At 59.6% G+C, this 109,566-nt stretch carries 99 protein-coding genes and 1 pseudogene (1 of these 100 cut by a window edge); 50 read left to right on the top strand and 50 right to left on the bottom strand.

Annotated elements, in window-relative coordinates; all coding sequences use genetic code 11:
• From AC1RL4_RS22770 to AC1RL4_RS22795, 6 genes are all read right to left on the bottom strand, one after another.
• Positions 1–22, bottom strand: partial view of a HopJ type III effector protein gene (locus AC1RL4_RS22770; RefSeq protein WP_230175493.1) — the start only. The gene continues 317 nt to the left of window position 1, outside the view; the window shows 22 of its 339 coding nt (coding positions 1–22); its start codon is at positions 20–22; its stop codon lies off the left edge, out of view.
• A complete protein-coding gene (locus AC1RL4_RS22775) occupies positions 15–311 on the bottom strand; it encodes a DUF1244 domain-containing protein (protein WP_018927179.1) in 297 nt (98 codons plus the stop codon). The genes AC1RL4_RS22770 and AC1RL4_RS22775 overlap by 8 nt, the downstream gene beginning before the upstream one ends.
• Before the next feature lie 68 nt (positions 312–379).
• On the bottom strand, positions 380–751 hold the full coding sequence (gene folX, locus AC1RL4_RS22780; protein WP_007942179.1) for a dihydroneopterin triphosphate 2'-epimerase: 372 nt from the start codon (positions 749–751) through the stop codon (positions 380–382).
• 2 nt (positions 752–753) lie between these two features.
• Entirely contained in the window at positions 754–1,329 is a 576-nt protein-coding gene (gene folE, locus AC1RL4_RS22785) for a GTP cyclohydrolase I FolE (RefSeq protein WP_019581153.1), read from the bottom strand.
• Between the two features lie 23 nt (positions 1,330–1,352).
• On the bottom strand, positions 1,353–2,063 hold the full coding sequence (folM, locus tag AC1RL4_RS22790; RefSeq protein WP_230175492.1) for a dihydromonapterin reductase: 711 nt from the start codon (positions 2,061–2,063) through the stop codon (positions 1,353–1,355).
• Between the two features lie 72 nt (positions 2,064–2,135).
• Complete coding sequence (locus tag AC1RL4_RS22795) at positions 2,136–2,705, bottom strand: antibiotic biosynthesis monooxygenase (protein WP_230175491.1); 570 nt, start codon at positions 2,703–2,705, stop codon at positions 2,136–2,138.
• A 210-nt stretch (positions 2,706–2,915) separates the two neighbouring features.
• Here AC1RL4_RS22795 and AC1RL4_RS22800 point away from each other — a divergent pair, with 210 nt between their 5' ends.
• Positions 2,916–3,875: a MerR family transcriptional regulator gene (locus tag AC1RL4_RS22800; RefSeq protein WP_028940305.1), complete on the top strand. Its 960-nt coding sequence runs from the start codon at positions 2,916–2,918 to the stop codon at positions 3,873–3,875.
• 3 nt (positions 3,876–3,878) lie between these two features.
• Here AC1RL4_RS22800 and AC1RL4_RS22805 read toward each other — a convergent pair whose 3' ends face one another.
• Together AC1RL4_RS22805 and AC1RL4_RS22810 are read right to left on the bottom strand one after the other, a co-directional pair.
• Positions 3,879–4,484 carry a hypothetical protein gene (locus AC1RL4_RS22805; RefSeq protein ID WP_018927173.1) on the bottom strand — a complete coding sequence of 202 codons (606 nt, stop codon included), beginning with the start codon at positions 4,482–4,484 and terminating at the stop codon, positions 3,879–3,881.
• A 54-nt stretch (positions 4,485–4,538) separates the two neighbouring features.
• A complete protein-coding gene (locus tag AC1RL4_RS22810; protein WP_096479557.1) occupies positions 4,539–5,015 on the bottom strand; it encodes a PAS domain-containing protein in 477 nt (158 codons plus the stop codon).
• 103 nt (positions 5,016–5,118) lie between these two features.
• Between AC1RL4_RS22810 and AC1RL4_RS22815 the strand changes: the two genes are divergently transcribed.
• The 7 genes from AC1RL4_RS22815 (at position 5,119) to AC1RL4_RS22845 (ending at position 14,918) form a co-directional block, all read left to right on the top strand.
• Positions 5,119–5,574 carry a flavodoxin gene (locus AC1RL4_RS22815; RefSeq protein ID WP_019581148.1) on the top strand — a complete coding sequence of 152 codons (456 nt, stop codon included), beginning with the start codon at positions 5,119–5,121 and terminating at the stop codon, positions 5,572–5,574.
• A gap of 172 nt (positions 5,575–5,746) precedes the next feature.
• Positions 5,747–6,529 (top strand): class II aldolase/adducin family protein, encoded by a 783-nt coding sequence (locus tag AC1RL4_RS22820; RefSeq protein WP_018927170.1) that lies wholly within the window; start codon positions 5,747–5,749, stop codon positions 6,527–6,529.
• The gene (locus AC1RL4_RS22825) at positions 6,530–7,432 is read left to right on the top strand and encodes an alpha/beta fold hydrolase (RefSeq protein WP_230175490.1); all 903 of its coding nucleotides are present in this window, start codon (positions 6,530–6,532) and stop codon (positions 7,430–7,432) included.
• Positions 7,433–7,542: 110 nt separating this feature from the next.
• The gene (locus AC1RL4_RS22830; protein WP_028940307.1) at positions 7,543–8,454 is read left to right on the top strand and encodes an SDR family oxidoreductase; all 912 of its coding nucleotides are present in this window, start codon (positions 7,543–7,545) and stop codon (positions 8,452–8,454) included.
• A gap of 586 nt (positions 8,455–9,040) precedes the next feature.
• Entirely contained in the window at positions 9,041–10,834 is a 1,794-nt protein-coding gene (locus AC1RL4_RS22835) for a DUF1302 domain-containing protein (protein ID WP_028940308.1), read from the top strand.
• 23 nt (positions 10,835–10,857) lie between these two features.
• On the top strand, positions 10,858–12,225 hold the full coding sequence (locus AC1RL4_RS22840) for a DUF1329 domain-containing protein (protein ID WP_018927165.1): 1,368 nt from the start codon (positions 10,858–10,860) through the stop codon (positions 12,223–12,225).
• Positions 12,226–12,365: 140 nt separating this feature from the next.
• Complete coding sequence (locus AC1RL4_RS22845; protein ID WP_430954755.1) at positions 12,366–14,918, top strand: LuxR C-terminal-related transcriptional regulator; 2,553 nt, start codon at positions 12,366–12,368, stop codon at positions 14,916–14,918.
• 40 nt (positions 14,919–14,958) lie between these two features.
• Here the strand turns inward: AC1RL4_RS22845 and AC1RL4_RS22850 are convergent, their stop codons facing one another.
• Complete coding sequence (locus tag AC1RL4_RS22850) at positions 14,959–15,747, bottom strand: IclR family transcriptional regulator (RefSeq protein WP_096479560.1); 789 nt, start codon at positions 15,745–15,747, stop codon at positions 14,959–14,961.
• A gap of 163 nt (positions 15,748–15,910) precedes the next feature.
• Between AC1RL4_RS22850 and hmgA the strand changes: the two genes are divergently transcribed.
• The 3 genes from hmgA to maiA are packed head-to-tail and all read left to right on the top strand — an operon-like array spanning position 15,911 to position 19,174.
• Entirely contained in the window at positions 15,911–17,215 is a 1,305-nt protein-coding gene (hmgA, locus tag AC1RL4_RS22855; protein ID WP_028940310.1) for a homogentisate 1,2-dioxygenase, read from the top strand.
• Positions 17,216–17,218: 3 nt separating this feature from the next.
• Positions 17,219–18,526, top strand: coding sequence for a fumarylacetoacetase (gene fahA / locus AC1RL4_RS22860; RefSeq protein WP_019581139.1), 1,308 nt, complete (start codon positions 17,219–17,221; stop codon positions 18,524–18,526).
• 12 nt (positions 18,527–18,538) lie between these two features.
• On the top strand, positions 18,539–19,174 hold the full coding sequence (maiA, locus tag AC1RL4_RS22865; protein WP_019581138.1) for a maleylacetoacetate isomerase: 636 nt from the start codon (positions 18,539–18,541) through the stop codon (positions 19,172–19,174).
• A gap of 25 nt (positions 19,175–19,199) precedes the next feature.
• On the opposite strand, the gene AC1RL4_RS22870 is transcribed toward maiA, so the two are convergent.
• Positions 19,200–20,003, bottom strand: a complete 804-nt coding sequence (locus AC1RL4_RS22870; protein ID WP_230175488.1) for a SirB1 family protein — start codon at positions 20,001–20,003, stop codon at positions 19,200–19,202.
• Positions 20,004–20,186: 183 nt separating this feature from the next.
• Here AC1RL4_RS22870 and AC1RL4_RS22875 point away from each other — a divergent pair, with 183 nt between their 5' ends.
• The 4 genes from AC1RL4_RS22875 (at position 20,187) to AC1RL4_RS22890 (ending at position 24,562) form a co-directional block, all read left to right on the top strand.
• The gene (locus AC1RL4_RS22875) at positions 20,187–21,206 is read left to right on the top strand and encodes a Glu/Leu/Phe/Val dehydrogenase family protein (RefSeq protein ID WP_018927157.1); all 1,020 of its coding nucleotides are present in this window, start codon (positions 20,187–20,189) and stop codon (positions 21,204–21,206) included.
• 132 nt (positions 21,207–21,338) lie between these two features.
• On the top strand, positions 21,339–22,433 hold the full coding sequence (pdhA, locus tag AC1RL4_RS22880; protein ID WP_230175487.1) for a pyruvate dehydrogenase (acetyl-transferring) E1 component subunit alpha: 1,095 nt from the start codon (positions 21,339–21,341) through the stop codon (positions 22,431–22,433).
• Positions 22,426–23,412, top strand: coding sequence for an alpha-ketoacid dehydrogenase subunit beta (locus AC1RL4_RS22885; protein ID WP_230175486.1), 987 nt, complete (start codon positions 22,426–22,428; stop codon positions 23,410–23,412). The genes pdhA and AC1RL4_RS22885 overlap by 8 nt, the downstream gene beginning before the upstream one ends.
• 40 nt (positions 23,413–23,452) lie before the next feature.
• Entirely contained in the window at positions 23,453–24,562 is a 1,110-nt protein-coding gene (locus AC1RL4_RS22890) for a dihydrolipoamide acetyltransferase family protein (protein WP_018927154.1), read from the top strand.
• A 173-nt stretch (positions 24,563–24,735) separates the two neighbouring features.
• On the opposite strand, the pseudogene AC1RL4_RS22895 reads toward AC1RL4_RS22890, so the two are convergent.
• Positions 24,736–24,975 (bottom strand): annotated as a pseudogene (locus AC1RL4_RS22895) (YebG family protein); the annotation flags it as partial.
• Between the two features lie 316 nt (positions 24,976–25,291).
• Here AC1RL4_RS22895 and AC1RL4_RS22900 point away from each other — a divergent pair.
• Positions 25,292–25,792 carry a phosphate-starvation-inducible protein PsiE gene (locus tag AC1RL4_RS22900; RefSeq protein ID WP_018927152.1) on the top strand — a complete coding sequence of 167 codons (501 nt, stop codon included), beginning with the start codon at positions 25,292–25,294 and terminating at the stop codon, positions 25,790–25,792.
• On the opposite strand, the gene AC1RL4_RS22905 is transcribed toward AC1RL4_RS22900, so the two are convergent.
• The 3 genes from AC1RL4_RS22905 to AC1RL4_RS22915 form a co-directional block, all read right to left on the bottom strand.
• Entirely contained in the window at positions 25,789–26,106 is a 318-nt protein-coding gene (locus tag AC1RL4_RS22905) for a DUF3509 domain-containing protein (protein WP_019581133.1), read from the bottom strand. The two genes, AC1RL4_RS22900 and AC1RL4_RS22905, sit on opposite strands and share 4 nt — an antisense overlap.
• 210 nt (positions 26,107–26,316) lie before the next feature.
• Positions 26,317–27,618, bottom strand: coding sequence for a serine/threonine transporter (locus tag AC1RL4_RS22910; protein WP_230175485.1), 1,302 nt, complete (start codon positions 27,616–27,618; stop codon positions 26,317–26,319).
• 203 nt (positions 27,619–27,821) lie between these two features.
• Positions 27,822–29,198 carry an L-serine ammonia-lyase gene (locus tag AC1RL4_RS22915; RefSeq protein WP_230175484.1) on the bottom strand — a complete coding sequence of 459 codons (1,377 nt, stop codon included), beginning with the start codon at positions 29,196–29,198 and terminating at the stop codon, positions 27,822–27,824.
• A 135-nt stretch (positions 29,199–29,333) separates the two neighbouring features.
• On the opposite strand from AC1RL4_RS22915, the gene AC1RL4_RS22920 reads away from it, so the two are divergent.
• Positions 29,334–30,296 (top strand): LysR substrate-binding domain-containing protein, encoded by a 963-nt coding sequence (locus AC1RL4_RS22920; RefSeq protein WP_019581130.1) that lies wholly within the window; start codon positions 29,334–29,336, stop codon positions 30,294–30,296.
• Positions 30,297–30,495: 199 nt separating this feature from the next.
• On the top strand, positions 30,496–30,906 hold the full coding sequence (locus AC1RL4_RS22925; RefSeq protein WP_007936360.1) for an HPF/RaiA family ribosome-associated protein: 411 nt from the start codon (positions 30,496–30,498) through the stop codon (positions 30,904–30,906).
• Between the two features lie 191 nt (positions 30,907–31,097).
• Here the strand turns inward: AC1RL4_RS22925 and AC1RL4_RS22930 are convergent, their stop codons facing one another.
• Positions 31,098–31,577 (bottom strand): hypothetical protein, encoded by a 480-nt coding sequence (locus tag AC1RL4_RS22930; protein ID WP_028940316.1) that lies wholly within the window; start codon positions 31,575–31,577, stop codon positions 31,098–31,100.
• Between the two features lie 133 nt (positions 31,578–31,710).
• Positions 31,711–32,583 carry a helix-turn-helix domain-containing protein gene (locus AC1RL4_RS22935; RefSeq protein ID WP_028940317.1) on the bottom strand — a complete coding sequence of 291 codons (873 nt, stop codon included), beginning with the start codon at positions 32,581–32,583 and terminating at the stop codon, positions 31,711–31,713.
• Between the two features lie 138 nt (positions 32,584–32,721).
• On the opposite strand from AC1RL4_RS22935, the gene AC1RL4_RS22940 reads away from it, so the two are divergent.
• Positions 32,722–33,624 (top strand): DMT family transporter, encoded by a 903-nt coding sequence (locus AC1RL4_RS22940; protein ID WP_019581128.1) that lies wholly within the window; start codon positions 32,722–32,724, stop codon positions 33,622–33,624.
• A gap of 28 nt (positions 33,625–33,652) precedes the next feature.
• On the opposite strand, the gene AC1RL4_RS22945 is transcribed toward AC1RL4_RS22940, so the two are convergent.
• From AC1RL4_RS22945 to AC1RL4_RS22960, 4 genes are all read right to left on the bottom strand, one after another.
• Positions 33,653–34,162, bottom strand: coding sequence for a DUF2165 family protein (locus tag AC1RL4_RS22945; RefSeq protein WP_028940318.1), 510 nt, complete (start codon positions 34,160–34,162; stop codon positions 33,653–33,655).
• A gap of 139 nt (positions 34,163–34,301) precedes the next feature.
• Entirely contained in the window at positions 34,302–35,276 is a 975-nt protein-coding gene (locus tag AC1RL4_RS22950; RefSeq protein ID WP_018927144.1) for a 2-hydroxyacid dehydrogenase, read from the bottom strand.
• A gap of 230 nt (positions 35,277–35,506) precedes the next feature.
• The gene (locus AC1RL4_RS22955; protein WP_230175482.1) at positions 35,507–35,881 is read right to left on the bottom strand and encodes a DUF6124 family protein; all 375 of its coding nucleotides are present in this window, start codon (positions 35,879–35,881) and stop codon (positions 35,507–35,509) included.
• Between the two features lie 335 nt (positions 35,882–36,216).
• Positions 36,217–37,185, bottom strand: a complete 969-nt coding sequence (locus AC1RL4_RS22960; protein WP_019581124.1) for a LysR family transcriptional regulator — start codon at positions 37,183–37,185, stop codon at positions 36,217–36,219.
• A gap of 269 nt (positions 37,186–37,454) precedes the next feature.
• Between AC1RL4_RS22960 and AC1RL4_RS22965 the strand changes: the two genes are divergently transcribed.
• The 4 genes from AC1RL4_RS22965 to AC1RL4_RS22980 are packed head-to-tail and all read left to right on the top strand — an operon-like array spanning position 37,455 to position 42,285.
• On the top strand, positions 37,455–38,954 hold the full coding sequence (locus AC1RL4_RS22965; protein ID WP_230175648.1) for an efflux transporter outer membrane subunit: 1,500 nt from the start codon (positions 37,455–37,457) through the stop codon (positions 38,952–38,954).
• Positions 38,955–39,013: 59 nt separating this feature from the next.
• On the top strand, positions 39,014–41,206 hold the full coding sequence (locus AC1RL4_RS22970) for an FUSC family protein (protein WP_230175647.1): 2,193 nt from the start codon (positions 39,014–39,016) through the stop codon (positions 41,204–41,206).
• The gene (locus AC1RL4_RS22975; RefSeq protein ID WP_007896379.1) at positions 41,196–41,396 is read left to right on the top strand and encodes a DUF1656 domain-containing protein; all 201 of its coding nucleotides are present in this window, start codon (positions 41,196–41,198) and stop codon (positions 41,394–41,396) included. Before AC1RL4_RS22970 ends, AC1RL4_RS22975 begins: the two co-directional genes overlap by 11 nt.
• 25 nt (positions 41,397–41,421) lie before the next feature.
• The gene (locus AC1RL4_RS22980; protein ID WP_019581121.1) at positions 41,422–42,285 is read left to right on the top strand and encodes an efflux RND transporter periplasmic adaptor subunit; all 864 of its coding nucleotides are present in this window, start codon (positions 41,422–41,424) and stop codon (positions 42,283–42,285) included.
• 149 nt (positions 42,286–42,434) lie between these two features.
• Here the strand turns inward: AC1RL4_RS22980 and AC1RL4_RS22985 are convergent, their stop codons facing one another.
• From AC1RL4_RS22985 to AC1RL4_RS22995, 3 genes are read right to left on the bottom strand one after another with little or no spacing between them, the layout of a single operon-like run.
• On the bottom strand, positions 42,435–42,833 hold the full coding sequence (locus AC1RL4_RS22985; RefSeq protein WP_028940322.1) for a DUF4440 domain-containing protein: 399 nt from the start codon (positions 42,831–42,833) through the stop codon (positions 42,435–42,437).
• Between the two features lie 55 nt (positions 42,834–42,888).
• On the bottom strand, positions 42,889–43,713 hold the full coding sequence (locus AC1RL4_RS22990) for an SDR family oxidoreductase (protein WP_019581119.1): 825 nt from the start codon (positions 43,711–43,713) through the stop codon (positions 42,889–42,891).
• 32 nt (positions 43,714–43,745) lie between these two features.
• Entirely contained in the window at positions 43,746–44,210 is a 465-nt protein-coding gene (locus tag AC1RL4_RS22995) for a hypothetical protein (RefSeq protein WP_019581118.1), read from the bottom strand.
• A 169-nt stretch (positions 44,211–44,379) separates the two neighbouring features.
• Here AC1RL4_RS22995 and AC1RL4_RS23000 point away from each other — a divergent pair, with 169 nt between their 5' ends.
• Positions 44,380–47,121 (top strand): RHS repeat domain-containing protein, encoded by a 2,742-nt coding sequence (locus AC1RL4_RS23000; RefSeq protein WP_493120229.1) that lies wholly within the window; start codon positions 44,380–44,382, stop codon positions 47,119–47,121.
• Between the two features lie 85 nt (positions 47,122–47,206).
• Here AC1RL4_RS23000 and AC1RL4_RS23005 read toward each other — a convergent pair whose 3' ends face one another.
• The 13 genes from AC1RL4_RS23005 to yaaA form a co-directional block, all read right to left on the bottom strand.
• Entirely contained in the window at positions 47,207–48,658 is a 1,452-nt protein-coding gene (locus AC1RL4_RS23005; protein ID WP_230174244.1) for a mannose-1-phosphate guanylyltransferase/mannose-6-phosphate isomerase, read from the bottom strand.
• A gap of 146 nt (positions 48,659–48,804) precedes the next feature.
• Positions 48,805–49,461, bottom strand: a complete 657-nt coding sequence (locus AC1RL4_RS23010) for an alginate O-acetyltransferase AlgF (RefSeq protein WP_019581115.1) — start codon at positions 49,459–49,461, stop codon at positions 48,805–48,807.
• Between the two features lie 15 nt (positions 49,462–49,476).
• The gene (locus AC1RL4_RS23015) at positions 49,477–50,652 is read right to left on the bottom strand and encodes an alginate O-acetyltransferase (protein ID WP_096479571.1); all 1,176 of its coding nucleotides are present in this window, start codon (positions 50,650–50,652) and stop codon (positions 49,477–49,479) included.
• An 11-nt stretch (positions 50,653–50,663) separates the two neighbouring features.
• On the bottom strand, positions 50,664–52,229 hold the full coding sequence (locus tag AC1RL4_RS23020) for an MBOAT family O-acyltransferase (RefSeq protein WP_096479572.1): 1,566 nt from the start codon (positions 52,227–52,229) through the stop codon (positions 50,664–50,666).
• Between the two features lie 254 nt (positions 52,230–52,483).
• Positions 52,484–53,617, bottom strand: coding sequence for a mannuronate-specific alginate lyase (locus AC1RL4_RS23025; RefSeq protein WP_429571098.1), 1,134 nt, complete (start codon positions 53,615–53,617; stop codon positions 52,484–52,486).
• 11 nt (positions 53,618–53,628) lie between these two features.
• Positions 53,629–55,083 carry an alginate O-acetyltransferase gene (locus AC1RL4_RS23030; RefSeq protein WP_019581111.1) on the bottom strand — a complete coding sequence of 485 codons (1,455 nt, stop codon included), beginning with the start codon at positions 55,081–55,083 and terminating at the stop codon, positions 53,629–53,631.
• 10 nt (positions 55,084–55,093) lie between these two features.
• Positions 55,094–56,683, bottom strand: coding sequence for a mannuronan 5-epimerase AlgG (gene algG, locus AC1RL4_RS23035; protein WP_230174269.1), 1,590 nt, complete (start codon positions 56,681–56,683; stop codon positions 55,094–55,096).
• Between the two features lie 26 nt (positions 56,684–56,709).
• The gene (locus AC1RL4_RS23040; RefSeq protein ID WP_096479574.1) at positions 56,710–58,197 is read right to left on the bottom strand and encodes an alginate export family protein; all 1,488 of its coding nucleotides are present in this window, start codon (positions 58,195–58,197) and stop codon (positions 56,710–56,712) included.
• A complete protein-coding gene (gene algK / locus AC1RL4_RS23045; protein ID WP_230174276.1) occupies positions 58,194–59,618 on the bottom strand; it encodes an alginate biosynthesis TPR repeat lipoprotein AlgK in 1,425 nt (474 codons plus the stop codon). The genes AC1RL4_RS23040 and algK overlap by 4 nt, the downstream gene beginning before the upstream one ends.
• Before the next feature lie 9 nt (positions 59,619–59,627).
• A complete protein-coding gene (locus tag AC1RL4_RS23050; RefSeq protein ID WP_230174278.1) occupies positions 59,628–60,797 on the bottom strand; it encodes an alginate biosynthesis protein Alg44 in 1,170 nt (389 codons plus the stop codon).
• A gap of 35 nt (positions 60,798–60,832) precedes the next feature.
• A complete protein-coding gene (alg8, locus tag AC1RL4_RS23055) occupies positions 60,833–62,314 on the bottom strand; it encodes a mannuronan synthase (RefSeq protein WP_429571097.1) in 1,482 nt (493 codons plus the stop codon).
• Between the two features lie 199 nt (positions 62,315–62,513).
• Positions 62,514–63,830, bottom strand: a complete 1,317-nt coding sequence (locus AC1RL4_RS23060) for a nucleotide sugar dehydrogenase (protein ID WP_018927123.1) — start codon at positions 63,828–63,830, stop codon at positions 62,514–62,516.
• Between the two features lie 835 nt (positions 63,831–64,665).
• The gene (gene yaaA, locus AC1RL4_RS23065) at positions 64,666–65,445 is read right to left on the bottom strand and encodes a peroxide stress protein YaaA (RefSeq protein WP_019581104.1); all 780 of its coding nucleotides are present in this window, start codon (positions 65,443–65,445) and stop codon (positions 64,666–64,668) included.
• Positions 65,446–65,617: 172 nt separating this feature from the next.
• Here yaaA and AC1RL4_RS23070 point away from each other — a divergent pair, with 172 nt between their 5' ends.
• From AC1RL4_RS23070 to AC1RL4_RS23095, 6 genes are all read left to right on the top strand, one after another.
• Positions 65,618–66,742, top strand: coding sequence for a polysaccharide deacetylase family protein (locus AC1RL4_RS23070; protein ID WP_230174280.1), 1,125 nt, complete (start codon positions 65,618–65,620; stop codon positions 66,740–66,742).
• Positions 66,743–67,077: 335 nt separating this feature from the next.
• Complete coding sequence (locus AC1RL4_RS23075) at positions 67,078–68,469, top strand: PhoH family protein (protein WP_018927120.1); 1,392 nt, start codon at positions 67,078–67,080, stop codon at positions 68,467–68,469.
• A gap of 103 nt (positions 68,470–68,572) precedes the next feature.
• On the top strand, positions 68,573–69,046 hold the full coding sequence (moaC, locus tag AC1RL4_RS23080) for a cyclic pyranopterin monophosphate synthase MoaC (protein WP_028940343.1): 474 nt from the start codon (positions 68,573–68,575) through the stop codon (positions 69,044–69,046).
• Positions 69,043–69,285, top strand: a complete 243-nt coding sequence (gene moaD / locus AC1RL4_RS23085) for a molybdopterin converting factor subunit 1 (RefSeq protein WP_018927118.1) — start codon at positions 69,043–69,045, stop codon at positions 69,283–69,285. Before moaC ends, moaD begins: the two co-directional genes overlap by 4 nt.
• A 3-nt stretch (positions 69,286–69,288) precedes the next feature.
• Positions 69,289–69,741, top strand: a complete 453-nt coding sequence (moaE, locus tag AC1RL4_RS23090; protein ID WP_204125439.1) for a molybdopterin synthase catalytic subunit MoaE — start codon at positions 69,289–69,291, stop codon at positions 69,739–69,741.
• 238 nt (positions 69,742–69,979) lie between these two features.
• Positions 69,980–70,756, top strand: a complete 777-nt coding sequence (locus AC1RL4_RS23095; RefSeq protein WP_019581099.1) for an ABC transporter substrate-binding protein — start codon at positions 69,980–69,982, stop codon at positions 70,754–70,756.
• Between the two features lie 86 nt (positions 70,757–70,842).
• On the opposite strand, the gene AC1RL4_RS23100 is transcribed toward AC1RL4_RS23095, so the two are convergent.
• The 5 genes from AC1RL4_RS23100 to AC1RL4_RS23120 all read right to left on the bottom strand — a co-directional run bounded on the left by AC1RL4_RS23100 (position 70,843) and on the right by AC1RL4_RS23120 (position 76,082).
• Positions 70,843–71,484 carry a helix-turn-helix transcriptional regulator gene (locus AC1RL4_RS23100; RefSeq protein ID WP_018927115.1) on the bottom strand — a complete coding sequence of 214 codons (642 nt, stop codon included), beginning with the start codon at positions 71,482–71,484 and terminating at the stop codon, positions 70,843–70,845.
• A 93-nt stretch (positions 71,485–71,577) separates the two neighbouring features.
• Complete coding sequence (locus tag AC1RL4_RS23105) at positions 71,578–72,705, bottom strand: NAD(P)/FAD-dependent oxidoreductase (protein WP_230174281.1); 1,128 nt, start codon at positions 72,703–72,705, stop codon at positions 71,578–71,580.
• Positions 72,706–72,765: 60 nt separating this feature from the next.
• A complete protein-coding gene (locus AC1RL4_RS23110; protein WP_026331848.1) occupies positions 72,766–73,713 on the bottom strand; it encodes an ornithine cyclodeaminase family protein in 948 nt (315 codons plus the stop codon).
• Between the two features lie 139 nt (positions 73,714–73,852).
• A complete protein-coding gene (gene rhlB / locus AC1RL4_RS23115; RefSeq protein ID WP_019581096.1) occupies positions 73,853–75,340 on the bottom strand; it encodes an ATP-dependent RNA helicase RhlB in 1,488 nt (495 codons plus the stop codon).
• An 85-nt stretch (positions 75,341–75,425) separates the two neighbouring features.
• Positions 75,426–76,082 (bottom strand): alpha/beta hydrolase, encoded by a 657-nt coding sequence (locus tag AC1RL4_RS23120; RefSeq protein ID WP_019581095.1) that lies wholly within the window; start codon positions 76,080–76,082, stop codon positions 75,426–75,428.
• Positions 76,083–76,551: 469 nt separating this feature from the next.
• Between AC1RL4_RS23120 and AC1RL4_RS23125 the strand changes: the two genes are divergently transcribed.
• The 4 genes from AC1RL4_RS23125 (at position 76,552) to AC1RL4_RS23140 (ending at position 80,714) form a co-directional block, all read left to right on the top strand.
• Complete coding sequence (locus AC1RL4_RS23125) at positions 76,552–77,583, top strand: amino acid ABC transporter substrate-binding protein (RefSeq protein WP_019581094.1); 1,032 nt, start codon at positions 76,552–76,554, stop codon at positions 77,581–77,583.
• 65 nt (positions 77,584–77,648) lie between these two features.
• A complete protein-coding gene (locus AC1RL4_RS23130; protein ID WP_019581093.1) occupies positions 77,649–78,830 on the top strand; it encodes an amino acid ABC transporter permease in 1,182 nt (393 codons plus the stop codon).
• Between the two features lie 10 nt (positions 78,831–78,840).
• Positions 78,841–79,938 carry an amino acid ABC transporter permease gene (locus AC1RL4_RS23135; protein WP_019581092.1) on the top strand — a complete coding sequence of 366 codons (1,098 nt, stop codon included), beginning with the start codon at positions 78,841–78,843 and terminating at the stop codon, positions 79,936–79,938.
• 11 nt (positions 79,939–79,949) lie between these two features.
• The gene (locus AC1RL4_RS23140; RefSeq protein WP_007936266.1) at positions 79,950–80,714 is read left to right on the top strand and encodes an amino acid ABC transporter ATP-binding protein; all 765 of its coding nucleotides are present in this window, start codon (positions 79,950–79,952) and stop codon (positions 80,712–80,714) included.
• Between the two features lie 142 nt (positions 80,715–80,856).
• Here the strand turns inward: AC1RL4_RS23140 and AC1RL4_RS23145 are convergent, their stop codons facing one another.
• Positions 80,857–81,315: an REP-associated tyrosine transposase gene (locus AC1RL4_RS23145; protein ID WP_018927107.1), complete on the bottom strand. Its 459-nt coding sequence runs from the start codon at positions 81,313–81,315 to the stop codon at positions 80,857–80,859.
• Between the two features lie 210 nt (positions 81,316–81,525).
• Here AC1RL4_RS23145 and AC1RL4_RS23150 point away from each other — a divergent pair, with 210 nt between their 5' ends.
• The 5 genes from AC1RL4_RS23150 (at position 81,526) to AC1RL4_RS23170 (ending at position 85,447) form a co-directional block, all read left to right on the top strand.
• Positions 81,526–82,185: a FadR/GntR family transcriptional regulator gene (locus AC1RL4_RS23150; protein WP_028940339.1), complete on the top strand. Its 660-nt coding sequence runs from the start codon at positions 81,526–81,528 to the stop codon at positions 82,183–82,185.
• Positions 82,175–83,491 (top strand): CynX/NimT family MFS transporter, encoded by a 1,317-nt coding sequence (locus tag AC1RL4_RS23155; RefSeq protein ID WP_230174283.1) that lies wholly within the window; start codon positions 82,175–82,177, stop codon positions 83,489–83,491. Before AC1RL4_RS23150 ends, AC1RL4_RS23155 begins: the two co-directional genes overlap by 11 nt.
• Before the next feature lie 100 nt (positions 83,492–83,591).
• The gene (locus AC1RL4_RS23160) at positions 83,592–84,062 is read left to right on the top strand and encodes a nuclear transport factor 2 family protein (protein WP_204125437.1); all 471 of its coding nucleotides are present in this window, start codon (positions 83,592–83,594) and stop codon (positions 84,060–84,062) included.
• Positions 84,063–84,102: 40 nt separating this feature from the next.
• Complete coding sequence (locus AC1RL4_RS23165; RefSeq protein ID WP_096479579.1) at positions 84,103–84,423, top strand: GIY-YIG nuclease family protein; 321 nt, start codon at positions 84,103–84,105, stop codon at positions 84,421–84,423.
• 88 nt (positions 84,424–84,511) lie between these two features.
• Positions 84,512–85,447 carry a glutathione S-transferase family protein gene (locus AC1RL4_RS23170; protein WP_028940336.1) on the top strand — a complete coding sequence of 312 codons (936 nt, stop codon included), beginning with the start codon at positions 84,512–84,514 and terminating at the stop codon, positions 85,445–85,447.
• 152 nt (positions 85,448–85,599) lie between these two features.
• On the opposite strand, the gene AC1RL4_RS23175 is transcribed toward AC1RL4_RS23170, so the two are convergent.
• Positions 85,600–85,950, bottom strand: coding sequence for a glutaredoxin family protein (locus AC1RL4_RS23175; protein WP_028940335.1), 351 nt, complete (start codon positions 85,948–85,950; stop codon positions 85,600–85,602).
• Positions 85,950–86,954 (bottom strand): nucleoid-associated protein YejK, encoded by a 1,005-nt coding sequence (gene yejK, locus AC1RL4_RS23180; RefSeq protein ID WP_019581084.1) that lies wholly within the window; start codon positions 86,952–86,954, stop codon positions 85,950–85,952. Before yejK ends, AC1RL4_RS23175 begins: the two co-directional genes overlap by 1 nt.
• 397 nt (positions 86,955–87,351) lie before the next feature.
• On the opposite strand from yejK, the gene AC1RL4_RS23185 reads away from it, so the two are divergent.
• The gene (locus tag AC1RL4_RS23185) at positions 87,352–87,633 is read left to right on the top strand and encodes an HU family DNA-binding protein (RefSeq protein WP_007905514.1); all 282 of its coding nucleotides are present in this window, start codon (positions 87,352–87,354) and stop codon (positions 87,631–87,633) included.
• A 101-nt stretch (positions 87,634–87,734) separates the two neighbouring features.
• Here AC1RL4_RS23185 and rlmF read toward each other — a convergent pair whose 3' ends face one another.
• The 5 genes from rlmF to AC1RL4_RS23210 all read right to left on the bottom strand — a co-directional run bounded on the left by rlmF (position 87,735) and on the right by AC1RL4_RS23210 (position 94,387).
• On the bottom strand, positions 87,735–88,757 hold the full coding sequence (rlmF, locus tag AC1RL4_RS23190; protein ID WP_028940334.1) for a 23S rRNA (adenine(1618)-N(6))-methyltransferase RlmF: 1,023 nt from the start codon (positions 88,755–88,757) through the stop codon (positions 87,735–87,737).
• 175 nt (positions 88,758–88,932) lie between these two features.
• Positions 88,933–91,779 (bottom strand): valine--tRNA ligase, encoded by a 2,847-nt coding sequence (locus tag AC1RL4_RS23195; protein ID WP_111454308.1) that lies wholly within the window; start codon positions 91,777–91,779, stop codon positions 88,933–88,935.
• Between the two features lie 236 nt (positions 91,780–92,015).
• Positions 92,016–92,399, bottom strand: coding sequence for a hypothetical protein (locus tag AC1RL4_RS23200; protein ID WP_018927097.1), 384 nt, complete (start codon positions 92,397–92,399; stop codon positions 92,016–92,018).
• Between the two features lie 8 nt (positions 92,400–92,407).
• A complete protein-coding gene (locus AC1RL4_RS23205; RefSeq protein WP_018927096.1) occupies positions 92,408–92,836 on the bottom strand; it encodes a DNA polymerase III subunit chi in 429 nt (142 codons plus the stop codon).
• Between the two features lie 60 nt (positions 92,837–92,896).
• Positions 92,897–94,387 (bottom strand): leucyl aminopeptidase, encoded by a 1,491-nt coding sequence (locus tag AC1RL4_RS23210; RefSeq protein WP_096479580.1) that lies wholly within the window; start codon positions 94,385–94,387, stop codon positions 92,897–92,899.
• Between the two features lie 294 nt (positions 94,388–94,681).
• Between AC1RL4_RS23210 and lptF the strand changes: the two genes are divergently transcribed.
• The 8 genes from lptF to pdxJ all read left to right on the top strand — a co-directional run bounded on the left by lptF (position 94,682) and on the right by pdxJ (position 103,237).
• On the top strand, positions 94,682–95,800 hold the full coding sequence (gene lptF / locus AC1RL4_RS23215; protein ID WP_019581080.1) for an LPS export ABC transporter permease LptF: 1,119 nt from the start codon (positions 94,682–94,684) through the stop codon (positions 95,798–95,800).
• Positions 95,793–96,854, top strand: a complete 1,062-nt coding sequence (gene lptG / locus AC1RL4_RS23220; protein ID WP_018927093.1) for an LPS export ABC transporter permease LptG — start codon at positions 95,793–95,795, stop codon at positions 96,852–96,854. Before lptF ends, lptG begins: the two co-directional genes overlap by 8 nt.
• Before the next feature lie 237 nt (positions 96,855–97,091).
• Positions 97,092–98,891: a translation elongation factor 4 gene (gene lepA / locus AC1RL4_RS23225; RefSeq protein WP_018927092.1), complete on the top strand. Its 1,800-nt coding sequence runs from the start codon at positions 97,092–97,094 to the stop codon at positions 98,889–98,891.
• Between the two features lie 5 nt (positions 98,892–98,896).
• The gene (lepB, locus tag AC1RL4_RS23230; RefSeq protein WP_018927091.1) at positions 98,897–99,751 is read left to right on the top strand and encodes a signal peptidase I; all 855 of its coding nucleotides are present in this window, start codon (positions 98,897–98,899) and stop codon (positions 99,749–99,751) included.
• A 184-nt stretch (positions 99,752–99,935) separates the two neighbouring features.
• Positions 99,936–100,625, top strand: a complete 690-nt coding sequence (rnc, locus tag AC1RL4_RS23235) for a ribonuclease III (RefSeq protein WP_018927089.1) — start codon at positions 99,936–99,938, stop codon at positions 100,623–100,625.
• Positions 100,618–101,520, top strand: coding sequence for a GTPase Era (era, locus tag AC1RL4_RS23240; RefSeq protein ID WP_007936226.1), 903 nt, complete (start codon positions 100,618–100,620; stop codon positions 101,518–101,520). Before rnc ends, era begins: the two co-directional genes overlap by 8 nt.
• 230 nt (positions 101,521–101,750) lie before the next feature.
• Positions 101,751–102,440 carry a DNA repair protein RecO gene (gene recO, locus AC1RL4_RS23245; protein ID WP_018927087.1) on the top strand — a complete coding sequence of 230 codons (690 nt, stop codon included), beginning with the start codon at positions 101,751–101,753 and terminating at the stop codon, positions 102,438–102,440.
• A 50-nt stretch (positions 102,441–102,490) separates the two neighbouring features.
• Positions 102,491–103,237 carry a pyridoxine 5'-phosphate synthase gene (gene pdxJ, locus AC1RL4_RS23250; protein WP_019581078.1) on the top strand — a complete coding sequence of 249 codons (747 nt, stop codon included), beginning with the start codon at positions 102,491–102,493 and terminating at the stop codon, positions 103,235–103,237.
• A 129-nt stretch (positions 103,238–103,366) separates the two neighbouring features.
• Here pdxJ and mltF read toward each other — a convergent pair whose 3' ends face one another.
• Positions 103,367–104,827: a membrane-bound lytic murein transglycosylase MltF gene (mltF, locus tag AC1RL4_RS23255; RefSeq protein ID WP_019581077.1), complete on the bottom strand. Its 1,461-nt coding sequence runs from the start codon at positions 104,825–104,827 to the stop codon at positions 103,367–103,369.
• Positions 104,828–105,101: 274 nt separating this feature from the next.
• Here mltF and purL point away from each other — a divergent pair, with 274 nt between their 5' ends.
• Both purL and AC1RL4_RS23265 read left to right on the top strand, forming a co-directional pair.
• Positions 105,102–108,998 carry a phosphoribosylformylglycinamidine synthase gene (purL, locus tag AC1RL4_RS23260; RefSeq protein ID WP_018927085.1) on the top strand — a complete coding sequence of 1,299 codons (3,897 nt, stop codon included), beginning with the start codon at positions 105,102–105,104 and terminating at the stop codon, positions 108,996–108,998.
• Positions 108,999–109,017: 19 nt separating this feature from the next.
• Entirely contained in the window at positions 109,018–109,329 is a 312-nt protein-coding gene (locus AC1RL4_RS23265) for a YqfO family protein (RefSeq protein WP_019581076.1), read from the top strand.
• Positions 109,330–109,566 lie beyond the last annotated feature (237 nt).

Genomic DNA, 109,566 nt, shown 5'->3' on the forward strand with positions numbered 1-109,566 from the left:
GCAGGGTGTTCAAATCACTCATTGGGTTTTCCTTTGGCGAACGCCGCTTGTTGGTCGGCGCTGGCTTCTTTCTGGTATTGGGCTTTCCACTCGGCGTACGGCATGCCGTAAACCACTTCGCGGGCTTCATCGAGGCTGACGTCGATCTGGCGTTCGTCGGCGGCGGCCTTGTACCACTTGGACAGGCAGTTGCGGCAGAAACCCGAGAGGTTCATCAGGTCGATGTTCTGCACGTCCTTGCGGCTGTCCAGGTGGGCAACCAGCCGGCGAAAGGCGGCGGCTTCAAGTTCCAGGCGTTGTTGATCGTTCATGATGGGCTCTGTGCAATCAATTCGTGGCGCGGATGATAAAAGCCTGGCGAGCAATGCGCCAGGCGCGGTCAGCGGCTTGCGGCCAGGGTAATCGACACCGACTCGGCGAAGCGCAAGGCGTGGGGCTTGTCGACTTCGACTTCGGCATACAGCACCGACTCGTTGGCCATGATCAGGTCCAGCAGCTCCTGGGTCAGGCGCTCGAGCAGGGCAAAGCGATTGCCTTCCACGTGGGCAATGATCGCCTTGGTGATGGTGCGGTAGTTCAGCGCGTGATCGATGTCGTTGTCACGCACGGCGTCCTGGGCGGCATACAGGATGGTCAGGTTGATCAGCACATCCTGCTTGTTGAGGATCTCGTCCTCGTTGATCCCGATGAAAGTTCGCAAACACAGGTCCTTGACCCGGATGCGTGCCATTCCTGGTTGAAGTTGTGGCATTGCTACTTGCTCCGTCCAATCAATTGCAGGAACTCCTGGCGGGTGTTGCTCGACTCGCGGAAGGCGCCGAGCATCACCGAGGTGTTCATGGTCGAATTCTGTTTCTCGACGCCGCGCATCATCATGCACATGTGCTGGGCTTCGATGACCACCGCGACACCGGCGGCATCGGTCACTTGCTGCACGGCCTCGGCGATTTGCCGGGTGAGGTTCTCCTGGATTTGCAGGCGGCGGGCGAACATATCCACAAGCCGTGCAATCTTCGACAGGCCGAGCACCTTGCCCGTTGGAATATAAGCCACATGCGCCTTGCCGATGAAGGGCAACATGTGATGTTCACACAGCGAGTACAACTCGATGTTGTCGACAATGATCATTTCATCGTTGTCGGAGGCGAACAGTGCGCCGTTGACGATCTCTTCGACACTCTGTTCGTAACCATGACACAGGTATTGCATCGCCTTGGCGGCGCGCAACGGGGTGTCTTGCAGCCCTTCGCGGTCGGGGTTTTCACCGAGGCCGATGAGGATCTCGCGATAGCTCTGGGACAGGGTGTTGTGGGGCAGGGATAACGTCATGGGGACATCCTCGCGGGGGCGGCTTATTTGACGTGCCGTCCGCCATTGACGGTCAGGGTCGTGCCGGTGACATAAGGGTTGTCGAGCAAATAGCGCAGGCTCTGGTAGATCACTTCGCTGCCGGGCTCGATGCCCAGTGCGGATTTGGCCAGGACCCTGGCGCGGTACGCCGCGTCGTCGTCGGGATTGAACAGTAGCAGGGCTGGCGCGATACCGTTGACCTTGATGTCTGGCGCGTACTTGGCGGCAAAGGACAGGGTCAGGCTGTCGAGCCCGGCTTTACTGGCGCAGTAGCCGATGTGTTTGCTGCTGCCCTTGCGGGTCACGTCATCGCTGATGTGCACGATGTCGGCGGGGCTTGAGCGTCTGAGTAAATCGGCACAGTGCAGGTTGATCAGGTAGGGCGCCAGCATGTGCACGCTGAACATGCGGGTGAAGGCTTGGACTTCGGCGCCCGGGGTTTCGGCCAGCCATTCGGAGGCGTTGTGGACTATCGCCCGCAGGCTGTCGGTGTGGTTTTTCAGTTCGCCGATGAACGCGAGAATTCCGGCCTCGTTGGAAAAATCCGCGAACACCGCGGTCGCTCCCAGGTCGCGCAGGGTCTTTACGCCGGGGCGTTCGCTGCGGTAACTGAAAATGACCGGATGGCCGTCTTCGAGCAAACGCTGCGCGCAGTGCAGACCGACACGCTGGCCGGCACCGGTGATGAGGATGGGGGCTGCGGAAGAGGTCATGAACGGCTCGCGTCGCGGTTAGAGCAAAACTATACCAGCGACGGGAGTCGTGCACCTACGCTCCTGCAAGCGTTACTGATTTTGGGTAGTAGGCGTTGCGGGCAACGGTTGTTGCGGTGCGGTGTTCAGCCAGCCGGCCAACAGATGGGTCGACAATGGAATGAAGAAATAGACCATCAGCGGCGTCAGGCTCAAGGTGCTGACGAACACCCGGGCCAGTAATCCTGTTTCGGCCAATAACGGTCCCAGCACAAAGTTGAACAGCAGGGACACCGGAAAGAACGCCAGCCAGATCGCCACGGCCTGCTTCCAACGTGGCGGGCGTTGCCCTACCGCACCGAACCAGCCATCGATGCCACTGACCCGATGTTCCGAAGGATGGGCAAACAGATTGCTGCCGCGTCCCAGCCAGGCAGTACGCGAGGCGGAATGCTCCCAGGCATGCAGGGTCTGCTCGTCGGCGAAGCGGAAAATAATCTGGAATTCGTCATCCTCGGGCGGCGGGGCGAGCACGCCAGAACCGAGATAGCCGGGGAAGTCGGTGGCCAGTTGTTCGCCTTCGCGCAACCAGGCCATCAGATCCTGATAACGCCCATCGGCGACGCGACGCGCAACCATCAGCGTGACGGGGGAAGTAGACATTGTGTATCTCCGTAGGGCAAACGCGTCGCTCCGGATAAGAGCTTCGCCAGACACAGCGCCGGGGTAGTGGGCTGCGTCTTGGGACAAGCAAGGATTATTCCTGATTGTGTCTTGGACGTCAGTGCTAATTAAATCAACGGCGTGTTGAATACTGCCGGGGCAGGAGAGTTAGAATGGGATCCAATATTTTGCATGGACGTAAATCCAAAGATGCCTGTGCTGACCGACGTTACGCCTGGCTTGTCCTCTGGTATCTCCCTGATTCGAGAAGAGCTGTTCCCGATTCGTGAGGTCGCGCGCATGACAGGGGTCAACCCGGTTACGCTTCGAGCCTGGGAGCGACGCTACGGGCTGATACAGCCCACCCGCACCGAAAGCGGGCACCGTTTGTATTCAATGATCGATATCGAGCGCGTTCGCAGCATCCTTGGCTGGATCGAGCGTGGTGTCGCGGTCAGCAAGGTTGGCAAGATACTGGCCAAGACCGAACCGCTCCAGGTGCTGGAGCGGATCATTCCCGACGAGCTCGTTCAAGCCGACTACGGCCAATGGCAGCAGCAGGTCAAGGCGGCGGTGAGTGTTTTTGACGAAGTTCAGCTGGAACACATCTACGGTCAGATTTTTTCCAGTTATCCGCTGACGGTTGTGTTCCAGGACATCCTGATTCCGATCTGGAAGCAATTGCTGCAGCGCCATGATGCGTTCGGTCAGACCAGCGAGTGGCTTTTTCTGGATGGCTTTCTGCGTTCTCGAGTATTGCAACGCTTGCTGCTGGTGCGTGTCATGCAGCCGCGACGAGTGATTGTCTGCGCCTTGGCCGACCACTGTCGTGAACTCGAAGTGTTGGTCACGGCGCTCTATCTGAGCAGCATCGATTCGGCTATTCAGTTGTTGGCGATCGGGCAGCCCTTCGACGAGTTGATCCTGGTCTGTGAGAAGATCAAGCCCAGGGCGCTGGTGTTGATTTCCAATCACGCGCCGACTGCCGAACTGCCTCGACGTTTGAACCGTCTGGCCATGGGGCTGGAATGTCAGCTGTTTCTGGCCGGGGATGCGTCCGACCTGGCGCAAGAGAGTCTGGCCGGGTCGTCGGTCGGTTGCCTTGGAAACGAGGGGGGGGTGATGCGCCAGCGTCTGAAACAGTTCCTGGCGGGAAACCTGGATACCTGAGATTCAAATATGCAAAGCAGGATGGGTCAGGCGATGTTGCTGAAGGATGTACTGACGCAGACGCTCGGTTTCGTCCTTGTCACTCTGGCTCAACTCGTAGGCGTAGAAACCTTGCTCGGTCTCACGCTCCAGGGTGCCGCGCAACGCAATCCGTTCATAGCCTGACGGGCTGAACCACAGCGCGAAGTGCTTTGGCGCCTTGGTCTTGTTGCGAACTTCCAGCAAAACCCCTTTGAACGATATTTCGTGCACCCACATCGTGCCGGGTTGCCCCTTGGCATTTTCCAGCGCCACTGGCTCTTCGAGCGCCAGGCGCCATGGCCGAATCATTGGCCCGTCTTCATAAATGCTGGGGACACCGAGGCGTAGATGCATTGCGTGAAACTCATCTTCCACCAGGTGCAGCGGGAAGGTCATTTGCTGATTTTCGAAAGTGGCCTGGATGGTGACTTGCTCATGGGCGGCCAGGCGTGTGAGCAAATCACGGATCTGCGAGCCGCCGTTGACCAGCAAACTCGACGTCGCATCCCGCACATTGAGTTGCGGGTTGTGTTGCATGGTCTGGATAAAGTCCAGCTCATCCTGGGTCAGGAGTGCGTCGCGCTGCATGATTTGCTCGAAAGAAATAATTACAAAGTCATCGGTGATTGTAGTAAATGACCACTAATTCGCAGATTGGTTTGATCCGTTCGTCGACTTGAGATCAGCAAGTTCTGCCTGTACCTCGGCCAATTGCGCTTCCAGCTGTGCGACTCGCTGCTGTGCCTTGACCTGAACCGTGACGTCTTTCTGCACCCCGACAAAATAGGTTTGTCCGTCGTGCGGGTTTTTTACCGTGGAAAGCGACAGTTCGTTCCAGAACGGGGTGCCGTCCTTGCGGTAATTCCTGAGAATTTCCCGGCAGGAACCGCCATTGCCCAACGCCTGGCGAATCAATGCGAGGGCGGGCTGATCCCGGTCTCCTGCCTGCAAAAAACGGCAATCCTGATAGAGGATTTCTTCGCTCGTATAGCCCGTCAGGCGTTCGAACGCCGGGTTTACGTAAATCAGGATGTTGTCCTGTTCGCCTTCCTTTTCGGCAATCACTATGCCGTCGTTGGACGCCTCGATCACCATTTGCAGCAGTGAGGCATTGATCATCGCAGAGTCCTTTGCGTATTGATGGGTACGCTGCATTCTAAAAGATCAATGAGGGCTGTGCTGTTAATATCTTGGCCTTTTACTCAGCTTCAGGATCAGATTGATGAAAGTCGCCATCCTTTCCGGCTCGGTGTACGGCACGGCTGAAGAAGTCGCCCGCCACGCCGCAAGTCTATTGAACGCCGCCGGTTTTGAAACCTGGCACAACCCGCGCGCGACACTTGCCGATGTCCAGGCCTTTGGCCCGGAAGCATTTCTGGCGGTGACTTCGACCACCGGCATGGGTGAGTTGCCGGACAACCTGCAACCGTTGTATTCGACGATTCGCGATCAACTGCCCGCCGCCTGGCGTGGCTTGCCGGGTGCCGTTATCGGGTTGGGCGACTCGAGTTACGGCGATACGTTCTGCGGTGGCGGTGAGCAAATGCGTGAATTGTTCGGCGAACTGGGCGTGCGTGAAGTGCTGCCGATGTTGCGTCTGGACGCCAGTGAAACCGTAACGCCGGAAACCGACGCCGAGCCTTGGCTGGCGGATCTGGTCAGCGCTCTGCGGGGCTGACCGGCTTTTATTGGCGGCAGTGTTCTGACATGGATCCAGGCTCCCCCACGCACTGACTCGCTCGGCCACCAAGCTGGCTGCCAATGCAACTAGCCGATCTCCGGGGGCTGACTAGACTGCTGTAACGTCAGTGAACATTAAGAACCCAGAACAATAAAAAGAGATCCTTGCCGTGAGCGTAACCCCCATCCAGTCGCCACACAGTCTCCAGGATAAAGTCAGTGCCGCCGAATGGCAGACCCGCGTTGACCTGGCGGCCTGTTATCGCCTGGTCGCCCTCCACGGCTGGGACGATCTGATCTTCACGCACATTTCAGCCAAGGTGCCAGGCACTGAAGACTTCCTGATCAACCCGTTCGGGATGATGTTCCATGAAATCACCGCGTCGAGCCTGGTCAAGGTCGATCAGGCCGGCAACAAATTGATGGACAGCCCCTACGAGATCAACCCGGCGGGTTACACCATCCACAGCGCGGTGCATGAAGTCCGGCATGACGTCGTGTGTGTACTGCATACCCACACGGCGGCGGGCGTGGCGGTATCGGCGCAGAAACAGGGCATTTTGCCGATCAGTCAGCAGTCATTGTTCGTCCTGTCCAGCCTGGCTTATCACGCCTATGAAGGCGTGGCACTGAACCATGAAGAGAAGGCGCGGCTGCAAGCCGACCTGGGTGAAAACAATTTTCTGATGCTGCACAACCACGGTCTGCTGACCTGTGGCGGCACCATCGCCGACACGTTCCTGATGATGTTTACCTTTCAGCGCGCCTGCGAGATTCAGGTGCTGGCGCAGAACGGTGGCGCGGAGCTGATCGCCATCGAACCGCAGATTCTGGCGGGCGCTAAGGCGATGATCGCCGGCGTCACCAAAAGTGCTCAAGGGATGGGTGGCGCGCTGGCCTGGCCGGCGCTGCTGCGCAAACTCGATAAACAAGACCCGGGTTATAAACTCTAAATGGCACTCGCCGAAATTCCTCTGTGTGTCTGGCGTAAACGCGGCCAGACGTTCGTCTTCCGCGGTCAGACCATCCGCTATTGGGCAGCGGGGCAGGGCGAACCGCTGTTGTTGATCCATGGTTTCCCGACCGCCAGTTGGGACTGGCATTACCTGTGGCAGCCGCTGGCGCAGCGCTATCGGGTGATTGCCTGCGACATGCTTGGCTTCGGCGATTCGGCCAAACCGGTGAACCACAACTACAGCCTGCTGGAGCAGGCCGATCTGCAACAAGCGTTATTGGCGCACTTGAACGTCGAGCAACCCGTTCACGTGTTGGCACACGATTATGGCGACAGCGTGGCCCAGGAACTCTTGGCCCGGCATTACGAAGCACACGCTCATATCGCCAGTTGCGTGTTCCTCAATGGCGGGTTGTTTCCCGAAACCCATCGCCCGGTGTTAATGCAAAAACTCCTGCTAAGCCCCTTGGGCTGGATGATCGGGCTAGCTTTTACCCGTGACGCTCTGGTGAAGAATTTCAAGCAGATTTTCGGTCCGCAGACCCGCCCCACCGAAAGTGAGCTGGATGATTTCTGGAGCCTGGTCGATAGCAATCACGGGCAGCGGATCATGCATAAATTGATCGGTTATATCCCGCAGCGGCGGGTCCAGCGTGAGCGTTGGGTCAGCGCCATGCAGCGTGGCGAGGTGCCGCTGCGCGTTATCGATGGTGAGGTCGACCCGGTTTCCGGTGCGCACATGGTGGCGCGCTATCGGCAACTGATTCCCGCCCCGGACACTGTCCTGCTGTCCGAGATCGGCCATTACCCACAGATCGAAGCGCCGGCACAGGTGCTCAAGCACTATCTGGAATTTCGCGATCAGTTGATTTCACCGCCGCTCAAGTTGGCGTGTTCCTGACTATCCCGCTGCCTTATCGCGCACCATTCAGCCGCCCCCGTGTTCATTGTGACCGGCAGCCCCGTGCCTGACACTCGCTCCCATTGTCCCCTGGCCTGCTGGAGTTCCCCATGAATGAGTCTGTGCGCTTCGAAGATAAAGTCGTGATTGTCACCGGTGCGGGCGGCGGCTTGGGGCGAGCGCACGCATTGCTGTTCGCCAAACAGGGCGCCAAAGTGCTGGTCAATGATCTCGGCGGCTCGGCTCAGGGTGAAGGCGCCAATGCATCGGCGGCCGATCGGGTGGTAGCGGAAATTCGTGAAGCGGGCGGCATTGCCGAGGCAAACCATGACTCCGTCACCGACGGTGACAAAATAGTCCAGCACGCCCTCGATACGTTCGGTCGTATCGATGTCGTGGTGAACAACGCCGGCATCCTGCGGGACAAGACCTTTCACAAAATGGACGACAGCGATTGGGACCTGGTTTACCGCGTTCACGTCGAAGGCGCCTACAAGGTCACTCGCGCCGCCTGGCCACACATGCGTGAGCAAAACTATGGCCGCGTGATCTTCACCGCGTCGACCTCGGGCATCTATGGCAACTTCGGCCAGTCCAACTACGGCATGGCCAAGCTCGGCCTATACGGCCTGACCCGCACACTGGCCATCGAGGGCCGCAAGAACAACATCCTGGTCAACGCCATCGCCCCCACGGGTGGCACCCGCATGACCGAAGGCCTGATCCCGCCGCAAGTATTCGAGCAACTCAAACCGGAACTGGTCAGCCCGTTGGTGGTGTACCTGGCCAGCGAGCATTGCCAGGAAACGTCGGGTCTGTTCGAGGTCGGTGGTGGCTGGATGGGCAAGGTGCGCTGGGAGCGCAGCCTGGGTGCCGGGTTCGATCCGCGGGTCGGTTTCTCGCCGGAGGATGTGGCGGCGCATTGGCAGCAGATCTGCGATTTCGAAGGCGCGGCGCATCCGAAGGACAACATTGAGGCGCTGAAGGAAATGATGGAGAACTTGCAGAAGCATTCCCTCTGACGCTGATTTGCGCGACATCTGGCGGGGCTTGCCTGAGCCCCGTCATCTCCTCCCGACTACATCCCTGCCTGAAAACCTTTCGCCCATAAAAAAGGCCGCTGCAAACGCAGCGGCCAAAGTAAGACGTGGATCCAGGAGCTACAAATCAACGTCAGTGAACACAGGGCGATGAGTCGAAAAATACGCTTCAAATCATCTGGATTCTGTCGCCAATGGGGGGGCTATCATCCCCATTGCTTTGTGCTTTCGGGCCGTTTCCGTGAAAGCCAGGCAAGAATAAGGTATTGATCGCAAAGGAAAAATAGCGATTTCAGACATGCACTGTTACAGTCTTGGCAACAGTCTTCGGCTGACCTTTTGTAACAGCTGCCGTTAGCTGCGCCAGCTGTTACACATCCAACTTCAATCATGTCCCATGCACTTCACTGATAACCCTCCATCCAGCCCATCCATACCCCGCGCAAAACCCCGCCTCATGCGGGCCTTCATCCTTTGGAGGTACATCGCGAATACCTCCTTGGTGCGCTTATCGCTCCCGGCGAGCGGCAGTAGGGTGGGGTCTTCTGTCACTCACCGGGGAAGACGCATGACAAAAACAACAATGCGCGCCATCTTCAAGCCGCAAGCGCTGGCCGCTGCGGTGGCCTTGGGCTGCTGTGCCCAGGCGCAGGCTGTTTCATTCAACATCGGCGAAATCGAGGGGCAGTTCGATTCCTCGTTGTCCGTCGGCGCGAGCTGGGGCATGCGCGATGCCGACAAGTCGCTGGTGGGTACCGTCAATGGCGGGACCGGCCAATCCTCGACCGGTGATGACGGACGCCTGAACTTCAAGAAAGGCGAAACCTTCTCCAAGATCTTCAAGGGCATCCACGACCTCGAGTTGAAGTACGGCGACACGGGCGTGTTCGTCCGTGGCAAGTACTGGTACGACTTCGAGCTCAAAGACGAAGACCGCGAGTTCAAGCAGATCAGCGACAGCGGTCGCAAGGAAGGCGCCAAGTCTTCGGGCGCGCAGATTCTCGATGCCTTCGTCTATCACAACTATTCCATCGCCGATCTGCCGGGCACCGTGCGTGCCGGTAAACAGGTGGTCAGCTGGGGTGAAAGCACTTTCATCGGCAACTCGATCAACAGCATCAACCCGGTCGACGTTTCGGCGTTCCGGCGTCCCGGCGCGGAGATCAAGGAAGGCCTGATTCCGGTCAACATGCTGTTCGCTTCCCAGGGCTTGACCGATCAACTCACGGTGGAAGGTTTCTACCAACTGGAGTGGGATCAGACGGTTCTCGACAACTGTGGCACCTTCTTCGGTAACGACGTGGTGGCGGACGGTTGCAACAATAACTACACCGTCGGCAGCCCGGCGATTGCTCCGCTGGCACCGCTGGCGGCAGCCTTTGGCCAACCTATCCAGGTCACCCGTGAGGGCGTGATCGTGCCCCGTGGTGGTGACCGCGATGCACGGGATTCGGGGCAGTGGGGCGCGGCTTTGCGCTGGCTCGGTGACGACACCGAATATGGCCTCTACTTCATGAACTACCACAGTCGCACACCGACCGTCGGCACCACCACCGCCGGGCTGTCCACATTGGCCAGCCTGCCGGGCATGGTCAGCACTGCCAACCGTCTGGCCCCGGGCAGCGGTTCGGGCCTGGCGCAAAGCGTGATGCTCGGGCGCGGCCAGTACTACCTCGAATACCCGGAGGACATTCGCCTGTACGGTGCGAGTTTCTCCACCACGTTGCCCACCGGCACTGCCTGGACCGGCGAAATCAGCTACCGGCCTAACGCTCCGGTGCAGGTCAACACCAACGACCTGACCCTGGCGTTGCTCAACCCGATCGCCGGCGGCGCGGCATCGCCTGTTGCGACCCGGCCTGGCGCCGACAATACCGGTTACCGCCGCAAGGAAGTGACCCAGGTGCAAAGCACCCTGACGCACTTCTTCGATCAAGTGCTGGGCGCCCAACGGCTGACCCTGGTCGGTGAGGCGGCGATGGTCCATGTCGGTGGTCTGGAGCCGCGAAGCAAGCTGCGTTACGGCCGTGATTCGGTCTACGGCCAGTACGGTTTCGGTGGCGATACCGACGGCTTCGTCACCGCGACCTCCTGGGGCTATCGCGCCCGGGCGATCCTCGATTACGCCAACGTGATTGGCGGGATCAACCTCAAACCCAACCTGTCCTGGTCCCATGACGTCGCCGGCTACGGCCCCAACGGGCTGTTCAACGAAGGCGCCAAAGCGGTCAGCGTCGGTGTCGATGCCGACTACCGCAACACCTATACCGCAAGCTTGAGTTACACCGACTTTTTCGGCGGGAATTACAACACCCTGACCGACCGCGACTTCCTGGCGCTGAGCTTCGGCGTGAACTTCTGATCTGGCTGAGAAGGATGATGTTAATGCGCAAGATGATTCTGCAATGCGGCGCCCTGGCACTGAGTCTGTTGGCCGCCAACGTGATGGCTGCGGTCTCGCCGGAAGAGGCTAATAAGCTCGGCACCACCCTCACGCCGCTGGGCGCCGAGAAGGCCGGCAACGCCGATGGTTCGATCCCGGCCTGGACCGGTGGCATCCCGAAAAACGCTGGCGCGGTCGACAGCAAAGGCTTCCTGGCTGACCCGTTCGCCAGTGAAAAACCGCTGTTCACCATCACCGCCGCAACGGTCGACAAGTACAAGGACAAGCTTTCGGACGGTCAGGTGGCGATGTTCAAGCGCTACCCGGAAACCTACAAGATTCCGGTCTACCCAACCCATCGTACTGTGGCCGTGCCGCCGGAAATCTACGAGTCGGCCAAGCGCAGCGCGCTGAACGTGACCAGCATCAACGACGGTAACGGTCTGGCCAATTTCACCGGCAATCGCTATTACGCGTTCCCGATTCCGAAGAATGGCGTCGAGGTGCTGTGGAACCACATCACCCGTTACCACGGTGGTAATCTGCGACGGATCATCACCCAGGTGACCCCGCAGACCAACGGCAGCTACACGCCGATTCGCTTCGAGGAAGAGATCGCCGTACCGCAACTGATGAAGGACCTGGACCCGGACAAAGCCGCCAACGTGCTGACCTTCTTCAAACAGTCGGTGACCGCGCCGGCGCGGCTGGCGGGTAACGTATTGCTGGTGCACGAAACCCTCGATCAGGTGAAAGAGCCGCGACTGGCGTGGATCTACAACGCCGGTCAACGTCGTGTGCGTCGTGCACCGCAAGTGGCCTACGACGGACCGGGCACCGCCGCTGACGGCCTGCGGACTTCGGACAACTTCGACATGTTCTCCGGTGCGCCAGATCGCTACGACTGGAAACTGATCGGCAAAAAGGAAATGTACATTCCCTACAACAGCTACAAACTAGATTCGCCGAGCCTCAAGTACGATGACGTGGTGAAAGCCGGGCACATCAACCAGGACCTGACCCGCTACGAGTTGCACCGGGTCTGGGAAGTGGTCGGCACGGTCAAGCCGAGTGAGCGGCACATCTACGCCAAACGCCACATGTACCTCGACGAAGACAGCTGGCAAGTGGCGCTGGTGGACCACTACGACGGTCGCGGCCAACTGTGGCGAGTGGCCGAAGGTCACGCCCAGTACTACTACGATCACCAGACTCCGGCCTACACCCTCGAGGCGCTCTACGACATCATCGCTGGCCGATACATTGCCCTGGGAATGAAGAACGAAGAGAAGCACAGTTTCATATTTGGCTTTGACGCCAAGGCTGCCGATTACACACCGTCGGCTCTGCGCGCCGAGGGCGTTCGGTAAGGGTTTTGATACATTGGCATCACAAAAGGCGACCGGTGGGTCGCCTTTTTTATGGGCGCCAATCAGCGCGCTGAATACCTCTCAACAAGCGGGTTGGAGAGGGTTAGGGTTGTCGGACAATTATAAAAAGGCACGCTGCAATGACCGCCATGACCCCGTGTCTGGACCGTTCTGGATTCCTGCCCCGCCTGTCCTCTCATCACCTGTCGCGGGCTCGCTTGACCGAGCCGCTACTGACCTCAACGGCCCGGGTGAAATTACTCTGCGCCCCCGCCGGCAGCGGCAAGAGTGCGCTGCTCGCCGAGTGCCTGTTGCGGGCGCCATCCCAGTGCGGGGTGCATTGGCTGCCCTTGTCTGGCGTGGTGTCGAGCGCGGCCGATTTTCGTCATCGTCTGGCACAGGTGCTGGGGTTAACCTCGTCGGGTGAAACCGAATTGCTGAGCAATCTGGCGCGATTGCAGACGCCGACTTGGCTGTTCCTCGATGACTACTGCCGTCTGCCGAACCCGGAGCTGGACTCGTTGCTGGATCGCATGTTGGCGATCGGCAGCCCGATGCTGACCTGGTGGCTCGGCACTCGTCGCCGGCCGCAATGCAACTGGCCACGGCTGTTGCTTGATGATGAATTGTACGAATGCGAGAGCGCTTCGCTGGCTTTTACTTCAGGTGAAGTGGAGCAGCTGTTGCGTCCCTGGGTGCCGGATCAGGCCAACAAGGTGGCCAGTCGGGTCATCCAGCGCACCGGCGGCTGGTGTGCCGGTGTGCGGATCGCGCTGTTGCAGAAGTGCGACTGGTCGCGTCAGGACAACCTCCAGGGACGGGCGGACACCTTGCTCGATTATCTGGAGCACGAGTTGTTCAGCTCGCTGACGCCTGAGTTGAGCGAGGCCTGGCGCGTGCTGGCCCACTTGCCACGCTTCAATGCCCGACTGTGTGATCACCTGTTTGGGGCCGGGGAGGGCGCGCAGTACCTGAGGACCTTGCAAGCACTGGGTTGTTTTATCGAACCCTGGCGCGACTCCACCGACTGGCTGCAGGTGTTCACCCCGTTCACCCAATTGCTGCGCGATGAGCAATGGCCGGCCGGACGCTCCTGGCATCGGCGGGCTTGCCAGTGGTTCTGCGCCGAGCAGGACTGGAAATCAGCCTTCGAACAAGCATTGCTCGCCGAGGAATACGAAGTGGCGGTCAGCCTGTTGCAGCACTTCAGTTTCGAGCAGTTGTTCGAGGAGCAGACGGTGGTGCTGTTGTTGCGTTTGCACGAGCAGCAAGGCGAGGAACTGACACTGGGCAGTCCGCAGTTGGTCGGATTGATTACCGCCGCCTTGTTGTTCGCCGGACGTTTCGAACAGGCGACCACCTGCATCGCTCGTTTGGCGCATTTCACGCCGCAACCCTCGGCCGTGCTTCAGCGTCGATTGATTGCCCGCTGGCAGTCCCTGCAGGGTTGGCTACTGCATTTGCAGGGGCGCATGGAGCCTTCTCGCGCGCACTTTCTTGACGCGTTGAGCGCACTCGATCCCGACTGTTGGACGGCGCGGTTGATGTGTTTGTCGGGGCTGACGCAACAGGCGTTGTTAAGGGGCGAACTCGACGTCGCACAAGCCCATAACCGTGAGGCCTTGTGCCTGGCGCGGGCGCAAGGTTCGCTGGTGTTCGAGGGCTTGATGGAACTCGATCATGCGCAGTTGCTGGAGCAACGGGGCGCGGCGTTACGGGCCGAAAGCCTGCTGTGTGACATCAATGAACTGCTCAGTCAGCGTTCGGACCGACCTGCTCCCTTGCTGGGACGAATTGCGTTGCGTCGTGGGCGGCTGGCCATGAGTCTGGGGGCAGACGAACACGCCGCCGAACTCTTTCAGACGGGGCTGGACGATTGCTTGCACAACCATGACAAGCGCGTGCTGTATGGGTTTCTCGGTCTGGCGCAACTGGCGGCCAATCATCGAAATTATGCGGCGGCGTTTGTTCATCTGCGCGACGCTGAACGATTGATGCAGCAGCGGCAGATTCCCGAAACGGTTTATCGGGGTGTACTGCTGCAAATCAGCAGCCATATCTGGTTGCAGCAGGGGCGCCCCGAGTTGGCCTGCGAAGCCTTGAGTCGGGTGCTCCGTCATTATCATGGCTCCCCCGTGCGGCAGGCACCGCCAGCGACACTAGAGCTGATACCGGTTCTGGAATACCTGTTGATACTGGCCGAGGTTCATCTAGGACTGGCCCAAGCGCCGTTAGCCCGGCTCGAGGCCCAGTTGCAATGGGCGCGACAGCGAGGCATGTCGCGACTACAAGCACAGTTGCATTTGGTCATGGCCGAAGTGGCCTGGTTGATCGACGACCCTTCTGCTCAGCAGTCGTTGCAGGACGGATTGGCCCTGGTTGAGCGCTGCAACCTCCAACAAGTCTTGTGCGATTTGCAACTACGCCAGCCTGAATTACTTGGCGCAATCCGTCTTGCCACAACGGGAACCCCTTTGAATGGGGAGACCTTCCCACAAAGTCAATTGAGTCTGCGTGAAATAGAAGTATTGAAGTTAGTGGCGCAGGGTAATTCCAATCAACAGATTGCCGATCTTCTATTTATTTCATTGCACACCGTTAAAACCCATGCGCGGAGAATTAATGTGAAGTTGGGGGTGGAGCGAAGAACTCAGGCGGTTGCTCAGGCAAAGTTGTTGGGGATGCTCGGTTAGTGTTGGGTTTTCTTTGTATGGGTTCGGCTTCTGATAACGATCAATCGGCCAGGGCGGGTGGCTGATACCCCATCCGCCAACTCACGGCCCGGGTCGCCGCCAGCAAGCGCTGTGCCGCCGGGCCGTTTTCGTCAGCGTGGAACAACGAGGTTGGGCCGACGATAGTCATCACTGCCGCCACCTGGCCGACAGCGTTGAACACCGGAGCCGACAACGCGTCCACGCCGGGCATCAGCAAACCGTGCACATGATGCAAACCGCGTTCGCGGATCTGTTCGCATAGGGTGGCATAGGCTTTTTCGTCGGCCAGGGGATGGGCATCGACAGTGATTTCCTGTTCGCGCAATTCATCGGTTTCCCGATGTGGCAGGTAGGCACTGAACACCAGCCCTGTCGACGAACTGAGCAACGGCAACACCGAGCCCAATTGCGTGACCACCGTCACCGCTCGCACCGCCGGCTCGATGTGCACCACCGTCGCGCCCTGATTACCCCACACCGCCAAAAAACAGGTTTCGTTCAGATCGTCGCGCAGTTCGGCCAAGGGCAGGGCGGCGACTTTCAGCACGTCCATACTGTTCAGGGCAGCCAGGCCGACCCTAAGCGCTTCACGACCGAGGCCGTAATGGTTGGTGGCCGCGTTCTGCTCGGCAAAACCGCTGGCGATCAACGCCTGTAGATAACGGTGAACCTTGCTCGCCGGCATCTGCACGTGTTCGGCCAAGCGCGACAACGAGGTCGAGGGCGACAGCTCGGCGAGGGCCTTGAGGATGTCGGTGCCGACTTCGGCCGAGCGGACTTTCTGTTTACCGTTGCTTTCGCTGGTCATGGAGGCGGTGTGATCCCGGGACGAATGGGCGTCTTTATAGCTTGACGGTCAATACCAATCAAATTACGTTATGCGTAATTGAATTACGATAAAAATAACCCGGGCGTGCCAAGACCTCATCGCAGAGCAACTGGCCATTGCCTACTCCCGTTCAGGAGGCTCCATGAACCTCGATTCAACGGCGCCAGCGCTGGCTTATCAGTCAGGCTTTGGCAACGAATTCAGCAGCGAAGCGTTGCCCGGCGCACTGCCCGTCGGCCAGAACTCCCCGCAAAAAGCCCCTTACGGCCTGTACACCGAGCTGTTCTCCGGCACTGCGTTCACCATGGCCCGCAGCGAAGCACGCCGGACCTGGATGTACCGCATTCAGCCGTCGGCCAATCACCCGGCATTCGTCAAACTGGATCGGCAACTGGCCGGTGGTCCGTTGGGTGAAGTGACCCCCAATCGCCTGCGCTGGAACCCCTTGGACATTCCGACCGAGCCCACCGATTTCATCGACGGGCTGGTGAGCATGGTCGCCAATTCGGGCGCGGATAAACCGGCCGGGATCAGCATCTATAACTACCGCGCCAACCGTTCCATGGAGCGGGTGTTCTTCAACGCCGACGGCGAACTGCTGCTGGTACCGGAACTGGGCCGCCTGCGCATCGCCACCGAACTGGGCGTGCTGGAACTGGAGCCGCTGGAAATCGCCGTGCTGCCTCGCGGGCTGAAATTCCGCATCGAACTGCTCGACCCGCAAGCGCGGGGCTACGTGGCCGAAAACCACGGTGCGCCACTGCGCCTGCCGGACCTGGGGCCGATCGGCAGCAACGGTCTGGCCAACCCCCGCGACTTCCTGACCCCGGTGGCGCATTACGAAAACCTCAAGCAACCGACCACCCTGGTGCAGAAATTCCTCGGCCAGTTGTGGGGCTGCGAGCTCGATCATTCGCCGCTGAACGTGGTCGCCTGGCACGGCAATAACGTGCCGTACAAATATGACCTGCGTCGCTTCAACACCATTGGCACGGTGAGTTTCGATCATCCGGATCCGTCGATTTTCACCGTCCTGACCTCGCCGACCAGCGTGCACGGTCTGGCCAACCTCGACTTTGTGATCTTCCCGCCACGCTGGATGGTGGCCGAGAAAACCTTCCGTCCGCCGTGGTTCCACCGCAACCTGATGAACGAATACATGGGTCTGATCAAGGGCGAGTACGATGCCAAGGCCGAAGGTTTCGTGCCGGGCGGCGCCTCGTTGCATAGCTGCATGAGTGCTCACGGCCCCGATGGCGAGACCTGCACCAAGGCGATCAACGCTGAACTGGCGCCGGCTAAAATCGACAACACCATGGCTTTCATGTTTGAGACCAGCCAGGTGCTGCGCCCGAGCCGGTTCGCCCTGGATTGCCCACAGCTGCAAAACGATTACGACGCCTGCTGGGCCTCGTTGCCCGCCACTTTCGACCCGACCCGGAGATAACCCATGACTCAGACTTCCATTACTCGTAGCTGGGTTGCCTCCGCCAACGGCCACGCGGATTTCCCGCTGCAAAACCTGCCGCTGGGCGTGTTCAGCGTGAAGGGCGGCGCGCCGCGCAGTGGCGTGGCGATCGGCGACCATATCTTTGATCTGGGAGCGGCACTCGATGCCGGGCTGTTCGACGACGGTGCCGCGCGGACCGCCGTCGAAGCCACCCGTGGCGGCCAGCTGAATGCGTTTTTCGAGCTGGGTCGGGAGGCTCGCGTCGCCCTGCGTGAACGCTTGATCGAGTTGTTCAAGGAAGGCAGCACCCTGCACGGCAAGATCGAAGCCCAAGGCGCAAAACTGCTGCCGCTGGCGGCGGATTGCCAGATGCACCTGCCGGCGAAGATCAACGACTACACCGACTTCTACGTCGGCATCGAGCACGCGCAGAATGTCGGCAAACTGTTCCGCCCGGACAACCCGTTGCTGCCGAACTACAAGTACGTGCCGATTGGTTACCACGGCCGCGCCTCGACCATTCGTCCGTCCGGCACCGACGTGCGTCGTCCGAAAGGCCAGACCCTGCCGGCCGGCCAGACCGAGCCGACGTTTGGCCCGTGCGCACGCCTGGATTACGAACTGGAATTGGGTATCTGGATTGGCCCGGGCAATGCCATGGGCGACTCGATTGCCATCGGTGACGCCGCCGATCACATCGCCGGTTTCTGCCTGCTCAACGACTGGTCGGCGCGCGATATCCAGGCCTGGGAATACCAGCCGCTGGGGCCGTTCCTGTCCAAGAGTTTCATTACCAGCATTTCGCCGTGGGTGGTGACGGCCGAAGCGCTGGAGCCGTTCCGTCGTGCGCAGCCGGCGCGCCCTGAAGGCGACCCGCAGCCGCTGCCTTACCTGTTCGACAAACGTGATCAGGCCGCCGGTGCCTTCGACATCGAACTCGAAGTGCTGCTGCTGACCGAGTCGATGCGCGAACAGAATCTGCCGGCCCATCGCCTGACCCTCAGCAATACCCAACACATGTACTGGACCGTTGCGCAAATGGTGGCGCATCACAGCGTCAATGGCTGCCAGTTGCAGGCCGGCGACCTATTCGGTTCGGGCACGTTGTCCGGCCCTGAAAGCGGTCAGTTCGGCAGCCTGCTGGAAATCACCGAGGGCGGTAAAAAACCGATCGAACTGGCCTCGGGCGAGGTGCGTAAATTCCTCGAGGATGGCGACGAAATCATCCTGCGGGCACGTTGCAGCCGTGAGGGTTTTGCTTCCATCGGTTTCGGTGAATGCCGCGGCAAAGTACTGCCGGCGCGCTAAGAGGATCGGCCCATGGAACTCTATACCTATTACCGTTCGACCTCGTCCTTCCGGGTGCGCATTGCACTGGCGTTGAAGGGACTGGATTACCAGGCACTGCCGATCAACCTGATCGCGCCGCAGGGGGGCGAACATCGCCAGCCGGCGTATCTGGGCATCAACCCGCAAGGCCGGGTGCCGGCCTTGCGCACTGACGAAGGTGAATTGCTGATTCAGTCACCGGCGATCATCGAGTACCTGGAGGAACGTTATCCACAGGTGCCGCTGCTGTCCAAAGACCTCGCCGCCCGCGCCCATGAGCGTGGCGTGGCGGCGGTGATCGGCTGCGACGTTCACCCGCTGCATAACGTCAGCGTGCTCAATAAGTTGCGGCAGTTGGGGCACGATGAGCCGCAAGTGGTCGAGTGGATCGGTCACTGGATCAGCCAAGGGTTGGCGACGGTGGAGCAATTGATCGGTGACGCCGGTTATTGCTTCGGCGATCAACCGGGGCTGGCGGACGTTTATTTGATCCCGCAGCTGTATGCGGCCGAGCGGTTCAATATTTCACTGGACGCTTATCCGCGAATTCGTCGAGTGGCGGCGTTGGCGGCGCAGCATCCGGCGTTCATCAAGGCGCATCCGGCCAACCAGCCCGATACCCCTTGATGGCTTCACATTGACCCCTGTGGGATCAGTGGACGATGGCGTTGGGCGGCAAGTGCCCCAACCGTTCGGTCAGGCGAATCCGCTGGATCGGGTCGTCGCAGAGCAGCAGCGCGTGTTCCAGGTCAAAACGCTCGGCATTCGGGCAGTCCAGCCGTTGATAGAGGCTGGCCCGGGCCAGGTAGTCGGAGGCGTTGGCGTTGCCCAGCTCCAGCACGCGCTCGGCGTCGATCAAGGCGTCGATGTAGTCATCGTTCGTGAGGTACAACTGACGCAGGTTGCGTGACAGCCGTTGCAGCATCTGCGCAGGTTCCGCAGTCTGCAAATGCTCGGCGCTGAGCGGTATGTTCGGGCCGTACTGGCGTTGCAGCAGTTCACGACAATCGTTGGGGTACAACCGGCGCCCGCCGCACGGGTCGAGCAGGTGATCGGCGCCTTGCACCCGCAGTAGGAAATGCCCGGGGAAGTTGACCCCGACCATGGGAATCTCCAGTCTTCTGGCCAGCTCCAGTGCAATCAGGGCCAGCGCCAGCGGCTGGCCGCGCCGGCGTTCCAGCACTTTATGGAGCAATGCCACTTGCGGGCGCAAGGGCGTGAAGTCGTCCTGGGCGAACCCCAGGTCATTCATGCGCCGCAACAACGGTTGCGCCAACTCATTTACCGGCAGCATCGGCAACCCGTAGCTGACCTGCTGTTGCAGATCCTTGAAGTCCGCCAGCACGGTCTCAATATTCAGCTCTTTATCGTGTTCGGCGGCGATCCACAGCGCCGCTTCGAACAGCGCGGGCGGTGATCGTTGCAGACAGTCGAAAAAGCGTTGGCGCGGGGTCATCGAAATCTCCGGGGAATGCCTCGTTTTAGCCCCGTCGCAGGCTTTCGTCCAGTGCTGAACACAGGCCGTAACAGGTTATGTCCGAAAACCTTTAAAGCGGCGCTGCTTATTCCTGTGCGCTTCTGCAATTTTTGTGCGCAAGCCTATACTGGCGACTACAAGAAGTGATTCGGGAGCCCTACGATGTTCGCTCTCATGCAAAGCACTCGCCTTGAATCGCTGCACCTGAGCGTCGATCCGGTCACCGGGTTGAAGGCGGTGATTGCCATCCATAACAGCCGCCTGGGACCTGCCCTGGGCGGATGTCGTTACCTTGCCTACCCCAGCGATGAATCCGCGATCGAGGATGCCGTGCGCCTCGCCCAAGGCATGAGTTACAAGGCGGCCCTGGCTGGCCTGGCTCAGGGCGGTGGCGTTGCGGTGATTATTCGCCCGGCCCATGTGGAAAACCGCGCCGCTGTATTCGAAGCGTTCGGGCGCTGGATCAATCAGCTCGACGGTCGCTACATCACCGCCATCGACGCCGGCACCTCGGTGGCGGACATGGACTGCATCGCCCAACATACGCAATTCGTCACCAGCACCACCGCTGCGGGGGACCCAGCACCGCATGCCGCCATGGGCGTATTCGCCGGCATTCGCAGCACCGCCATGGCCCGCTTGGGCAGCGATAATCTGGAAGGGCTGCGCATTGCCGTTCAAGGCCTGGGCAATGTTGGTTATGCCCTGGCCGAACAGCTGCACGCGGCTGGCGCCGAGCTGCTGGTCAGCGACATCGATCACGGCAAAGTACAACTGGCCATGGAGCAGTTGGGCGCTCATCCGATCGCCAACGAAGCGCTGCTCAGCACCCCTTGCGACATTCTCGCGCCTTGTGGCTTGGGCGGTGTGCTTAACAGGACCAGCGTGACGCAGTTGCGCTGCTCGGCGGTCGCAGGTTCGGCAAACAATCAACTGACCCATCTGGAAGTCGCCGATCAGCTGGAACGCCGGGGCATTCTGTATGCGCCGGATTACGTGATCAACGCCGGCGGGCTGATCTACGTGTCGCTCAAACACCGTGGGGAAGAGCTGACGACCATCACCGCGCACCTGTCGAAAATCAGTTCACGGCTGACCGAAGTCTTCGCCCATGCCCAGGCGGAAAAACGTTCTCCGGCCAGGGTCGCGGATGAGTTGGCGGAGAAAGTGTTGTACCGGTGATGCTGTACCGGTGAAAAGTTTTGAACCGATGAAGGAGTGAGTGCTTATCCGGCCAACTTGCTCCCCAAGCCCTGCGCCACAAACGTCGGGCCTGATAATCGCACGCCGACCCCGCGTGCCAGGAGCCCTGTGATGCTTCACAAGGTTGAGCTGCCCTACACCCGTTTTTTATCCCCTGACGGCCAGGTGCTCTGCGATCTCCCTCCCTGGGCCGACGACTTCAATCTGTTGACGCGCTTGTATCGGCAGATGGTCATGACCCGCCTTTTTGACCAGAAAGCGGTCGCCCTGCAACGCACCGGGCGCATCGGCACCTATGCGCCGACTTTGGGCCAGGAAGCCATTGGCGTTGCGGTCGGCAGCCTGATGCACGCCGAAGACGTGCTGATCCCGTATTACCGCGACACCGCCGTGCAACTGATGCGTGGCGTGCGCATGGAAGAAATCCTGTTGTATTGGGGCGGCGATGAGCGTGGCAGCGACTTTGTCGACCCGGCGGTGGCGCAGGATTTCCCGATCTGTGTGCCGATCGCCACCCAGGCCCTGCATGCCTGCGGTGTTGCCAGCGCATTCAAGATCCGTGGCGAGCATCGGGTCGCCGTCACCACTTGCGGCGATGGCGGCACCAGCAAAGGTGATTTTCTCGAGGCCCTCAATGTCGCTGGCGCTTGGCAGTTGCCGGTGGTGTTCATGGTCAACAACAACCAATGGGCGATCTCGGTACCGCGACGCATTCAGTGCGGCGCTCCCACGTTGGCGCAGAAAGCCATTGGCGCCGGGTTCCACGGCGAGCAGGTCGACGGCAATGACATACTCGCCGTGTATGACCGCGTGCAAGCGGCCCTCGAACGGGCGCGCCACGGCAAAGGCCCGGTGTTGCTCGAATGCCTGAGCTATCGCCTCGGCGATCACACCACGGCCGACGATGCCACACGCTACCGCTCGGCGGACGAGGTCAAGCAGGCCTGGCTCGAAGAACCGATCAAACGTCTGCAGCGTTTCATGGTCGGGCAGGGCGTGTGGGATGAAAGTCGCGAGCAGGCGCTGATCAGCGAATGCCAGGGGTTGGTGCAGGTTGCTGTGGATAACTTCGAAGCGGCGGGCCTGCAGGCGCCGGCATCAGTGGTCGATCATGTCTACGCCCAGTGGCCACAAGCCTTGGCCGAGCAGCGTGAAGACTTCCTCGAACGAGTGGCGCGCCGGACGGGAGGTTCGGGCCATGAGTAACGGTAAGGTAACGCTGCTGGAGGCTGTGAATCTGGCGTTGCATCGGGCCATGCGCGAGGACGAGAACGTTATCGTCCTCGGTGAAGACGTCGGGGTGAACGGTGGCGTGTTTCGCGCCACGCTGGGCCTGCGCGACAGCTTTGGTTTCAAGCGGGTAATCGATTCGCCGCTGGCCGAAACCATGATCAGCGGGCTGGCAGTGGGCATGGCGGCCCAAGGCCTGAAACCGGTGGTGGAAATCCAGTTCATGGGGTTTATCTACGCCACCATGGAGCACCTGGTGTCCCACGCCAGCCGCCTGCGCAACCGCACGCGCGGACGGCTCACTTGCCCGATGGTGCTGCGCTCGCCGATGGGCGCAGGGATTCGTGCGCCGGAACATCACAGCGAAAGCACCGAAGCACTGTTCGCGCACATTCCGGGGTTGCGGGTGGTGATCCCGTCCTCGCCGGCCCGGGCCTATGGTTTGTTGCTCGCGGCCATCGACGACCCGGACCCGGTGATCTTTCTCGAACCGACCCGACTCTATCGCATGAACCCGCAACCGTTGTTGGATGACGGTAAACGCTTGCCGCTGGACAGCTGCTTCACCCTGCGCGAAGGCAGCGACATCACCTTGATCAGTTGGGGCGCCAGTGTGATGGAAACCCTGCAAGCTGCCACGGCGTTGGCCGAGCAGGGTATCTCGGCGGAAGTGATCGATGTCGCCAGTATCAAACCGTTGGACCTCGACACGATGGAGGCCTCGGTGCGCAAGACCGGTCGCTGCGTGATCGTGCATGAGGCGCCGCGCTCCTGCGGGGTCGGCGCGGAAATCGCCGCCAGTCTCTACGAACGGGTGTTTCTACAGTTGCAGGCACCGATCCAGCGAGTCACCGCGCCGGACATTCCGCCACCGCTGTATCGACTGGAATCGCTGTACATGCCTGGCGTCGAGGACATTCTTCACGCCTGTGACACCGTGTTGCGCCACGCCTGAAGAAGCCCTTGAAGAAACGCCAGAGGCCGAGGAGGTTGCGATGAAATATTTCAAACTGCCGGATCTGGGCGAAGGCTTGCAGGAGGCGGAAATCGTCCGCTGGCACGTCAAGGTCGGCGATACCGTCAAGGCTGACCAATTGCTGGTGTCGGTGGAAACCGCCAAGGCGCTGGTGGACATTCCCGCGCCTTACGACGGCGTGGTGGCGAAAACCTTCGGCGGCGAGGGCGACATCCTGCATGTGGGGGAGCCGTTGCTCGGTTACGAAGGCGAAGCGGATGCGGGCACCGTGGTCGGACGGCTTGAGGGCGGCGGCACGAATCAGGAGGATGCCTTTTTTATCGGCACCGCACCTTCGACCCGCGAATACCTGGCGAACCGCGCCACGCCGGCGGTGCGTCAATTGGCGCGACAATTGGGCGTTGAACTGAGCGCCTTGGTCGGCTCCGGCCAGGACGGTCAGATCACCCGCAGCGATGTGGAAAATGCGGCCCAGACGGAGCGTGAGCGTTTCGGCGGTGAGAAGCTGCGCGGTGTGCGGCGCAGCATGGCGCTGAACATGGCCAGGTCCCATGCCGAAGTGGTGCCGGTGACGATTTTCGGCGATGCCGATCTGCATCGCTGGGGGCAGGCGCGAGAACCACTGATTCGTCTGGCCAAAGCCATGGCAGCGGCCTGTGCGGTGGAGCCGGTACTCAACAGCGGCTTCGATGGCAAAACCCTTTCGCTCAAACAACACGAACGGCTCGACCTGGGCATCGCCGTGGATACGCCGGACGGTTTGTTCGTGCCGGTGCTGCGCGATGTCGGCAATCGCACGTCGGCGGATTTAAAGGAAGGTGTGATGCGCCTGCGCGCTGATGTGCAGGCGCGCTCGATTCCGCCCAAGGAGATGATGGGCGCGACCCTGACCCTGTCGAATTTCGGCACCTTGTTCGGTCGCTACGCCAACCCGGTGGTGGTGCCGCCGCAAGTGGCGATCCTCGCCGCCGGGGCGATCCGCGATGAACCGGTGGCGGTCGAGGGGGCGGTGGCGGTGCATCCGATCCTGCCGCTGTCCCTGACCTTCGATCACCGCGTGGTCACCGGCGGCGAAGCGGCGCGGTTTTTCAAGGCGTTGGTCGACGCACTGGAGCAACCTGACGCCTGATTTTCTGCGGGCATGAAAAAGGCCCTGAGCCATTGGACTCAGGGCCTATTCAATTCGGGTATTGCTTACTTCGGCGTCTTGGCGGCTTTGGCTGGCTTGGTCGGCTCAGCTTGCTCCACTTCAACAGGTGCAGCCACTTCAACAGGTTTAGCGACTTCAGCCGGCACGTTGAGCAATTCGGACAGTGCGTCCGGCTGGCTCTTGAACGCCTTGGCGAACACATCGCGGTTTTTCGCCATGTAGATCCCGGCTTCTTCCACTTGCTGTTCGGTCAGGGACGGAACGGCTTTTTGCAACACTTCAGCCAGCAATTCGGCCAGTTCGAGCATTTTGTCATGACGGTCAGCTTCGGCTTTATCCATGAACAAGCGCTCCAGATCTCGGCTGCTGCGGTATACCACTTCGACGGCCATTCACCACCTCACATGCCTTCACATTTAGTTGTCTTTGCGACTACTGTATCTATATACAGCGAAAAGGATAAGCGAATCCCTGAGCTTTGGGTAGTGGCTTTTTAATGTAGACCGGATTCGGGGTTTGTCAGGTGAACGGTGGCGCTCCATTCGCGGCTACAGGTTTGGTGTTGACCTGCGACCAAACGCCACGGAGCGTGTTTTAAAGCACCTCGCCATCATGTGGCAGGCAACCCCTGGCCTTTTTTCTGCATGCAGAACAACCGTCACGTCCAACCCGCATCATCCGCTCGAACCGAGCTAAGGAACAATCATCGTGAAAATCAACTGGGCCGAGAACCTGCGGCAGAACGTGCATCAACTGGCCGAGTCCCTGGGCAACCTGTTCGTCGAGACCTTCCACTACCTGGCGCTGTTCGCCATCGGTGCGGTGACTGCCTGGGCGGCGGTCATGGAGTTCATCGGGATGCTGGAACAGGGGCACATCAAGATCGATGACATCCTGTTGCTGTTCATCTACCTGGAACTGGGGGCGATGGTCGGGATTTACTTCAAGACCAACCATATGCCGGTGCGGTTCCTGATCTACGTGGCGATCACCGCGCTGACACGGCTGCTGATCTCCAACGTCTCGCACCACAATCCGCCGGACCTGGGGATCATCTACCTGTGCGGCGGGATCCTGCTGCTGGCGTTTTCGATTCTGGTGGTGCGTTACGCCTCGTCGCAATTTCCTTCGGTGAAGATCGAACACCCGCAGCGCAAGATCGGTGCGGGTTCCGGTGAGCATCCCGAAGTGGAGAAGGGCGAGCTTTAAAACCCGATTTCAGGTCGGGGCCGGGCTTTGGCCTGTGGCGGCGGCAGCTTACGGTTGTCGCCGTCGGTCATGGCTTCGAGGATGGCCACGGCACATTCACCCTGTTCGATGGCGATGCCGAACTGAATGCTTTGTACCAGGCGTTTGAGGCGCTTGGGGTCATTGCGTTGTTCGGCGCTGATCATCCGTTTGGCCACCACGCGGCCAGCGTTGGAGAGGGTCAGCATGATGCTGCCGTCCAGGCCCTGGATGCTCAGGTTGATTTGATAATCCGCTGCAAAAGCATCGGTAATGAGCTGAAAAGGGTTGTCCATAATGCGTCACCGCCTGATTGAACGTGCAGTTGTTGACGGCCATGATCGGGATTAGTTCGCAATACCAGACCACCGGCCTTCCATGTTCATGCGCTTTCTTCCGTGCCGCACAAGGGAGATAGCAAGGGGCATGCCGGAAAAACTGTCGGACAATGTTTACGGCAAAAAAACGGCGGGCACTCTGGCCCGCCTTCTTTTTGCCTGCCCGTTTCAGGGCATAAATGAATAGATGATCGCAGACAGTGCAATCAGACCGACCAACACCACGAACACGTTGGAGGCCTGGCCCGAGTACTGGCGCAAGGCCGGCACACGGCGGATGGCGTACATCGGCATCAGGAACAACAGGCAGGCGATGATCGGCCCGCCGAGGGTTTCGATCATGCCCAGGATGCTCGGGTTGAAGGTCGCCACGGCCCAGCAACTGAGGATCATGAACAGCGCAGTGAGGCGGTTCAGCCAGCCGGCAGAGACGACTCGACCACGGCCACGCAGGCTTTTCACGATCAGGCCCTGAAAGCCTTCGCTGGCGCCGATGTAATGGCCCAGGAAGGATTTGGTGATTGCCACCAGCGCAATCAGCGGCGCGGCGTAAGCGATGACCGGTGTCTGGAAGTGGTTGGCCAGGTACGACAGGATCGAAATGTTCTGCGCCTTCGCCGCGGCCAAATCAGCCGGGGACAACGCCAGCACGCAGCTGAAGCAAAAGAACATAACCGTGACGACCATCATGGCGTGAGCGATCGCCAGAATGCCGCTGCTTTTGCGTTCGGCTTGCTTGCCGTAACGCTGCTTCTGATCGACGGCGAAGGCGGAAATGATCGGCGAATGGTTGAACGAGAACACCATCACCGGGATCGCCAGCCACAAGGTCTTGAAGAACAGCGGCAACGGCATGCCCTCGCTGGCGGTGGCGAAGAATGCGCCGTTCCAGTTCGGGATCAGGCTGACACCGAGCAGCAGCAAGGCTGCGACGAACGGGTAAACCAGCACGCTCATGCATTTGACGATGACGCCCTGGCCACAACGGACGATGGCCATCAGGCCGAGAATCAGCCCCAGTGACAGGATCGCCCGAGGCGGTGGCGTCATGTGCAACTGGTGCTCCATGAGGCTGCTCAGGGTATTGGTCAGCGCTACGCTGTACACCAGCAGAATCGGGAAAATCGCGAAGAAATACAGCAGCGTGATCAGCTTGCCGGCACCGATGCCGAAGTGTTCTTCCACCACTTCAGTGATGTCCCCGGAACGGCCGGACAACACGAAACGAGTCAGGCCGCGGTGAGCAAAGAATGTCATCGGAAATGCCAACACTGCCAGGATCAGCAGCGGCCAGAAACCACCCACGCCGGCGTTGATCGGCAAAAACAGCGTGCCGGCGCCAATTGCTGTGCCATAGAGGCCAAGCATCCAGGTGGTATCGTGTTTACTCCAGCCTTTGTGGGTTATTTCGTTATTGCGTGTGAGGTCTACAGCGGGATTATCGGCAGCAGGTGTACGTGTTTCGGTCATCGTTTTCGCCTCGTTATTGTTTTTACTCGGGCTCACGGCGGGCAGACCGTTTGAAACTACTGCGCTCGACAATCTTGCGTTAAAAACAGGCTCGGAATGCTCATTTACAGCCAGTAAACTCCGCTTCCTCGCCTGTTTTTGCCTTGTCTTGTCTTCGCTCGCTACGTTTCAAACGGCCTGCCGGGACGGTCAGGAAATGCTCCTCAGCACTCCACCCAGCTAACAGCCAGGCCGCCCCGTGAAGTTTCTTTGTATTTGTCGTGCATGTCGGCGCCGGTATCGCGCATGGTGCGGATCACCCGGTCCAGGGAAATGAAGTGTTTGCCGTCACCGCGCAGGGCCATTTGCGTGGCGTTGATCGCCTTCACCGCGGCAATCGCGTTGCGCTCGATGCACGGCACTTGCACCAGACCGCCGACCGGGTCGCAGGTCAGGCCGAGGTTGTGTTCCAGGCCGATTTCAGCGGCGTTTTCCAGTTGTTCCGGGGTGGCGCCGAGCACGTCGGCCAAACCGGCGGCGGCCATGGCACAGGCGGAACCGACCTCACCCTGGCAGCCGACTTCGGCGCCAGAGATCGAGGCGTTTTTCTTACAGAGAATGCCTACGGCGGCCGCGCCCAAAAAGAACGCCGCGACGTCATCGTCCGACGCGTCCGGGTTGAATTTCATGTAGTAGTGCAGCACGGCCGGAATGATCCCCGCCGCCCCGTTTGTAGGTGCGGTGACCATCCGTCCGCCCGCGGCGTTTTCTTCGTTCACGGCGAGGGCGAACAGGTTCACCCACTCCATGGCAGACAGGGTGGAGCTGATGACGTTCGGTTTGCCGATTTCCAACAGGCTGCGATGCAATTTCGCGGCGCGGCGCGGAACATTCAGACCGCCGGGAAGGATGCCTTCGTGACGCAAGCCTTGCTCGACGCACTCGCGCATCACCGACCAGATGTGCAACAGGCCCTGACGGACTTCGGCTTCGCTGCGCCAGGCCAATTCATTGGCCATCATCAATTCGGACACCCGCAGACCGTGCTGTTTGCAGAGCTTGAGCAATTCGGCGGCGCTGGAAAAATCGTACGGCAGCACGACGTCGCTGGCCGGCGCAACGCCGGACTCGGCTTCGGCCGCGTCGATGATGAAACCGCCGCCCACCGAGTAGTACGTCTGCTCGAACAGCTCACCGGTTTCGCCGAAGGCTGTCAGGGACATGGCGTTAGGGTGGTAGGGCAGGCTCTCGTCGAGCAGCAGGAGATCGTGCTGCCAGTTGAAGGCGATGGTCGCTTTGCCGGCCAGGGACAGCTTGCCGGTTTCCCGCAGGTGCTGGATGCGCGAATCGATGGTGGTCGGGTCGATGCTATCCGGCCATTCGCCCATCAGGCCCATGACACAGGCGCGGTCGGTGGCATGGCCGACGCCGGTGGCTGAAAGCGAACCGAAAAGGCGGATTTCTACCCGACGTACGGCGGCCAGTAAATTCTGGTCAATCAGTGCTTGGGCAAAGGTCGCTGCAGCGCGCATCGGGCCGACGGTGTGGGAACTGGACGGACCGATGCCGACTTTGAAGAGATCGAAAACACTGATAGCCATGCTAAAGCCTATACAAGCAATGGAAGAGAAATCGCCGCCATTTTTGTAGGCCAAGCGCAATGTCGGCGATACTGCCTACCTCGGTCCTACGTGACCAACGAAACTTCCTAAGACAGCCTTTAGCAGGACTAAACGATGAGTCGTCAATTGCACGCCCAGACTTATGTCTGGCTGCACGTGTTTTCCTGTGCCGCGCGGCACCTGTCGTTCACCCGTTGTGCCGAAGAACTGCACATCACGCCGGGTGCGGTCAGTCAGCAAATTCGGCAACTGGAGGAGCGGCTGGGTTTTCGCCTGTTCCACCGTCGCGCTCGTGGCGTGGAATTGAGTGCGCAAGGCCAGCGCCTGGCCATTACGGTCAACGAGGCTTACGGCAGCATCGACGCAGAATTGCGACGACTGGATGCGGGAATGATCAGCGGGATTTTGCGGGTGCGTTCGATTCCCTCGTTCCTGAGCAAATGGCTGACCCCGCGTTTGCCGCGTTTGCAGCAGCGCTTCCCGGACATTCAATTGCGCCTGGTGGCGGAGGACAGCAGCGTGCCGTTGCACGAGGGAGATTTCGATCTGGCGATCGATCTGAATGACGGCAGCTATCCCGGATTGTTATCCACAGCCTTGCTCGACGAGCAGATATTTCCGGTGTGCGCCCCGAGCCTGTTGCGAGGACGTCCGCCGCTGCACGGGCCGGCAGACTTGATGCACTTTCCGTTGTTGCACGACATCACCGCGTGGCGCGGTAGCTACGAGTACGCGGAATGGGAGTTTTACCTCAATGCCATCGGCTTCGAAGGCGCGGATGTGCGGCGCGGGCACACCTTCAACCGCAATCACCTGACCATCGAAGCGGCGATTGCCGGGATGGGCGTGGCGATTGCGCGGCGAACGCTGCTTAACGATGAGCTGGAACGGGGTACGCTGATCGTGCCGTTTGGCTTGGCGGTGCCTAATCACAAGCGCTACGTGCTGCTCTACGCGCCGGGTGCGCTGAGCCATCCGGGCGTGCGCGCGGTGCATGACTGGCTGGTGGAAGAGGCGGGGATTTTTCGTGACCTGCATCCGCTGGGGGGCGCGGCAGATGTGACCATTTTTGACTGAAGACAGGGCCGACCCAACTCCCGACATTAACAGCGCTTTTGCTCGTTGTCCGGCTTTTTTTGCGTATGAATATTTATCTTTTTTTAGGGGTTGAAATGTTCCGCGCACACACCGATTGTGTAACCAAGAGGTTGCGGTGATGACGCCCAAGGGCCAGCCGATGCGCCTCTTGCGAGCTAGCTGAAATAAGGGAAGAACTATGCAAATCCAAGTCAATAGCGATAACCATATTCAAAGCAGTAAACGACTGGAGGAGTGGGTACGTACTACCATTGAGAGCACGCTCGAACGTTATGAAGAGGACCTGACCCGCGTCGAGGTCCATCTGCGGGACGAGAACGGCGACAAGCCTGGTCCCCATGACATGCGCTGCCAGCTGGAAGCGCGGCCAAAAGGCCATCAACCGATTTCCGTTACCCATAAAGCCGCCTCCCTGGAACTGGCGATCGACGGGGCAGCCGAAAAACTTGAACATGCGCTGGAGCATATGTTTGGCAAATTACGCGGCAAACCACGCGCCGCTGTGGTGCCGTTCGACAGGGGCGCACATGCCGATGCGCTGCTTGAGGATGAGTTTCTCGAGAACGAACAGGCTGCACTCAACGGCTGAGGTCTAAGGCGGCATTATATTCCCACAGCTTTCCAACTAAAAAAGGGGCCTGCGTTGCAGGCCCCTTCTTTGTTTCAGTGTCCACCGGTCCCCTGTGGCAAAGGAGCTTGCTGTGGTGAGGGGGCACGTCCCATCGCCAGAATTTAAATGCTTGAGGAACCCTGTCGCTTTGGTGACAGGCGCGCCGATCACTACTTATGGACGGGGTGCTGACGGGTTTGTTGCATGCCCGAAACAGCGACTTTGCCCTCTGTTTTGGTCGTGGTGCCGGGAAAACCTTCCCGTGTTACGGTACATTTAAAGTCAAACTCGAGCTCTCCCTTAACAAAGTCAACCTTGATGACTGTTATTCCTCCACTTCCAGGGTCGGCGATAAAAACGTGATCATAATCAGGATCGTGTGGGACTGTTTGCACATATATGAAATTGTTGATTTCGGGAGCCCCAATATTATATTTCCTGAGTGTGAGATTGTCCTTGAAAATAAACTCCCAGTGTCTGCCGTTCATTATTCCTATGATCTGGATTGCACTGTCTGAAATGCGCCTGAAAATAACTTGGGTGCTTTCAAAGTCGGGGCGGCTTTCAATTGTTGATTTCACAGTGCCGGATGCGAAGGGGCCTTTTTTCAGAATTTTGGAGTCCAGTTCAGTAAGCATGCCTGCGGACATTTTTATCTCTCCATAGATTGAGTTAAAAATGATCCGCTTTCAGTATTTATATGGCTACTGTCAAATCTGACAGATGTTTAGTGATTTTAATAATGTCTCGCAATAAGAGAGCGCGTATATTGCGCAATGGGTTCTAACGAAATGCCTGACGATACTCGCCAGGCGTCCCACCCAAAGCCTGGCGAAACCGATTGGTAAAGTGACTGGCACTGGCAAAACCGCACGCCAGCGCAATTTCCCCCAATGGCTGCGATGTTGCGCGCAATAACTCCCGAGCCCGGCTCAATCGCCGCGCCAACACATACTGATGCGGCGGCAAGCCGAAGCTCACACGAAACATCCGCGCAAAGTGATATTCCGACAGCGCGCACAAGCTCGCCAATTGCCCAAGGCTGATCGCCTCCGCCAACTGACTGTCGATGAACTCCACCAGCTGCCGCCGCTGATGCGCCGCCAATCCACCCTTGAGGCGCAAGCCCTGACGCACACCAACCTGGCTGAGCAAGGCGTGGCTGAGCATCTCGTGGGCCAGGCTGCTGGTGAGCAGGCGTTCGCCGGGTTCGTCCCAGTTGAGGGTGATCAACTGCCGAAAGTGCCGTACTTGCTGCGGGTCTTCGAGGAACGTGCGCTCGCGCAACTGCAATTCCCGCGGCTCGCGATCCAGCAGCGTGACGCAACCAAGGGCAAATTGTTCGGGGCTGAAATACAGGTGGGCCAGGCGAATGTCGCCGTTGATCACCCAGCCAGACTGATGGTCGGCCGGCAGAATGCACAGCTTGTCCGGGCCGCCCTTGGTGCCGGGCTGGTCGCGGCGAAAGGTGCCGGTACCGCCGGCGATGTAGCACGACAAAGTGTGATGGCTCGGCGCTTCGTAGTCCTGGGCGTCATGGTGGTTGCTCCACAAAGCCGCAGCCATGCCGTCACCGAGCTCGGCGCTGTGCTCCAGGCGAGCATTGGGCGAGCGGTTGAGGGCTTGAAAGACTTGCAACGTTTCCAGTGCGGCCATGATCGGTTCTCTCCAACGCCTTGCATCCTACTCCGTAGACGCTGGCCTGCCAGCCTGCCGACCGACAAAAGCGCAAGTTTATGCAAGTGCAAAAGGGTGTCGCGCCGGACACTGAAGGCCTATTCAGGAGTCTTCACCATGAACCTCTCGTTATACCTGCTGACCGTATTGATCTGGGGCACCACCTGGATTGCCTTGAAATGGCAACTGGGCGTGGTGGCGATTCCAGTGTCGATCGTCTATCGCTTCGGTCTCGCCGCGCTGGTGCTGTTCGTGATGTTGCTGCTCAGCCGGCGCCTGCAAGTGATGAACCGTCGCGGGCATCTGATTTGCCTGGCGCAGGGGCTGTGCCTGTTCTGTATCAATTTCATGTGCTTCCTCACCGCCAGCCAATGGATCCCCAGCGGCCTGGTCGCCGTGGTGTTTTCCACCGCAACATTGTGGAACGCCTTCAATGCGCGGGTGTTCTTCGGCCAGAAAATCGCCCGCAACGTGCTGATGGGCGGCGCGCTGGGCTTGCTCGGTCTTGGTCTGTTGTTCTGGCCGGAGCTTGCCGGTCATACCGCCAGCCCGGAAACCTTGCTCGGGTTGGCTCTGGCGTTGCTCGGAACCTTGTGCTTCTCGGCGGGCAACATGCTGTCGAGTCTGCAGCAGAGGGCCGGCCTGAAACCCCTGACCACCAATGCCTGGGGCATGGCTTATGGCGCGGCGATGTTGTCAGTGTGGTGCCTGGTCAAAGGCATCCCGTTCGACATGGAATGGAACGCCCGTTACATCGGCTCGTTGCTGTACCTGGTGATACCGGGCTCGGTGATTGGCTTCACCGCCTACTTGACGCTGGTCGGGCGCATGGGGCCGGAGCGGGCGGCGTATTGCACCGTGTTGTTCCCCGTGGTCGCGCTGAATGTGTCGGCGTTTGCCGAGGGCTATCAATGGACGGCGCCGGCATTGGTGGGGTTGGTGCTGGTGATGTTGGGCAATGTGCTGGTGTTTCGTAAGCCCAAGGCACCGATGGTGCAGGCGAGCGGTAAGTTGGCTTGAGCTGATTAATGGTCGAGCGCGGTCTGTCTCAGCGCTCGATCTTCAGCGTCACATACATTAATAATGGCAACATAAAGTCAACAATATGCCGAGCCCAGTCTTTGGCGTTCCATGTTTGTGATTTGTCCATGTTGAACCACTCGACACCCACGACTTGCAGGCAGACGTAATAAATAAACAAACCGATCAATAAGCCGATGATGGAGAATTTTTTAGCCTCGTGAAACTTTTTGGCTGAAGCGTGAATATTCCGAAAAAGCTGATATGTACCCATTAGGCAATAAACGGTATACGTCACTTCGAGGGTAATGATGAGCCAGTAGATACGGTGGTGAAGCAGGGGAGAGGTGATTGCCCGATAGCTGGTTTTTTCGTTGTTTTGAGTCGTGTCCATGCTTAGGACGTGAGCGACATATTCATAGTTTGTTGCGTAGTCAGTGAAGTTGCTATACATCACCAGCAGGCCAAAAAAACTGATATACGCCATCAATATTACTTTGCTGTATCTGATGATCTGGTCGGTTGTCAGGTGGTTCAATATGAGGGTTCTCCATAAGTAGGCTCCGTAAGCAGCTAAGTAGTGGAGAGTCTATAGCGTGTATCTGTTTTTCGGCGGCAGACTGAATTGCAAGTTGTGTATTGAAAGGGCAGGCGTTTAAAACACCTGCCCGTTTTGATCAGCCTTTCCACACTTGTGGGTTCACCAGATCCTGCGGTCGTTCACCCAACAAGGCACTGCGCAAGTTGGCTAACGCACGGTTGGCCATCGCTTCGCGGGTTTCGTGTGTGGCCGAGCCGATATGCGGCAGGGTCACGGCGTTTTTCAGTTGGAACAGCGGTGATTCAGCCAGTGGTTCTTTCTCGTAAACGTCCAGCCCGGCGCCACGAATCCGGTTGTTTTGCAGCGCTTCGACCAGCGCCGGTTCGTCCACCACCGGGCCGCGGGCGATGTTCACCAGAATGGCGCTCGGTTTCATCAACGCCAGTTCACGGTGGCTGATCAGGTGCCTGGTTTTTTCGCTGAGCGGCACCACCAGGCAGACGAAATCGGCTTCGGCCAGCAGTTGATCCAGGCTACGGAACTGTGCGCCGAGTTCTTGTTCCAGTGCGGTCTTGCGACTGTTGCCGCTGTAGATGACCGGCATGTTGAAGCCCAGTCGACCACGACGGGCGATGGCCGCGCCGATGTTGCCCATGCCGACGATGCCTAAGGTTTTGCCATGCACATCGCTGCCGAACAACGGTGCGCCGACGGTGGCTTGCCATTGGCCAGCCTTGGTCCAGGCGTCCAGCTCGGCGACGCGGCGGGCGCTGCTCATCAGCAGGGCGAAGGCCAGGTCAGCGGTGCTTTCGGTGAGTACGTCGGGGGTGTTGGTGAGCATGATCCCGCGTTCGTTGAAGTAGGCGAGGTCGTAGTTGTCGTAGCCGACGGAGACGCTGGAGACCACTTCCAGTTTGCTGGCGTTTTCCAGTTGTGCGCGACCGAGTTTGCGGCCAACGCCGATCAGGCCATGAGCGTGGGGTAGGGCTTCGTTGAACTGGGCGGCAATGTCGCCGTTTTTCGGGTTCGGCACAATCACATCGAAATCCTGTTGCAGGCGTTCGATCATGGGCGGGGTGATGCGGCTGAAGGCGAGGACGGTTTTTTTCATTGGAGAGGGGCTCGTCGGGCGTGGAGATTGCCAAGCAAGCTAACATTCTTCGCGGACATTATGCGAGGGTGTACGCCATCCAAAACTGTAGGCGCGACCTGTGGCGAGGGGGCTTGCCCCCGTTGGGCTGCGAAGCAGCCCCAAAATCTCTGGTGGTCCAAAGATATTGTGAGTGCTACGCACTCAAACGGGGGAAAGCCCCCTCGCCACGGCCTCGCTCCTACAACGGGTCAGCTGTGTGGCGCAGTCTTCGGTACGTCGACGTTATCCAGTACTCGGTTCACTGCCAGCTCGGCCAACATGATGACCTGCTGAATCGCCAGGATCGTATACCGCTGCGGGGCGTCGACATAGGCTGCAATGTCGCTGGTCATGACGCTGGCCGAGGCCAGGGATTCGCAGACATGAGCGAGCAGACTTTCGTTGTCCATGTCCGGCGCAACCTGAAACATCCTGCTTGGCTTGCGGCCTTCTGGTTTTTTCGGAGTGGGCTTGAGGTAGTGGTCGAGCGCGCGTTCGGCGGCTTCGTTGAGTTTTTTGGAATCGAGAGATTCGTAGGGCGAAACGTCGTCGGTTTCCGGAGGGTTCGGTGTTTCTTTAATCATGCGGAAGTACTCATTGGCAGATGAAGTGGAACTGCCATCTTTCGTTTTCCAGACGAAAGGGTGGCAGCTGTGCGCGGACTGGAAAAACCGGAACACCCACCAAAACCCGGCAGACCCGAAGGTCTCCCGCGCACAGCCGCCATAACAAGGATTGCGTGCAAAAAAAGCGCCGCAGTATGCCATGAGCTGTAGTAAGTGTTTGCCAGGTTTTCCAGACCTGATCGCTGATTTGGCAGCGACCCACAAAGCCTACCCACTTCGCTTCCGACGCAACAACCGTCAAAACTTGTCGGAAACCTCCCCAAAAAAAGCACCGCGTCTGTGGGACCGTGAAGTCAGTTTGCCACCCGAGCCCCACCCAAGCTCCCACTCAACTCATACGCCGCCAATTCCGCCTGATGCGCCGCCAGAATCTCCGGCAACGACCCGCGCAAATACTCGACCCACGTCTTGATCTTCGCGTCCAGATACTGTCGCGACGGGTAAATCGCATACAGGTTCAATTCCTGCGAGCGGTACTTTGGCATCACCCGTACCAGCGTACCGTTGCGCAGCCCTTCAATCGCCGCATACACCGGCAACACACCAACGCCCATGCCACTGGTGATCGCTGTCTTCATCGCGTCAGCGGAGTTCACCAAGAACGGTGAGCTGTTGATGGTGACCATTTCCTGGCCTTCCGGGCCGTCGAAGGCCCACTTTTCCAGCGGGATCACCGGGCTCACCAGGCGCAAGCACATGTGATTGAGCAAATCGCTGGGCTTCTGCGCGCAGCCGTTGGCTTTTACATAGGCGGGCGATGCGCAAACGATGCTGTAGGTGATGCCCAAACGCTGGGAGACGAAGCCCGAGTCGGGCAGTTCGCTGGCGAGCACGATGGACACGTCGTAGCCCTCGTCGAGCAAGTCCGGCACACGGTTGGCCATGGTCAGGTCGAAGGTCACGTCGGGGTGGGTCTTGCGGTAGCGAGCGATGGCGTCGATCACGAAGTGCTGACCGATGCCGGTCATGGTGTGCACCTTGAGTTGCCCGGCTGGGCGCGCGTGGGCGTCGCTGGCCTCGGCTTCGGCTTCTTCGACATAGGCCAGGATCTGCTCGCAGCGCAACAGATAGCGCTTGCCCGCTTCGGTCAGGGCAATGCGCCGGGTGGTGCGGTTGAGCAGGCGGGTTTGCAGGTGGGCTTCCAGGTTGGAGACCGCGCGCGAGACATTGGCCGTGGTGGTGTCCAGTTGTACGGCGGCGGCGGTGAAGCTGCCGGCCTCGGCCACGTAACTGAAGGCGCGCATGTTTTGCAAAGTGTCCATGGGGTGCTCTCTTGGCGGATGGCAAATTGTGACACGAAGTTTCAGAGACTGAGACCCCGACCAAGGGATTATCTCGTTAACGGTAACAAAGATTCACAAGATTCCCGGCTTATCGCCATTCGGACCGCCCCCTAGAATTGCGCCCGTTCTTGTAGGAGCGAGGCTTGCCCGCGAAGACGGTCTCACAGTCACCATTGATATCGCCTGACAGACCGTCTTCGCGGGCAAGCCTCGCTCCTACACCTCCCAATTTTCAGGAAATCGCAGCAGTGCCGCGTCGCATCAACAGAGCGCTCAAGACGCTCAGTGTTTTGGCTTTAACCCTGGCAATCAGCGGCTGCATCGGAACCGGCGGTATTGCCCCACAAGGCAAGGCACTGGAGGCCAATTCATTGGCCACCGACGAAGCCATCCAGAGCGCCGCCCGGGACGCTCACTGGCCCACTGCCCAATGGTGGCAAGCCTACGGCGACCCGCAACTGAACCGCTGGATCTCCCTCGCCCTGCAAGACAGTCCGAACATGGCCATGGCCGCCGCGCGAGTGCGTCAGGCCCGGTCCATGGCGGGTATTGCCGAGTCCGCCGAGTCGCTGCAGATCAATGGCCAGTCGACCCTCAAACGCCACAACTGGCCCACCGATCAGTTCTACGGCCCCGGTGAGTTGGCCAACACCACCACTTGGGACAACAACGCCGCGCTGGGCTTCAGCTATGCCCTCGACCTCTGGGGGCGCGAAAGCAACGCCACCGAGCAAGCGGTGGACATGGCGCACATGAGCGCTGCCGAAGCACGGCAGGCCCAGCTCGAATTGCAGAACAACATCGTGCGTGCCTACATCGAGCTCTCGTTGCATTACGCGCAACGGGACATCGTCGCGGCGACCTTGAAGCAGCAACAGCAAATCCTCGACCTGGCGCAAAAACGCCTGGACGGTGGCATCGGCACGCACTTCGAAGTCAGCCAGGCCGAAACGCCGCTACCGGAAACCCATCGCCAACTCGATGCGCTGGATGAAGAAATCGCCCTCAGCCGTAACCAGCTCGCGGCCTTGGCCGGTAAGGGACCGGGGGCGGGCGCGCAGTTGCAACGGCCGACGCTGTCGTTGGGGACGGCGCTGAAGTTACCGTCATCGTTGCCGGCGCAATTGCTCGGGCAACGCCCGGACGTGGTTGCCAGTCGTTGGCAAGTGGCGGCCCAGGCGCGGGGCATCGATGTCGCTCACGCAGGCTTCTACCCCAACGTCGATCTGGTCGGCAGCCTCGGTTACATGGCCACTGGCGGCGGTGCGCTGGAGTTCCTGACCGGCAAGAAGCTCAACTACAGCGTGGGACCTGCGATTACATTGCCGATTTTTGACGGCGGCCGCTTGCGTTCCGAGCTGGGTGAAGCCTCGGCCGGTTATGACATCGCCGTGGCCAAATACAACCAGACGCTGGTCAATGCGCTGAAGAACATCTCCGACCAGTTGATCCGCCGCGAGTCGATGGACAAGCAGCAAACGTTCGCCGCCGAATCGGTGGCCACGGCGCAGAAGACCTACGACATCGCGATGATCGCCTATCAACGTGGGCTCACCGATTACCTCAACGTACTCAATGCGCAGACCTTGTTGTTCAAGCAACAGCAAGTGCAGCAGCAGGTTCAGGCTGCGCGGTTGAGTGCTCATGCGGAGTTGGTGACGGCGCTCGGCGGCGGACTCGATGCGGGCGACGACGTCCCGAGTGCCGAGAAAACCCAGCCCCCGAAAACCCCGAGCCTTTTGAAGTGAGCACGACGTTTCAGGCACACCCACAGTTCCTCAAGCCCTAGACCATTGAGCAAAATTTCATGACTCCCTTGCCCGCACCTTTGCGCTGGCTATATTCCCTTGAATGGCGCCGGGGTTTCTTCGACTGGGCGCGCAGCGACGGCGTGACCTGGGTCTACATTTTCAAGGTGCTGTTCGCCGCATTCCTCACGCTGTGGCTGGCCATGCGTCTTGAATTGCCGCAACCGCGCACCGCGATGATCACCGTGTTCATCGTCATGCAACCGCAAAGCGGCCAGGTGTTCGCCAAGAGTTTCTATCGCTTCCTCGGCACGTTGGCCGGGTCGGCGGTGATGGTCGCGCTGATTGCCTTGTTCGCGCAGAACACCGAACTGTTCCTCGGCTCGCTGGCGATCTGGGTCGGCCTGTGCACGGCTGGCGCAGCGCGTTGTCGCAACTTCCGCGCCTATGGATTTGTGCTCGCCGGTTATACGGCGGCGATGGTTGGGCTGCCCGCTCTGGCTCACCCGGACGGCGCATTCATGGCTGCGGTCTGGCGAGTGCTGGAAATCTCCCTGGGGATTCTCTGCTCGACGCTGGTCAGCGCCGCGATCCTGCCGCAAACCGCCAGTGCGGCGATGCGCAATGCGTTGTATCAACGCTTCGGTGTGTTTGCGTTGTTCGTCACTGATGGCTTGCGCGGTCGCAGTCGGCGCGAAGCGTTTGAAGCAAGCAACGTTCGGTTCATCGCCGAAGCGGTGGGCCTGGAAGGACTGCGCAGTGTCACGGTGTTCGAAGACCCGCATATGCGTCGACGCAACGGGCGACTCAGTCGTTTGAACAGCGAGTTCATGGGCGTCACCACACGCTTCAATGCCCTGCATCAGTTGCTCGAGCGCCTGCGCGGCAGCGGCGCCGATCATGTTGTCGCGGCGATCAAACCAGGGTTGCAGGACCTGGCCGAAGTGCTCGACGGTTTCAGCGGCCGTGCGCTGACCAGCCCTGATGCCGCTCGCCTGGCCAGCGCCTTGGCGACTTACAAGGACAACTTGCCGGCGCGGGTGCGCAAGTTGCGGGCGAGCTTTCAGGAGAGCGATCCGAGCGACGCCGAGCAGCTGGATTTTCACACTGCCTACGAACTGCTTTATCGCTTCGTCGACGACCTGCACAGTTATGCACAGACCCACGCGTCGCTCGCCGATCACAGCCACGAACGGGAGCGTTGGGACGAGCCCTTCACCCCGCAAACCAATTGGCTGGCCTCGGCCGCGTCGGGGATTCGCGCAGCGTTCATCCTTGTGGTGCTCGGCAGCTATTGGGTGGCCACCGCGTGGCCGAGCGGGGCGACCATGACCCTGATCGCCGCCGCCACCGTCGGCCTGTCAGCCGCGACGCCAAACCCCAAGCGAATGGCCTTTCAGATGGCCTGCGGGACCTTGCTCGGGGCGCTGATCGGCTTCGTCGAGATGTTTTTCATCTTCCCCTGGATCGACGGTTTTCCATTGCTTTGCGTGATGCTCGCGCCGGTGATCGTGCTCGGCTCGTTCCTCACTTCTCGGCCGCAATACGCCGGTGTCGGCCTGGGGTTGCTGATCTTCTTCAGCACCGGTTCGGTGCCGGACAACCTTACGGTCTACAACCCTTACGCCTTCATCAACGACTACATCGCCATGGTGATGGGCATGCTGGTGTGCGCGGCGGCCGGGGCAATCATTCTGCCGCCCAACAGCCGCTGGTTGTGGCGGCGGCTGGAGCAGGACTTGCGCGGGCAAGTGGTGTACGCCATCAGCGGCAAACTCAAAGGGCTGGCGTCGAGTTTCGAAAGCCGCACGCGGGACTTGCTGCATCAGGCCTACGGCCTTGCAGTGGGGCAGCCGCAGGTGCAACGGGACTTGTTGCGCTGGATGTTGGTGGTGCTGGAAGTCGGCCACGCGATTATCGAACTGCGTAAGGAACAAGCGATTCTGCCGGTGCACCCGGCGTATGCCGAATCCCAGCCATGGCGCCAGTCCATACGGGTGATGGGGCGTTCGCTGGTGCGGCTGTTTCTGCAACCGGGCCAGAGCAATCTGGAGCGGGCGCTGGTCGCCGTCGACCACGCGATCGGCCGCGTGCAGGCCACCGACGAACCCTTCGCGCCACACTTCGATACCTCTGCCTTGCGCCGGGTGAAGAGCTACCTGCACTTCATCCGCACCTCGTTGCTCGACCCGCAATCGCCGCTGGCCTCATACACCATTGCCAAGCCCCAAGGACTTGAACATGCCTCGTGAAATCGCCTTCCACGGCGTGTACATGCCGACCATGACCCTGATGTTTTTCATTGCGGCGGCGCTGGCCTGGGCGCTTGACCGGTTCTTGTCCGGGTTCGATCTGTACCGTTTCTTCTGGCACCCGGCGCTGCTGCGCCTGAGCCTGTTTACCTGTCTGTTCGGCGCTTTGGCGCTGACTGTCTACCGTTGACTCTCTATCACTGAAGAAGGCCTTGATGAAAAAGCTTTTCAGCCTGCTCGCGACCCTGCTGGTACTGGCCCTTGCCCTGTGGATCGGCCGGACCTTGTGGGTGCATTACATGAACACGCCCTGGACCCGTGACGGCCGGGTGCGCGCCGACATCATCAACGTCGCCGCCGACGTGACCGGTGAGGTGGTGGAGGTGCCGGTGCGCGATAACCAGTTGGTGAAAAAGGGCGACTTGCTGATGCGCATCGACCCCGAGCACTACCGTCTCGCGGTGAAACAGGCGCAGAGCCTGGTGGCCTCGCGCAAGGCCACGTGGGAGATGCGCAAGGTCAACGCCCATCGCCGCGCCGACCTCGACAACCTGGTGATCTCCAGGGAAAACCGCGACGACGCCACCAACATCGCCGACTCGGCCCTGGCCGATTACCAGAACGCACAAGCGCAACTGGAAGCCGCCGAACTGAACCTCCAGCGCACCGAAGTGCGGGCGGCGGTGGACGGCTACGTCACCAACCTCAATGTCCATCGCGGTGACTATGCGCGCATCGGCGAAGCGAAAATGGCGGTGGTCGACATGAATTCGTTCTGGGTGTATGGCTTCTTCGAAGAAACCAAACTGCCGCATGTTCGCGTGGGCGATAAAGCCGACATGCAATTGATGAGTGGCGAAGTGCTCAAGGGCCACGTGGAAAGTATTTCTCGCGGCATCTACGACCGCGATAATCCGGAAAGCCGCGAGCTGATCGCTGATGTGAATCCGACTTTTAACTGGGTGCGTCTGGCGCAGCGGGTGCCAGTAAGGATTCACATTGATGAAGTGCCGGAGGGCGTGCTGTTGGCGGCGGGGATTACGTGTACGGTGGTGGTGCCCCCCCCGGCTGGCGAATGACCCGTGGCGAGGGGGCTTGCCCCCGTTGGGCTGCGCAGCAGCCCCCAAAAATCTGCAAACCGGTACGGTCAGACACACCGCGGAATCAGCCTTGCGACGGCTGCGCCGCCGAACGGGGGCAAGCCCCCTCGCCACAAAAAATGGCCGTGTCAGCCTTGGCAAAACGTCTCATGCAAATGCCGCCAAACCACCTTGCCATCGGCCTGTTTCTCAAACACCACCGAGGACCGCCGATCCGAATGCAGCCCCGTCGCATCGGTCTGTTGCTCGCGGTAACTGACCACTGCGCCACCGTCATACAGCGCAACACCTCGCAACTCGCTGAGCTCAATCCTGAACCCGAGCTTCTTCCCGCCCGCGAGCAGAAACAATTCATTCAACGCCTCGAAATCCAGTACCCGGCCCAACGGCGAGACCATGGAAAACTGCGGTGAAAAACGCGTCAGCAATTGCTCAAGCTCGGCCTCGTCCCGCTCCTCGGCCAACCATTGCTCGATGGCTACGTGGGCCTGGATCACTTCGTCAAAGTATTCGGTGTAGTCGGTCATGCTGTTTCCTGAAAGTCTGAAAGTCTGAAAGTTTTGTTCTGACGCCTTCGCGGTCTCAGAGCTGCCCGCGCAACCCGAACCGCTTCATCAACCCCGACTCCAGCAACCCTTTTGGCAATAACCCCGCCATCAACGGCAACGCCCGGCTGCCGTTACCCAAACGCACCAGACGCGGCGTTTTGCTCTGCTGTACTGCCTTCAGTAAACCAGCGGCAAATTCACTGGCCGGCGTTGGTTTATCTTGAGAGGCCTTGGCCCGTGCACGAATACCTTCACGCAGTGGAAACCACGGTGATTGTTCGGTGATCAGTTGCTCGGCTTCGTGGCCGGCATTCTTCGCGAAGCTGGAGGCGATGGCCCCAGGCTGAACTTCCATGACCCGCACGCCGAACGGCGCCAGTTCCATGCGCAACGCATCGCTCAAGGCATGCACGGCGGCTTTCGAGGCGCAGTAGGCACCGGCAAACGGCGTGACCAGAACCCCGGAAACGCTGCCGATGTTTATCACCAGCCCCCGGGCGCGACGCAGTACCGGGAACATCGCGCGAGTGACGCCGACAATCGCAAACACGTTGGTTTCGAACTGGCGCTGCATGGCCGGCACGCCGCCATCGAGCAGCGGCCCCATGGCACCATAACCGGCATTGTTGATCAGCACATCGAGGCCGCCGCGTTGCTGGTTGATCCGCTCGCTCAGCTGTTCGAGGGCCGGGCCATCGTTAACGTCCAGCTGCACGGCGGTGAAACCGGCGGCGGTGAGTGCTGCCACGTCTTCAGCCTTGCGGGCACTGGCCCAGACTTCGTAACCGGCATTTTTGAAGGTGTCGGCAAGTGCGCGGCCAATGCCGCTGGAGCAACCGGTAATCAACGCAACAGGCATGGCGCGGTCCTTGTGCAAAAGAAAAAGGGGGATCAGTCGGAGAAACTACCCTGCAACCGTTCAGCGCGAAATTCCAGGGTTTGCGGGCGGTAGCCGGGGCGCAAGGGCGGTAGCGGCAAGCAGTCTTCCCAACTGCCGCCGGCCTGCAATTCACCGGGGCCGCGATAACGTGGCGCAGCGTATTGATTGTCGGCCAGGTTCACCGTATCGCCCGGCGCATACGCCGCGATGCGCCAGCGCAACTCGGTCAGTGGCACGTCGTTGCCGTTTTTCATTGTCAACTTCAACGGCCGGTCTGCGGGACAGTGCTCGGGTGCGTAAGTGATGCGCAGCTCAAGGCGTGCCAGTTGCTTGATTTCGCGGTTGTCCATCCAGAACACCCACGTTGCCACCAGGCCCAATCCGACAGCGGCCGCCACGGAAACCGGCACGGCCTTGGCCGGGTAGCGCAGCAACAGGATCAGCCAGGTAATGACCAGCAAGACGCCGATGAACATGTTTTAACGCTCCTTGAACTCATGACCACCATCCTACCGAAGGGCCGCGGGAATGGACATTCGCGGTTCAAGGGGCATCTACCGCTGGTCGCTACTGTAATTTCTGACAGTAGCCAGGCAGTCAGCGCCACGATTAGATGGCCATTGGCAAAAAAAGGACATCCAGGGCATGCCGGCCTCGACGATGGGAATGCACTACAACACACCCAAAGTGTCTGTCTTCGATCCGCGAGGATTGCCCGTCTGTTCGGTTGATTATTGGCGTGAGGTTGAAGGCATCGCCGCTCAGGCGCGATTCAATCGCACGCTCCACGATGCCGCGGGTTTCCCGATAAAACAGTGGGACCCTCGGCTGTGGGCGTTGCACAAGGACGACCCTGCAGTCCCTGCCAATCTTACGACAGTGCATTCGCTGCTTGGCCATCCCGTTTGCACGAACAGTGTCGATGCCGGCTCGACAGTCAGTCTGTTAGGCCTGGCCGATCAGGTGCTGTTCAGCTGGGACAGCCGCGGGATACGACGCGAGGTTGAATACGACGACCTGCTTCGGCCCGTGGCGGTGTTCGAACACCTGGCCACCGAACCACGACGTTGTGCTGAACGCATGGAGTATGTTCGTGCCGAACCGGAGGCCCAGGATCATAACCAATGCGGGGAATTGATTCGCCAGGATAGCCCGGGCGGGACCGTGCTGTTTGAGTCGTTCGCGATCACTGGCCAGTGCACAAGGCAGGCTCAACACTTCACCTTGGAGGCCGTTGCACCGGATTGGCCCGAGCCGATTGCCGAGCGTGAGGCGTTACTGGAACCAGATGAGGGCGCAATCTCGACGTGGCGTTACGGGCCGCACGGTGATGTGCTGGAAATGGTCGATGCCCGGCAGAACACCCAGAGGTTTGACTTCACCCGTGATGGTCGGTTGCGCCAGAGCGAACTCAAACTGGCCGGCAAGCTCACGTGGCAAACACTGGTCCGGGAGATCGAGTACAACGCCGACGGACAAGTCACGCGAGAAGTGGCGGGCAACGACGTACAAACAACACTTACGTACTGCGCCGAGAGTGGTCACTTGATGACGCGGCGGGCGCACAGCGAGCGTACCGGCGAGTTGCAACATCTGCTCTATGACTATGACCGCATGGGTAATGTGCTGAGTATCGAAGACAAGGCGTTGCCAGTGCGTTATTTCAACAATCAACGCGTCGAACCCGTCAGTCGATTCTGGTATGACAGTTTTTATCAATTGATCGCGGCGATTGGCTGGGAGGCGGGCGCCGCCAATCAAGGGCCGGCATCCGTCGGCCGTAACGATCCTGCTGCGCTCGGTAACTACCACCAAACCTTCAGCCATGACGAAAGCGGCAATTTGCTGAAGCTGGCACATGTGGGTGCCCAAAGTCCTGGGCGCGAACTTAAGGCTGCCCGGTACAGCAATCGTTGCTTGCCATACCGCAACGGGGTGCCGCCGACCGAAAATGAAATCGCCGCGGCATTCGATGCCAAGGGCAATTTGCTGGAGCTGGATCAGGGGCGGCTGTTGACGTGGGACCTGCGCAATCAATTGCAGTCGGTCAGCCCGGTGGAACGTAAATCCGGACGTAATGACTGTGAATGTTATTTCTACGATAGCGGCGGCCAGCGAGTGCGCAAGATTCGTTCATTGCAGACCAATGCCCGAACCGTGAAAGCCGAAGTGCGTTACATGCCAGGGCTGGAAATGCGCACTGACAGTGGCACTGGAGAAGTGCTCCACGTCATCACCGTGCAGGCCGGACTCAATACGGTTCGGGTGTTGCACTGGGTAAGCGACCCACCGTCCGGGGTCAACGATCAATACCGGTACAACCTGGTCGATCACCTGAGGTCCTGCACCCTGGAACTGGCCGACGACGCACGCATCATCAGTCAGGAAGTCTTCTATCCCTTTGGCGAAACTGCATGGTTTGCCGGTTCGGACGTGGTTGGCGTCGACAATAAAACCATTCGCTATTCGGGTAAGGAGCGGGACGCGACGGGGCTTTATTACTATGGGGATCGCTACTACATCCCGTGGTTACAGCGATGGACCAGCCCGGATCCGGCAGGGTGGGAGGCGGATGGCTTCAATCTTTTCCGAATGGTGCGCAACAGCCCGCTGGTTTTTTTTGACGAGCAGGGGACGGAATCGAAATCCAAGTCGGCAGTACGCACTGCGATCGAGATTTTTGAATCGTACAAGGCCAATTACAGCGATACGGACAGAGTGGCTCCCTACACAATGATGAACGAAATAACCGAGGGCAAACTGAACTTCAAAACAACACAGGCAACACCCGTGGTGCTTGAAAAGACCAAAAACCTGCGGTTTACCTTGCGCCACTATTCGTCCAATCCAAGTAGTCCGGGGGATACACCGTCCCATATGGCTATCAAGTCAAATTTTTCCCTGGTCAACAGTAATTTGATGACGTTGGGCGGAAAAGGTGGCAATACCAGTGAGAAGGATTGGACCAAGGCTGGAAACATGGGTTTTACGTTCTTCCTGTTGGCTATAAACGGAGAGGTGAACGAGCGCAGGTTTCTCGCCAACAAAACGCATTTTGCCGAATACGATATTGAGGATGACAAGGCGATGGAGGCAGCCTTTGGCAAAGATTTCGATAACGTAGAATTTTTTGCTTCGCCCGATGTACTCGATCCAAAACACTCTTCGGATCTAGGGGCGGTGCCCATGGTTAAAGGCCGATTGAAAGAGTTGAAAGCGCTGTTGTTGGGCAATTCGGGAATCAGTCCGGTGCAGGTGGGAAGAATGGACTCACGAGCCATGCTGGACAGTATCGACAAAAAGTTCCACGGAACGCTTGAAATCAAAGTACCAGGTTCAGTAAAGGTCAATACTTGGCATAAAAAACCACTTCCCAAGGCTGCATAACCGTGGATAAAAAAAGCCCCCGACCAACTCGCTGCGGATGGGGATTCGCGGCGGACTGGACGGGGGCTTTTAATTTGCCTGGTGTTTACTGCGCGATGGTTTTCACCGACACGCCGCGTTCGACCGGGTTCGAGCGACCGTAGATATCTTCAAAGCGCTCGATATCGTCTTCACCCAGATAGCTGCCCGATTGCACTTCGATGATCTCGAGTGGAATCTTGCCCGGGTTGCGCAGGCGGTGAACCGAGGCGATCGGGATGTAGGTCGACTGGTTTTCAGTGAGCAGGAACACGTTTTCGTCGCAGGTCACTTCAGCAGTACCGCTGACCACGATCCAGTGTTCGGCGCGGTGATGGTGCATCTGCAGCGACAGGCACGCACCCGGTTTGACCGAGATGCGCTTGACCTGGAAACGACCGCCCATGTCCACCGAGTCGTAGGAGCCCCACGGGCGATAGACTTCGCAGTGGTTCTGGGTTTCGCTGCGACCCTGCTCGTTGAGGGTGTTGACCATCTGTTTGACGCCTTGGACCTTGTCCTTGTGGACGATCATCATGGCGTCCTTGGTTTCGACCACCACGATGTTTTCCAGGCCGATCACCGACACCAGTTTGCCGTTGCCGTGGATCATGCAGTTCTTGCTGTCCTGGATGACCACGTCGCCTTTGGTGACGTTGCCGTTGGCGTCCTTTTCATTGACTTCCCACAGCGACGACCAGCAACCGACATCGCTCCAGCCCGCGGTCAGCGGCACGACGCAGGCGCGCTGGGTTTTTTCCATCACCGAATAGTCAATGGAATTGTCCGGGCAGCAAGCGAAGGTGGCGGGGTCGATGTCGATGGTGTCGGCATCCTGCGCGCTACGTTCCAGGGTCAGTACGCAGGTGTCGTAGATGTCCGGATCGTGCTTTTTCAGCTCTTCGAGGAAGCGGCTGGCGCGGAACAGGAACATGCCGCTGTTCCAGAAATAACCGCCGGACTGGACGAACTCGGTGGCGCGTTTCACGTCGGGTTTTTCGACGAAGTGCGAGACACGACTGACACCTTCCGGCAACAGGGCATCGTTGGTGGATTTGATGTAGCCGTAACCGGTTTCCGGTTTGGTCGCCGGCACGCCGAACAGCACCATCTCGCCACGCTCGGCCGCCACGGTGGCCAGGGCCAGGGCGCGTTGCAGGGCTTTCTGGTCTTCCAGGACGTGGTCGGCCGGCAGCACCAGCATCAACTCGTCGCGACCTTCATTGACCAGCATCATCGCGGTCAGGGCCACTGCTGGCGAGGTGTTGCGGCCGAAGGGTTCCATCAGCACGCGCTGCACGTCCAGGTTGCGGGCGCTCAGTTGCTCGTTGACGATGAAACGGTGTTCCTTGTTGCAGACCACGATCGGGGTGTCCATGCCTTCGAACACCAGGCGTTCGAGGGTTTGCTGGAACAGCGTGTGTTCGCCGGTCAGGGCGAGGAATTGCTTGGGGAACTGCTTACGGGAAAGCGGCCAAAGACGTGAGCCACTACCACCTGACAAGATCACCGGAATCATGTTGTTACTCCTTTAAAATCGATTGGTTAGAGCCACGAACGTTCTGTCGTTTCACTCTTGTTTTTGTTCCGTACCGGACGGTTGACTCTCCCTGTGCAGGGGCCCGTTTCAAGGCCCCATTGGGGGTCAGCTGTTCGGAAAAATTATTAGCGCGTCGACACTGGGCGCTTGACCCAGACTGGCGACAGGCTGCTGCCGTTGCCGGTGACGTACAGCACCGCCGCTTCACCGCGCTCCAGGGCAACCGGCTTCACGTCGCCGACTTTCTTGTCGCCTTCGTACAGCGCCAGGCTGACTTTCACCGGGTTGATTTCACGCTCGCCACGGCCCTTCGCAGCCACGTTCGGCACCACATCGGTCTTGCCGTCGGCGGTTTTCAGGGTCAGGGCCTTGTCGCTCAGGTTCTGCACGCGTACCAGGGATTTCTGCTTGTTCTTGAACGGCGGCTCTTCGATCAGTTGTGGTGCGCCGCTGGCGTTGTTGACCAGGGTGTAATAGTGATCGCCGGCCAGTTTCACCGGCAGGGTCTGGCTACCGACCTTGGCGCTGTAGTCGCCGCCCGGCATGAAGCTGAAGTCAGTGCTGGACAGCGGCGCGACTTCATTCAGGTTGGTGGTGCCGACTGTAGCACTGACTTCAGCGTTACCGGCGTTGTAGACCCGCACGAAGGTGGAGCCTTTCGGTGCGGTCGGGCCGTAGAGGGCAGCGTCGCCACCGGCGAAGGCTTGCATCGAGAGCACGCTCATGCCGGCAACGAGAGCAAAGGTCTTGGCGAGACGGCGAGGAGTAGTAGTGAAAGTCATGGGTGTACCTCTCTTTCAGTTTTGCGCCCGGTCGGGCGTCTCGGATTTGGTGTTTACAGCTACGTTTTGTTGGCGCGCGCCGGCTTGTTTAAGCTCTGCGACCCACTGTGGGTCGGCGTCACCGATTTCGTTGTTCACAGGCAGATATCGTTCAGGGAACTCCCAGATCAGCACTTGTGGCGGGCTGTTCTTGAAGGCATCGCTTTTCAGGTAGCTGAGCATCGGCAGAATCGGGCCATGGCCGTCTTCGGCGTAATTGACCACGTCGCTGTGCAGCGCTTCTTTCAGCGCACCGACGAAGTTCCAGTTAGGGTTGGCGCTGTAGCTGGTGCCGATCAGGGCCACCGGCACTTCCGTGTTGGCGAACAACGCGTCATCACCGGCCGGTTGATCCTGGGCCGCCACGGTGTTGCGCTTCTGCAAAGGTTCTGGCGCCGGCATCAGGTTTTCGAACAGCGGGTCCAGCGGCAGGAACAACCGCAAGTCACCCTTGTGCGTCACCTTCTCGGCAGGTTCGGTGACGAAGTTTTGCGGTTCGCCACTGAGCGGTGCCTTGTCGGCAATGGTTTTGGCCAGGGTCTGGGCAGCGACTTGTGCACCTTCCGGGGTCCAGTGGGTGTCGGTGCGCAGGAACACTTGCTGACCGTCGTGCTTGGCTTGTTGCAGCGGGCCGAGCAGGTCAGGGGCGAGGATCTTGTCGGCCGCCACGCGAGCGTGGAAGTCCTTGTACAGATTGGCGTGGATACTCGCCGGCTTCACTTCACCCAGGTGTTCCGGGTACAGACGCGTCTTGGCCGGAACAATCGCCATCACCAGTTGCACGCCTCGCTTTTTCAGTTCCTGGCGCACGCCCTCTACCAGCGCGTAGTTGCCTTGCAGGTTCAACTCTTCGTTGACGATCGGGTGGAACTCTTCATCGCTGTAGAGCCACTGATCGCGACCGAGCACCACGCCCGGACGACCTTCGTTGAACAGTTTGAAATCCAGCGCGGCCCAAAGGTTGGTGCCCAGGCGCTTGATTGGGAACTCGTCGTCGTAGTGCGTCTCGACGGCTTTGGTCCAGCGTCCGTTGAGCACGGTGGCATCGGCGTTGGTACTGAAGCCGAAGAAGCTGCGTACCGACCACACGCCCAGGACCAGCAAGGTCACCAGGAACAGGGCGATGTAGAAGATGCGTAATGAGCGGGTCATGGTCAGATCCCTCAGAACTGGAAGTAAAGGAACGGCGAGAAGCTTTGCGCCGAGAGTTTGAGAATCGAGGCGATGAACAGCAGCAGTACCAGGGCGCGCATCACGTAACGGGACCAATCGGCGGTCCAGTAGGCCGGTTGCACAGTCGCTTCAACGCCGACGGTGTAACCCGGTTGGTGGATGCTGGCCGGGTTGTCGCCCGGTACGGCTTTGATCATTCCAGGCGTCGCCGCGGCCGGGCCGTCGGTTTCGATGTTCACTGCAGGCTTGGTCTTGACTGGCGGCTGGTTGGTGTAGAAATCACGCAGGCCGAAGAACGCCAGGGTCACGTAAGCCACCACCAGGGTTGCCACTTGCAGACCGGTGAGGCTGGCCTGGTTGAGTTCCGACAGCGACCATTCGCCGAAGCTGAACATTGCGCCGTACATGCGACCGGCGACGTGCAGGTTCTCTGCGCGGAAGATCACCCAGCCCATCACCACCAGCAGGAAGGTCAGGACCCAGCGGATCGGGTTGAAGCTGCGCGGCGAGGTGTTCAGGCCGATGGCTTTTTCGATTGCCAGCCACATGCCGTGCCAGGCGCCCCAGACGATGTAGGTGATGTTCGCGCCGTGCCACAGACCACCGAGCAGCATGGTCAGGAACAGGTTGCGATAGGTCATCAGCGTGCCTTTACGGTTACCGCCGAGGGTGATGTACAGGTAGTCACGCAGCCAGGTGGAGAGGCTGATGTGCCAGCGCCGCCAGAACTCGGTGATCGACTGGCTGACGTACGGCTGTTTGAAGTTTTCCATGAAGCGGAAACCCATCATCAAGCCCAGGCCAATCGCCATGTCGCTGTAGCCGGAGAAGTCGAAGTACAGCTGCGCGGTGTAGGCCAGGGCGCCGAGCCAGGCATCGCCCGTGGTCGGGTTCTGCAAGGCGAAGCAATGGTCGGCGACCACCGCCAGGGTGTCGGCGATGAACACCTTCTTGATGAAACCCTGCATGAACCGCGTGGCACCTTCGGAGAACTTGTCGAGGGTGTGGGTGCGGTTGTTGAACTGGTCGGCCAGGTCGCGGAAACGCAGCACGGGGCCCGCGATCAAGTGCGGGAAGATCGCTACGAATGCGGCAAAGTCGATCAGGTTGCGGGTGGCCGGGGTATCGCCGCGGTAAACGTCGATGATGTAGCTGATGGACTCGAAGATGTAGAACGAGATCCCGATCGGCAACAGTACGTGGGTCAGGATGAACGGCGACAGACCGACCGAGGTCATCATCGCGTTGATGCTCTCCACGCCGAAGTTGGCGTACTTGAAGTAGCCCAGGATGCACAAGTCCACCGCGACGCCGAGCAGCAGCCAGCGTTGGGCCGGTTTGGTCCGGACACCGGCGGCGCCAACTTTCAGGCCGATCCAGTAGTTCCACAGCGTGACGGCTGCGAACAGCGCAAGGAAGTCCACACGCCACCAGGCGTAGAACACGTAGCTGGCGATCAGCAGCAGCAAGTTGCGATAGCGTTGCCCGCTCAAGTAGTACAAGCCGAGAAAGATCGGCAAGAACAGAAACAGGAACACGTTGGATGAAAATACCATCCCGATCTCTCCATGTTTAACCAACAGTCAAGGGCCAACGGCCCCCCCAAACCCCCCACGAAAATCCGGGGATGTATTACTCAATTCATGCCTGACACTGACCCTGTGGCGAGGGGGCTTGCCCCCGTTCGGCTGCGAAGCAGTCGTAAAACCGGTAAACGCGTTATGCCTGAGTCACCGCGCTGTCAGGTTTTGGGGGCGCTACGCACCCCAACGGGGGCAAGCCCCCTCGCCACAATGGATAGCGCTGAGCTTTAAGAGCCCTTGTTGCCTTTCTCGTTGGCCGGGTCATAGACCTTGGTCAAATCCCCGCCGAGGCGGAAAGACTTGAACGGCTGCATCTTGTGCTTGAGTTCCAGCACATTCGGCGCGCAGGTGTAGAGCGAGCAGAACGGTTCGAGCCAGGCGAATTTCGAGTCGATCTTGAGATCGGTCATGTCCTGATCCTTGCCGTTTCTCTGCTCGAATTGATCCGGGTCTTTCACCCCGGCCAGCACGCGATCACCCAGGCGTTTCAAGGCGCCGTTGTTTTCCTGACGCAAATCCACACCGTTGGCCTGGGCGAAACTGGCGATCATCGCCAGCGGCGGCAGGGCGTAGTTGTGGTAGGCGAGGGCGCGTTGCTGGCGCTTGAGTTCGTTAGGCAGGAAGCCTTGGGCGTCGATTTGATTGGCGCCGACCTTGAATTCCTTCACGGCCCAGTCGAACAGGTCGCGGCGGTTGGTGGCGACCGACGTGGCCATCACCGACCAGGCGGCCCAATACGAGTGGTTGTTGGTCTGTTCGAGCGGCAGGTTGTCCCAATCGCTGACCACCTGGTCGGCCATTTTGCTGAACCAGGCTTCAATCACCTGCGCCTCTTCCTGGTGGGTGGCCAGTGGGTGCGAGTCAGAGAATTTCAGGCGGATATAGGACGACGCCATGCTGCCCAGCGCCCATTTGCGCATGGACTTGCCAGTGTGGTTGAAGTCCCTGGACATCAACGCGTCGGCCTTGGCCCAGGCGGTCAACCAGTCGAGGGTGCATTCCAGTTGTTCCGGGCGACCGTCACGCATGAACTGCATCACTCGCTTGCTGGTGCCACGCTCGATCTTGGTGATGTCGGCGGTGGTGTCGCGGAAGGCTTTTTCCGATGCCTCGTTCAGGGTCGAACGGGACTTGTCGGAGCCTTCGTATTTGCTGCGAAACTGCAGGGCGCCGGTGTAGGGCGTCGGCATTGCATCGCAGCCTTCGCTCTTGTCGCCGGTCTTGAATTTATCCACAGGCGCGAAGTAACCCTGGGGCGGGTGCAGTGGCGCGGCGGCCTGGGTGGCGCCAGCGAACATCGCCAGAGCCAGCAGGGAAGGCGCGAGTAACTGTTTCAAAGTTCGGGTTTGCATGCAGTTCATAAGAGGTAGCCTCATTGCCCGGCTTGAGCAGTACGCTGCCCGGTGCCGGAGAACACGTTGCGTTTGCAGATTTTCGCTTCGACTTTCTGCGGCGCGGCGCCTGGTGTTTCAGGCCCTTGGACTTCAACGGCCAGCAGATTCTGCGAGGCCCAGTCTTCGTCCGTGCGCAACTCGAAAGCGAAACGCCCGTCGGTTTCGGAGGTTTCCGGCTTCTCGATCTTGATGTCCTCATGACGCCCATTCATGTACCAGAGGGTGGCATGCAGGGTTTTCACCGACGTATCGGCGAAGCGGATATCGACCTGGTGGTCACTGTTGCGCAGGTCCAGGTTTTTGCTGTTGACCATCAGTTCGTTTTTGCCCGGCTTCAGTGCGGCGCTGCCGCTCATCTGTGCATCCTTGCCTTCGCAACCGTTATCCAGCAGCGCCATCATCTGGCGGTAGATGGTTTCCTGGTCGAGGCGATAAAGCGGCGAGAACTCCCAGATGAGAATCTTCGGTGGCTTGGTCTGGAACTCTTCGCTGCCCAGGTACTGCAGCATCGAACCTTCCAGGCCACCGCCGGGGAATGCCACGTTGAGGATGTCGGCGCCGATGGCCTCTTCGAGGAAACCGGCGAAGTTGTAGTTCTTGCCGCTGTGGCTGGTGCCGACCAGGGTGATTTGCGGGTTGCCGGATTCACCGAACAGATCGCCATCCGCCGCTTCGCCCTTGGGCTCGGTGGTGAACTGATCCATGTACTGGATCGCGTAGCTGGTGCCACAGAGTTGACCCGCCATGTTGTGCAACGTTCCGGTCTTGCCCATGCGACCCGACTTATGGGTCTCGAATTCACGTTTGGGAATGTCGGCGAAGGCCGGCATTTGCTTGACCTTCTCGGCGACGATCTTCGCGGTGCGCTGGGCGCCATACGGGGTCCAGTGCTGGTCACCGCGGAAGTAGAAATCGTGGGCGGGCAGGGTGTCGGGCAGCGATTCGTTGGTCAGCGGCGACAGGTCAGGGACGACGTAGCCCATCTGCGCGAAACGCCCGAGCATGGTTTTGTAGTTGGTCAGTGCCTTGTCGAAATCGTATTTGGCTTTTTCTTCCGGGTTCAGCTTGTTGCGGTTCACCAGGCCACGGGTCGGCTGGTAAACGATGACCAGTTCCACGCCTTTGCTCTTGAATGCATCGTGCAGCTGCTTCATGCGTTTGTAGCCGGCGGGCGTGGTATCGAATTCGGTGCGCAGGTCTTCTTGGGTACGGAACAGCCAGTCGCCTTGGGCCTGCACCAGCGTGGTGAAGTTCTGCTGATAGCGGGTGGTGTAGTTCTTCGGGTCGTGGGCTGCCGGGCACAGGCTGCAGCACGGCTCGGCGCTGAAACTCGGCGCTGCCTTGGCGTCTTCGGCACGCACGCCAGTGCTGGCCGCAAGAATGCCCGCAGTCAGGGCCGACAGGCTGAGTAATTTGATCAAGTGTGGGTGCATAAAATTATCCTCAGTCCCGCATTTCGGTCTGGCGTTCGACAGGGTCGATCAGCACGGCTTTCTGCTGGCGCACCAGCAGGTCGAGAATTTCATCCTGACGCTCGCCCAAAATCCCCGAGAAGCTGATACCGCTGGTTTTGGTCGGCGCGAGCATCGACACGCGATACAACTCCACGCTCAGCGGCGAGTCGATCGACAGCGGTCCGCTGCCGTTGGCGGCCAGTTCACCACCAACCACGATCAGCGACACTTCGGCATCGAACGGGTCGAGCTTGATGTCCCGGTCGGTGTTGGTCAGGTCTTTGATGTGCCCGTAGACGCCGGTCAGGCCGTTGGCCATCGAGACGTTTTCGTAGAGGCGAATGTTCACGCTGTTACGAATACGGATGCCGTGACGCCGGTTGCTGATCACCTGGTTGCCCCACAGCAGGTTGTCGGCACTCTCGTAGAGGGTGATGCCGTCGGTGTGGTTCTTGTAGATCTCGTTGTAGGCGATCAGGTTGTTCACACTGTTACGGTCGATCACCAGGCCCGAGAGGTGGTTGTCGTAGCTGCGGTTGTTGAAGATGAAGCTGTCGTTGACCTCACGGGAAATAATGATCCCGTGCTTCTTCTTCGTACCGTACACCGTGTTGTCGGCGATGATCAGACCGTGGGAACGGTCATGGGGGTCGATGCCGTAGACGATGTTGTCTTTGTAGGTATTGCCCTTGACCACGAAGTCGCGGGTTTCGTAGCAGTAGAAGCCGTACCACATGTCCGAGAACTCGGAGCCGACGATCCAGCCGGTCGGTTCAGGGCGCTTGAGCACCTTGGCCATGTTCGGCGTGTATTGGGAAATACTCACGCCGTAGGACTTACTGTTGGCGTAACCGAAGCTGGCAATCTTGCTGTTGGCGATGTAGGTCTCGGTGCCGCCCCAGGACAGCAGGAACGGACGGAATTCCTTGGGCGACGAGAAGGCCGCCGGGCCGTTGGCCTTCTCGCTCCAGCCGGTGATCTTGGTATCACGCACAAACAGCTGACCGTCGTTGACCAGGAACGAGCCGGCCTCCTGGGACAGGCGCAATTCCTGGGTCTGTTTGTCGATTTCCAGAATGCCGTGTCTGCCCACCACGATCGGCAACTTCGCCAGGAACACACCTGGCGACGTTTCGCTGAGGTACTGCTTGGGCAGCTGCTTGGTCAGATCCTTGAGGTTCATGTAGCCGTCGTCGACGAAGATCGCCTGCGGGATGCCGTGCTGACGCACCACCCACTCGGCCATCTTGTTGTCGCCGCCGATGAAGTCCTTCAAGGCGTCTTCCTGCATCATCCGGCGCACGCTGATCTTACCGGGCTTGGTGCGCACGATTTTCGCGGCGATGGCTTCGGCGGTGTAGCCTGAAGTGTCCGGCAGTTTCGGCTTGGCCAAGTCCAGGGGCGCGGTTGGCGCGCTGCTGACGGTGTAGGTCTTGGCCTGTTGCAGCCCCTTGGCTATGGTCGTCGATTTGCCCTGTTGCACAGACTTGGCCGGTTCGACGGTGGCGAAGGCGGCTGCGCTGGCCAGCAGCAGCGCGCCGGCCAGCAGGCTGATCGAGCCTTTCTTGGCGCTGTTCATGTCGGGCACTCCCTTCGCGGTTTGCATCAGAAGCGCCAGATCACGTCGATAAACGCACGGTGCATGTACGAGTCGACTTCTTTGCCATAGGCATCGCCGGGCTTGAACACACCGCCACGGAACCGCACCAGGGCCGAAGGCTCATCGATCGACTGGCTCAACGCTGCCGGCAACAGGCCTTGCTTGAAGTACTTGGTGACCACCAGGTCCATTTCCTGACCGAGGTCCTTGTTGCCATCTTCCAGCGGCAAGGAGGTGCTGGAGAGGATCGCGCCGGTCGCGTCGTCGGTGTTATTTTCAACAGCGTTGATGCCGTTGCTGCCCACCGGCTTGTTGCCGTCCACACGCCAGAACTTGTGGTAGATCAGGCTGGCGTCGTATTCGTCGTTGAGCATCCAGGAGCCGAACAGCGTAGCGGTCTGCATGTTGTTCATTTCGCCACGGAAGGCTTCGCCGAAACGGTGAACCCGCGAGCGCGTACCGGTGTAGTTCGAGCGGTTGCTTTCCAGGCCGTTCTGTTGGTACTCGGCGCTGGCGCGGGCATAGGCTGCACCGACTTGCCACTGTGGATCGAGGCGCAGACGAACACCCACGTCGGTAGCCCAGCCGTTCAGGTCTTCACCACGCTTGGCTTCTGCCGGGCGAGTGCCGTCGGCATTCAGCGGGTTGACCGTGTCACGGTCGCCGCTCATGCCGGTGATGCTGCCCCAGTAATTGACGGAGTTGGTGTTGCGCCAGTTATAGGCATCACTGTCGGCGGTGAGGCCGAGCCAGCTGATGTCGCCGTTCTGTTTCTTGTCCAGGGTATCGCCGGCCACACCTGGCTCCGGATAGTCGAGCTTGCCGTTATCGTGGGTGTGATGACCGCGAATGCCGACCCAGTTACCCGGCGTCCACTGATACGCCGCATCGGCGTAGGCGTGCAGGCGATCCTTGTCTTTGGGCGCCAGTTCTTTCAGGTCGGTACGGTATTCGCTGAAGCGTTCGGCGATACCGACGTTGGCGCGCAACAGGGTGGTGTCGAAGGTCCAGTTCAGGGCTTCGATGTTGGTGTCGCGCCATTGGCCGTCGTCGTTGCGCAGGCGTTGGCGACCGAACTTGAGGATCTCGCCAGGGTAAGGCGTGAGGCCCTGGTAACCGACCCAGAACTCGCGCATCGCCAGGTAGTTTTTCTTGGTCTTGCGATCACCGCTGTCGGTGGTCTGGGTGCCGCTGTTGTCGGACTGCTGCAGGGTGTCGGTTTCGATGATGTCGGTGGACGTCACGGCCTGACCCATCGCGTAGGCGCTCCACGCGCCGCTTTCGCCATAGACCCATGGGCGCAGGTCGAGGCCGACGCCGTTAACGTCGCCGCCACCGGCGGTGCCAAGGTCACTGTCGTTCTCGGACTGGCCGGTAACTTTGACTTCGAGACCGAAGTTCTTGTCTTCGGTCAGGGCCGCCAGGGTCGGGCACGACCACAGCAGGGCGAATGTCAGGCCAATACCGGCCTGCACGAATGGATTGAGTTTCATAGGGATTCCTCGCCGTCTTCTTCTTGCAAAGCGTGCAGTTCCAGCGTGTCCGGACTCACGGTGCTACGAATGGCCTGTTCTTGTTTGAGCAGGCGTTGGGCCTCGGCCAGCCGATCAGGCGGCAGTTGCGCTTCGAGTGTTTGCGCAAGCTCAGTGGCTTGCGGGGTGTCTTGAGCCTTGGCCAATTGGCTGAAGACGTAAGCGTTGACCGGGTCGGGCCGGGTGCCCTTGCCTTGGGAGAACAGTTGGGCGATGGCGAAATCGGCGCTGTTCTGGCCGTTGCGCGCAGCGGTCAGCAGGTGATCCAGGGCTTTCTGCGGATAGACCTTGCCCAGGTAACCGCGACGGTAAATCTGGCCGAGGTAGTAATCGGCGGCGACTTCCCGGCCGACGGCTTTCTTGAAGTGCTCTTCGGCGACCTTGGCGTCGGCCGGCACCATCTTGCCTTCGTAGTAGAGCTTGCCCAGCAACAGTTCGGCGCGCGGCTGGTCGGCGGCGCGGCCGTTGTCCAGGTACTTCATCATCGTGTCGACGTCGCCCAGTTCAGGGAAGTCGTAGAGCAATTGCGCCAGGCTGACCCACGACGCCGGGTAGCCCGGGGCGATGCCTTCGAGCAGCGACTGAGCGGTTTTTTCGTCGGTCTTGCCCAGGCTCGCATCGCCCAGCACGCGGGCCACGCTGTCGACCCGTTGCGCGGAGACGGTGCCACGGCTGTGAGCAGCCTGCATCTGCTTGATCAACTCGGCCTGTTGTTCGGGCTGGCCACGTTTCTGATAGACCGTGGCCAGTTCGACGTAGCAGATGTCGGTGGTATTCAACGCCGCTTTGCAGATCTTTTCCACGTCATTCAGGTGTTGGTCGTAAGTGCCTTGGGTGCGATAGAGCAGCACCTGGGCCAGACCTGCTTCCGGTTTGCCTTCGGCGCGCCATTGGCTGATCTGCTGTTGTGCGTTGACGTTGGGGAAGTTGTGCGGGAATTGCAGATACAGCATCGCCAACGGGATCAGGGTGTTGCCTTCGCCATTGGTCGCGGCTTTCTTCAACAGTGTTTCGGCTTCGTGGTGTTCGGCTTCGGTGGCGCCAGGTTTGGCCACCAGCAGGCGACCCAGGCGAGCCTGAGCCCGCGGCGAGACGCTGGCTGCGGCGCGGTAAGTCGCCTCGGCCTTTTTGATCTGCGCCGGGTCGCGGCTGTCGACCTGAATGTCGGCCAGCCCAACCTGGGCTTCGCTGTAGCCCAGGTCGGCCAGTTGCTGATAGTTCTGCGCCGCCAGCGTGGTATCACCGCGCTTGAGGGCTTCATTGGCCAGGCGCTGGTCGGGCAGGCCGGCGCAACCGGCCAGGCTTACGGCCAGTGCAACTGCACACAGTGATCCTATGTGGGTGCGCGGTGTTCTGAGGATTTGTGGAGTCGTCACGGGCATGTCCTCTTTTTAAAGACCGGCGGCCATGGCTTTGTTGATCAGCCAGTTCAGGTTCGGGCCACGGGTGCTGTTCACTTCCGCCGGGCGACCGGCGAATGCGCTGTCCAGCGGCTCGTCAGGTTTGATCTGCACGCGGATATCGGATGACAGGTCTTCGCTTTTCAGGCTGGTGCTGCTGACGATCTTGCCGGTACGGGTCTGGTCTTCGCCGGCGATCTGGAAGCTGACCGTGGTGCCTGGGCGCACGTCGCCGAACTGGCGATAGGAGAAGCGTGCTTCAACGTTGGCTTCGGTATTGCGTGGTACCAGTTGGAAGATCACGTCACCTTTGTTGGCGTATTGACCGTTAGCCACCAGTTGCTGCGCCACGGTGCAATCGCACGGGGAGGTCAGGGTGCCGGTCATTTGCTTGCCGAAGAGCTCTTCAACCTTGGACGGTTGCAGTTGGTTTTCGTCCAGATGGCCCTTGAGCACGTCGAGCATGCTGGTGCTGAAGGTCGCCAGCGGTGCGCCTTTGGCAGCAACGCCGTCAGCCTTGATCAGGCTCTGCACGGTGCCGTCGCGCGGCATGGTGATGTTCATGCCTTGCACGCTGACCAGACCGGCCTGGGCGTGGCTGACGAAGTACATGCCGTACACCGATTTGAAAATGAAACCGAACGCTACCAGGCCGACCACGAAGATGCCGGCGCTGAAGGTCACCGCTTTCAGACGGCCGAGCGCGGTCATGCCGTGGCCGCCGTCCTTGACCTTGCGCGCCTTGGTGAAGTTGTCGCGCTGCAGGGTCGCCAGCACTTCACCGATGCTGACGATGTCGCCGGCCAGGTGCGAGGTGATCAGGTGGCGCAGGGTGGAAATGTCCCGCGGTTCCAGGTTCTGGAACTGGCAACCGGTGCGACCGGTCTGGCGGTCGACGGAGCGGATCTGCAATTCCACGTCCATGGCCAGGCCAAGGTTATCGATGACGAATTGCAGGCGGGCCTTGTGCACATCGCCAACCTTCAGCGGCAGCTGACCGGCGTTGAACGCCAGGCCGCCTGCGGAAAGGTCGATGACCCGGGCTTCGACCGGGGTCCGGTCAGGGCCGAAGAAACGCAGCTTGGCCGGAATTTTCACACGGGCGTGTTGGCGCTGGGCTTCGGATTCGTGCACTACGTTGCTGTTGACGGCGGTATTCATATGGGCGATTTCCTAGTTAATTCAGGCGAGTTCGGTCAGACCATCATCAGCAGCACGGCGACAAAGATGCTGCCGGCGGAGAAGGTCATGGTCCGAGACGACCAGGTGTTGAACCAACGTTGAAAGCTGGCGAGATCACGGGTCAGAGAAGTGGGCTGGCGAGTCCAGGATTGTTGATCGAGGCGGAAGAACACGTAGATCTTCACCAGCGCGCCGACGATCTGGTTGTAATAGAGAATGGCCGGGTACGCCGGGCCGATCCGGTGACCGGAACAGGACAGCAACAGGGTCAGGATCAGGCGGGTGATGCCGATCCACAGCAGGTAAACCAGGATGAACGCGGTGCCGTACTTGAAGGTGGCGATGAGCGCCACGGTCAGGCCCAGCAGGGACGTCCACATCGACACGCGCTGATCGAACAGCACCACTGACGTGAACAGACCGAGGCGTTTCATCCCCAGGCCCAGGGCGCGGGAGTTCTGCCGCAGGTTGTTGCCGTACCAACGGAACATCAGTTTGCGACTGGCCTTGATGAAGCTCTTTTCCGGCGGGTGTTCCACGGTATGGATCGCGGCGTCGGGCACGTAGAACGTGTCGTAACCCAGGCGCATCAGGCTGAACCAGCTCGACTTGTCGTCACCGGTCAGGAACTTGAAGCGGCCCAGACGCCAGTGTTGCAGCGAGTCGCTTTCCACGTCGGCGATGAAGTCCGGGTTGGTGACCACGGTGGCGCGGAACACCGACATCCGACCGGTCATGGTCAATACACGCTTGGACAGGGCCATGGAGCACATGTTGATGTGGCGCTGGGCGAATCGCAGTTTGTGCCATTCGCTCATGATGTAGCCGCCGCGCACTTCGCAGAACTCGTTGGTGGTCAGGCCGCCGACATTGCCGAACAGCTGGAACCACGGCACGGTCTTGAGCACGACGCCTTCGGCCAGCACGGTGTCGCCATCGATCACGGCAACCACGGCGCGGTCGTCCGGCAGGTGGCGGGAGATGGCGCGGAAACCGTAGGCCAGGCCATCGCGCTTGCCGGTGCCGGGAATGCGCACGAAGTCGAGCTTGACGCTCGCCGGTGGGTTCATGCGTTTCCAGAGGCTCTTGACCAGCAGCTCATCGGACATTTCGACGATGGAGCACACCACGGTGGTCGGCAGGCCGCAGTCGATGGCCTCGCGGATGACCGAGCTGTAGACCTGCGCGGTGGTCAGCGCGTCGATACGGAAGCTGGTGACCATCAGGAACACATGGGAGGGGTCTGCCGCTTTACCCAGCTTGCGCACTTTGCGCCGCAGGTGCGGGTAGACCACGTACAGAAACAGCATGCCGCGCAGAAAGTGCGTGGCACCCATCGAGTAGCGCCAGATACCGACGATACCGACCAGGAAAATGAAGTCCTTCGACTCGGAGTCGAACGTGGACACAGGCAACGCAATGGCGATGCCCATCAATAAACTTAGGTAAAACAGCCAACCGGCGGCCTGAAGTAGGCCGTGCTTTAGCCTGTGCATAATCTGCATCCGTCTCGATCTCGGGCGGAGCCCGATTGGGTTAAGGCAGGCTTGTGAAAACTGGCGCCACCCGGTTTGGATAACGCCAGAATCCCTGTAGGAGCTGGCGAAGCCTGCGATCTTTTGATCTTTCGCTTGGGATTCAAGTGAGCTGGGAAAGATCGCAGCCTCGTTTCACTCGACAGCTCCTACAGGCGTGTTACCAGCAGATACCTTCGGTGCGCTTGCTGACGCTGGTGGCTTGAGACATGAAGCCGACCAGGTCGACCACTTGCTTGCCGTGCGGTGCTTCCTGCGCCAGGGCGCGGAATTTCTCGTCACGGTTACCGAGGATGATCACGTCGGAGTTGTTGATCACGTCCTCGAAGTTCGAGTTGAGCAAGGACGAGACGTGAGGGATCTTCGACTCGATGTAATCCTTGTTCGCGCCGTGGACACGGGCGTACTCGACGTTGCTGTCGTAGATGCTCAGGTCGTAGCCCTTGCCGATCAGCATTTCCGCCAGATCGACCAGCGGGCTTTCGCGCAGGTCGTCGGTGCCGGCCTTGAAGCTCAGGCCCAGCAGGGCGACTTTGCGTTTGTCGTGGCTGGAGACGATGTCGAACGCGTTCTGCACCTGGGACTCGTTACTGCGCATCAGCGAGTTGAGCAGCGGTGCTTCGACGTCCAGGGAACCGGCGCGGTAGGTCAGGGCGCGCACATCTTTCGGCAGGCAGGAGCCGCCGAACGCGAAGCCAGGACGCATGTAGTACTGGGACAGGTTCAGTGTCTTGTCCTGGCAGACCACTTCCATCACTTCGCGACCATCGACGCCGACAGCCTTGGCGATGTTGCCGATCTCGTTGGCGAAGGTCACCTTGGTGGCGTGCCACACGTTGCAGGTGTACTTGATCATCTCGGCAACGGCGATGTCCTTGCGGATGATCGGCGCGTCGAGTTCTTCGTACAGCGATTGCAGAACGTCGCCCGAAGCCTTGTCGAACTCACCGATGACGGTCATTGGCGGCTGGTCGTAGTCGGCGATCGCGGTGCTTTCACGCAGGAACTCAGGGTTCACGGCAACACCGAAGTCGACACCGGCTTTCTTGCCGGAGCAATCTTCGAGAATCGGGATGACCACGTTTGCCACGGTGCCCGGCAACACGGTGCTGCGCACGACGATGGTGTGGCGGGTGGTTTTGTCACGCAGAACAAAACCGATTTCGCGGCACACGGCCTCGATGTAGTTCAGTTCCAGGTCGCCGTTCTTTTTGCTCGGCGTGCCGACGCAGATCATCGACAGGTCGGTGTCGCGAATCGCCTCGGCGAAGTTGGTCGTGCCGCGCAGACGGCCAGTCTCGATGCCCTGTTTCAGAAGTTCGCCCAGACCGGGTTCAACGATCGGCGAACGACCGGCGTTGATCATATCGATCTTGTCTTTGGCAACATCGACGCCAACGACGTCATGGCCCCGTGCAGACAGGCAACCGGCACAGACTGCACCGACGTAACCCAAACCAAATATGCTGATGCGCATCGCATTTACCTCTCAGTTAATCAAGACTGTGTTCAACAAGCCATTACATGGCCGGAGTTAATGGTGTTCAGCGGTCATAGTGCACTCGCAAGTGCGGCCTTAAAGGCGTCACAATGCCGGGTGCAGGCATACTAAGTTCCGAGTGTCTAAATAAGTGCACTCAAGATGTGCGCAACCAGGCCTTATTGTTATGACGTGCCCTGTTATGCAGCCGACCCTCTAATCAGAGGACGTTCGTGCAAAGGTCTTGCGCGCTCAATGCCAGGCCAGAAGCCCGTAAATCAAGCGGTTGGGTGCTCGGGTGAGCACGTTTATAGGGGCGCAGCCGTGGCCTTGTAGGGGATATTAATGGTGCGTTATCTCCTGTCCTTCATGTGTTGCCCAAACAAGTGATCCATAAGTTCAAGTTAATGTGACAACTTCGCTATCGGGACCGCTTCTCTGTGTAAGTTATCTCGTACGTTCGCCGAGAGAATCGTTACGGGTGGTATGAACGGCGCATTTGGACATAGTTCCAGTCCGCCCATCGCGATTTCTGAAATTTCTTGAAATATTGAAAAAGATGGCACTGCTCTCATATTGATAGCACTTGCCGTTTCGCCCTTTATATATAGGGTGATTATTGCCTTGGATACTTTTTTGCCACTACCAACAAAAATTTTCAGTGCCACTACTGAAAAAAATCAGCAAAGTCGAGTGAAACAAAAGTTAGAAAATAGAGTGCTTGTTTTTTGGCGCCAATAAGTCGGCGAAAAGGGCGGGGATTGTTCGAGGATCGAAGGGGTAGCGCACGACGAAGTTGTTGATGTCGTGCGCGAATTGAGTGCGGGTCTGGTTACTCCGGTGCGTGATCGCGCAAGAACACCAGATTGTCCGGTTTAGACTGTTCGCTGCTGTAGCGATAACCCTGAACATCGAACTGCTTGAGGGCGATCGGGTCATTGATGCGTTCTTCAATGACGAAGCGGCTCATCATCCCGCGGGCCTTTTTCGCGTAGAAGCTGATGATTTTGTACTGGCCGTTCTTCAAGTCCTTGAACTCGGTATTGATGATGCGCGCGTTCAAGGCGCTGCGTTTGACCGCCGAGAAGTATTCGTTGGAGGCCAGGTTCAGCAGCACATCGTCGCCTTGATCGGCCAGCGCTTCGTTCAGCCATTCGCTGATCCGCGTGCCCCAGAAGGCATACAGATCCTTGCCACGGGCATTGGCCAGCTTGGTGCCCATCTCCAGCCGATAGGGTTGCATCAGGTCCAGAGGGCGCAGCAAGCCGTACAGGCCGGAGAGCATGCGCAAGTGCTGCTGGGCGTAATCGAAGTCGGCTTCGCTGAAGGTTTGTGCATTCAGGCCGGTGTACACGTCGCCCTTGAATGCCAGCAAGGCCTGCTTGGCGTTGGCAGGGGTGAAGGCCGGGGTCCAGCTGCCGAAACGTGCGGCATTGAGGCCGCCAATCTTGTCGGAGACGTGCATCAGCTCGCTGATCTGCGCCGGCGTGAGGTCGCGCAGTTGCAGGATCAGTTCCTGGGAGTGGTCGAGGTATTGCGGCTGAGTGAAGCGCTGGGTCGCCGGGGGTGTTTCGTAATCGAGGGTCTTGGCGGGGGAAATCACCATCAGCATGAAGTCGGCTCCTTTAATCGTGGGGGCGATTCTAGGGGGTTGTCTGTGTTGACTCCAGCTATGGGTGTCATAGGTGATCGGTGGCTATGTACTGTCGGAGATCGGTGCTGGTGCGGGAATGTGAGCGGGATCGGATATAGTGCCGCGCGGGTATTGTTATGGAGACATCCCATTGCGTATCGTTTTTCTATTCTTCGCCTCGCTGTTGAGTTTCGGCGCTCAGGCGGCGCCGGGCGATGTGGCGACGCTGGATCGCAGCACCTGGCCTGAGCAGCTCAGCAACCCGACCCTGTTCGACGTTGCCTCCCGGGCCGAAATCCTCATGTTCGCCCGCGTCCTGCTCGCCAGCGAATCGCTCGATGAGGCAAGCCTGGCCCAACACCTGGGCCTGCGCACCGTCAATCTGGAGTCGGTTAACCAGCTGCGCCAACGCATGTGGCAGCGGTTGCTGAGCAACTACAACTTCGCCCAGCAGAGTTGCGATCAGGATGCCTCTTTCTGTTTCCTGGTCGAGGACATGGATACCTTGCGTGAGCAAGCGGCCAAGTTTCAGATCAGCAACGACAGCTACTACATCAAGTGGGCCGAGCCGAGCCGGCTGTTCCACGCCCAGTATCTGGACGAGCAATTGCGCAAGGCCGCGCTGTTTCCGCAGACCAGCAGCGAAGTCGATCGTTTTGGCGACTATGAGCGCAATGGCGATGCGATGAATGATCGCCTGTTCCTGCTGACTTTCGACAGCGCTGCCAATGCCGTGCCGGATAACACTGCCTGGGTCACCGAGTACCTGCGCAAATCGAACATGAGCGCGACGTTCTTCGTCCTCGGCAAGGACATCCAGGCCCGTCTGGCTGAAGGTTCGGCGACCAGCCTGCAAGGGACCTATTCGCAGCAATGCGTTGGCGTGCAGGGCTGGGAGTTCCGTTCCCACAGCCATTGGCAAGACTGGCAGGACTCGGTGCGACGCAGCGCCGAGCTGGTCAAGGGCAAGCTGCCGGAGAATTACGTGCCGCTGTTTCGTCCGCCCGATGGCCAGCGTCGGTCCGATGCTGAAGGCTTCTTCAGGTCTCAGGGTTTGCAGGTGGCATTGTGGGACATCGATGCCCAGGACGGCGCCGGCAAGCTCAAGGGCAGCCAGAGTGCGCAACGGGTGCTGACGCTGATGCTGCTATGGCGGCACGGGGTGATCAATTTCAATGTGAAGCAGGATGCGCTGAAAACCGCGTTACCTTGGCTCATGACGCAAACGGCGCCGAGCGGGATCGGTTGGGAAAACTGTCAGGACGCGTTTCGCTGAAACGGGGAAAGCCCGTAAACATTGGGGCAGGGACGTTTTTGGAGGAGATTTCGATGCAGGCGGACTTCCGACTTTAGCGGGGTGCTGGCAGTCCGCCAAGTGCTATTGGTCATTCTGAAAAATAAACTTCAAAAAAACGTCAAAGTGCTTTTTTCTGTCATGTGTTTTGGAGTATTACGAAGACAGACCGCCGAAACCTGCAACACAGGTGGCGTCTTCCAAGACTCCGTTTGGGTTGCAATCACTTGAGTCTGAGCAGGTGATTTCGGTGGCCACTTCGAGGCGCAGCACTGTCATGGTATTGCGTCGACTGGCTCCCACAAAGGTGACCGAGTATGGATGATCACGGACGTAGCCCTTCCAACCAGCCAATCCTTTATGTACTCGATACCAACGTATTGATTCACGATCCAAACGCCCTGCTTAACTTCGAAGAACACCACGTCGCGATCCCGATGACCGTGCTTGAAGAGCTGGACAAGCTCAAGAGCGGGCCTCACAGCGTTGCAGCGGAATGCCGCCAGGCCATTCGGCTGATCGACAAGACCCTGGGCGATGCCAGCCCCGAAGACGTCGAACTCGGCGTTCCGATCCAGCGTGGCAAGGGTGGGCCCAAGGGCTTGCTGTCAATTCTGATGAGCAAGCGTGCCGAGCCGAACATCATTCTGCCCGAGCACCTTAACGACAACATCATCATCAACCAGTTGATCGACCTGCGCGCACGTGATGCAAAACTGCCCGTGGTGCTGGTTACAAAAGATATCAACATGCGCCTCAAGGCCCGGGCTTGTGGGATCGCGGCCGAGGACTACAGTACCGACCAACTGGTCGACGACGTTTCGTTGCTGCCCAACGGTTACCACAACATGACCGGCTCCTTCTGGGACCGGGTGAGTAAAGTCGAAACCCGGCAGGATCATGGCCGCACCTGGCATCAGGTGCAGCTGATCGACAACCTGCCTGCCGTGCACGTTAACGAGTTCATCATCGACGAACAGGGCTTTGTCGGCTGGATCAAGGAAATCCAGGTCGACAAGTTATTGATCCTCGACCTGCATCAGGAGCCTCTGTTGCACCAGGAAGCCTGGGGCCTGAAACCGCGTGACATCTATCAAAGCCTGGCGCTGTACGCCTTGCTCGATCCGGACATTCATCTGGTGAACCTGTCCGGCGCGGCCGGTTCCGGTAAAACCATCCTGGCCCTGGCGGCGGCCATCGAGCAGACCATGGTCAGCAAACGCTACCGGCGCATCATTGCCACCCGCAGCGTGCAGGGGCTCGACCAGGAAATCGGTTTCCTGCCCGGCACCGAAGCGGAAAAGATGGAGCCTTGGCTGGGCGCCATCACCGACAACCTCGAAGCCTTGCACATGGATGACGAAAACACCCATGGCAGCGTCGACTACATCCTCAGCAAAGTGCCGTTGCAGTTCAAATCCCTCAACTACATTCGAGGCCGTAGCTTCCAGCAGAGTCTGATCCTGATCGATGAATGCCAGAACCTCACGCCGCACCAGATGAAAACCATCATCACCCGTGCTGGCGCCGGTTCCAAAGTGGTGTGCCTGGGCAACCTGGCGCAGATCGACACCCCTTACCTGTCCGCGACCAGCTCCGGGCTGACGTACCTGACCGAACGCTTCAAAGACTTCCCCAACGGTGTACACATCACCCTGCAAGGGGTGCCACGTTCGATTCTGGCCGAATACGCCGAATCGCATCTGTAACCCTCACCACAGAACCGGGCGGCCCGAAGCCGCCCGGTTTTTTATGGGTGCGGAAAATTGACCCGCAGGTTTACAATCGATGCTCCTGATCAGGAGTAACGCTGTGCTGACTCATCTCGATTCCCAAGGTCGCGCCAATATGGTCGACGTCACCGAAAAAGCCGTGACGTTCCGCGAAGCGACGGCCCAAGCGCTGGTGCGCATGCTGCCCGAAACCCTGCAGTTGATCGTCAGCGGCGGCCATCCCAAGGGTGACGTGTTCGCCGTGGCGCGGATCGCCGGCATCCAGGCGGCGAAGAAAACCAGTGATCTGATTCCTCTGTGCCATCCGTTGATGCTCACCGGCGTCAAGGTCGAACTCAGTGCCGAAGGCGACGACACCGTGCGCATCGTGGCGCGCTGCAAGTTGTCCGGGCAGACCGGCGTCGAGATGGAAGCGCTGACCGCCGCCAGTGTCGCGGCGTTGACCATCTATGACATGTGCAAAGCCGTGGACCGCGGCATGACCATCGAGAGTGTGCGGCTGCTGGAAAAACTCGGCGGCAAGAGCGGCCATTTCCAGGCGGAGCAGCCATGAACGTGACCGTGAAGTTTTTTGCCCGTTACCGTGAGGCGCTCGGCGTGGATTCGGTGAAGGTTGAAGGTGATTTCGCCACGGTCGACGATGTGCGTGCACTGCTGGCCCAACGTGAAGGCGCCGAGGTGTTGAGCGAGCAGAACCTGATGTGCGCCCGCAATGAAGACCTCTGCCAGCTCGATGAACCGGTCGGCGATGGCGATGAAGTGGCTTTCTTTCCAACCGTGACCGGGGGCTGAGCCATGGCGATTCGTGTGCAGCCCACGCCGTTCGACCCGGGCGCTGAGGTCAACGCCATGCACGCGGCCAATGTGGGCGTTGGTGCGGTGGTGAGTTTTGTCGGCTATGTACGCGACTTCAATGACGGCCTGGACGTCGCCGGGATGTTTCTGGAGCACTACCCGGGCATGACCGAAAAAGCCCTGGGCAAGATTGCTGCGGAGGCCGAGCAACGCTGGCCGCTGTTGAAGCTGGAAGTGCTGCATCGCATCGGCGCGCTGGAGCCGGGCGAGCCGATCGTATTCGTCGGTGCCGCCAGCGCTCACCGTCAGGCAGCGTTCGATGCCTGTGCCTTTGTCATGGACTACCTGAAAACCCGCGCGCCATTCTGGAAGAAAGAAAACACCCGTGATGGCCCGCGCTGGGTTGAAGGGCGCGACAGCGATCATGCGGCGGCGGATCGCTGGAAGCAGTAATTTTTCTAGTGCTTTCGAATACGCCTTCGCGGGCAAGTCGGACCGCGAAGAGGCCTTCTGCATCACCCAAAACCCCACTGATTCCCCTCCCGACCAGAGGCTGGAAGATCTTTATGCGTCCGATTGACGGTTGATACATAAAAGTCCAGTATGGATTTATAAGTACAAAAAAGGCGCTCCCTGTTTCAGCTTTTTCTTCTGTCTTGCCAAACCAACAACAACCCGCGAGAGAACGAACATGAAGAAATTCCCCCTCATCACCGGTCTGGCCCTGAGCCTGTTGGCGTGCAGTAGCGTGTTCGCTGCCGAGAAAAGCCTGCGCATCGGTATTGAAGCGGCCTATCCGCCGTTCGCGTCGAAAACCGACAAAGGTGAAATTGTCGGTTTCGACTACGACATCGGCAACGCCCTGTGCGCGCAGATGAAGGTCAAGTGTGTGTGGGTCGAAGGCGAATTCGACGGTCTGATTCCTTCCCTGAAAGTGAAAAAAATCGACATGGCGCTGTCGTCCATGACCATCAATGAAGACCGTAAGAAGTCGGTGGATTTCACCCACAAGTACTACTTCACCTCATCGCGACTGGTGATGAAGGAAGGCGCGGCGGTTGATGACCAGTACGCCAGCCTCAAGGGCAAGACGGTCGGCGTACAACGCGCAACCACCACGGACCGTTACGCCACCGAGGTTTTCGAACCGAAGGGCATCAACGTCAAGCGTTACGGCAACAACGAAGAAATCTACATGGACCTGGCTGCCGGTCGCCTCGATGCCATTTTTGCCGACACCATTCCATTGAGTGATTTCCTGTCAATGCCGCGTGGCAAGGGTTACGCCTTTGTCGGGCCGGAACTCAAGGATCCGAAATACGTGGGTGAGGGCGCCGGGATTGCCGTGCGCAAGGGCAACACCGAGTTGGTCAGTGAACTGAACGCGGCCATCGACGGCATTCGCGCCAGTGGCGAATACCAGAAGATTTCGGAGAAGTACTTCAAGTCCGACATCTACGGCGATTGATCGGAAAAAGATCGCAGCCTTCGGCAGCTCCTAAAGAGGACCACATTTCTCTGTAGGAGCTGGCGCAACCTGCGATCTTTTGATTTTCAGCCTTTCAATTCCTTCAAATGCTTGTACACCGTCGCCCGGCCCATGTTCAGTACATTGGCCACGTAGTTGGAGGCGCTTTTGCCTTTGAAGGCGCCTTCGGCGTGCAGCGCCAGCACCAGTTCGCGTTTGTGGTCGCGGGTCAGCACATTCAGGCTCAACTGGCGCTCGCGCAGCCAGGCATGCAGAAAAGTGTTGATCCGTTCCTGCCAGTCATCGCGAAACAGTGAGTCCGGTTGCGGAATCAGCTTGGTCGGCGACAGGAACAAGTCCAGCGCCGCTTTCGCGTTCTCGAATAACGAGATATTCAGATTGATGCACAGCACCGCCAGCGGTTGCCCCTCACTGTCGCGCAGTACGCTGCTGAGGCTGCGAATTTTCTGGCCGTCCCAGTTGAGCTTTTCGTACGGCCCGATGTTTCGTTCACTGACCTCTTCGCTGAGCATGTCCTCCAGCGACGAGTCGTCTCCAATTTCCCGTTTGGACAGGTTGTTGGCGATGTAGTCGACCTTTTGTGTGCGCAGGTCGTGCAGCACCACCTCGGCGTGAGGGAAGAACAACGTGGCGATGGCATCGGCAATCGCGCGGAAGTTGTCCATGGACACATTGTCCAGGGCCGAGTTTTTTTCAGGTGCGTTCATACAGTGGAGCTCCAGGCCAGCGTCAGTGCCCCTTTAAAAAGGGACACTGGAAGTTTGCCGCAATCGTGTGGGCACGTCACCTGAGGATCAGGATCAACCCAGGCGGGCGGGGGAGAGCATGGCGGCGTCCAGACCGAAACGGGTGAGCTGTTCGGGCAAGGCTTCGCCGCGTACCAGTGCAGCACTGGCCTGGCCCATGGCCGGTGACGTCTGGATGCCGTAGCCGCCTTGTCCCGCCACCCAGAACAGGCCCGGTACGTGTTGATCGAAGCCGGACAGCAAATCCCCGTCGTGCACGAAACTGCGCAAGCCGGCCCAGGTGCGGGTCGGGCGGCGGATGGTCAGGGTGGTCGCCTCTTCGATCTGGTAGATGCCCATGGCGATGTCCAGTTCTTCGGGCTGCACGTCGTGCGGCTCCACCGGGTCGGCGTTGGCCGGTGAGCCGAGGAACATGCCGGCGTCGGGTTTCATGTAGAACGATTCATCGAGGCTGACCAGCATTGGCCAGTCATGGCTATCCAGGCCCTCGGGGCCGGCGAAGATAAAGGCTGCCCGACGCTTGGGCTGCAGGCCCAGAGGCCGCGCGCCAGCCAGCACGCCAACCTTGTCGGCCCAGGCGCCGGCGGCATTGATAATGATCGGGGCGCTGAAGGTTTGAGTGGCGGTTTGAACCTGCCACAGCCCTTCGGCATCCCGGGTCAGGCTCAGCACTTCGCTGTCGGTATGCACCTCGCCTTTATTGCGCCGGATACCGCGCAGATAGCCTTGATGCAGGGCATCGGTATCGATGTCGCTGGCGGTTGGGTCGTAGATCGCGCCATGGACTTTTTCCCGACGCAGGATCGGCAGGCGCGCACAGGCTTCGTCGGCGCTGAGCAGTTGCATCTGCGGCACGGTGGCTTTGGCGCTCAGGTATTGATTGTTCAGCTCGGCCGGATCGCCCGTGAAGTCGACGGTCATCTCACCGCGCGGGGTCAGCAGCGGGTGTTCGCAGAAACCGGGCGGTGGTGCATCGAAGAAATCGCGGCTGGCCAGGGTCAATGCCCGAACCTGAGGCGTGCCGTAGGCGGCGGTGTAGAGCGCCGCCGAGCGTCCGGTGGAGTGATAGGCCGGATGGGATTCGCTCTCGAGCACAATCACCCGTCCGTGCTGCGACAGCCAGAAACCGGTGGAAGCACCGGCAATCCCGCCGCCGATAATGATGAAGTCTGCCTGGCTCATGAACGTCTCCTGATGGGGCGTAAATGCCGAAATTGTTGGGGATCCCTGTGGGAACGGGTGTTAGCCCAGTAGGCGGTAAATGGCATTGGCCAGTGCGATGTCTTCCAGGCCCAGGCCGATGGAGCGGAAGAACACAGGTCGGTCGTAGTCCGGGCGCTGCACTTTTCCGCTGAGCAAGTCGGGCAGGTCGCCGACTATCGAGCGCTTGTCCCAGCCATGCTGTTCACCGGCGATCAGCATTTCGCCGGCCGAGCCCGGGGTGGTCTGGCGATAGTCGCAGAATACCTGCATGTCATTGAGGCTCTGCGGCGGCACTTCATGGGCACGCGGAGCATTGGTGCTGATGGACGTGATCAACGCCGGTTTGCTCAACATGGACGGGTCGATCACCGGGCCGGCGGACGAAGTACAAAGCATGATCACGTCGGCGTCTTGAATCGCGGTTTCGCAACTGTCGGCGAGGGTCAGCCGTGGATCGAGGCTTTTGAGTTGCGCCAGCGCTTCGGCGTTCTTGCCGCGCAAGCTCGGCGAATACAGGCTGATGCTTTGCCAGTCTCGCAGGTTCTTCACATAGTGCAGGTGCGCCTGGGCCACCTTGCCGCTGCCGATGATTGCCAGGCGTTGGGCCTTGAGCGGGGCGAGGGCATCGACCGCCACCGCCGTCGTTGCCGCGGTGCGTGCGGTGGTCAGTTCACCGGCATCGCAGAGCAGCAGCGGCTGGCCGGTCTGCATCGACATCAACAGCGTCCAGGCGGTCACCAATGGGCCTTGCTCACGCACGATGTAGGGCGATGTCTTGACGCCATACACGCCGTCTTCGGCCAGCACGCCCAAGTAGTTGATGAAGTCCCCGGCACCTTTCGGGAATTCCACCAACTGCTGGGCCGGTTGCACGGCTTGCCCGGCGGCCAGGTCGCGGAACAGCTTGCGCAGGATCTGCGGCACGTCGACTTGCGCCAGCAGTTCGCGGGCCTGGGGTTGGGTGATGACGTAAGGCGTGCTGGGCATGGTCGGCTCCGGGTGCTGAAAGTAAACTAATTTGTCCATTATGGACTTTTAGTTGTCTCGAGCAAGCTCCTGTTGAAGAAACCGGACGAAAAAAAAGCGCAGTCCGTCTCCGGCTGCGCCTTTTATTCTGCGACCCGTGTTATGGGCGCTTGCGCTCAACCGCCCGCAGCAGATGCGTCGGTGGCGTTTCACAACTGATCTTGCGACCCAACAGCGCCTCGATGGACGGTAGCTGGTAGGAGTCGTCTTCACCGGCAAAGCTGATGGATACACCATCGGCGCCGGCACGACCAGTACGACCGATGCGATGCACGTAGTCGTCCGGGACTTCCGGCAGGGTGAAGTTGATCACGTGGCTGATGCCGTCGATGTGAATGCCGCGACCGGCCACATCGGTGGCGACCAGCACCCGGATCTTGCCTTCGCGGAAACCTTCCAGGGTCTTGATGCGTTTGTGCTGCGGCACATCGCCAGACAGTTGCGCGGCGTTGACGCCATCGCGCACCAGGCGTTCTTCGATGCGCCGCACTTCGTCCTTGCGGTTGGCGAAGACCATCACCCGTTCCCAGCCGTTATCGTTGACCAGGTTATAGAGCAGTTTGTATTTGTCGGCGCCGGCCACCGCGTAGATGTGTTGCTCGACGTTTTCGCTGGCCACGTTCTGCGCTTCGATCTCGACGATCGACGGGTCGGTGGTCCATTGCTTGGCCAGGTTCATCACGTCGTCGGTGAAGGTCGCGGAGAACAACAGCGTCTGACGCTCGCTCTTCGGTGGGGTCTGGCGAATGATCTGACGCACTTGCGGGATGAAACCCATGTCGAGCATCCGGTCGGCTTCGTCCAGCACCATGACTTCGACCATGTCCAGGTGCACGTCGCCGCGCTGGTTGAAGTCGAGCAAGCGGCCCGGAGTGGCCACGAGGATGTCGCAGTGACGGGCTTCGAGGTGCTTGAGCTGCTTGTCGAAGTCCATGCCGCCGACAAACGTCATGACGTTGAGGCCGGTGTACTTGGTCAGGTCGGCCGCGTCCTTGGCGATTTGCACTACCAGTTCCCGGGTCGGGGCGATGATCAGTGCTCGCGGTTCACCCATGTAGCGTTCTTTGGGCGGCGGGGTTTGCAGCAGCTGCGTGATGATCGAAATCAGGAACGCGGCGGTCTTGCCGGTACCGGTCTGGGCACGACCGATGGCGTCTTTGCCCGCGAGGGTGAAGCCAAGCACCTGTGCCTGGATCGGCGTGCAATAAGGAAAGCCCAGGTCCTGAATGGCGTGCATCAGCTCGGGGGCGAGTTTGAAATCGTGGAAGCGGGTTTTGCCTTCCTGGGGTTCGACGACGAAGTCTTCGAGTTTCCAGGGGATGACCGGCGCCTTTGGCTTCGGTTCGCGGCGTGGTTTTGCCGGTTTCGGGGCTTCGCTGCGCGGCTGTTCAGAGACAATGGCCGGAGCAGAGGGGGCGGTCGGTGTGGTCACCGGCTCGTGTTTCGGTGCCGCTACGGTTGCGGTCCGGCCAGGCTGATTACCGTCGGTACGGTGGCTGGGGGTATGAGAAGGAGCGCTGGAGCCTGGCGCGAGCTGCTCAGCCTCGCTTTTACCGAACATTTTCTTGAGTGCTTTGAGCACGGTCATCTCATCAATTGGTTAAGGAATGTACGCCGGCCAGTGTAATGCAAGAATCGGGCGCGGCGTAGTGCGATGGATCAAAGGGTAGCTTTTAGCGCAAACGCTCGGCGATCCAGACGCCGATGTCGCGAATTTCTTCGGGTAACACTTCGTGGCCCATTGGGTATTCCTGCCATGTCACGGTGACACCATGCTGCTTTAAATACTCGTAGGCGGTCCGGCCCATGGAGTTTTGCACGACGTCATCATACTGACCATGCAACGACAACACGGGAATGCGCTGCTGGCTGGCGGAAAGCTCCAGTTCATCGCTGAATGTCGGGGCATAAGTCGAGAGCGCAAGTACACCGCCCAACGGTCCCTGCCATTTCAGGAAGGCTGTGTGCAAAACCACGGCGCCGCCCTGGGAAAAACCGGCGAGAAAGATCCGCGAGGCGTCTATTCCGCTGGCCTTCTGCACTTCAATCAAATCCACGACCCGTTGCGCGGACTCCTCCAACTGCTCGCGGCTGATGGCGCGTGCCGGGCTCATGGCCAATATGTCGTACCAGCTTGGCATCTCGTAGCCACCATTAATGGTGACAGCGCGGGTCGGAGCCTGGGGCAAAACGAAACGGGTAGTGAGCAGGTTTTCCTGTAGCGCTTCAGCTACCGGCAAAAAATCGTAGCGGTCGGCACCCAGCCCATGCAGCCAGATTACGCAGGCGTCTGCGGGCTTGACGGGTTGAAGAATCAGGGGCTCGGTCATGTCTGCTCCATTGTTGTGCGTGCGCTCTCATTGTGTGCGAGGTTCGAGTGCGCAATCGGTTGATCAGTTAAGAAGATGTCGCAAGGTTGAAAGTTTTGCTATTGACCTGTCGCTGAATCGCTTTAGCGAGCGGTCTGGTACGGGCTTTGCTATGGGGAACCCTGTGCAACCAATCTCGTGCCTGGCGGTAACACTATCAGTGTATGGCTAGTCGTGGGATAGCAAAGAATCCGGTGATGGATGTTCGCCAGTGGCCGCTACGGGCTTCGCGAACGTGAAAGGGCTACAGCCCGTTCGGCCGATTGGTGAGAAGTGAGTTATCCATGATGTGGATTTTCTCCTACTAGACTCATAGCGACGGTCCTTACGTCGGTTGACCCTAAAAAAAGCCAACAAGGGTCAGCAACGCCTCAAAAGGGTGCGACAGGGCTCAAGCTCCGACACAACAAGAGCAAAACTGGAGGTTTGAATGAAGATGTTGAAATCCACCCTGGCCATCGTGACTGCAGCAGCAGTGCTCGGTGTCAGTGGGTTCGCTCAGGCGGGTGCAACCCTGGATGCAGTGCAGAAGAAAGGTTTTGTACAGTGCGGTGTGAGTGACGGTTTGCCGGGTTTCTCGGTTCCGGACTCTACCGGCAAGATCGTTGGCATCGATGCTGACTTCTGCCGCGCTGTAGCTGCTGCAGTGTTTGGTGATGCGACCAAGGTCAAATTCAGCCAGTTGAATGCCAAGGAGCGTTTCACTGCTCTGCAATCCGGCGAAATCGACATGCTGTCGCGCAACTCCACCATGACCAGCTCCCGTGATGCGGGCATGGGCCTGAAGTTTCCTGGCTTCATCACCTATTACGACGGCGTAGGCTTCCTGGCCAACAGCAAGCTGGGCGTGAAAAGTGCCAAGGAACTGGATGGCGCGACCATCTGTATTCAAGCCGGTACCACCACCGAGCTGAACGTGTCCGACTACTTCCGCGCCAACGGCCTGAAGTACACCCCGATCACCTTCGACACTTCCGATGAAAGCGCCAAGTCGCTGGAATCCGGTCGTTGCGACGTGCTGACCTCCGACAAGTCCCAGTTGTATGCACAGCGCAGCAAACTGGCCTCGCCGAAAGATTACATCGTGCTGCCTGAAACCATCTCCAAAGAGCCTTTGGGGCCGGTCGTGCGTAACGGCGACGATGAGTGGCTGGCAATCGTTCGTTGGGTTGGCTACGCGATGCTCAACGCCGAAGAAGCCGGTATCTCTTCGAAAAACGTCGAGGCAGAAGCCAAGTCGACCAAGAACCCGGACGTTGCTCGTCTGCTGGGCGCCGACGGTGAGTACGGCAAGGATCTGAAGCTGCCGAAAGACTGGGTGGTGAAAATCGTCAAGCAAGTCGGTAACTACGGCGAAGTCTTCGAGAGAAACCTCGGCAAGGGCACTCCGCTGGAAATCGACCGTGGCTTGAACGCCCTGTGGACCAACGGCGGCATTCAATACGCACCACCAGTGCGCTGATGGTTCTATCACCCGGTGGGCCAACCACCGGGTGATGTTCTGTTCCATTATTTCCGGGGCACTTCATGCAAAATTCAATCGGCGCACCAAAGCAGAGGTTCAGCCTCAGCGATCCGCGAGTGCGTGCGTGGCTGTTTCAGATTATTACGGTTCTCGCCGTGGTCGGGATGGGTTGGTACCTGTTCGACAACACTCAAACCAACCTGCAACACCGGGGCATTACCTCCGGTTTTAGCTTTCTTGAGCGCAGCGCCGGTTTCGGCATCGCTCAGCACCTGATCGACTATACCGAATCGGACAGCTATGCCCGGGTGTTTGTCATCGGCCTGCTCAACACCTTGCTGGTGACGTTCATCGGCGTGATCCTGGCGACGATCCTCGGTTTCATCGTCGGTGTGGCACGACTGTCGAAGAACTGGATCATTGCCAAGATGGCGACGGTTTATGTCGAGGTCTTCCGTAACATTCCGCCGCTGCTGCAAATCCTGTTCTGGTACTTCGCGGTGTTCCTCACCATGCCGGGGCCGCGCAATAGCCATAACTTCGGCGACACCTTCTTCGTCAGCAGCCGCGGCCTGAACATGCCGGCAGCGTTGACAGCGAACGGTTTCTGGCCGTTTGTGGTGAGCATCGTCGTGGCCATTGTTGCGATCGTGCTGATGTGCCGCTGGGCCAACAAGCGTTTCGAAGAGACCGGCGTACCGTTCCACAAGTTCTGGGTAGGCCTGGCGATGTTCCTGGTGATCCCTGCGTTGTGCGCATTGATCTTCGGCGCGCCGCTGCATTGGGAAATGCCACAGCTGCAAGGTTTCAACTTTGTAGGCGGCTGGGTGCTGATCCCTGAACTGCTGGCACTGACCCTGGCCCTGACCGTGTACACCGCGGCGTTCATCGCCGAAATCGTGCGTTCGGGCATCAAGTCGGTCAGCCACGGCCAGACCGAAGCGGCTCACTCGCTGGGGCTGCGCAACGGTCCGACCCTGCGCAAGGTGATCATCCCGCAAGCCCTGCGCGTGATCATTCCGCCGCTGACCAGCCAATACCTGAACCTGGCGAAAAACTCCTCGCTGGCGGCCGGTATCGGTTATCCGGAGATGGTGTCGTTGTTTGCTGGTACGGTGCTGAACCAGACCGGACAGGCGATCGAAGTCATTGCCATCACCATGAGCGTGTACCTGGCGATCAGTATCAGCATTTCCCTGCTGATGAACTGGTACAACAAGCGCATTGCGCTGATCGAGCGGTAAGGAAGAGCGCATGACGACTCATACTTTCAAACCCGACATGCCTCCACCGAGCAGTAGCATCGGTGTCGTGGCGTGGATGCGGGCGCACATGTTTTCCAGCTGGATCAACACCCTGCTGACACTGTTCGCGTTCTATCTGATTTACCTGATAGTTCCGCCTCTCGTGAGCTGGGCGATCCTCGATGCCAATTGGGTCGGCACCACCCGTGCCGACTGCACCAAGGCCGGCGCCTGCTGGGTGTTCATTGAGCAGCGCTTTGGCCAGTTCATGTATGGCTACTACCCGATGGACTTGCGCTGGCGCGTGGACCTGACCGTGTGGCTGGCGGTGATTGGCGTAGCGCCGTTGTTCATCGCACGTGTTCCGCACAAGGCAATCTACGGCCTGAGCTTTCTGGTGCTCTATCCGATCATTGCCTACCTCCTGCTGCACGGTGGCGTATTCGGTCTGAGCCAGGTGGCGACCAGCCAGTGGGGCGGCCTGATGCTGACCCTGGTGATCGCTACCGTCGGTATCGTCGGCGCACTGCCGCTGGGTATCGTGCTTGCCCTGGGCCGTCGTTCGAACCTGCCGGCGATTCGCGTGGTCTGCGTGACCTTCATCGAGTTCTGGCGCGGTGTGCCGTTGATCACGGTGCTGTTCATGTCGTCGGTGATGTTGCCGTTGTTCCTGCCCGAAGGCATGAACTTCGACAAATTGCTGCGGGCGCTGATCGGCGTGATCCTGTTCCAGTCGGCCTACATCGCCGAGGTGGTGCGTGGCGGTCTGCAAGCGATCCCTAAAGGTCAGTACGAAGCGGCCGCGGCGATGGGCCTCGGTTACTGGCGCAGCATGGGCCTGGTGATTTTGCCGCAAGCCCTGAAGCTGGTAATCCCTGGCATCGTCAACACCTTCATTGCGCTGTTCAAGGACACGAGCCTGGTGATCATCATCGGCCTGTTCGACTTGCTCAACAGCGTCAAGCAAGCCGCCGCCGACCCGAAATGGCTGGGCATGGCCACAGAAGGCTATGTGTTCGCGGCCCTGGTGTTCTGGATTTTCTGTTTTGGTATGTCCCGCTATTCCATGCATTTGGAACGCAAGCTGGACACTGGCCACAAGCGTTAGGAGCGTAGTTTATGAGTGAAGCGATCAAACAGCCTGTGAGTCCTCAAGGCATTATTCAGATGCAGGGCGTAAACAAGTGGTACGGCCAGTTCCACGTGTTGAAAGACATCAACCTGAACGTCAAGCAGGGCGAGCGTATCGTGCTGTGCGGCCCGTCGGGTTCCGGCAAATCCACCACCATCCGTTGCCTCAATCGCCTGGAAGAACACCAGCAGGGCCGTATCGTGGTCGATGGCGTGGAACTGACCAACGACCTCAAGCAGATCGAAGCGATCCGCCGTGAAGTCGGCATGGTGTTCCAGCACTTCAACCTGTTCCCGCACCTGACCATTCTGCAGAACTGCACCCTGGCGCCGATGTGGGTACGCAAGATGCCCAAGCGCAAGGCCGAAGAAATCGCCATGCATTACCTGGAGCGCGTACGCATTCCAGAGCAGGCGCATAAATACCCGGGGCAACTGTCCGGTGGTCAGCAACAGCGTGTGGCGATTGCCCGTGCCCTGTGCATGAAACCGAAAATCATGCTGTTCGACGAACCGACGTCGGCACTTGACCCGGAGATGGTGAAAGAGGTTCTGGACACCATGATCGGCCTGGCCGAAGACGGCATGACCATGCTCTGCGTGACCCACGAAATGGGCTTCGCCCGTACCGTGGCCAACCGCGTGATCTTCATGGACAAGGGTGAAATCGTCGAACAGGCCGCGCCGAACGACTTCTTCGACAACCCGCAGAACGAGCGGACGAAGTTGTTCCTGAGCCAGATCCTGCATTGATAGACGCTTGGCAGTGAAATAAACCCGGACTCTGTTCCGGGTTTTTTTTGCTCCAATGAAACGCTCCACCTGCTGACCGCGAACCCTGTAGGAGCCGGCTTGCTGGCGATGGCGGCATACCAGACGCTACCGAGTATCCCGGCTATAGCCATTTGGCATCCCACAATGGGTAATCGTGCACACGTGTGACAAGCCCCGCACGCAATGGATTGGCAACGATGTATCGGGCGACCGCTTGCAGATCCGCTTCACGGCGAATCGCGCGATCATGGAAACCTCTCTGCCATACCATCCCTCTGCGCTCCAGTCGCGCGTTTACCGCCCGCGCGCTGCGCGATTTGGTTGCCAGCACCAACGCCGACAACGAGTTGTTCTTCAGTTCGACCAGCCAATGAAAATGGTCGGGCATCACCACCCAGGCGAGGGAATCGACCCATTCTTCTGTCTGCGCCTGACGAAAGTGGTCTACCACCAGACGTCCTGCCCGCCAGTCAGTAAAAAACGGGGTGCGATTCCAGGTGACAGCTGTCAGCAGGTAGATTTGGCCGGTTTGGGAATAACGTCCGGCGCGTAAGCGATTGGCATGGGGAAGATCGGGCATTCCATTGCCCTCCTGTGTTTTGAGAGAAACAGAAGGCTAGTACGCAATAGTGAGGGGCATTGCCAAAGTTCAGTTCTGAATGTGTCGGTACGATCGCCATCGCCAGCAAGCCGGCTCCTACAGGGTTTGCGTGAGCCCGTTGCCTTGTCGGACGAAGCTGACTAACATGTCAGAAAATTCATCCTATGATTGGATGAAAGGGCGAATTCTATGTCAGATATTTCTCCATTAATTAAACGGTCCTTGGTCGATCAGGCCCTGGACCAGCTGCGCCTGCGCATTAATCAAGGTGTCTGGACGGTCGGCCAGCGCTTGCCCACCGAGCCGGAATTGGCGACTGAGCTGGGCATCAGCCGCAACACCGTGCGCGAAGCCATGCGCGTGTTGGCGTTTTCCGGGTTGATCGAGATCCGCCAGGGCGACGGCAGCTACGTGCGGGCGGTAGTCGATCCTTTGGATACGATGAAGGCGCTGTCCCGCTGCTCTCAGGAACAGGCTCGGGAAACCCGGCACATTCTGGAAGTCGAAGCCATCGGTCTGGCTGCGTTACGCCGCACCGATGAAGACCTGGTGGCGTTGCGCGAGGCGCTGGGCGTCAGCGGCAGTCACTACCACGGCGATCTTGACACCTACATCGCCTGTGACCTGGTGTTCCACCGTCGTCTGGTGGACGCGGCGCACAACCCGACCCTCAGCGAGCTGTATCGCTATTTCTCCAGCGTCGTGGGCGCGCAGTTGCGTCAGACCCTGAACGTCACCCCCCGACGCCAAGCGGTGTTCGACCTGCATATCGAGCTGCTCGATGCCGTCGAACAACGCGACCCGGAACGGGCCAAAGCCCTGATGAGGCAATTGATCAATGAACCTTGAAACCGAGAGTCCGATGTCCAGTCAGCAGGCGAGCCACAGCCGCATCACCGAGCTCAAGCGGACGGCGGAGCTCGAAGAGCTGTTGATCGACGCCGAGGCCGATGATGCAGAGGTTCAGCAAAGTCACCCGATCCTGCGGCGTCCGTGGCTGTTGTTGCTGGGGCTGATTCTGGTGGCGCTGAACTTGCGTCCGGCGCTGTCGAGCATGGCACCGATGCTCAGCGAGGTCTCGAAAACACTGGGGCTATCGGCTGCCCAAGCCGGTTTGCTGACCACCTTGCCGGTGCTTTGCCTCGGTCTGTTCGCGCCGTTGGCGCCGGTGCTGGCGCGACGTTTTGGTGCCGAGCGGGTGGTGTTGGGGATTCTCCTGATGCTGGCCGGCGGGATCATTTTGCGCAGCTCGTTCGGCGAGGTCGGCCTGTTCGCCGGCAGCGTGCTGGCCGGCGCCAGCATCGGGGTGATCGGCGTGCTGCTGCCCGGCATCGTCAAGCGCGACTTCCCGAAACAGGCCGGCACCATGACCGGCGTCTACACCATGGCGTTGTGCCTGGGCGCGGCCATGGCGGCCGGCGCGACCGTACCGTTGAGCGAACATTTCGACAAGAGTTGGGCGCTGGGCCTCGGCTTCTGGGTGGTTCCTGCCTTGGTCGCAGCCATGTTCTGGCTGCCGCAAGTCGGTCAGAAACACGGCGCACATAACGTTGCCTATCGGGTCCGAGGCCTGTTGCGCGATCCGCTGGCCTGGCAAGTGACCTTGTACATGGGCCTGCAATCGTCTCTGGCCTACATCGTATTCGGTTGGCTACCGTCGATTCTGATCGGTCGCGGTCTGACGCCAACCCAGGCCGGTCTGGTGCTGTCGGGTTCGGTGATCGTCCAGTTGATCAGTTCGCTGGCCGCACCGTGGCTGGCGACCCGTGGCAAGGATCAGCGGCTGGCCATCGTAATCGTCATGGCAATGACCCTCGGCGGCTTGTTCGGTTGCCTTTATGCGCCGATCGACGGCCTGTGGGGCTGGGCAATCCTGCTGGGACTGGGGCAGGGCGCTACGTTCAGCCTGGCATTGACCCTGATCGTGCTGCGCTCGCGGGATGCTCATGTCGCCGCCAATCTGTCGAGCATGGCACAGGGCTTCGGCTACACCCTGGCATCCATGGGGCCGTTCGCAGTCGGTGTGGTGCATGACTGGACTGGCGGCTGGACCGCGCTGGGCTGGATCTTCGGTGTCATCGGCCTCGGCGCGATCATCGCCGGCCTCGGTGCCGGGCGTTCGTTGTACGTGCAGGTCGAAAGCGAAAAGATCTGATTCGCGCACACTGTCGGTATTCGGGGGGCGAATGCTGATGGTGTTTCGTCTGTTTGCAGATTATCGTGCTGGCAATCTGCCTATTTTCCGGAGCCTGCCCATGAGTGATGCCCACAACGCCTTGATCACCCGGTTCTATCAAGCCTTCCAGCGGCTGGATGCCGAGGCCATGAGCGCCTGCTACACCGACGACGTGGTGTTCAGTGATCCGGCGTTCGGCGAACTGCGCGGGCGCGATGCCGGCGATATGTGGCGCATGCTCACCACCCGCGCCAAGGACTTCTCCCTGACCTTCGATAACGTGCGCAGCGATGAGCGCACTGGTGGCGCCCATTGGGTGGCGACGTACCTGTTCAGCCAGACCGGCAATATCGTGGTCAATGACATTCAGGCGCGATTCGTGTTCCGCGACGGCAAGATCTGCGAGCACCACGACAGTTTTGATCTGTGGCGCTGGTCGCGTCAGGCACTGGGTTTCAAAGGGCTGTTGTTAGGCTGGACCCCGCTGGTAGGTAACGCCGTGCGTGCTCAGGCCTTGAAGGGGTTGAAGGCATTCCAGGCCAGTCGCTGATAAGATCGCAGCTTGTTTTCTTTCAAGCCTTGATCGTCACGTGAGCACCTCGAGCGAATCTTCCGTCATTGCCGCCGAACCGTCGGTGCCTGTCAGCAAACCCTGGTTCGTCTACCTCGTTCGCGCGGCCAATGGTTCGCTCTACTGCGGGATCAGCGACGATCCCGTACGTCGCTTCGCCACCCATCAGAGTGGCAAGGGCGCGCGCTTCTTCCTGTCGAGCCCGGCCGTGGCGCTGGTTTATACCGAGCGCTGCCGCGATAAAGGCGAAGCGCTGCGCCAGGAGCGTTTGATCAAGAAACTCAAGAAAAGCGCCAAGGAATGTCTGGTGGCGAGTGCGGCCGCGAGCTTATCAATCTGACTGATAAGCGCCCATCAGGCAGATGGGTAGGCTGCCTGCCGATTGCGCGTTAAGCTGCGGGCTCCTTATCCGAGCGGCGGAGCCGAGCATGTCCGAGTTGATTCTGCATCATTACCCGACGTCCCCTTTCGCCGAAAAGGCCCGCTTGCTGCTGGGCTTCAAGGGGTTGTCCTGGCGCTCTGTGATGATCTCGCCGGTGATGCCAAAACCCGACCTGACGGCCCTGACCGGCGGCTACCGCAAGACGCCGGTGTTGCAGATCGGTGCTGATGTCTATTGCGACACCGCGTTGATCGCTCGTCGTCTGGAGCAGGAAAAAGCTTCACCGGCGTTTTTCCCGGAAGGCCAGGAAATGGTCACGGCGACCTTTGCGGCGTGGGCCGATTCGGTGGTGTTCCAGCATGCGGTCAGCCTGGTGTTCCAGCCAGAATCGGTAGCGGTGCGCTTCGGCAAATTATCGCCGGAAGCGATCAAGGCATTTCTGGCCGATCGTGCCGGCTTGTTCAGCGGTGGCAGTTCCACTCGGTTGTCGGCCGAGCAGGCAAAGCATCAGTGGCCAACGATCATGGCGCGCCTGGAGCAGCAGCTTCAACGCGAGCAGGGGGACTTCCTGTTCGGCGAACCGTCGATTGCCGACTTTGCCCTGGCTCACTCGCTGTGGTTCCTCAAGGCGACGCACGTGACTTCACCGTTGGTGGATGCTTATCCGGCCGTGTCGGCGTGGTTTGGCCGCGTGATGGGGTTTGGTCATGGCGCGTTCAGTGAGATGACGGCCGAGCAAGCGCTAGAGATTGCCCGCAATGCTACACCGGCCGCATTGCCGGATGAGCAGTTCGATGAGCCGAACGGGTTCGAGGTTGGCCAGCAGGTGGTGATTGCAGCGACCGATTACGGGGTTGATCCGGTGGCGGGTGAGTTGATGTTTGCCGGCAGCGAAGAGTTGATTCTGCGCCGTGAAGACGAGCGGGCCGGTGTGGTGCATGTGCACTTTCCGCGGTTCGGGTTTCGCATAGAGGCTTGCTGACGTACGCACCTGTGGCGAGGGGGCTTGCCTCCGTTGGGTCGCGAAGCGGCCCCAGCATTTCGATGAGAAAACCGTATCCACGGGAAATTGCGACTGCTGCGCAGCCGAACGGGGGCAAGCCCCCTCGCCACAGGATTGTGTGAAGCTGATGGTTATTTCAATGCCGCAATCACCTGGTCCGGGTCATACCCGCGAATCAACGTTCCATTCACATCGATGATCGGAATCCCGCGTCCCCCCAGCGCCTCATAGGCTTTGCGCGCCACGGCATCCTTCTCGATATCGAATTCCTTGTACGGAATACCTTTCTGATCGAGGAAGCGCCGGGTCAGCTTGCAGTAACCGCACCAGTCAGTGGCGTAGAGCACGACGTTGGCCTTGGCCTGGGTCTGCTCGGACACCACCTGCGAGGGGTGAAGTACCCGCTCGATCTTGCCCCAGTTCTGGTAGACCACTACCACCAGCAGGATCAGCAGGAATTTTTTCAACACGCCACCGAGCATCAGTTGCGTCGCTTGAGCTGGTCGGTCAGTTGGGTCGGCAGGCCCTTGATGATCAGCGTGCCGGCTTCTTCGTCGTATTCGATCTTCGAGCCCAACAGGTGCGCTTCGAAGCTGATCGACAAGCCTTCGGCGCGACCGGTGAAGCGGCGGAACTGGTTCAGGGTACGCTTGTCCGCCGGGATCTCCGGGGACAGGCCGTAGTCCTTGTTGCGGATGTGATCGTAGAAGGCTTTCGGGCGATCTTCGTCGATCAGTCCGGACAATTCTTCCAGGCCCATGGGCTCGCCCATTTTGGCCTGGCTGCTGGCGTAATCCACCAGGGTCTTGGTCTTCTCGCGCGCGGACTCTTCCGGCAGGTCTTCGCTTTCGACGAAGTCACTGAATGCCTTGAGCAAAGTGCGGGTTTCACCGGGGCCGTCGACGCCTTCCTGGCAACCGATGAAATCGCGGAAATACTCCGAAACTTTCTTGCCGTTCTTGCCCTTGATGAACGAAATGTACTGCTTGGACTGCTTGTTGTTCTGCCATTCGGAAACGTTGATCCGCGCTGCAAGGTGCAACTGGCCAAGGTCCAGATGTCGCGAAGGGGTCACGTCCAGCTGATCGGTCACCGCCACGCCTTCGCTGTGGTGCAGCAGGGCGATGGCCAGGTAATCGGTCATGCCTTGCTGGTAATGCGCGAACAGCACATGGCCACCGACCGAGAGGTTGGATTCTTCCATCAGCTTTTGCAGATGCTCGACCGCCACCCGGCTGAAGGCCGTGAAATCACGACCACCGTCGAGGTATTCCTTCAGCCAGCCGCTGAATGGAAACGCACCGGACTCCGGATGGAACAGCCCCCAGGCTTTGCCCTGTTTGGCGTTATAGCTTTCGTTCAAGTCGGCGAGCATGTTCTCGATGGCCGCGGACTCAGCCAGTTCAGAGTCGCGGGCGTGAAGAACTGCGGGTGTGCCGTCGGGTTTTTTGTCGATCAGGTGGACGATGCAATGACGGATCGGCATGGGCTTCTCGGCTGATTGGAGAGAGGAGGGCGTGCTCCCCCGAAAAAGCGCCCAGTGTACCGCAACCACTGGTTTTGGCGTGGTCCGAAGGGCAATTCGAAGCTCTGCGGCGACCCTAATGTGATTTTTTCCCGATTTAGAGCAATAAAGCTGACCAAATGGGTAGCTAGAGGCGGATATTTCCCCGTCTCTGTGCTAGTTTTGCCCGGTCTTACGCGAAGTCACTGCGTTAAGCGTGCATTCAGCATTTGTCAGGTCGAACCAAACCCTGATTTCGGTATCTATAACCCCGACTCGTCGTGGTTATGGCCGAGGGTGCCAGATCCAGAAGATCGGGCTCGATGGCTGACACTGCACTCTGCAATCCATATGAATTTGATAGGGAAGGAACACTACAATGGCTCTTACTAAAGACCAACTGATCGCCGACATCGCTGAAGCTATCGACGCGCCAAAAACCACCGCGCGTAACGCTCTGGACCAACTGGGCCAAATCGTTGCCGATCAGCTGGAAAACGGCGGCGAAATCACTCTGCCAGGTATCGGCAAGCTGAAAGTGACTGAGCGTCCTGCCCGTACCGGCCGCAACCCTTCGACTGGCGCTGCCATCGAAATCGCTGCCAAGAAAGTGATCAAGCTGGTTGTGGCCAAAGGCCTGACCGACGCTGTTAACAAGTAAGACTTGTTAAAAAAAACCGTGCTCCGGAGCAATCCGGGCACGGTTTTTTTGTGTCTGCGATTCAGCGATTAATCAGGCTCAATCGCTGTCTCGGTTGTTACTCAGCTTTTGCGGGCCCAGCGCTCGCGCCAGACCTGCTGCTCGGATTTGGTCTGGAAGGTCCAGGCGACGAAGCGGCTTTGCTTCTGCCCTTGGGACATTTCCACGACCTGGCTTTCCAATACGCCGGCCTTTTTCAGCGCCGTCTGGATCGCCGGCAGGTTCGAGGCTTTCGAGACCAGGGTGCTGAACCAAAGCACTTTGTGTTGAAAGTGCGCGCTCTCGGCGATCAGTTGCGTCACAAACCGTGCCTCGCCACCTTCACACCATAGTTCGGCCGATTGCCCGCCAAAGTTCAGCACCGGCAGTTTGCGTTTTGGGTCGGCGCGGCCCAGCGCGCGCCATTTACGCACGCTACCCTTGGTCGCCTCGTCCATCGAGGCGTGGAACGGCGGGTTGCACATCGTCAGGTCAAAGCGTTCGCCGGGTTCGAGCAAGCCCAACAGAATGTGCTTGGGATTAGTTTGCTGGCGTAGCTGGATGGCTTTGTTCAGCCCGTTGGACTGCACGATGGCTTTGGCTGAGGCTACGGCGATCGGATCGATTTCCGAGCCGAGGAAGTGCCAGCGGTAGTCGCTGTAGCCGATCAGCGGATAGACGCAGTTGGCGCCCATGCCGATATCGAGCACCTTGACCGGCGCGCCGCGAGGGATCTCGCCGTCGTTGACGCTGGCCAGCAGGTCGGCCAGGAAGTGCACGTAGTCGGCACGGCCCGGAACAGGCGGGCACAGGTAATCGGCCGGGATGTCCCAATGGGCGATACCGTAGAACGCCTTGAGCAGCGCCCGGTTGAACACCCGCACCGCGTCCGGGCTGGCGAAGTCGATGCTCTCTTTGCCGTACGGATTGATGATCACGAACTTCGCCAGTTCCGGCGTGGTCTTGATCAGCGCCGGGAAGTCGTAACGACCCTGATGGCGATTGCGCGGGTGCAGGCTGGCCTTCTCGCGTGGCTCCACGGCTTTGGCCGGGGTCGCGGGTTTAGGCTTTTTGCGCGCAGGTTTGGGTGTGCTGGGGGCGGTCATGGGCGAGGTCGATTCGGGTATGGCTAAAAGTGGCGGGTATTGTCCCACATCCAGCTGCTGGTCACCCAATTGTGAAGATCGCTGCATGTCCCTGTGGCTGCGGGTGTTTGGGATTTTGTGGCGGGCATAAAAAAGGGAGGCCGCTGGGGCCTCCCTGTTTCATTGCGATGTGCCGTTACAAACTGGCAATCCGCGCATGCTGCTCCGCCAGCTTGCCCAAAGCCTGTTCAGCTTCAGCCAGTTTGGCGCGTTCCTTCTCGATGACTTCGGCCGGGGCCTTGTCGACGAAACCGGCGTTGGACAGCTTGCCGCCGACGCGCTGAACTTCGCCCTGCAGACGCAGGATTTCCTTGTCCAGGCGCGCCAGTTCGGCGTCCTTGTCGATCAGGCCGGCCATCGGCACCAGCACTTCCATCTCGCCAACCAGTGCGGTGGCGGACAGTGGAGCTTCTTCGCCAGCCTTCAGAACAGTGATCGATTCCAGACGCGCCAGCTTCTTCAGCAAGGCTTCGTTCTCGGTGAGTCGACGCTGATCTTCGGCGCTGACGTTTTTCAGGAACAGGTTCAGCGGTTTGCCTGGACCGATGTTCATTTCACCGCGGATGTTACGGGTGCCGAGCATCAGGCCCTTGAGCCATTCGATGTCGTCTTCGGCGGCCGGATCGATGCGTTCCTCGTTAGCCACTGGCCACGGTTGCAGCATGATCGTCTTGCCTTTGATACCGGCCAGCGGTGCGACGCGTTGCCAGATTTCTTCGGTGATGAACGGCATGAACGGATGAGCCAGGCGCAGAGCGACTTCCAGTACCCGAACCAGGGTACGACGGGTGCCGCGCTGACGCTCGACCGGCGCGTTTTCGTCCCACAGCACAGGCTTGGACAGTTCCAGGTACCAGTCGCAATACTGGTTCCAGATGAACTCGTACAAGGCTTGTGCCGCCAGGTCGAAACGGAACTGATCGAGTTGACGGGTCACTTCGACTTCGGTGCGTTGCAACTGCGAGATAATCCAGCGATCCGCCAGTGAGAGCTCGTAGGCTTCGCCGTTCTGGCCGCAGTCTTCGCCCTTGTCCAGCACGTAGCGCGCGGCGTTCCAGATCTTGTTGCAGAAGTTGCGATAGCCTTCGACGCGACCCATGTCGAACTTGATGTCACGCCCGGTGGACGCCAGTGAGCAGAAGGTGAAGCGCAGGGCGTCAGTGCCATAGCTGGCGATGCCTTCGGCGAACTCGTCGCGGGTCTGCTTCTCGATCTTCTTCGCCAGTTTCGGCTGCATCATGCCGGAGGTGCGTTTCTGCACCAGATCTTCCAGCTCGATGCCGTCGATGATGTCCAGCGGATCCAGGACGTTGCCCTTGGACTTGGACATTTTCTGGCCTTGGCCATCACGTACCAGGCCATGCACATAAACGGTCTTGAACGGAACCTGCGGCGTGCCGTCTTCGTTTTTCACCAAGTGCATGGTGAGCATGATCATCCGGGCAACCCAGAAGAAAATGATGTCGAAACCGGTCACCAGCACATCGGTGGAGTGGAATTTCTTCAGGAATTCGGTCTGCTCCGGCCAGCCGAGGGTGGAGAAGGTCCACAGGCCCGAACTGAACCAGGTATCCAGAACGTCGTTGTCTTGTTGCAGCGCAACGTCCGGCCCGAGATTGTGCTTGGCACGCACTTCGGCTTCGTCGCGACCGACGTAGACCTTGCCCGACTCGTCGTACCAGGCCGGAATCCGGTGGCCCCACCACAGCTGACGGCTGATGCACCAGTCCTGGATATCGCGCATCCACGAGAAGTACATGTTTTCGTACTGCTTTGGCACGAACTGAATGCGGCCGTCTTCAACCGCAGCGATGGCCGGCTCGGCCAATGGCTTGGTGGACACGTACCACTGGTCGGTCAGCCACGGCTCGATGATGGTGCCGGAGCGGTCGCCTTTAGGCACTTTCAGGGCGTGGTCGTCGACGCTGACCAGCAGGCCGGCGGCTTCGAACGCTGCCACGATCTGCTTGCGCGCTTCGAAGCGGTCGAGGCCGGCGTATTCGGCCGGGATCTTGCCGTCGATGCTCTCGTTCAGTGTGCCGTCGAGATTGAACACTTGGGCCGCAGGCAGCACATGGGCGTTTTTGTCGAAGATGTTCAGCAGCGGCAGGTTGTGGCGCTTGCCGACTTCGTAGTCGTTGAAATCGTGGGCCGGGGTGATTTTCACGCAGCCGGTGCCGAATTCAGGGTCGCAGTAATCGTCGGCGATGATCGGGATGCGGCGGCCAACCAGCGGCAGCTCGACAAATTTGCCGATCAGGGCTTTGTAGCGTTCATCGTTCGGGTTAACGGCCACGGCGGCGTCGCCGAGCATGGTTTCCGGACGCGTGGTCGCGACGATCAGGTAGTCGTTGCCTTCAGCGGTTTTGGCGCCATCGGCCAGCGGGTACTTCAAGTTCCACAGGAAGCCTTTCTCGTCGTGGTTTTCCACTTCAAGGTCGGAAATCGCCGTGTGCAGCTTGGTGTCCCAGTTGACCAGACGCTTGCCGCGATAGATCAGACCGTCTTCGTGCAGACGCACGAAGGCTTCTTTCACCGCTTCCGAGAGGCCGTCGTCCATGGTGAAGCGCTCACGGCTCCAATCCACGGACGAGCCGAGGCGGCGGATCTGACGGCTGATGTTGCCGCCGGACTGATCCTTCCATTCCCAGACTTTCTCGAGGAATTTCTCACGGCCCAGATCGTGGCGATTCTGGCCCTGGGCTTCGAGTTGACGCTCCACCAGCATTTGCGTGGCGATGCCGGCGTGGTCGGTGCCTGGCTGCCACAGGGTGTTGCGACCCTGCATACGGCGGAAACGGATCAGGGCGTCCATGATCGCGTTGTTAAAGCCGTGACCCATGTGCAGGCTGCCGGTGACGTTCGGCGGCGGGATCATGATGGTGTAGGACTCGCCCTCGCCTTGTGGGGCGAAGTAGTTCTCGGACTCCCAGGTGTTGTACCAGGAAGTTTCAATGGCGTGCGGCTGGTAGGTCTTATCCATGCGCGGCGGGACCCTATTGGCATTTATTCAGGAAAAGCCGGGAAGTATAGCGGGGCACGGGGCGTAGGGCGAGCAGGGGCGGACTGTGGCGAGGGGGTTTACCCCCGTTCGGCTGCGAAGCAGTCGTAAAACCGATGTGTGGGTGCGCCAGATGCACCACGATGGCAGATATTGGGGCCGCTTCGCGACCCAGCGGGGGTAAACCCCCTCGCCACAGAAGCCCGCTCGGCTCAGGGTTACTCGTACTGGCTAAGCAACCGTTCCATCCGCGCATCCAGCCGGCGTTTGATTTCGGTTTCGATGTGCGGGGCGAAGTCGTCGATCACGTCTTGCATGATCAATTGCGCGGCGGCGCGCAGCTCGCTATCCAGGTGCAACAGGGCATCGGGGCCCTTGTTGGCGGCAGGAGCCGGCTGGGCGGCCGGGGCGGGTGGTGGCGGTTCGACCTGCGGCGCATGGCCGACGGTGTCGAACAGCATGGGAATCTGTTCCTGGTCGCCTTCAATGACGGCGTCGGTCAGCAACGGCGGTTGCAGGTTGTCATCGCCGAGCAGTTGGCGGATCGACTCAAGGTCTTCCAGCAGGTGCACGGACTTTTGCGGTGGTTTTGGAGTGTCCATCGGAATGCTCAGAGTCGCTGTAAACGGTGATCTTGCAGAGGATAGCCCTGTTCGCGGTAGAAACGAAAACTCTCCCGCGCAGCCGCACGAATCGCCGGGTCTTCCACCACCACTTCCGCCACGCGGGCGAACTGTCTGGCAAAGGCCGGGACTTTCAGGTCGAGATTGACCAGCAGATCCTGATGCTGACCGCAGTCATCGCCAAGACCCAAAACAATCAAGCCGTCCGGCTCGCTTTCGGCAGGGCCGTGGGGCACGAAGCTTTCGCCTTTGAACGCCCACAACCGCGCATCGAGCGCATCACGCTGGGCGGCATCGCTGCAATGCAGGTAAATGCGGTGGCCCATGCGCCAGGCTTTTTCGGTGAGCTTGCAGGCGAAATCCAGCCGCGCCGAAGGATCGGCGCTGGGCAGGATATAGAAGTCGACTTTGGTCATTGCGGTTCCTGAGCCACGAACGGCGTCACTCGAAAGTGACGCCGTCCGAGGTCATTGGTTTCAGGCTTTGGCGCGGTCCAGCAGGTATTGGGTCAGCAGGGGAACCGGACGGCCAGTGGCGCCCTTGTCCTTGCCGCCGCTGGTCCAGGCCGTGCCGGCGATGTCCAGGTGCGCCCAGTTCAGGTTCTTGGTGAAGCGTGACAGGAAGCAAGCGGCGGTGATGGTGCCGGCTTTCGGGCCGCCGATGTTGGCGATGTCGGCGAACGGGCTGTCCAGCTGCTCTTGATACTCATCGAACAGTGGCAGTTGCCAGGCGCGGTCGTCGGCGGATTGGCCGGCGCTCAGCAGCTGGCCGATCAGCTCGTCGTTGTTGCCCAGCAGGCCCGAGGTGTGGGCGCCCAGTGCCACGACACAAGCACCGGTCAGGGTGGCGATGTCGATCACCGCTTGCGGCTTGAAGCGTTCGGAGTAGGTCAGGGCATCGCACAGCACCAGACGGCCTTCGGCGTCGGTATTGAGGATTTCAACTGTCTGGCCGCTCATGGTGGTAACGATGTCGCCCGGACGCGAAGCGTTGCCGCTCGGCATGTTCTCGGCGCAGGCCAGGATGCACACCAGGTTGATCGGCAGTTTCAGCTCAAGCACGGCACGCAGGGTGCCGAACACGCTGGCGGCGCCGCCCATGTCGTACTTCATCTCATCCATGCCGGCGCCCGGCTTGAGGCTGATGCCGCCGGTGTCGAAGGTGATGCCTTTGCCGACGAGGGCGTACGGCTTCTCGGATTTCTTGCCGCCGTTGTATTGCATGACGATCAGGCGCGGTGGCTGGGCGCTGCCCTGGCCGACGGCGTAGAACGAACCCATGCCCAGGTCCTTGATCTTCTTCTCATCAAGGACTTCGACTTTCAAGCTTTTGAACTCTTTGCCCAGGTTCTTGGCTTGTTCGCCAAGGAACGTCGGGTGGCAGATGTTCGGCGGCAGGTTGCCCAGGTCACGGGTGAAGGCCATGCCGTTGGCGATTGCGGTGGCGTGGGCCACGGCGCGTTCGACTTCAGCCTGTGCCGCCTTGATGGTCACCAGAGTGACTTTCTTCAGGGCGCGCGGGTCGGCTTTCTGGCTCTTGAACTGTTCGAAGGTGTACTCGCCGTCCACCAGGGTTTCGGCCAGCAGGCGGGTCTTGCCATAGCTGTCACGGCCCTTGACCACCACTTCGTCCAGGGCCAGCACTGCATCGCTGCCGCCCAGGCCTTTCAGGGTATTGAGGATGCCGGCGATGATTTTGCGGAACGGGCGATCGCCCAGTTCTTCATCCTTGCCCACGCCCACCAGCAGCACGCGTTCGGCCTTGAGGTTGGGCAGGCTGTGCAGCAACAGGCTTTGGCCGACTTTGCCGGCCAGGTCGCCGCGCTTGAGCACTGCGCTGATAGCGCCGCCGCTCAGTTCGTCGAGCTGCTTGGCAACGGTGCCGAGCTTGCGGCCTTCGCGGACGGAGACCACCAGGGTGGCGGTCTTCAACGTTTCCGGGCTAACGCTTTTTACAACCAGTTCCATGTCCGGGTCCCTGAATTAATGGTCAAACTGCGCGACGCGCAGAGGCTTGCTTATAAGTAGAAAGGCGCCGGTGTGTTGCCAGCGACAAAGGCCGCAGTTTGAACCTCGCTGCCTGCGCCTGACAACCCTCGGTTATGCGAACTTAAGCGGTTCAGGTGCCTGCTTGAGCATGCGCAGTGACAGGCGCACTCAATCACAGGATAATGCGCATCTTTTTCGGCGGCTCTGCCCTGCGGGCCGGCTGATATGTTTGCTTGTTTGGCCGCTTAGCCTGACAACCCTGGAGTGTCTGGTTTGATTGTCTTCCGTTATCTATCCCGCGAAGTCCTGTTGACCTTGAGCGCCGTCAGCGCCGTGCTGCTGGTCATCATCATGAGCGGACGCTTCATCAAATACCTCGCCCAGGCGGCCTCTGGGCTCCTGGACCCGGGCTCGCTGTTCCTGATCATGGGCTTTCGTCTGCCGGGTTTCCTGCAGCTGATTCTACCTTTGGGGCTGTTTCTCGGGATCCTGCTGGCCTACGGTCGTCTGTACCTTGAAAGCGAAATGACCGTGTTGTCTGCCACAGGCATGAGCCAGCAGCGTCTGTTTGCCATGACTCTTTTTCCGGCGACCCTGGTTGCCCTGGTCGTGGCGTGGCTGAGCCTGAGCCTGGCGCCACAAGGTGCCAACCAGTTCCAGCTGCTGCTGAACAAACAGGATGCACTGACCGAGTTCGACACCCTCGAGCCGGGTCGCTTCCAGGCCTTGCGCGACGGCACTCGGGTGACCTACACCGAGCAACTGTCGGATGACCGCATCAATCTGGGCGGCGTGTTCATCTCGCAAAAGAATGTCAGTTCCGACAACAAGGATCGGGGGATTTCCGTGCTGGTAGCCGAGAAGGGCCGTCAGGAAATCAGGCCCGATGGCAACCGTTACCTGATTCTCGACAACGGCTACCGCTACGACGGTAATCCGGGTCTGGCCGACTACCGCGCCATCAAGTACGACGAATACGGCGTATTACTGCCAAAACCGGACGTCAGCGACGAAGTGACCGACCGTGATGCGATGACCACCAGTTCCTTGCTGGCCAGCGACGACATCCGTTCGCGTACCGAATTGCAATGGCGCCTGTCCCTGCCGTTGCTGGTCTTCATCGTGACCCTGATGGCGGTGCCGCTGTCGCGGGTCAACCCGCGCCAGGGCCGTTTCCTCAAGCTGCTGCCGGCGATTCTTCTTTATATGGCTTACCTGACCATCCTGATTGCCGCTCGCGGCGCCCTTGAAAAGGGCAAAATCCCGGCCGCATTGGGCTTGTGGTGGGTGCATGCGGTTTTCCTGGTGATCGGTCTGGGCTTGCTGTACTGGGAGTCGCTGAGCTTGAAGATGGCGAGTCGCCGCAGCGCGCTGGAGGTGGCCCGTGGATAAGCTCGATCGCTACATCGGTAGCAGCGTGTTCATCGCGATCCTGGCGGTGCTGGGGATCATTCTGGGCTTGGCAACGCTGTTCGCCTTCATCGATGAGATGAGCGAAGTCAGCGATACCTACACGCTGATGGATGTCCTGAGTTACGTGTTGCTGACCGCGCCGCGCCGCCTGTACGACATGTTACCGATGGCGGCGCTGATCGGTTGCCTGATTGGTCTCGGCAGTCTGGCCAGTCACAGCGAGCTGACCATCATGCGTGCCGCCGGTGTGTCCATCGGTCGGATCGTCTGGGCCGTGATGAAGCCGATGCTGATCCTGATGGTGGTAGGGCTGGTGATTGGCGAGTACGTCGCGCCGGCCACGGAAATCACCGCTCAAGCCAACCGTTCGCTGGCCCAGGGCAGTGGCGATGCGCAAAGCGCCAAGCACGGTTTGTGGCACCGTCAGGGTGATGAGTTCATTCACGTCAACTCCGTGCAACCCAACGGTCTGCTGTACGGCGTGACCCGTTATCGTTTTGACGATCAACGCCACATGCTGTCTTCGAGCTTCGCCAAACGTGCGGAATTCGATACCGATCACTGGCAACTGACCGATGTCACGACCACGCTGTTCCATGACAAAAGTACCGAAGTGGTGACTGCCCCTGTGGAACGCTGGGAAATCGCCCTGAGCCCGCAGCTGCTGAGTACTGTGGTGATGGCGCCCGAGTCGTTGTCGATCAGCGGTCTGTGGAATTACATCCACTACCTGGCTGACCAGGGCCTGAGCAACGGTCGTTACTGGCTGGCGTTTTGGGTCAAGGTATTGCAGCCGCTGGTGACCGCTGCATTGGTGTTGATGGCGATTTCCTTCATCTTCGGTCCGCTGCGTTCGGTGACCCTCGGTCAGCGGGTCTTCACTGGTGTACTGGTGGGCTTCACCTTCCGTATCGTCCAGGATTTGCTCGGGCCTTCGAGCCTGGTGTTCGGTTTCTCGCCGCTGTTTGCGGTGCTGGTGCCGGCCGGTGTCTGCGCCCTGGCCGGGGTCTGGTTGCTGCGCCGGGCCGGTTGATTGTAGGAGCCGGCTTGCTGGCGATGGCATCGCTGCGGTCATCCAGACCCACCGCGGCGTCCCCATCGCCAGCAAGCCGGCTCCTACAAAAGTCGCCCAAAACGCCCCTGTCGCAAGACCGGGGCGTTTTTGTAGGCGCCGTCTGACCTGCAAACGTGACGCTTGCGCCGTGGATCAGGTACAATTCCCGGCTATTTTTCGGCGGGCTATGCCTGCAGCCTTTTTGAGTGTTGATCCGTGAGTGATTTGAGTCATATCCGCAATTTCTCCATCATCGCCCACATTGACCATGGCAAGTCGACGCTGGCCGATCGCTTCATCCAGATGTGCGGCGGCCTTGCCGAGCGCGAAATGGAAGCCCAGGTGCTGGACTCCATGGACCTGGAACGTGAACGCGGGATCACCATCAAGGCCCACAGCGTCACCCTGTATTACAAAGCCCGCGATGGCATCAACTACCAGCTGAACTTCATTGATACCCCGGGCCACGTCGACTTCACCTATGAAGTCAGCCGGTCGCTGGCGGCGTGTGAAGGTGCGTTGCTGGTGGTCGATGCCGGTCAGGGCGTCGAGGCGCAATCGGTTGCCAACTGCTACACGGCGATCGAACAGGGCCTGGAAGTCATGCCAGTGCTGAACAAGATCGACCTGCCACAGGCCGATCCGGAGCGCGTCAAGGAAGAAATCGAAAAAATCATCGGCATCGATGCCACCGACGCTGTCGAGTGCAGTGCCAAGACCGGCCTGGGCGTCGATGAAGTGCTCGAGCGTCTGGTTCACACCATTCCTGCGCCGACCGGCAACATCGAAGATCCGCTGCAAGCGTTGATCATCGACTCCTGGTTCGACAACTACCTGGGCGTTGTTTCCCTGGTTCGTGTGCGCCACGGTCGGGTGAAGAAGGGCGACAAGATTCTGGTCAAATCCACCGGCAAGATCCACCTGGTGGACAGCGTCGGTGTATTCAATCCAAAACACACTCCTACCGTCGACCTGAAGGCCGGTGAAGTGGGCTTCATCATCGCCAGCATCAAGGACATTCACGGTGCGCCGGTGGGCGATACCCTGACCTTGAGCTCGACGCCGGACGTCGACGTGCTGCCAGGCTTCAAACGCATTCAACCGCAGGTGTACGCCGGCTTGTTCCCGGTCAGCTCCGACGACTTCGAAGACTTCCGCGAGGCGCTGCAAAAGCTCACCCTCAACGATTCGTCGCTGCAATACACACCGGAAAGCTCTGACGCACTGGGCTTCGGCTTCCGTTGCGGCTTCCTCGGCATGCTGCACATGGAAATCATCCAGGAGCGCCTCGAGCGCGAATACAACCTGGACCTGATCACCACGGCGCCGACGGTAATCTTCGAGCTGCTGCTCAAGACCGGCGAGACGATCTACGTCGATAACCCGTCCAAGCTGCCAGACTTGTCTGCCATCGAAGATATGCGCGAGCCAATCGTGCGCGCCAATATTCTTGTGCCGCAAGAGCACCTGGGTAACGTCATTACCCTGTGTATCGAAAAACGTGGCGTACAGGTCGATATGCTGTTCCTCGGCTCCCAGGTACAAGTGACCTACGACCTGCCGATGAACGAAGTGGTGCTGGACTTCTTTGATCGTCTGAAGTCCACCAGTCGCGGCTATGCTTCTCTGGACTACCATTTCGATCGTTACCAATCGGCCAGCCTGGTGAAACTGGACGTGCTGATCAACGGCGACAAGGTCGACGCTCTGGCGCTGATCGTGCACCGTGACAACTCGCACTACAAAGGTCGCCAGTTGACCGAGAAGATGAAAGACCTGATTCCGCGGCAGATGTTCGACGTGGCAATCCAGGCCGCCATTGGCGGTCAGATTGTGGCGCGTACAACCGTCAAGGCACTCAGAAAGAACGTATTGGCCAAATGCTACGGTGGTGACGTCAGCCGTAAGAAAAAGCTGCTGGAAAAGCAAAAGGCCGGTAAAAAACGCATGAAGCAGGTCGGTAACGTGGAAATTCCACAAGAAGCCTTCCTTGCCGTGCTCAGGTTGGATAGTTAGGTCCTATGTCACTAAATTTCCCGCTGTTGCTGGTCATCGCCGTGTTCGTCTGCGGCCTGTTGGCGTTGCTCGATCTGCTGTTCCTGGCGCCACGGCGCCGGGCTGCCATCAACTCCTATCAGGGGAGCGTCAGCCAGGCTGACATGGTAGTGATCGAGAAACTGAACAAAGAGCCGCTGCTGGTCGAATACGGCAAGTCGTTCTTCCCGGTGTTGTTCATCGTGCTGGTGCTGCGTTCGTTCCTGGTGGAACCGTTCCAGATTCCTTCCGGCTCGATGAAACCAACCCTGGATGTCGGTGACTTCATTCTGGTGAACAAGTTTTCTTACGGGATCCGCCTGCCGGTGATCGACAAGAAAGTCATCGAAGTCGGTGATCCGCAGCGCGGCGATGTGATGGTGTTCCGCTACCCGAGCGACCCGAACGTCAACTACATCAAGCGTGTAGTGGGCCTGCCGGGCGACCAGATTCGCTACACCGCCGACAAGCGCCTGTTCGTCAACGGTGAGTCGATTGCCGAACAACTGGTCGGCTCCGAGCCGGGCACGTTGGGTAGCGCCGAGCTCTACAAGGAAAAACTCGGTGCCGCCGAGCACCTGATCCGCAAGGAAATGAGCCGCTACCGCGCAACGCCGGACCATTCGTGGACCGTGCCGGCCGGGCACTACTTCATGATGGGCGACAACCGCGACAACTCGAACGACAGTCGCTACTGGGATGATCCGAGCATTCCCAAGGATCTGCTGGGCATGGTTCCCGACAAGAATATCGTCGGCAAGGCCTTCGCAGTCTGGATGAGCTGGCCGGAACCCAAACTCGGTCACCTGCCGAATTTCTCGCGGGTTGGTCTGATCAAGTAATCACACACGGCGCTGTTGAACACAGCGCCGAATGCATTTCTGGAGTCGGCACAATCGGCGACAGGAGCATGAAAACAACGATATTCAGGACGTTATTTTTGAACACAGCGTTAATTGTCCCAAGCCTGCGCCGCATCAAGGCCCTGGCGGTGGAATCCAACCACGAACTCAGCGTGGGTAAACCGTGAGCGTCTCCTTAAGCCGTCTCGAGCGTCAGCTCGGTTACACCTTCAAGGATCAGGAACTGATGGTCCTGGCCCTGACTCACCGCAGTTTTGCCGGGCGCAACAACGAACGCCTGGAATTCCTCGGCGATGCCATCCTCAATTTCGTTGCTGGCGAGGCGCTGTTCGATCGCTTCCCGCTGGCCCGCGAAGGCCAGTTGTCGCGTTTGCGCGCACGCCTGGTGAAAGGTGAGACCCTGGCCGTACTGGCCCGTGGTTTTGACCTGGGTGAATACCTGCGCCTGGGCTCCGGCGAATTGAAAAGTGGCGGTTTCCGTCGCGAGTCGATTCTGGCCGATGCCCTCGAAGCGCTGATCGGTGCGATCTACCTGGACGCCGGCATGGAGGTGGCGCGCGAGCGTGTGCTGGCCTGGCTGGCCGGAGAGTTCGAAGGCCTGACGCTGGTCGACACCAACAAAGATCCGAAAACCCGCCTGCAGGAATTCCTGCAGTCCCGTGGTTGTGAGCTGCCGCGTTACGAAGTGGTGGATATCCAGGGTGAGCCGCATTGCCGGACGTTCTTCGTCGAATGTGAAATCATCTTACTGAATGAAAAAAGCCGAGGTCAGGGTGTGAGTCGTCGTATTGCCGAACAGGTAGCGGCCGCCGCAGCACTGATTGCCCTGGGTGTGGAGAATGGCAATGACTGATTCAACCGCAACTCGCTGTGGCTATGTTGCCATCGTCGGCCGTCCCAACGTGGGCAAGTCCACGCTGCTGAACCACATTCTGGGTCAGAAACTGGCGATCACCTCACGCAAGCCGCAGACCACCCGCCACAACATGCTCGGCATCAAGACCGAAGGTGACGTCCAGGCGATCTACGTCGACACCCCGGGTATGCACAAGGGCGGCGAAAAGGCCCTGAACCGTTACATGAACAAGACCGCTTCGGCGGCGTTGAAAGACGTCGACGTGGTGATCTTCGTGGTTGACCGTACCAAGTGGACCGACGAAGACCAGATGGTCCTCGAGCGCGTTCAGTACGTGACCGGTCCGCTGATCGTGGCGCTGAACAAGACCGACCGCATCGAAGACAAATCCGAGCTGATGCCGCACCTGACCTGGTTGCAGGAACAGCTGCCGAACGCGCAGATCATGCCGATCTCGGCCCAGCACGGGCACAACCTCGACACGCTGGAGCGAGTGATCGCCGAGCACCTGCCGGAAAACGATCACTTCTTCCCGGAAGATCAGATCACCGACCGCAGCAGCCGCTTCCTTGCCGCTGAACTGGTACGCGAAAAAATCATGCGCCAGTTGGGTGCCGAGCTGCCGTACCAGATCACCGTGGAAATCGAAGAGTTCAAGCAGCAGGGCAAAACCCTGCACATCCACGCCTTGATCCTCGTCGAACGTGACGGCCAGAAGAAAATCATCATTGGCGACAAGGGCGAGCGCATCAAGCGCATTGGCACCGAAGCGCGCAAGGACATGGAGCTGCTGTTCGACTCCAAGATCATGCTCAACCTGTGGGTCAAGGTGAAAGGCGGTTGGTCTGACGACGAGCGCGCCTTGCGTTCGCTGGGTTACGGCGACTTGTAAATCGTCCAGCAGCACATCGATTCAATTGTAGGAGCGAGCTTTTGTGGCGAGGGAGCTTGCTCCCGTTCGGCCGATCCGCGCCCGGGCGAAGCAGTCGTAAATCCTGGCATCGCGGTTTTACCTGAAACACTGAGGTGCATGGTTTTGGGGCCGCTTCGCAGCCCAGCGGGACGGTGCGGCGTTCCGACAAGCTCCTTCGCCACAGTGGATCTCCAGAGATTCGGAAACTGATGTCATCCAGCCCGCCCATCGGCCAACCCGCCTACGTGCTCCATTCCCGCGCCTACCGCGAAAGCAGTGCGCTGGTGGATTTCCTCACGCCGCAAGGTCGGCTGCGGGCGGTGTTGCGCAGTGCGCGGGGCAAGGCCGGGACGTTGGCGCGGCCGTTCGTGCCGCTGGAAGTCGAGTTCCGTGGCCGGGGCGAGCTGAAGAATGTCGGTCGCATGGAAAGCGCCGGCGTTTCCACCTGGCTCAATGGCGAAGCGCTGTTCAGTGGTCTCTACCTCAACGAATTGCTGATTCGCCTGCTGCCCGCCGAAGATCCTCATCCCGCGGTTTTCGATCACTACGCCGCGACCTTGCTTGCCCTGGCCGAAGGTCGACCACTGGAACCATTGCTGCGCTCCTTCGAATGGCGACTGCTCGATGATCTCGGTTACGGCTTTGCGCTGAATACCGACATCCATGGCGACCCCATCGCACCGGACGGTCTCTATCGCTTGCAAGTGGATGCCGGCCTGGAGCGGGTCTATCTGCTGCAGCCGGGCCTGTTCAATGGTACCGAACTGCTGGCCATGGCCGATGCCGACTGGTCTGCACCCGGTGCGCTGTCCGCCGCCAAGCGCTTGATGCGTCAGGCGTTGGCCGTTCACTTGGGCGGGCGTCCATTGGTCAGTCGTGAGTTGTTTCGAAAGCCGTAGTCTCCCCGTATGCTGTGCACCGAACTTCCCCCTTCTTCAGGAGCGTTTCCGTGACCACCAGCAATCGCATTCTTCTTGGCGTGAACATCGACCACGTTGCCACCCTGCGTCAGGCCCGGGGTACTCGTTACCCGGATCCGGTCAAGGCAGCGCTGGACGCGGAAGAGGCGGGTGCTGACGGCATCACCGTGCACTTGCGTGAAGACCGCCGGCACATTCAGGAGCGCGATGTACTGCTGCTCAAGGACGTGCTGCAAACCCGCATGAACTTCGAAATGGGCGTCACCGAAGAAATGATGGCGTTCGCCGAGCGTATCCGCCCGGCGCACGTTTGCCTGGTGCCGGAAACCCGTCAGGAGCTGACCACTGAAGGCGGTCTGGACGTAGCGGGGCAGGAAGCGCGGATCAAGGCGGCGGTGGATCGCCTGGCGAAGATCGGCTGCGAAGTGTCGCTGTTCATCGACGCTGACGAGCGGCAGATTGAGGCGTCCCGTCGTGTCGGCGCGCCGGCCATTGAACTGCACACCGGGCGTTACGCGGACGCCGAGACGCCAACCGAGGTCGCTGAAGAGCTCAAACGCGTGGCCGATGGCGTGGCATTCGGTCTGGCCCAAGGCCTGATCGTCAACGCCGGCCACGGTTTGCACTATCACAACGTCGAGGCTGTTGCGGCAATCAAGGGCGTCAACGAACTGAACATCGGCCATGCGCTGGTGGCCCATGCGTTGTTCGTCGGGTTCAAGTCGGCGGTGTCGGAGATGAAGGCGCTGATTCTGGCTGCTGCACTAAAGGGTTGAGATCGGCGGTGCTGCCTTCGCGGGCAAGCCTCGCTCCTACAGTTTCGTGTCGATACGCAATTGTGTGTTCGACGCAAACCTGTAGGAGCGAGGCTTGCCCGCGAAGGCGTCGTCGGAGACAACAATAATTTAAAGCTGTGGGGTTTCCTGGCTCGGCTTGGTCTTGTCGACCCCCGGCACATGCAGGTTGCCCTCGGCGACCTGGGTGCCTTCGAGCTGCGGCTGCGTGACCCACGTCAGGATGTCGTAGTAGCGACGGATGTTTGCCACGAAATGCACCGGTTCGCCACCACGGGCGTAGCCATAACGAGTCTTGCTGTACCACTGCTTCTGCGACAGGCGCGGCAGTATTTTCTTCACGTCCAGCCACTTGTCCGGGTTCAACCCTTCCTTGGCCGCCAGTTTGCGCGCGTCATCCAGGTGACCGCTGCCAACGTTGTAGGCTGCCAGCGCGAACCACGTACGATCCGGCTCCTGGATCGACTCATCCAGTTGATCCTTCATGTAGACCAGGTATTTCGCGCCGCCCATGATGCTCTGCTTGGGGTCCAGGCGATTGGAAACGCCCATGGCTTGCGCCGTGTTCTGGGTCAGCATCATCAATCCGCGCACGCCGGTCTTGGACGTGACTGCCGCTTGCCACAGCGATTCCTGATAACCGATCGCCGCCAATAGACGCCAGTCGACCTTTTCTTCCTTGGCGGACGCCTTGAAGTGCTTCTCGTACTTGGGCAACCGCTGCTGCAAATGCTGGGCGAAGGTGGTGGCGCCCATGTAGCCGAGTACGTCGACATGCCCGTAGTAGCGGTCTTTGAGGCGTTGCAGGGTGCCGTTTTTCTTCACCTTGTCGAGGTAGGCGTTGATTTCGTTGAGCAGGCTGTTGTCATCGCCGGCGGCCACGGCCCAGCTCTGGTTGCTGGCATCACCGAGGTCGAAGGCGACCCGCACGTTGGGGAAGTAGACCTGGTTCATCGCCACTTCGTTGGAGTCGACCAGGGTCAGGTCGATCTGACCTTCGTCGACCATGCGCAGCAGGTCGACGACTTCAACCGCGTCGGACTCTTCGTATTCAATGCCGGGATATTTCTTTTTCAGCGCTGCCAATTGCTCGGCGTGGGTGCTGCCCTTGAGCACGATGATCTTCTTGCCGACCAGATCGCCTGCGTCGGTCGGCCGCGACTGGCCGTTGCGATAGATGATCTGCGGGGTGACTTCGAGGTAGGAATGGGAAAACCGCACCTGCTTTTTGCGGTCCTCGCTGCTGACCAGGCCGGCAGCAGCCAGCACCGGGCCATTTGGCTTGCCCACCTGATTGAACAGGTCGTCGAGGTTGTCGGCGGTTTCGATCTTGAGTTCGACCCCCAGATCGTCGGCGAAGCGCTTCACCAGCTCGTATTCGAAGCCGGTTTCACCGTTGCGATCCTGAAAGTAGGTGGCGGGGCTGTTCCGGGTAACCACCCGCAGCACGCCATCCTCCTTTACGCGCTCCAGCGTGTTGGGTTTATCAACACAGCCACTGAGCACCAGGAAGAGTCCGGTTGCGATCAGCCATTTGGCGTACCGCGGACGCAAAGCCGTTGGGGAAAACATCTGCGCAGTATACGCAAAGGACCACGAGCGCCATATCTCGACAGCGAAGGGCTTGTCTGCTAGGGCGTCAAAAACCCGCTTGGAGCCCGCAGGAATGGGCCAGAACAGCATTTTGTGACAGAAAAAATAACCCCCGGCGCGCACCTGTTCAGGGCCCGAACACCCGGCCCGACGTTCGGGTGCAACCGCGTGTACCGTTTCGGGTGATGTCGCGGGCGGTTTAGGCTAGAATGCACGGCCTCAAAGCACACCCCTTCCCGAGGCTGTCCCGAAGATGTTGATCCTGCGCGGCGCTCCTGCCCTTTCTGCCTTTCGCCACAGCAAACTCCTTGAGCAACTGAGCCAGAAGGTTCCAGCTGTCAGCGGCCTGTATGCTGAATTCGCTCACTTCGCCGAAGTTACCGGCGTCCTGACCGGCGACGAACAGCAGGTGCTCGCGCGCCTTCTGAAGTACGGCCCTAGCGTTCCGGTACAAGAGCCCACTGGTCGTCTGTTCCTGGTATTGCCGCGTTTCGGCACCATTTCGCCGTGGTCCAGTAAAGCCAGCGACATTGCTCGCAACTGCGGCCTGACCAAGATCCAGCGCCTTGAGCGTGGCATCGCGTTCTACGTCGCCGGCCAGTTCAGCGACGCCGAAGCGCAGCTGATCGCAGACGCGCTGCACGACCGCATGACCCAGATCGTGCTGGGCAACCTCGAACAAGCCTCCGGCCTGTTCAGCCACGCCGAGCCAAAACCGCTGACTGCCATCGACGTGTTGGGTGGCGGCCGCGCCGCGCTGGAAAAAGCCAACACCGAGCTGGGCCTGGCCCTGGCCGAAGACGAAATCGACTATCTGGTCAACGCCTTCCTTGGTTTGAAGCGCAACCCGCACGACATCGAACTGATGATGTTCGCCCAGGCGAACTCCGAGCACTGCCGTCACAAGATCTTCAACGCCAGTTGGGACATCGACGGTCAGAGCCAGGAAAAAAGCCTGTTCGGCATGATCAAGAACACCTACCAGATGCACAGCGAAGGTGTTCTGTCGGCTTATAAGGACAACGCCTCGGTCATCGTCGGCTCCGTGGCCGGTCGTTTCTTCCCGGACCCTGAAACCCGCCAGTACGGCGCGGTGCAGGAACCGGTGCACATCCTGATGAAAGTCGAAACGCACAACCACCCGACCGCGATTGCCCCGTTCCCGGGCGCATCCACCGGTAGCGGCGGCGAGATTCGCGACGAAGGCGCCACCGGTCGCGGCGCGAAGCCAAAGGCTGGCCTGACCGGTTTCACCGTGTCGAACCTGCAGATCCCGGGCTTCGAACAGCCGTGGGAAGTGCCGTATGGCAAACCCGAGCGCATCGTTACCGCGCTGGACATCATGATCGAAGGCCCGTTGGGCGGCGCTGCGTTCAACAATGAATTCGGCCGTCCGGCGCTGACCGGTTACTTCCGTACCTTCGAACAGTCGATCACCACCCCTCATGGTGACGAAGTGCGCGGTTACCACAAGCCGATCATGCTGGCTGGCGGCATGGGCAACATCCGTGAAGAACACGTCAAGAAAGGCGAAATCGTCGTTGGCTCCAAGCTGATCGTGCTTGGCGGCCCGGCAATGCTGATCGGTCTGGGCGGTGGCGCGGCTTCCTCCATGGCCACCGGCACCAGCTCGGCAGACCTGGACTTCGCTTCCGTACAACGTGAAAACCCTGAGATGGAGCGTCGTTGCCAGGAAGTCATCGACCGTTGCTGGCAACTGGGCGACAAAAACCCGATCAGCTTCATCCACGACGTCGGCGCGGGCGGTCTGTCCAACGCCTTCCCGGAACTGGTCAACGATGGCGACCGCGGTGGCCGTTTCGAACTGCGCAACATTCCAAACGACGAGCCGGGCATGGCCCCGCACGAAATCTGGAGTAACGAATCCCAGGAGCGCTACGTTCTGGCGGTCGGCCCGGCGGACTTCGAACGCTTCAAGGCGATCTGCGAGCGTGAGCGTTGCCCATTCGCGGTAGTCGGCGAAGCCACAGCCGAGCCGCAACTGACCGTGACCGACAGCCACTTCGGCAACAGCCCGGTGGACATGCCGCTCGAAGTGCTGCTGGGCAAAGCCCCGCGCATGCACCGTTCGGTGGTTCGTGAAAACGAGCTGGGCGACGATTTCGATCCGTCGACCCTCGACATCGCCAACTGCGTCGAGCGCGTCCTGCATCACCCGGCCGTGGCCAGCAAGAGCTTCCTGATCACCATCGGCGACCGCACCATCACCGGCCTCGTGGCCCGTGACCAGATGGTCGGCCCGTGGCAGGTTCCGGTGGCCGACGTTGCCGTTACCGCCACCAGCTTCGACGTTTATACCGGTGAAGCCATGGCCATGGGCGAGCGCACTCCGCTGGCGCTGCTGGACGCTCCGGCGTCGGGCCGTATGGCCATCGGCGAAACCCTGACCAACATCGCCGCCTCGCGCATCGCCAAGATCTCCGACATCAAACTGTCGGCGAACTGGATGTCCGCTGCCGGTCACCCAGGTGAAGACGCACGTCTGTACGACACCGTGAAAGCGGTCGGCATGGAACTGTGCCCTGAGCTGGGCATCACCATTCCGGTCGGCAAGGACTCGATGTCCATGGCCACTCGCTGGAACGACGAAGGTGTCGATAAGGCGGTTACTTCGCCGATGTCGCTGATCGTGACCGGTTTCGCGCCAGTGGCTGACATCCGTCAGACCCTGACCCCGCAACTGCGCATGGACAAGGGCACCACCGACCTGATCCTGATCGACCTCGGTCGCGGCCAGAACCGCATGGGTGCCTCGATCCTCGCTCAGGTTCACGGCAAGCTCGGCAAACAGGCGCCGGACGTCGATGACGCCGAAGACCTGAAAGCCTTCTTCGCGGTGATCCAGGGCCTCAACGCCGACGGTCACCTGCTGGCTTACCACGACCGTTCCGACGGTGGTCTGCTGACCAGCGTGGTGGAAATGGCGTTTGCCGGCCACTGCGGCCTGAGCCTGAACCTCGACGGTCTGGCAGAGACTTCCGCCGATATCGCCGCGATCCTGTTCAACGAAGAACTGGGCGCTGTGATCCAGGTTCGCCAGGACGCCACCGCGGACATTCTCGCGCAGTTCAGCGCTGCTGGCCTGGGCGACTGCGTATCGGTGATCGGTCAGCCGATGAACAACGGCGAGATCAGCATCACGTTCAACGGCGATACCGTATTCGAAGGTCAGCGTCGTTTGCTGCAACGTCAGTGGGCTGAAACCAGCTACCAGATCCAGCGTCTGCGTGATAACGCCGATTGCGCCGAACAAGAGTTCGACGTGCTGCTGGAAGAAGACAACCCGGGCCTGAGCGTCAAGCTCAGCTATGACGTCAACCAGGACGTCGCCGCGCCTTACATCAAGAAAGGCATCCGCCCACAGGTTGCCGTGCTGCGTGAGCAGGGCGTCAACGGTCAGGTGGAAATGGCGGCCGCGTTCGACCGTGCCGGTTTCAACGCGATCGACGTGCACATGAGCGACATTCTGGCCGGCCGTGTCGACCTGAACGACTTCAAGGGCATGGTCGCTTGCGGCGGTTTCTCCTACGGCGACGTACTGGGTGCCGGTGAAGGCTGGGCCAAGTCCGCGCTGTTTAACAGCCGCGCTCGCGATGCCTTCCAGGGCTTCTTCGAACGTACCGACAGCTTCACCCTCGGCGTGTGCAACGGTTGCCAGATGATGTCCAACCTGCACGAGCTGATCCCGGGCAGCGAGTTCTGGCCGCACTTCGTGCGTAACCGTTCCGAGCAGTTCGAAGCCCGCGTGGCCATGGTTCAGATCCAGGAGTCGAACTCGATCTTCCTGCAGGGCATGGCCGGTTCGCGCATGCCGATCGCCATCGCCCACGGTGAAGGCCATGCCGAATTCGCCAGCGAAGAAGCGTTGCTGCAAGCCGATCTGTCGGGTTGCGTGGCGATGCGTTTCGTCGACAACCACGGCAAGGTCACCGAAAAATACCCGGCCAACCCGAACGGCTCGCCGCGCGGTATCACCGGTTTGACCAGCCGCGACGGTCGCGTGACCATCATGATGCCGCACCCGGAGCGTGTGTTCCGCGCGGTGCAGAACTCGTGGCGTTCGGAAGACTGGAACGAAGACGCACCTTGGATGCGTATGTTCCGTAACGCTCGCGTCTGGGTGAACTAAGAGCGGGGAGCTGATTGCCGTGTACAAGCTTTGCTTTTTTGTTCCGGCCAGTCATGTTGAAGTGGTCAAAAGCGCTGTATTCGCCGCCGGTGGCGGGCGGATCGGGGCTTATGACCACTGTGCGTGGCAGGTGTTTGGCTTGGGTCAGTTTCGTCCACTGGAGGGCAGTCAGCCGTTCATGGGTGAGGCTGGGCAGGTCGAGCAGGTTGAGGAGTGGAAGGTTGAGCTGGTGGTCAGCGATGAGTTGATTCGGGCGGTGGTGGTGGCTCTGAAAGAGAGTCATCCCTATGAGACGCCGGCTTATGAGGTATGGCGGTTGGAGGATTTCTGATCTTCCTGGCCGCTGAAATGAGAAACCCGCTGAAGTGATTTCAGCGGGTTTTTTATTGACTGCGATTTAGGGCGTGGCGGCCTTAGGGCCGACCAGGTTCTTGTTGATTGAGTACATATCCATTGCTGCGGTAACGGCGGCTTATGGTTTCGCCCTTACGGCCATCCCTTTCAAGGTCTTAGGTAAAATCTTCTGAAGTTTCTATCAGGGATACCCGAACGATGTGGGCCGATGTTC

The sequence above is a fragment of the Pseudomonas sp. GW822-FHT07A10 genome (assembly GCF_058798795.1).

Coding starts and splice junctions, on each gene's coding strand:
- AC1RL4_RS22775 (WP_018927179.1), bottom strand. CDS start 311: ATGAACGATCAACAACGCCTGGAACTTGAAGCCGCCGCCTTTCGCCGG.
- folX (WP_007942179.1), bottom strand. CDS start 751: ATGCCACAACTTCAACCAGGAATGGCACGCATCCGGGTCAAGGACCTG.
- folE (WP_019581153.1), bottom strand. CDS start 1,329: ATGACGTTATCCCTGCCCCACAACACCCTGTCCCAGAGCTATCGCGAG.
- folM (WP_230175492.1), bottom strand. CDS start 2,063: ATGACCTCTTCCGCAGCCCCCATCCTCATCACCGGTGCCGGCCAGCGT.
- AC1RL4_RS22795 (WP_230175491.1), bottom strand. CDS start 2,705: ATGTCTACTTCCCCCGTCACGCTGATGGTTGCGCGTCGCGTCGCCGAT.
- AC1RL4_RS22800 (WP_028940305.1), top strand. CDS start 2,916: ATGCCTGTGCTGACCGACGTTACGCCTGGCTTGTCCTCTGGTATCTCC.
- AC1RL4_RS22805 (WP_018927173.1), bottom strand. CDS start 4,484: ATGCAGCGCGACGCACTCCTGACCCAGGATGAGCTGGACTTTATCCAG.
- AC1RL4_RS22810 (WP_096479557.1), bottom strand. CDS start 5,015: ATGATCAATGCCTCACTGCTGCAAATGGTGATCGAGGCGTCCAACGAC.
- AC1RL4_RS22815 (WP_019581148.1), top strand. CDS start 5,119: ATGAAAGTCGCCATCCTTTCCGGCTCGGTGTACGGCACGGCTGAAGAA.
- AC1RL4_RS22825 (WP_230175490.1), top strand. CDS start 6,530: ATGGCACTCGCCGAAATTCCTCTGTGTGTCTGGCGTAAACGCGGCCAG.
- AC1RL4_RS22830 (WP_028940307.1), top strand. CDS start 7,543: ATGAATGAGTCTGTGCGCTTCGAAGATAAAGTCGTGATTGTCACCGGT.
- AC1RL4_RS22835 (WP_028940308.1), top strand. CDS start 9,041: ATGACAAAAACAACAATGCGCGCCATCTTCAAGCCGCAAGCGCTGGCC.
- AC1RL4_RS22840 (WP_018927165.1), top strand. CDS start 10,858: ATGCGCAAGATGATTCTGCAATGCGGCGCCCTGGCACTGAGTCTGTTG.
- AC1RL4_RS22845 (WP_430954755.1), top strand. CDS start 12,366: ATGACCGCCATGACCCCGTGTCTGGACCGTTCTGGATTCCTGCCCCGC.
- AC1RL4_RS22850 (WP_096479560.1), bottom strand. CDS start 15,747: ATGACCAGCGAAAGCAACGGTAAACAGAAAGTCCGCTCGGCCGAAGTC.
- hmgA (WP_028940310.1), top strand. CDS start 15,911: ATGAACCTCGATTCAACGGCGCCAGCGCTGGCTTATCAGTCAGGCTTT.
- fahA (WP_019581139.1), top strand. CDS start 17,219: ATGACTCAGACTTCCATTACTCGTAGCTGGGTTGCCTCCGCCAACGGC.
- maiA (WP_019581138.1), top strand. CDS start 18,539: ATGGAACTCTATACCTATTACCGTTCGACCTCGTCCTTCCGGGTGCGC.
- AC1RL4_RS22870 (WP_230175488.1), bottom strand. CDS start 20,003: ATGACCCCGCGCCAACGCTTTTTCGACTGTCTGCAACGATCACCGCCC.
- AC1RL4_RS22875 (WP_018927157.1), top strand. CDS start 20,187: ATGTTCGCTCTCATGCAAAGCACTCGCCTTGAATCGCTGCACCTGAGC.
- pdhA (WP_230175487.1), top strand. CDS start 21,339: ATGCTTCACAAGGTTGAGCTGCCCTACACCCGTTTTTTATCCCCTGAC.
- AC1RL4_RS22885 (WP_230175486.1), top strand. CDS start 22,426: ATGAGTAACGGTAAGGTAACGCTGCTGGAGGCTGTGAATCTGGCGTTG.
- AC1RL4_RS22890 (WP_018927154.1), top strand. CDS start 23,453: ATGAAATATTTCAAACTGCCGGATCTGGGCGAAGGCTTGCAGGAGGCG.
- AC1RL4_RS22905 (WP_019581133.1), bottom strand. CDS start 26,106: ATGGACAACCCTTTTCAGCTCATTACCGATGCTTTTGCAGCGGATTAT.
- AC1RL4_RS22910 (WP_230175485.1), bottom strand. CDS start 27,618: ATGACCGAAACACGTACACCTGCTGCCGATAATCCCGCTGTAGACCTC.
- AC1RL4_RS22915 (WP_230175484.1), bottom strand. CDS start 29,198: ATGGCTATCAGTGTTTTCGATCTCTTCAAAGTCGGCATCGGTCCGTCC.
- AC1RL4_RS22920 (WP_019581130.1), top strand. CDS start 29,334: ATGAGTCGTCAATTGCACGCCCAGACTTATGTCTGGCTGCACGTGTTT.
- AC1RL4_RS22925 (WP_007936360.1), top strand. CDS start 30,496: ATGCAAATCCAAGTCAATAGCGATAACCATATTCAAAGCAGTAAACGA.
- AC1RL4_RS22930 (WP_028940316.1), bottom strand. CDS start 31,577: ATGTCCGCAGGCATGCTTACTGAACTGGACTCCAAAATTCTGAAAAAA.
- AC1RL4_RS22935 (WP_028940317.1), bottom strand. CDS start 32,583: ATGGCCGCACTGGAAACGTTGCAAGTCTTTCAAGCCCTCAACCGCTCG.
- AC1RL4_RS22940 (WP_019581128.1), top strand. CDS start 32,722: ATGAACCTCTCGTTATACCTGCTGACCGTATTGATCTGGGGCACCACC.
- AC1RL4_RS22950 (WP_018927144.1), bottom strand. CDS start 35,276: ATGAAAAAAACCGTCCTCGCCTTCAGCCGCATCACCCCGCCCATGATC.
- AC1RL4_RS22955 (WP_230175482.1), bottom strand. CDS start 35,881: ATGATTAAAGAAACACCGAACCCTCCGGAAACCGACGACGTTTCGCCC.
- AC1RL4_RS22960 (WP_019581124.1), bottom strand. CDS start 37,185: ATGGACACTTTGCAAAACATGCGCGCCTTCAGTTACGTGGCCGAGGCC.
- AC1RL4_RS22970 (WP_230175647.1), top strand. CDS start 39,014: ATGACTCCCTTGCCCGCACCTTTGCGCTGGCTATATTCCCTTGAATGG.
- AC1RL4_RS22975 (WP_007896379.1), top strand. CDS start 41,196: ATGCCTCGTGAAATCGCCTTCCACGGCGTGTACATGCCGACCATGACC.
- AC1RL4_RS22980 (WP_019581121.1), top strand. CDS start 41,422: ATGAAAAAGCTTTTCAGCCTGCTCGCGACCCTGCTGGTACTGGCCCTT.
- AC1RL4_RS22985 (WP_028940322.1), bottom strand. CDS start 42,833: ATGACCGACTACACCGAATACTTTGACGAAGTGATCCAGGCCCACGTA.
- AC1RL4_RS22990 (WP_019581119.1), bottom strand. CDS start 43,713: ATGCCTGTTGCGTTGATTACCGGTTGCTCCAGCGGCATTGGCCGCGCA.
- AC1RL4_RS22995 (WP_019581118.1), bottom strand. CDS start 44,210: ATGTTCATCGGCGTCTTGCTGGTCATTACCTGGCTGATCCTGTTGCTG.
- AC1RL4_RS23000 (WP_493120229.1), top strand. CDS start 44,380: ATGCCGGCCTCGACGATGGGAATGCACTACAACACACCCAAAGTGTCT.
- AC1RL4_RS23005 (WP_230174244.1), bottom strand. CDS start 48,658: ATGATTCCGGTGATCTTGTCAGGTGGTAGTGGCTCACGTCTTTGGCCG.
- AC1RL4_RS23010 (WP_019581115.1), bottom strand. CDS start 49,461: ATGACTTTCACTACTACTCCTCGCCGTCTCGCCAAGACCTTTGCTCTC.
- AC1RL4_RS23015 (WP_096479571.1), bottom strand. CDS start 50,652: ATGACCCGCTCATTACGCATCTTCTACATCGCCCTGTTCCTGGTGACC.
- AC1RL4_RS23020 (WP_096479572.1), bottom strand. CDS start 52,229: ATGGTATTTTCATCCAACGTGTTCCTGTTTCTGTTCTTGCCGATCTTT.
- AC1RL4_RS23025 (WP_429571098.1), bottom strand. CDS start 53,617: ATGAACTGCATGCAAACCCGAACTTTGAAACAGTTACTCGCGCCTTCC.
- AC1RL4_RS23030 (WP_019581111.1), bottom strand. CDS start 55,083: ATGCACCCACACTTGATCAAATTACTCAGCCTGTCGGCCCTGACTGCG.
- algG (WP_230174269.1), bottom strand. CDS start 56,683: ATGAACAGCGCCAAGAAAGGCTCGATCAGCCTGCTGGCCGGCGCGCTG.
- AC1RL4_RS23040 (WP_096479574.1), bottom strand. CDS start 58,197: ATGAAACTCAATCCATTCGTGCAGGCCGGTATTGGCCTGACATTCGCC.
- algK (WP_230174276.1), bottom strand. CDS start 59,618: ATGCCCGTGACGACTCCACAAATCCTCAGAACACCGCGCACCCACATA.
- AC1RL4_RS23050 (WP_230174278.1), bottom strand. CDS start 60,797: ATGAATACCGCCGTCAACAGCAACGTAGTGCACGAATCCGAAGCCCAG.
- alg8 (WP_429571097.1), bottom strand. CDS start 62,314: ATGCACAGGCTAAAGCACGGCCTACTTCAGGCCGCCGGTTGGCTGTTT.
- AC1RL4_RS23060 (WP_018927123.1), bottom strand. CDS start 63,830: ATGCGCATCAGCATATTTGGTTTGGGTTACGTCGGTGCAGTCTGTGCC.
- yaaA (WP_019581104.1), bottom strand. CDS start 65,445: ATGCTGATGGTGATTTCCCCCGCCAAGACCCTCGATTACGAAACACCC.
- AC1RL4_RS23075 (WP_018927120.1), top strand. CDS start 67,078: ATGGATGATCACGGACGTAGCCCTTCCAACCAGCCAATCCTTTATGTA.
- moaD (WP_018927118.1), top strand. CDS start 69,043: ATGAACGTGACCGTGAAGTTTTTTGCCCGTTACCGTGAGGCGCTCGGC.
- moaE (WP_204125439.1), top strand. CDS start 69,289: ATGGCGATTCGTGTGCAGCCCACGCCGTTCGACCCGGGCGCTGAGGTC.
- AC1RL4_RS23095 (WP_019581099.1), top strand. CDS start 69,980: ATGAAGAAATTCCCCCTCATCACCGGTCTGGCCCTGAGCCTGTTGGCG.
- AC1RL4_RS23100 (WP_018927115.1), bottom strand. CDS start 71,484: ATGAACGCACCTGAAAAAAACTCGGCCCTGGACAATGTGTCCATGGAC.
- AC1RL4_RS23105 (WP_230174281.1), bottom strand. CDS start 72,705: ATGAGCCAGGCAGACTTCATCATTATCGGCGGCGGGATTGCCGGTGCT.
- AC1RL4_RS23110 (WP_026331848.1), bottom strand. CDS start 73,713: ATGCCCAGCACGCCTTACGTCATCACCCAACCCCAGGCCCGCGAACTG.
- rhlB (WP_019581096.1), bottom strand. CDS start 75,340: ATGACCGTGCTCAAAGCACTCAAGAAAATGTTCGGTAAAAGCGAGGCT.
- AC1RL4_RS23120 (WP_019581095.1), bottom strand. CDS start 76,082: ATGACCGAGCCCCTGATTCTTCAACCCGTCAAGCCCGCAGACGCCTGC.
- AC1RL4_RS23125 (WP_019581094.1), top strand. CDS start 76,552: ATGAAGATGTTGAAATCCACCCTGGCCATCGTGACTGCAGCAGCAGTG.
- AC1RL4_RS23130 (WP_019581093.1), top strand. CDS start 77,649: ATGCAAAATTCAATCGGCGCACCAAAGCAGAGGTTCAGCCTCAGCGAT.
- AC1RL4_RS23135 (WP_019581092.1), top strand. CDS start 78,841: ATGACGACTCATACTTTCAAACCCGACATGCCTCCACCGAGCAGTAGC.
- AC1RL4_RS23140 (WP_007936266.1), top strand. CDS start 79,950: ATGAGTGAAGCGATCAAACAGCCTGTGAGTCCTCAAGGCATTATTCAG.
- AC1RL4_RS23145 (WP_018927107.1), bottom strand. CDS start 81,315: ATGCCCGATCTTCCCCATGCCAATCGCTTACGCGCCGGACGTTATTCC.
- AC1RL4_RS23150 (WP_028940339.1), top strand. CDS start 81,526: ATGTCAGATATTTCTCCATTAATTAAACGGTCCTTGGTCGATCAGGCC.
- AC1RL4_RS23155 (WP_230174283.1), top strand. CDS start 82,175: ATGAACCTTGAAACCGAGAGTCCGATGTCCAGTCAGCAGGCGAGCCAC.
- AC1RL4_RS23160 (WP_204125437.1), top strand. CDS start 83,592: ATGAGTGATGCCCACAACGCCTTGATCACCCGGTTCTATCAAGCCTTC.
- AC1RL4_RS23170 (WP_028940336.1), top strand. CDS start 84,512: ATGTCCGAGTTGATTCTGCATCATTACCCGACGTCCCCTTTCGCCGAA.
- AC1RL4_RS23175 (WP_028940335.1), bottom strand. CDS start 85,950: ATGCTCGGTGGCGTGTTGAAAAAATTCCTGCTGATCCTGCTGGTGGTA.
- yejK (WP_019581084.1), bottom strand. CDS start 86,954: ATGCCGATCCGTCATTGCATCGTCCACCTGATCGACAAAAAACCCGAC.
- AC1RL4_RS23185 (WP_007905514.1), top strand. CDS start 87,352: ATGGCTCTTACTAAAGACCAACTGATCGCCGACATCGCTGAAGCTATC.
- rlmF (WP_028940334.1), bottom strand. CDS start 88,757: ATGACCGCCCCCAGCACACCCAAACCTGCGCGCAAAAAGCCTAAACCC.
- AC1RL4_RS23195 (WP_111454308.1), bottom strand. CDS start 91,779: ATGGATAAGACCTACCAGCCGCACGCCATTGAAACTTCCTGGTACAAC.
- AC1RL4_RS23200 (WP_018927097.1), bottom strand. CDS start 92,399: ATGGACACTCCAAAACCACCGCAAAAGTCCGTGCACCTGCTGGAAGAC.
- AC1RL4_RS23205 (WP_018927096.1), bottom strand. CDS start 92,836: ATGACCAAAGTCGACTTCTATATCCTGCCCAGCGCCGATCCTTCGGCG.
- AC1RL4_RS23210 (WP_096479580.1), bottom strand. CDS start 94,387: ATGGAACTGGTTGTAAAAAGCGTTAGCCCGGAAACGTTGAAGACCGCC.
- lepB (WP_018927091.1), top strand. CDS start 98,897: ATGTCACTAAATTTCCCGCTGTTGCTGGTCATCGCCGTGTTCGTCTGC.
- era (WP_007936226.1), top strand. CDS start 100,618: ATGACTGATTCAACCGCAACTCGCTGTGGCTATGTTGCCATCGTCGGC.
- recO (WP_018927087.1), top strand. CDS start 101,751: ATGTCATCCAGCCCGCCCATCGGCCAACCCGCCTACGTGCTCCATTCC.
- mltF (WP_019581077.1), bottom strand. CDS start 104,827: ATGTTTTCCCCAACGGCTTTGCGTCCGCGGTACGCCAAATGGCTGATC.
- purL (WP_018927085.1), top strand. CDS start 105,102: ATGTTGATCCTGCGCGGCGCTCCTGCCCTTTCTGCCTTTCGCCACAGC.